Origin of the sequence: Mycobacterium simulans (genome assembly GCF_900232995.1) — a bacterium.
Lineage (GTDB): Bacteria > Actinomycetota > Actinomycetes > Mycobacteriales > Mycobacteriaceae > Mycobacterium > Mycobacterium simulans.
Genome location: NZ_OCVX01000003.1, coordinates 2,606,780 through 2,709,622, shown reverse-complemented (window position 1 = coordinate 2,709,622; position 102,843 = coordinate 2,606,780). Strand labels below are relative to the sequence as shown.

The following is a 102,843-nucleotide window of genomic DNA, read 5'->3' as shown; positions in this document are numbered from 1 at the left end:
GCGGGCACCGCCGCCACCCCCGCCCTGGCTGCCGCGGGCGGGGCGGGCGGCCCGGGGGGGACCAGCCGGGGTGGGAACGGGGGGGTCGGCGGGGCCGGGGGCACCGCCGGTCTGCTGTCCGGCTCCGGCGGCACCGGAGGTGCCGGCGGGTTCGGCAACGTTACTGGCGGTGCCGGCGGGGCAGGCGGCAACGCCGGCATGCTCAACGGCTCCGGCGGCGCCGGTGGTGCCGGCGGCGCTGGTGGCACCACGGGTGGCGCCGGCGGGGGCGGCGGCAAGCCCGGGGTGTTCGGCAATGGCGGCAACGGCGGCAACGGCGGCGCGGGGACTGCCACCGGCGGTGACGGCGGGCTGGGTGGCACCGCCGTGCTCATCGGCAACGGCGGCAACGGCGGCAACGGCGGGACCGGCGCGGCCGCCGGCAAGGCCGGCGCTGGCGGCACGGGCGGGCTGCTGCTCGGCGCGGACGGGCTGACCGGGATGGTGCCGTAGCGGATGTTTGGAAAAGTGGGTTTCCAGATGGGTTCCCGAGATCTCGGGATCGCGGATCACCAACCTGCGTGATTCGCTGATCCCCCCGCATTCCTCTATTCGCGGTACGCATTTTCCCGCCGCGCGTTATCTAATTGGGTTGCTGTCGGCGCCAACATGATTCGCAATATCCGCAACGACCTTTCCTAGCACCTGCCGGGCAGATAAGCTCCTGACAATGAGCGCTAACCGCCAGGGTCTTGCGGCTGATGCGCGAAGCGCCTTGCGCCGCGTTCCGATACTTGCCGAGATCGACGATCAACAACTCGATCGACTGTCGAACGCCATCGAACGCCAGCACATCCGCGCCAACGAATGGCTGTTTCGCCTGGGCGACCCGTCGGACGCCATCTACGTAATCGACACGGGGCGATTCGCCGCAATCAGTGCCGACGGACAGGTGATTCGTGAGATGGCTTGCGGTGATTCCATCGGCGACCTGGGCGTGATCTCCGGCGAACCGCGCTCGGCTTCGGTGCGGGCCCTGCGCGACGGCGTGGTGTGCCGGATCGCCGCGGAGACGTTCACCGCGGTATTGGAGACGACTCCGCAACTGCAGTCGGCGATGCTGCGGGCGATGGCGAGGATGCTTCGCGAATCCCGATCTGTGAACGTCTCTCGGGCCCGCAGGGTGGTGGGCATCCTGTCGACTGGGGATGCCCACGCGGCCCCGATCGTCGACGCAGTCGCAGCGCGTCTGGGCTCATACGGGAAGACGGCGGTGCTAGCGCCGTCCGCTGAGACCACCGCTGGCGTCGACGAATACGACCAACTTGTCGACGCCTTCAGCGAGAAGCTGGACGGCGCGGAGCGCGGCAACGATTGGGTGTTGCTGGTCGCCGATCGCGGCTCAGGCGATCTGTGGCGCCAATATGTGATCGCCCAAAGCGACCGACTTGTGGTCCTGGTGGATCGGCACCATCCGCGGAAATCGTTGGAACGCCCTGCAATTGAGGTGCCCGTCCACCTGGTCACCATGACTGAACCGGACCCGAGTTGGTGGGATCTGCTGCAGCCGACCTCGCATCACGCCGCCGACGACGGCGGCCTCGCGGCTCTGGCGCGCCGGATCGCCGGCCGGTCGCTCGGTCTGGTGCTGGCGGGTGGCGGTGCCAGGGGGTTGGCGCACTTCGGGGTCTACGAAGAACTCACGCGCGCCGGCGTCGTGATCGATCGGTTTGGCGGGACCAGTGCCGGTGCTATCGCCGCCGCAATCTTCGCGCTGGGACTGGACCCGCTCGAGGCGACGGCCGCGGCGCGCAAGTACATGGCATACACCAGTCCGCTCGGCGACTACACGCTGCCCGCGGTGGCACTCACCCGGGGTGGACGGGTCAGCCGTCTGGTCGGAGAATTCTTCGGTAGCAAGCTGATTGAGCATGCGCCGAAAGGGTTTTTCTCCATCTCTACCGACATGATCACCGGTGAGCAGATCATCCATCGGCGTGGGCCCCTGGCCCTGGCGGTGCGGGCCTCGATCTCGATCCCGGGGCTCATTCCACCGGTACAGGTGGGCGACCGGGTTCTCATCGACGGAGGGCTGTTGAACAATCTTCCGGCCGATGTGATGTGCGCAGACCGCGATGGCGAAGTGATCTGTGTCGATCTGCGCAACCCTTTCGTGCCGTCAAATCATTTCGGTCTGCTGCCGTCGGCCCTTCAGCCGCCCGCCATGGTTCGGCGCCTGGTGACGGGAACCGATGTCGCCCTCCCGCCGTTGCAGGAGACCATGCTTCGTACCGCTGAACTCGCCTCATCCAAAGTGGATTTGGGTGAGCTTCCCCGAATCGCAGGCATTATCGAGCCCGACATTTCGGCGATCGGCCTGTTGGACTTCAAGATGATCGACGCCGCGTTGGAGGCGGGGCGGATCGCGACTCGTGCCGCCCTCGAAGCGCAGCCGGAGCTCGCCGGCTGAAATCCCTTGTGTCACTCTGGTTTCACCCGTCTCAACCTAGGCATTGTTGTCGGTGGGTGTTCATAGCATTTGGGTATGGGTTCGAGCGCGCGTGAGGAGATCGTTGAGGTCTTCGATGCGCTCGATGCCGAGCTGGACCGCTTGTGCGGCTTGACGTTTGATGCGTTGACAACCCCGGAGCGGTTCCGAGCCCTGGAGCGAGTGGCGCGGCGGTTGCCGGTGCCCGGGCACGCGTTGATCAATCAACTCGCCGAGCAGGCCAGCGAGGAAGAGCTGGGTGGTCGGCTGTCCGCGGCGGTGGCCAATCGGCTGCGTATCACGCGGGCCGAAGCCAACCGGCGCATCGCCGAAGCCGAGGATCTCGGTGAGCGTCGCGCCTTGACCGGTGAGCCGTTGGCTCCCCAATTAGCCGTGACCGCGGCCGCCCAACGCGAGGGCCTCATCGGCGACGGGCACGTGCGCGAGATCCGCACGTTCTTCAAGAAGCTGCCCGCCGCGGTGGACCTATTCACCCGCGAAGCCGCCGAAGCCGACCTGGCCCACCAAGCCACCCAATACCGTCCCGACCAGGTGGCCAAATACGCCCACAAGGTCATGGACTGCCTCAACCCCGACGGCACCTACACCGACCAGGACCGGGCCCGCCAACGCGGGATCAGCATCGGCAACCAACAATTCGACGGCATGTCACGCATCAGCGGCATGATCACCCCCGAGCTGAGGGCCAGCCTGGAAGCTGTGTTGGCCAAGCTGGCCGCCCCGGGCATGTGTAACCCGGCAGATGAGATTCCGACGGTGGGCGGGGAAGCGTCGCCGGAGGCGGTGCGCCGCGACACCTGCAGCCAGGCCCAACGTCAGCATGACGGCCTGCTGGCCGGGTTGCGCGGGTTGCTGGCCTCAGGGGAGCTGGGTCAGCACAACGGGTTGCCGGTGTCGATCATGGTGACTACCACGCTGCAAGAGCTGGAAAAAGCCGCCGGCCGGGGCCTGACCGGCGGCGGCACCATACTGCCCATGTCGGATGTGATCCGCCTCGGCCGCCACGCCAGCCACTATCTGGCCATCTTCGACATGGGCAAAGCGATCGCGTTGTATCACACGAAGCGGCTGGCCTCACCGGGGCAGCGAATTGTCTTGTACACCAAGGAACGTGGCTGCACGGCACCGGGCTGCGACGTGCCGGGCTACTACTGCGAGGTGCACCACTGCACCCCCTACGCGCAGTGCGGTACCACCGACGTCAACGCCCTCACCTTCGCCTGCGGCAGCCATCACCCACTGGCCGAAACGGGTTGGACCACCCGCAAAAACGCCAACGGCGACACCGAATGGATTCCGCCACCCCACCTCGACCACGGACAACCACGAACGAATACCTTCCACCACCCGGACAAGCTCTTGGTGGAAGAAGACGATGACGACCCGTAACGGCGCGGCTGCGAGTAACCTCACAGCCACTGGAGGCGCCTATGTCGTATGTCGTGGCAATGCCTAACTTTTTGGGAAGCGCTGCTGATGATTTGGCCGCAATGGCGTCGGCGGTCAGCGCGGCGAACGCGGCAGCTGCTAGCTCGACCACGTCGCTGCTGACCGCGGGCGCCGACGAGGTGTCAGCGGGCATTGCGGCGCTGTTCAGCGTGCACGGCCTGGAGTATCAGACGGTCAGCACGCAAGCGACGCTTTTTGGTGAGCGGTTCGTGCTCAGCTTGGCGGCTACCGCAAACGCATATCTGACCACCGAGATCGCCAACGCGGAACAAACTCTGTGGAGCGCGGTCAACGCGCCGGCCCGGACACTGTTGGGGTGCCCGCCGATCGGCAACGACGCCAACGCGACGACCCCTGGCATTACATACCAGGCGGCCAGCGCGAGGATTACGGTCCCGGGTGCAGGACCCCTCTATCATCCGAGCTTCCTCACGCAGCTGCCCTATCTCGGACAGCACTACCTACAAGGCGGTATCCCTGGGCCAGCCTCCGTGTCAATCCTGCAGGGCTACGACTTACTCAACCATGCCATCGGGCAGAACTGGTTCCCCGATAGCACGGCTCAGGTTGTCAACTACCCGGCCAGTGTTGGCATCCTAAGCGGCAGCCTGGCCGCTCCTGGTGCCAACGAAGCCATCGCGATGGGACAATGGGCACTCAATGACCAGATCATGAACGCGGTTGCCAACGGCAACGGTTCACCGGTGTACGTGGCCGGGCTGTCGCAGGGAACCATCGTCATCAACCGCGAGTTGGCTTACCTGGCGAGCCTCCCGACCGCTCCGCCGGCGAATGCCTTGCAGTTCGCCATTTTCTCCAGCCCCGAACTCGGCCTGGCGGACATCTACCTCCCGAAGGGGATGACCGTTCCCCTGCTCAACTACACGGTCCAGGATCTACCTACCACCCAGTACGACGTCAGCGTCGTGTTTGGCCAGTACGACTTCTGGGCGGATCCGCCTGACCGACCCTGGAATCTTCTGGCGGTGACGAACTCGCTGTTCGGGGCGCTCTACTACCACGACCCCGCAGCACTGGCATCGCTGTCAGACGCGGTCGAGCTGTCCAGTGTCACCAACTCCTTGGGCGGTACGGTCACGACATACATGATGCCCTCACCGACTCTGCCGATGTTGTTGCCGCTGCAGCAGATCGGTGTCCCACAGCCAATCGTCAATCACCTCAACTCGGTGCTGCAGCCGATTGTCGACGCCGGCTATTCGTCGCTTACGCCTAACGCTGGGCCCTATTTCTCAGAAGGATCACTAGTCGGCTTCGGGTGACGCTGTCGTCATCCCGCCTGTTTGGCGGGCGGGCGGTAGAAAATCAGCAACTGGCCGATGGCCCCCGTTAGGCCCAGGCCTAGCGAGATCAGCAAACCCTGCCAGCCGTCGAACCAGTTCTTGCCGAAGATCAGCCAATCCAGGCTGAGCTTTCCGGCGCCCAGTGTGGCCACGGCGACGGCGCTGACAGCCAGAACCAGGTTGTACTCCCAGCCCTCCTTGACGATGAAGAAGCCGTTAGGGCGGTGTACGGTCCACGCCGCGACGACCATCAGCGAGACAAAGCCCGCCGCCGGAATCGGGGTGAGCAGCCCGGCCGCCAGACCCAACCCGGCCGCCGTCTCGGTGCTGGCCGCTACTGCGGCGTGAAACGTACCTGGCTTCATGCCGATGCTCTCGAACCAGCGCGCGGTCCCAGGTATCCGGCCGCCTCCGAAGAACTTGTTCAACCCATGCGCGGCCAGAGTCAGGCCCAGCACCAGCCGCAGGATCAGTAACCCGACGTCGTAGGGAGTCATAATTGCCAACCTAGATCATTCGCTGAGTCCGTCGATCCGTGTGGGAACATAGCGGGCGTTCCGGCGCTACAAGGGGGTGTACCACGACTCGTTTGACACGAGGCAACGGCGCAACGCCCGCCGGACACTACGTGGTGTTGCTGGACGGCAGCGCCAACCACCCGCGAGAAATCCTTGGCAACAAGGGCCACGGGATCGATGCGATGCGCCGGCACCAACTGCCGGTACCGCCCGCGTTCTGCATTACTACCAGGGTGGGTCTGCGGGACCTCACCGATCCCCAACCGACGATGGACGCGATTTGGGCCGACGTGCTCGACCGGATGAGCTGGCTGGAGGCCGAGACCTCGCGCACCTATGGCAGGGGCCCGCGTCCGTTGCTGGTCAGCGTGCGCTCAGGTGCCACGCAGTCGATGCCCGGGATGATGGACACGATCCTGGATCTGGGCATGAACGACGAGGTCGAACGCGCCTTGGCCACGTACGGCTCGCCTGATTTCGCACGTGACACGCGGCGGCGGTTTGACCGTTTGTACCGGCGGATTGTTGCAGACTCCGAGCCCCCTGACGACCCGTACGCCCAACTACGCGCCGGCATTGAGGCCGTGTTCGCCTCCTGGAACTCACCACGCGCCATTGCCTATCGCCGCCACTACGGTCTTACCGACCAGAGCGGTACTGCGGTGGTCGTGCAGGCGATGGTGTTCGGCAATCAAGCGAAAAACTCGGGTGCTGGGGTGTTGTCGTCGCGCAACCCGATAACCGGCTCCCGCGAACCGTTCGGCGAATGGCTGCCCGGCGGCCAAGGCGACGACGTGGTGTCGGGTTTGGTCGATGTCGAACCCATCGCCGCCCTGAGCCGTGAACAGCCGGCCGTTTACCACGAGTTGATGGACGCCGCCCGTAACTTGGAGCGACTGGCCTCAGACGTTCAAGAGATCGAGTTCACCATCGAAGATGGCAAGCTGTGGCTGCTGCAAACCCGAGCGGCCGAGCGGTCGGCGCAGGCCGCGGTGCGATTGGCGCTGCAGCTGCGGGACGAGCGCCTCATCGATGACACCGAGACGCTGCGCCGGGTGACCCCAGCACATGTCGAGGCTTTACTGCTACCCGCACTACAGCCGGAAACACGGTTGGCTGCAAAACTTTTGGCCAAAGGCGTGCCGGCCTGCCCGGGCGTGGCAGCCGGAACGGCGTACACCGACGTGGACCAGGCGCTGGACGCCGCCGACCGTGGCGAGCGGGTCATCCTGGTGCGCAACCACACTCGGCCCGAAGACGTCCTGGGCATGCTGTCCGCGCACGGAATTGTGACTGAGGTCGGCGGGGCCGCCAGCCACGCGGCGGTGGTCAGCCGCGAACTCGGCCGAGTGGCTGTGGTGGGCTGCGGTCACGGAGTCGCGGCGTCGCTTGCCGGCAAGCAGATCACCGTCGACGGATATGAAGGCGAAGTGCGCGAAGGCAAGCTGACCCTGACGGCATGGTCAGAAAGTGATACGCCGGAGCTGCGTGAGCTTGCCGATATCGCGCAACGAATCAGCCCACTGCGCGCACACACCACTGGGGATTACCCGAAGCTGGATGATCAGTCCGACGCTGCGGTGCGGGCCGCATTGGCCGCCGGGCATACCGACGTAATTTCGGCCACGCCGTTGAATACCATGCTGACCGCCCTGCGACTGGCGAACGAGGTTGCCCGGTGAGCGAATTGGCGATACTTCAAGCAGTGCGGCTGAAGGGGCGGGTAAGTCCCGCCGATCTGGCCACGACGCTGGGTCGCGAACGTGCTGCTATCGCCGACACCGTCGAGCAGCTCAGCGCGGCCGGTCTCCTGGTCGCGGGCACAACACTGCGGATCAGCGCCAGCGGGCGTGAAAGACTCAACGCGTTGCTTGCCGAAGAGCGCAAGGGCATCGACTCGGCCGCGATGACCGCCGCCTACGACGAGTTCCGTTCCGTTAATGGCGAATTCAAGAGTCTGGTCACGGACTGGCAGCTTAAGGGCGGAGCCGGCGGCCAGCCCAACACCCACGAAGACGCTGAATACGATGCGGCGGTATTGGCCCGGCTCGACGGTGTGCACCAACGGGTGGTACCGATCATCGAAGCGGCCGCGACGCAGCTGCCGCGGTTGAACGCTTACTCAGCGAAACTGCTTGCGGCGCTGGACAAAGTCAACGCCGGCGACATTGCCTGGCTCACCCGGCCGCTAATCGACTCGTACCACACCGTGTGGTTCGAACTGCATGAGGAACTGATCCTGGCTGCGGGCATGACTAGGGAACAAGCAGCCAGATCCGGTGATGCTCAGTAGGTTTCGTTATAGAGCGGCGTCGAGTAACTCGACATACGCGTCGACGTCGCCCACCGATTCGGCAGCGTGGACACTGACCGCGACGGTATCGCCGATGCCGTGCACCCCGTGGGTCAGGCTCATCGCGGGCGACAAGGCGGGATACCCGGCCGTTAGCACCACTGGAGCATCGCCCAACCGCAGGTCGGCGCCGCCGCGATTAACACTGGAAACCACCGTGTTCCCGGTCACCTGTGCCGGCCGGGCATCGGAATCGAAATGCGAAACGCCCCAACGCAGCAGCGCCGCGGGAACCGTTGCGAAGGCCCGGTCGGCGGAGCGTATCGCCGGATGCTCGAAGCGCCGGCGGGCGTTGGTTAGATCGGCAACGATTCGCTGCACCCGGTCCTCGCGCCGAAGGTTTGGGTACAGCCCGACGACGACGTTGCCGAAGTGATTATTCGCTTGCCGCACACCGGGTTTCGCCATCGGCACCTCGGCGCCCAGCGAATCGACGGCTCCACCGAGAAACTCTGACAGCGCGGTGGACACCGCGGCCAGCACGCCGACCGTGACCGTGGGACCCGGCAGTCGCGAGCGATCCCGCACCAGGGTGCGCACCGCGCGGGGGCCTTCGGGTCGGGCATTCGTTGCCTGCAACGGTCGCGATCCCAGCCCCGGCGCCAGCAGTCCGGCCTGGGTATCACGAACCAGCTGCCGGTGGGTGCGTGCCGCATCCACGGCCCGCAACGGCAGGAAGCCCGCTCGCCGGCGGACAACCGACGGCACCGGGGTCGCACGTCCAAACAGCCAGGCCGCCAACGCCGAAGCCCGAACGCCGTCACCCAGCGCGTGCGCGACCTGCATGACCGCAACGCTACCTGGGCCGTGAATGCTTGGAATGCCAAGCACCGGAGCGAACACGTGTAGCCGCCAAGGCATCACGCGAGCATCCAACTGCTCGCCGGCCAGACCAACGACGGCACCCAAACAACCGCGCCAGGTGCCATCGAGCGGGCCGTGGCAGACCACGTATTCGGGTCCTATGGCGGCGGGCACCCATTGCGGGTAGGTCAGCGCGCATCCGTCGTCAACCCGGATGCTGAGGTCTGGGCATGCCCTGGCACGGCGGCACACCTGTTCGATCGCCCACCCGAGATCCGTGGGTTCGCCGTCGAACGCATAGAGCAGGAACTGATCGTTGGGGATCTTGGCCGACATCCAATAGAACTGCGCGTCGACGGCTGCCAACCGATGCATCACCCGGGCGAGCCAATGAATGCCAGTACCAACTCGGCAACCCGGTCCGGCTGTTCCAGCTGCAGGAAATGTCCGGCGTACTCGACGAGGGCCACCTCGCTGCCGGCGGGCAGCACTCTTTCCGTCCAGTGTGTGAAAGCCGGTGCGGCACAACCGTCGTCGAGACCGTGAAGGTATAGGGTCGGCAGCCTGGGGGCCTCGGTCCACAGCCGGTTCAATTCGGCGTACCGCGCCGGTGGGCGGGTGTTGCGTATCGTGGCGCGGTACGGGCCAAGCGCTGCACGCGAGCTCTCCGGTGTTCCGATCGCAGCATCGACGTGGCGCAGATCTTCCTCCGCGTGATAACCCGGCGACCACCGTCGCCACAACAGGGGCACCACCCAGGAAGCCGACCGTTCCGGCAACCAAGGCAGCTGGAAGTAGCTGATATACCAGCTACGCAGCATCTGACGCGGCAGCTCGCGGAGCAACCGGGCGCGGTCGGGCACCCGGCCCAGCGGGCGGAATGCCGCAGCCGGCGGCACCGACATGACTACGGCCTTGGCGAATGGGCTGTCCGACATTGCGGCCAGGCCGGTGGCGGCAATGGCGCCCCAGTCGTGACCGATCACCACGTCACGTTCGGAGCCACCGGCAACCGAACGCACCCGCAAGGCGTCGTCCATCAGCGCACCCACGTGATAGCTGCCGTCCGCCGGAATCGAGGACGGTGCATATCCCCGCATGAACGGGGCCACGACCCGCCAGCCCTGCTCGGCCAGCTGAGGAGCGATCTTGCGCCAGCCATAGGCAGTGTCTGGAAATCCATGCAGACACAACGCGATTGGCGCATCGGCCGGCCCCCACGTCAGGGCCTTCAGGTCACCGTTGGCAGCTTTCACGTCGATCCAGCGTGGTTGCGACATCTTCACTCCTGTTCGCCACGTGCAGTCCGCCCGGTCCAACGTAACCGGCAATCAGGGGGACAAGAAAACCGTCGATCGGGGGACATGGCGTTCATCCCAGGTGTGCCCACTCGGTCGACAGACGTCGGCCCGCCGGCGCGGCAGGCTATTTACCAGGGATTAGAGGGAGGACCAAGAGCGATGTTGTTCGCCGCTTTGCCACCAGAAGTCAACTCCGCCCGGATGTACACCGGACCCGGCGCGGGTTCCATGCTCAGCGCGGCGACCGCGTGGGACGCACTTGCCGCCGACCTGAACTCGACGGCGGTCTCGGTCGAATCGATGCTCTCCGGACTTATCAGCGTGGCGTGGCTAGGCCCCGCAGCCACAACGATGGCGGCCGCCGCCGCACCGTATGTGACGTGGCTCCACGCCACCGCCGCCCAGGCCGAACAGGCTGCCGGCCAAGCGAAGGCGGGCGCGGCGGCCTACGAGGCGGCGTATGCGATGACGGTGCCGCCGGCGCTGATCGCGGCCAACCGAGCCCAGTTGATGGCGCTGGTCGCCACCAACTTCCTGGGTCAAAACAGCCCCGCGATCGCCGCCACCGAAGCTCAATACGGCGAAATGTGGGCCCAGGACGCGGCGGCAATGTACAGCTACGCCGCCAGCTCTGCGGCCGCGACCACGATGACCCCATTCACCGAGCCGCCGCAAGCGGCGAGCCCGGTCGGGCTGGCCAGCCAGGCCCAAGCCGTCGCCCAAGCCGCCGGCAACTCCGTGGCGACCGACATCATCACTGCACTGTCACAGCTAACCTCCGCGGTGCCCTCCGCATTGGCAGGGATCGTGGTCAATCCGGTGACGTCGACCGTGCTTCCAGAGTGGGTGACAGACCTGCAGACCGTTATGAGCATCTTCGGCACGCCCTTTTTTGCTTCCACGGCCGTCGCCGGATTAGGGATGTCGATGATGTCGACCATCAAAGGTCTTTTCCCAGCGGCGGCCGCGATCGGGAGCCAGATCGCGACGTCGGCCGGGCAGGCGGTTACTTCGGCGGTGGGGGCTCCGGCAACCCTGGCCGGCGCGGTGACGGCCGGCCTCGGCAAGGCAGCGACGGTCGGGGCGTTATCGGTACCCAAAGCCTGGGCGAGCGCGGCACCCGCGATCAGCGATGCAGCGGCAGCGCCCTTACCGGGCACCGCTGTGGGTGCGGCCGTCGATGCTTTGGGCGGCCAAAACTCAGGAGGGCTGTTGGGCGGGATGCCGCTGGCGCACATGGGAGCACGGGGCCTGACGACTTCGGAGTCCCGGCTCGAGCTCCGCCCGTTGCGCGTGCTGCCCGAAGCTATTGCTTGACCGTGCCGGGACTCACACCGTCACCGCCTGTTCGAGCTCGGCAATCACGATCTTGCGCATGCCGAGCATCGCCTGAGTCGCAGCCGCAGCCCGGGCAGGATCTGGATCGCTGATCAACTCGTAGAGCCGCTCCGGGATAATTTGCCAGCTCAGGCCGAAGCGATCCTTCAGCCAGCCGCACTGCGATTCCTGCCCGCCGTCGACCAATCGGTCCCAGTAGTAGTCAACCTCGTCTTGGTCTTTGCAATGGACCGTGAAGGACACCGCCTCGGTGAACGAAAACTCCGGGCCGCCGTTGATCCCGATGAACCGGGTGCCATCGAGCACGAAGGTGCCGCTCACCACCGAACCCGGTTCGCCCGGTCCGGCATCGGTGTAGCGGGTGAAACCCTCGATATGCGAGTTCGGGAACACCGAGGTGTAGAACTGCGCCGCTTCTTCCAGGTTGTGGTCGAACCAAAGCGAGGGCGTGATCGATGGCCTGAACGGGGACATTTCGCCTCCTGGTTGTCGGGGTGTTCGTATCGATAGACCCCGGCGGCGACGAGAACTCACCGACGCTGCCAGCACCGCGCGGGCGAAGGGGGCCGAACCAACCGTTAAACAAGCTAGGTAACGTCGAACCATGAGCGCGGCGAGCAGCGGCCCCCAGACGGTTGAGTTTTCCGGTGCCGGTGGGATCACCCTCGTCGCCGACGAGTGGAACCGCGGCTCGTCCCTGCTGGCCAATCGGGCGGCCGATCGACCCACGATCCTGATGTTGCATGGCGGCGGTCAGAACCGATTCTCCTGGAAGAATACCGGTCAGATTCTGGCCGACGATGGGTTTCACGTCGTGGCCTTGGACTCCCGGGGTCACGGGGACAGCGATCGCGCGCCCGACGCCGATTACGACGTCGAGACGCTGACCGCCGACGTCATGCACGTCCTCGACGCGATCGGCCGCCCGGTGCTGATCATCGGAGCCAGCATGGGCGGGTTGACCGGCATCCTTGTCGCACACCGAGCCGGCTCCGAGAGAGTGACCCAGCTAGTGCTCGTCGACGTGGTACCTCAATTCGAGAAGAGCGGCAGCGCCCGGATCCGCGATTTCATGTTCTCCAACATCGACGGGTTCGAGTCGCTGGAGCAGGCCGCCGATGCCGTTGCCGCCTACCTGCCGCATCGGACCAAGCCACGCAGCCCCGAGGGGCTCAAGAAGAACCTGCGCCTGCGCGACGGACGCTGGTATTGGCACTGGGATCCGGCGTTCATGACCAAGCCCGGGGACGACCCCGAGTTGCGCACCGAAAGTTTCGAGCATGCCGCCAGTAGCTTGACGATCCCGGTCCTGTTGATCCGCGGAAAGCTGTCCGACGTCGTCAGCCACGAAGGTGTACAACATTTCCTGGCCACCGTGCCGCGCGCGGAGTTCGTCGAACTGTCCAACGCAGGACACACCGCGGCGGGCGACGACAACGACGCATTCAGTGAAGCCGTGGTCGCGTTCGTCGAGCGCGGTCTACGGCCCTGATTCCGTAATGATCGGCTTCCAGCTTCCTATTGGTGACAACACGACTCAATCGCGCTAAAACCGGCCCCCGGGAAAGCAAATCCCGATATAACAGCCTCGAACAACCCGCGCGAAACGTCAGCGCTGTCATGGTACAGATGCCAGAAAGTTGCGGTCGGTGACCTATGTGAATGCCAGCCCAGCGACGATAGCGGCGGTTGCCGCCGACGTCGAGGGGATTGGCTCGGCGATCAGGGCGGCCGGTGCGGTGGCTGCGGACCGAACAACCGACGTGATGCAGATGGCCGCCGATGAAGTGTCGCGTGCCGTCGCGGTTCTTTTTTCCGAGCAGGGCCGGCAGTTTCAGGCGGTCAGCGCCCAAACGGCAGCGTTTCATGACGAGTTCGTGCGCGTGTTGAGCGGCGCTGGGACTGCATACGCGAGCACTGAGGCCGTCAATGCAGCCCTTGCGCGCGCCGCCCTGATCAGCAACAGGACGGCCGCTACCACCAGCACGTTGACTTCAACGGTCAGGCAGGCGGCATCCGCAGCCGCGACGACAACCGCGTTGGTCATGGGTCCTAGCGACGTGCCCTTGCCTTCCACTACCTTCGTCAACGCCGTTGACACCCTCTATATCCGGCCGCATCATCCAGGGGCCGTCCCGCAAGCCCTTTACACCCCCGAGAATTTGTTTCCAACTTCGGGAATCTTTAACATGACTTTCGACGTCTCGGTAGCCGAGGGTGTCGCGATATTGGATAATGCGATAAAACAGCAAATCGCACATAGCGATGTCGTCGTTTTCGGTTATTCTCAAAGCGCCACCATAGCATCGCTGGAAATGAGACAACTCGCGGCCCTGCCCGCCGGTGAACGGCCGAGCATCGACCAACTCTCTTTTGTGCTGGTCGGTGATCCTAATAACCCGAACGGCGGGCTCTTCTCGCGCTTCGACGGTCTGCGTCTGCCAAGTCTAGGTATAACATTTAGCGGGGCAACGCCCCACGATGTTTACCCAACGACGATATATTCGAAGGAATACGACGGCTATGCCGACTTCCCGCGATATCCGCTCAATATCGTCTCGACGCTCAATGCCCTTATGGGTATCGCCACCGAGCACGGCCATTACCCGGACTTCAGTAGTGGGCTGGTCGAGTCGGCCGTCCAGCTGCCGACGGAGGGAGACACTCTCACTACTTACTACATGATTCCTACCGAGCATCTGCCGCTGTTGGCGCCGCTACGCGCGATCCCGGTCGTCGGAGCCCCGCTGGCCAGTCTCATTGAGCCGAACGCGAGGGTGATCGTCAACCTGGGCTATGGCGACCCCGATTACGGCTACTCGACCGGGCCGGCCAACGTACCCACCGGGTTCGGAGTGTTTCCGGAGGTCTCTCCGATTGAGGTTCTTGACGCCCTGGCAGCCGGAACCCAGCAAGGCATCAGCCAGGCAAGCGCCGACCTAGCGGCGATGGTTCCCAGCCTGTCACCGTGGGATCTATGGCGTTTAGACCCGTCGGGATTGACCGGTGGAATGTCTTTCAGCCCGGCCACCGCTCTGAACTCGTTAGTTACAACTGCGGCGGACACAATCAAGAATGTCGACACACCTGATTTACTCGGCACCACGACCGTCCAGTCAATCGCCGACAATGTTATCGACAGTCTTCAGGTGGCGAACACTGAAATTGTCGATGCTTTCACTATTATCGCCACGAATAGTATTGCCTTTATCGAGCCATCAGCAGATATCGCTCTGGCGATCGCGGTTACTATTCCATCATATAATTTCAACCTTTTCTTAGACGGAATCTCGGAAGCGGTCAACGGTAATCCGTACGGGCTTGTCAACGCGATCGGTTATCCACTCGCGGCGAGCACGGCGCTAATCTCGCTGGCATTGTTTATTGAAGCTGAAGCCACCATTTATCGTGTAATCTTGCCCAACATCAGTGCACTATCGGGTCTCATCGGGGTGAATTAAGTTTGCAGACAAGTTCAACGGTGGCGACCCGCTGCGCCCGGCTACGCCGCGCTTGCGATCACCACTAGTTGGCCGGTTTCTCCGCGTGACCGCCGAACTGCTTACGCATCGCCGACAACGCCTTATTTGCGAAGTCATCGAGGTCACGCGACGCGAAGCGAGCCTGCAGCGCGGTCGTTAACACCGGCGCTGGAACTCCCTCGTCGATCGCGGCGATTGCCGTCCACCGGCCCTCCCCGGAATCGGAAACCCGCCCGGAAAACTCCTTCAACTCGGGCGATTCGTGCAACGCAATCGCGGTCAGGTCCAGCAGCCAGGAACCGATAACGCTGCCCCGTCGCCACACCTCGGCGATGTCCGGGATGTCGAAGTTGTATTGGTAGAACTCGGGATTCGATAGCGGCGCGGTTTCGGCATCTCCCTGCTCGACTCGGGTGCCCACGTCGGCGTTACGCAGAATGTTCAGTCCCTCGGCGAGGGAAGCCATCATCCCGTACTCAATTCCGTTGTGCACCATCTTGACGAAGTGCCCCGCCCCGGACGGACCGCAATGCAGGTAGCCCTTCTCCGGTTGCGCGACTTCGCCCTCACGACCCGGGGTACGCGGTGCTGCCGCCACGCCGGGTGCGACGGTGGCAAAGATCGGCTCGGCGTGGTCAAACGCATCCGAATCACCGCCGATCATCAGGCAGTAGCCACGCTCGCGGCCCCACACGCCGCCGCTGGTACCGCAGTCAAGCAAGCGAATTCCGTTTTCGGACAAAGTCTTTGCATGTCGGACGTCGTCGCGGTAGTAGGAGTTGCCGCCGTCGATGACGATATCGCCGGATTCCAGTGTCCGGGCCAGCTCCTCGATCACCGAAGTGGTGATGTTGCCCGCGGGAACCATCACCCAGACGACTCGGGGCGTGGCCAGCTTCGCGGCCAACTCGGCCAGGGACGACACTCCGGTGGTCCGGTCCTCCCCCGCCATCGCCTTGACCGCGTCGGGGTTGTGGTCATCCACCACACACTCATGCCCGTCCTTGACCAAGCGGCGCACGATGTTGGCGCCCATCCTGCCCAGACCGATCACCCCTAGCTGCATCTGCTCATGGCTCCCTGTCCGTCACTTGAGAATTGCCTCCCCGCCGCGACCGGTCCCACCCTAGACATTGCGCATTGGTGCGACAACATTGTCTGGCATGGGTGACGCGCTGCACGTCGCGGTTTACATCCTGGCCGGCATAGCGGTAGCCGAAGCCACCGGACTAGTGGTGTTGCGGGTGCAACTGACGCGCAGCCGCCGGGAGGCCGATGAGTTGCGGCAGCGGGCCGACGCTCGCAATTGGTTGCTGTCTGGCGGTCGTGAGGCCGTCAAGACGGTGTGGCAGACGGCAAACCTGGTGCGCAAGGAGGGCTTCGGCGCTGCAGTGCGCAGCTCGATTGAAGACCTCGCCGATTGGGCCGAGGTCGAACGGCCGGACCTGGCCCGAGTCACCCCGGACGGGCGGGTGGTGATTCTGTTCAGTGACATCGAAGAGTCCACCGCGCTCAACGAGCGAATCGGCGACCGGGCGTGGGTCAAGCTGATTGGCGCGCACGACAAGCTGATTCAGGAACGGGTACGCCGGCAGTCAGGACACGTGGTGAAGAGTCAGGGTGACGGATACATGATCGCCTTCGCCCGTGCCGAGCAGGCGGTGCGGTGCGGCATCGACATCCAGAATGCACTTAGCACAGCCGGAAAACGTAAGCGCCACCAACAAATCCGAGTGCGGATCGGCATCCACATGGGCCGCTCGGTACGTCGCGGCGACGATCTGTTCGGCCGCAACGTCGCGATGGCCGCCCGGGTGGCCGGTCAGGCCGACGGCGGCCAGATCCTGGTGAGCCAGCCGGTGCGAGACGCAGTGTGTGCCGTTTCAGACTGCCCCGACTTTCAAGACATCAGTTTCGACGACGGCCGCGATGTCGAATTGAAGGGCTTTTCCGGACGCTACCGCTTGTTCTCGGTCGTCGAAGCGCCCGACCCCGACCTGGACTGAAATCCCGCCGCGTCGGATTCGGCCAGCCTCTGGTGCAACCGGGCCCGGATCTCGTCGGGCGTGTAGGCGCGTCGCTTGCGTTGGTCGCGCACTACCAGGGCGCCGCCAGCGACGACGCCGGCGACGCCGGCCAGGCCGATCCACTTCCAGATGCTGCGCATCACCACAGGCTATCTGTGCCTATTGTGCTGGGGTGAACACGAGCACGCTGACCCTCGACCATGCGCTGACTGAAACCCGCACCGGCGATCTTTGGCTGTTTCGCGGCCGTTCACGACCCGACCGCGCCATCCAGACGTTGACGAACAGCCCGGTCAACCATGTCGGTATGACCGTGGCCATCGACGACTTGCCACCCCTGATCTGGCATGCCGAGTTGGGCGACAAGCTCGTGGACATGTGGACCGGAACCAATCATCGCGGCGTCCAGCTCAACGATGCCCGGCAGGTCGTCCAGCAATGGACGGAGCGCTACCACCAGCGGTGCTGGCTGCGGCAGCTGACGCCATACGCCAACCGTGAACAGGAAAACGAGCTGTTGCGGGTCATCGCGCGGATGAACGGCACCGCATTCCCCACCACCGTTCGTCTGACCGGTCGGTGGCTACGCGGCCGGCTCCCGACCGTCAACGACTGGATACGCGGAATCCCGTTGGTGGACAGGAAGGTTCGCGAGCAAACGCAACGACGCAAGGCAGCACAGCGAAAGATAGGGCTGGAGACGGCCTACTGCGCGGAGACCGTGGCGATCACCTACGAGGAAATGGGTTTGCTTGTCACCGACAAGGACGCCCATTGGTTTGACCCGGGCAAGTTCTGGAGCGGTGACACGCTGCCGCTGGCACCCGGCTATCGGCTCGGCGACGAGATCGCGGTCGCAGTCGGCTAACCGTTAGTCGACCGACATCTCCCCCATCTCCGACCACCCCGTGGCGCCCGGCCCGTTGATGGTCTGGCTGATGATCTTGGGCGTGGCCACCAGCGCCTGGGGCAGTTCCTGCATCGCGCGCTTGAAGTGATCGCTGTTGACGTGGACGGTGCCCGCATCGCTGTCACGGAAGGCTTCGACTAGGACGTACTCTGCCGGATTGTCCAGGCTGCGCGACCATTCGAACCATAGGTTGCCCGGTTCGGCACGAGTTGCAGCGGTGAACCCGGCGACGAACTCAGGCCAGCGCTCAGTCCACTCGGGTTTGGTTTCGAACTTGACGACAATGAAGATCATTGCCCCGACATTACGTGGTCGGCCTGTGAGTCGACCACCGTGAACCGAATCCGCATCTACCGTCCACAATCAATGCCGCTAACCCGCCCGAATTAAGTTTCGAAATTCGCTCGAAAGATAATCAGCCGTGCCCGGCCCCGCATTGTGATATACCGCACAATACGGGCCGGGCGTGGCCATAGCTATCCGGACCGATCAGTGTGATCTACACCGCAGATTTTTTTGTTATGTATTCGCAGTTTCCGGGTCGCCGAATGCGCCTTGATCGGGCGCGGGAGCCGGCGGTTCGGGATCCACCGCATCGACTAGAACCGCAGGTGCATCCGGCGCGGGAGGAGCGCCTTCCGCCTGCTCGGGATCCATCGGCAGGTACATGTGATGGGTGAATTGTGGCTGGTAGGCACCACCGCCGCCGATGCGGACGCCACCGCCTTCACCACTGGACACCGGGGTGCCGTCGGGCAGGGTCACCGCTGTGTGGCGACCGTTCCACCCGATCACCAAGGCATTGGGCGCGGTTCCATACTGAAATCCGCGTTCCAACAGAGCGGCTTCCTCGTTTCCGGTGTTAAATCGGCTCCCAAAAGCGGGTCGATCGGTCGCCGCATTGGCGACCCATGAAGCGAGTCCTGAACAGTCAGTTCCGGCGGGAGAATCACCACCCGAAATATACGGAGTGCCGGCCACCTGATTAACAAGGGTCAACAGTGTCGCAAGAGCAATCATGGCCAGGGACGCTACCGACAATATCCATAGGAAATCAATATTTGTGGCGTTTATCACGGTTAACAGATTAAATTGCCCGGGCTACATATACCGAGCCAATATTACATAACCGCATATCTATTGAAACGAAATGATTTCCGCGTATACAGAAAACTCACAGAAATGAGGCATTCGGTCACTGAAATGCCATTTCACCTGCATAAACGATCCGCACATATCGTCCCGCTAGATTGGATCCAGCAACTAAATAAATATACGGTTAGGCATTGTAGATATCTGCAGTCAATCGATTCGATTCCCGACGAGGGCGCCGGCTCCCCGGGGCCACGGTAAACACACGCACCGGCGGTGGGCTGCCCTACTTCGACTTGCTCGCCGCTCCATGCCGAAACTCGACCACGTCACCATCGGCCATCACATAGTCCTTGCCTTCCATCCGAACCTTGCCGGCCGCCTTGGCGGCGGCCATGGACCCGGCGGCAATCAGGTCGTCGTAGGACACGATTTCGGCCTTGATGAAGCCCTTCTCGAAGTCGGTGTGGATCACCCCCGCCGCCTTCGGCGCGGTGTCGCCCTGGTGGATCACCCACGCCCGCGCCTCCTTGGGACCTGCCGTAAGGAAGGTCTGCAGTTTGAGGGTGTGAAAACCCGCCCGCGCCAACGCATCGAGGCCCCGTTCGGTCTGTCCGATCGACTCCAATAGCTCCGCGGCCGACTCGTCGTCGAGTTCGCCAAGCTCGGACTCAATGGCAGCGTCCAGGAACACCGCGTCCGCGGGCGCAACCAATTCGCGGAGCTCGGCAACTCGCGCGGCGTCGGTCAGCACCGCTTCGTCGGCATTGAACACATAGAGAAACGGCTTCGTCGTCAGTAGATTCAGCTCCCGCAGCACGGCGGCGTCCACCCCCGCGGCGAACAGCGTCTTGCCGCCGTCGAGCAACTCTTGGGCGGCCAATGCCGCCTCGTAGACCGGTCTGCGGTCCTTGTTGTTGCGGGCTTCCTTCTCCAACCTGGCCAAGGCGCGCTCCAGGGTTTGCAGATCGGCCAGGATCAATTCGGTCTCGACGATCTCGATATCGGATCGGGGATCGACCTCCCCGGAGACGTGGGTCACGTCGTCGTCGGCAAACACACGCACCACCTGACAGATTGCGTGGCATTCGCGGATATGGGCCAGGAACTTGTTACCAAGGCCGGCCCCTTCGGACGCGCCCTTGACCAGGCCGGCGATATCCACAAACGTCACCGGCGCCGGCACGATGCGCTCCGAACCGAACAGCTCCGCCAGCTTGCCCAGACGCGGATCAGGCAGCGAAACCACACCCTCATTCGGCTCGATCGTTGCGAATGGGTAGTTGGCCGCCACCACGTTGTTCCGCGTCAGCGCGTTGAACAACGTCGACTTGCCGACATTGGGCAGACCTACGATTCCCAGGCTCAGGCTCACAGGGAGCCAAGTCTAGGGGGCACGCCAACGCCGGCTGTCCGGCTATATACGAGCCTTTCGGCCCATTGCCGGTACGGTCAACATGTGTCAGCGGAGCCGGCGAACGTAGCGGTGGAAAGAAGTCATCGCTCGATCCTGCCCAATATCCCAGGTGTGCCGTGGTGGGCTGCTGTTTTGATCGCCACCACGGCTACAGCCGTGGGGTACGTCGTCGACGCGGGTCACAAGGAGCTGACCCACGCTTTCGCCGGCCTTTATATAGCCGGCTGCGTCGCGGCGGTGCTCGCGGTGCGGCAGTCGGGCGTATTCACCGCCGTCATCCAGCCGCCCCTGATACTTTTCTGCGCCGTGCCCGGCGCCTACTGGTTGTTCCACGGGGGCAAGGTCGACAAGTTCAAAGACCTCCTGATCAACTGCGGCTATCCGCTCATCGAGCGTTTCCCGTTGATGCTGGGCACCGCCGGCGGCGTCCTGCTCATCGGCCTGATCAGGTGGTATTTCGGGATGAACCACCGGACTCAACGCAGCGCAGCGACCACCAAGGAGGACACGGCCAGCCGCACCGAGCGAACGTCAGTCATCAGCGGCATCATCGCGAAGGTGAACGGGCTGCTGGCCCGTGATTCGGACGAGACCGCCGACGAGACCGGTTCACAGCCGGCACACGCGATCGGTCGCTCCCCGAGAAGCAAGCGGGCGCCGCGTAACGGTCGGTCCGCAAAGCGCCCCACCCGCACCCGCTCCCGGCATGCCCGGCCACCGCTGGAAGACCAGAGCGAACCGACCGCTGAGCGGCAGCGGCAGCAGAGACGGCAACAAACCCGCAGAGGCGCGACGCCCACCCGCAATTACGAAGCGGGCGATCCGCCTCGGCGGTCGCGCCGCCCGCGGCCGCCGAGTGAACCAGACCTGCGCGCGCAGCCGCCGCGGGAGATGCGTCGCGACCCGCACGCGCGGCGCAGTCCCTACGAGCGGCCGCGCAGCAGCCGATTCGATCCGTACGACGGCTACGAGCCGCCCGAACCGTCCCGGCCGGCGCACCCCTACAACCGCCGCTACGTCGCCTCCTACGAGCCTTACGAGCACCCGTACGAATCTCGCCGCGGGCGCACCGCACCCACCGGTCCAAACAGCGCGAACCCGACACATCACCCGATTTCGCAGGTCCGCTATCGCGGGTCAGCCCCCAGAAGCGAGCCGCGCGCGGACCGTCAAGAGCCGCGCGCGGATCGCCGCGGTCAATCGCGGACACCACGCAAGCCCCAGGCCGAATCCTGGGAATACGACGTCTGACCGCTACCGGGGTGGCCGGATCTCGCGGGGCAGGGCGAACACCAGTGTCTCGTTGGCCGTGGTCACCGGTTGCACCATGTCGTAGCCGCAGTCGGCCAGCCGTTCCAGCACACCGCGGACCAGCACTTCGGGGACCGACGCTCCCGATGTAACGCCGACCGTCTTGACACCCTCGAGCCACGCCGGGTCGATATCGTCGGCGCAATCCACCAGGTGCGCGGCCTTTGACCCGGCGCCAAGCGCCACCTCAACCAACCGCACCGAGTTCGACGAATTGCGCGAGCCGACGACAATGACCAGCTCGCACTCGGGTGCCATCGCCTTGACGGCGACCTGCCGGTTCTGGGTCGCGTAGCAAATGTCGTCGCTGGGCGGGTCCTGCAGCTTCGGGAAACGCTGACGCAACCGCTCGACGATCTCCATGGTCTCGTCGACAGACAGCGTGGTCTGTGACAACCAGACCACTTTGTCCTCGTCCCTAATGGTCACGTTCTCGACGGCGTCCACCCCGTCGACCAGTTGCACGTGATCGGGAGCTTCCCCAGCGGTCCCGATCACCTCCTCGTGACCTTCATGACCGATCAGCAAGATGTCGAAGTCGTCCCGGGCGAACCGCCTGGCCTCGTTGTGCACCTTGGTGACCAGCGGGCAGGTGGCGTCAATGGTCTGCAAGTTGCGTTCGGCCGCGGAGGCGTACACCGAGGGTGCGACCCCATGCGCGGAGAACACCACAATGGCTCCCTCGGGAACCTGGTCGGTCTCCTCGACGAACACCGCGCCGGCCTTTGCCAAGGTGTCAACGACGTGGCGGTTGTGGACGATCTCGTGACGCACGTAGACAGGGGCGCCGTGCTTCTCCAACGCGCGCTCGACGGTTTCGACCGCCCGATCCACACCCGCGCAATAGCCGCGCGGCTCGGCCAGGAGCACCCGCTTACGTGTTGGAGAGTCGGCCACCGATCTCCCCGATATCGAAGCACCGGGAAGCCCCATGTCGACAGTCGGAACCATGGCATTCAGGGTACGTGCTAACGGCCTTCTAAGACACGAGCCGCCCAGCTTTCGCCGCCGGCTTGGACTTAGCCGCCGCTTGAGGCAGTCTTGGACCCATGGCTACTGCACCGTACGGGGTTCGGCTACTTGTCGGCGCGGCGACAGTCGCCGTCGAGGAGACGATGAAGCTACCGAGAACCATTCTGATGTATCCGATGACGCTGGTCAGTCAGGCGGCCCACATCGTGATGCGGTTCCAGCAAAACCTTGCTGAGCTGGTGATCAAGGGCGACAACACGCTGGACGCGATCTTTCCGCCGAAGAACGAGCAGCCCGAATGGGCAACTTTCGACGAGGACCTGGAAGTCATCGAAGGAGGGTCGATTCCGTTGCCCGGAGTCGACACTTTCGACAACGATCGCCGGGCCGAGGGACGGTTCGCGCTGTACTCGGTGTCCGATACGTCTGAGCCTGGACCCGCCGATCCGCCGTCCAAACCGATATCCGCCAGAAAGTCGAAGAAGTCGGGGTCTGGCCCCACGGTTCCGGCGCCAGCGGTGGCGACCGAACTCGACTATTCGGCGCTGACGCTGGCCCAGCTGCGGGCTCGGCTGCAATCGCTGGATGTCGCCGATCTAGAAGCCCTGCTGGCCTATGAGCAGGCCACTAAGGCCCGCGCCCCGTTCCAGACGCTGCTCGCCAACAGGATCACCCGCGCGACCGCGAAGTGAATTCGGCCGAGAACCCGTTCCCGGTTCGCGCGGTAGCCATCCGTGTCGCGGGCTGGATTGACAAACTGGGCACGGTCTGGGTGGAGGGGCAATTGGCCCAGATCACCATGCGGCCAAACTCCAACACGGTGTTCATGGTGCTGCGTGACCCGGCGGCCGACATGTCGCTCACCGTGACTTGTTCACGCGACCTAGTGCTGGCCGCGCCGGTGAAGTTGACCGAAGGCACTCAAGTGGTGGTCTGCGGCAAGCCCTCGTTCTACACCGGACGTGGCACCTTCTCGTTGCGGCTCAGCGAAATTCGTGCCGTTGGTGTGGGCGAGCTGCTGGCCCGAATCGATCGGCTACGCCGGCTGCTGGACGCCGAAGGGCTCTTCGACCCGCGACTCAAGCGGCCGATCCCGTTCCTGCCCAACATAATTGGGCTCATCACCGGCCGGGCAAGCGCAGCCGAACACGACGTGACGACAGTGGCCGCCGCCCGCTGGCCGGCGGCGCGATTCGCGGTGCGCAACACCGCGGTGCAGGGACCCAACGCCGTCCCGCAGATCGTGGAGGCATTGCGCGAACTCGATCGCGACGCCGACGTCGACGTGATCGTGGTGGCCCGTGGCGGTGGCAGCGTCGAAGACCTGCTGCCGTTTTCCGACGAGACGCTGTGCCGCGCCATCGCGGCGTGCCGTACGCCGGTGGTCAGCGCGGTCGGTCACGAACCGGACAATCCGCTGTGCGACCTGGTCGCCGATCTGCGTGCGGCCACCCCCACCGACGCGGCCAAGAAGCTGGTCCCCGATGCCGCCGCCGAGCGGCGACTGATCGACGACTTGCGCCGACGCAGCGCCCAGGCGCTGCGTAACTGGGTCACACGGGAGCAACGAGCGCTGACCCAGTTACGCAGCCGCCCGGTATTGGCCGACCCGCTGAGGGCCCTGAATGTGCGTGCCGAAGAAATACACCGTGCCCGCTCGGCGTTGCGTCGCGACGTCACCCGGCTGGTCGCCGCCGAGTCCGAACGCGTCGGCCATCTGGCCGCGAGGCTGGCCACATTGGGTCCGGCGGCCACGCTCGCCCGCGGCTACGCGGTAGTGCAGACCGTTCCGGCGACCGCCCGGCCGGCAGTGCTGCGGTCGGTCGACGAAGCGCCCGCCGGAACCCGGCTACGGGTGCGAGTTGCCGACGGTGCCGTGACCGCAGTGAGCGAGGGACACAGCGATGGCTGACGACGACCAAACCGGATCTATTACACCCCTTAGTCAGCTCGGCTATGAAGCTTGTCGCGACGAGCTGATAGAAGTCGTGCGGCTTCTCGAGCAGGGCGGGCTGGATCTCGATGCGTCGCTGCAACTCTGGGAAAGAGGGGAACAACTCGTGAAGAGGTGCGAGGAGCACTTAGCTGGCGCTCGTCAGCGAGTGACCGACGCGTTGGCTGCCGGAGAGGCCGGACAAGACTGACCTTTGCCGATTTCGGACGGCAATTGTTATTCCAGACTGGAACACGTTTTAGTTATGCTTCGCCGCATGGGTGATTCATCACTGACAACCGAACTCGGCAGCGTGCTGGTTACCGGTGGCTCAGGCTTCGTCGGCGCCAATTTGGTCACCACCTTGCTCGAACGCGGGCACAAAGTCCGGTCCTTCGACCGAGCGCCGTCGCCGCTGCCGGAGCATCCGCAACTGCAGGTGTTGCAGGGTGACATCACCGACGCAGCCGTCTGCGCCAAAGCGGTGGAAGGTATCGACACGATCATCCATACGGCGGCGATCATCGAACTGATGGGCGGCTCGTCGGTGACCGACGAATACCGCCAGCGCAGCTACGCGGTCAACGTCGAGGGCACCAAGAACCTGGTCCACGCCGGACAAAAGGCCGGAGCCAAGCGGTTCGTGTACACGGCGTCGAACAGCGTGGTGATGGGCGGCCAGCCCATCTCCGGCGGAGATGAGACTTTGCCCTATACCGAACGGTTCAATGACCTCTACACCGAAACCAAGGTGGTCGCGGAGAAGTTCGTGCTGTCACAGAACGGGGTCGAGGGCATGCTGACGTGTTCCATCCGGCCCAGCGGCATCTGGGGTCGTGGCGATCAGACGATGTTCCGCAAGCTGTTCGAGAGCGTGGTAGCCGGCCACGTCAAGGTTCTCGTCGGCAGCAAGAACGCCAAGTTGGACAACTCGTACGTGCACAACCTAATTCACGGTTTCATTCTGGCCGGCGAACACTTGGTGCCCGGCGGCACCGCGCCTGGGCAGGCGTACTTCATCAACGACGGTGAGCCGATCAACATGTTCGAGTTCGCTCGGCCGGTCGTCACGGCCTGTGGCGAACGTTGGCCGCGGGTACGGGTGTCGGGTCGGCTAGTCCGCGACGCGATGTTGGTTTGGCAATGGCTGCATTTCAAGTTCCGACTGCCCAAACCGCCACTGGAACCCCTTGCGGTGGAACGAATTTACCTCGATAACTACTTCTCCATCGCTAAGGCAGAGCGTGACCTGGGCTACCATCCGCTGTTCACCACCGAGCAGGCCATGGCCGAATGCCTGCCCTACTACAAAGAGCTCTTCGAACAGGTCAAGGCGGCGGCCAAGCCTCACCTGGTGGAGGTTGTCGCCACCCCCCCGCCCGAGTAGCGTTCACCGGCACCGTCAGACGGCTGCGACCAGCCTGCGCGCTGGCTAGCCCCATTTAGCCCCTTCGGCGCTATCGCGGGCGAGCATGGCCAAGGTGTTGGCTTCATGGGTGCCAGCCATCGACCGATAAGCCTGAACAAGGCCGTCGAGGGCCTGGTTCCACTGCGTCTGCCAAACCTGGTATGTCATTCCGGTATCGCCCTGCCAGGCGTTGGACAGTGCCGCCTGCTCGCTGGCAATATCGCCACCCAATCCCTGCATCGTGCCGGCGTAACCGGTCATGTCCCCAGCGTGGGCCAACATCGCCGGGTAGTTGTAGATAATCTGTGACATCACAGTCCTTTCGCAATTGGTCTCGCCGGGTTCAGAACCCGACGTAGCTGGCGGCGGCGGCGGCGTCGGCGGCCACGTAAGTGCCCGCGGCATCCCCCAGGTTGGCCTGAGCGATATCGAGCAAGGTGTTGATTTTGGAGGCCGCCTCGACGAAGCGCGCATGGGCGCCCTGAAACGCTGCGGCGGCTTCTCCTACGTGAAATGCCTGCGCTGACAGCGCTTCCTGCTCAGCCTGCCCGATGGTGCTGCGCATCACCGCCGCCTTGGCGGCGAACGCAGACTGCGACGCGACCAATTGCGGAACATGGGCATCCAACAAACTCATCAGAACTCCTTATCTGTGTTGGGGTTTCGGTTGCTTGCAGTTACGTCGTTGACCTCTGCGTCCCCGGGCGCGGCCGGCTCGCTGTCCCAGGTACTTGGAACCATCGGCATCCGTGCCCCACCATCGAGGCCGTCACCGCCAAGAGTGGCCAAACCGGCTGCCTCAGCATGCTTTTGGCTGCGTGCCGTTCCTGCGAATCCCAGGCGCCCGGCACCCTCATCCGAGGCCCACGCAGCGCGCTGCTCATCCGCGGGCGGGGCTGGCGAGTCGAAATCCAGCTCCAAATCAGCGAATTCGTCGCGATACCCCAGTTCCTCGGCTCCGATTCGGCGGCGCCGACGGGCGCGCGCCTCCCGACGAGCCGATGCCTGCGCGGCCGCGGCGGCCGCCGCGGAATCGGAGGCCGGCTCGGCCGTTCGGGCGCGGGTCGAAAGTCCCGAGCCGAACCCGACGCCTGGACCACCCCCGACGAGGTACGGGGGGAAGCCGGTCGCCGGCGTCGGCGCGGTGGCTGGCGCGGCGGTGCCAGCGGCCGAACTGGGCGCGGGTGCCGAGGCAGGAGCACTGGCCGACACGGTGCCCGTGGGGACCGTCGAAGCCAGCCCAGCAATCGGAACCGTCATAGGCACGGCCGCGAGCGGCGGCCCGGCGACGGGGATCGCGGCAACATGAGTGGCGGCCAAACCGGCCAGCCCGGCGAAGCCCGTTGCTGCCCCCAGAGTGGCGACGGTTTGGGTCAGCGCGATCGCCAGCAGCTGCGGGGACTCGGCTAGCCAGGTAACGATCTGCATGATGTGGGTCGGCAGATCGAACACCAAGATGTTGAACAGAAACTCAATCGCCGCAATCGGATCGGTGAAGAGCAGTCTCCAGAATTCCTCGGCATCCTGAAAGAATTCGAGGGCTCGGGCCAGCCACCAGATCGCTTGGCCGGGATCGGTGTACGCGTCGTAGGGCAGGCCGTTGAGGGTGCCGTTGGCGGGGTCCCAAATGATGCGGCCGCCGCTGATGATTTTCAGAATTTCGGCGATCAGGTTGTCGATCGGAGTGGCGTTTCCTGAGTCGTCGCCGCTTCCAGAGTTCTGCGCTATGGCGTTCGATTTCAGGATCTGGGGGGCAGGCGCTGCCTGCGGGGTAGACGCCACGGCCGCCGCCGATACCGCCTGGTAGGTCGCCATCGTGGTGGCCGCCTGAATCCACATCCGCACATAGTCAGCCTCGTTGAGCGCAATCGGGATGGTGTTGATCCCAAAGAAATTCGTCGCCACCAAGACCCCGTGGATCGCGTGATTGGCGACTAGTTCGGGCAAGGTCGGCATCGCCGCCAATGCCGCCGTGTACGCCGCCGCCAACGTCTCGTGCTCGCCGGCCGCGGCCGCGCTGTCCGCGCTTACCTGCGTCAGCCAGGCCAGATACGGCACGTAGGCGGCCGCGAACACGTCGGCACTGGGGCCCCGCCACACCCCAGCTCGCACCGCGGCAAGCAGAGCACTCAGTTCTTCTGCCACTGCGGCATATTCGGCACTCAGTGAGGACCATTGCGACGCCGCGGCCAGCAGCGACTCCGGACCAGGACCGCTACTCAGCATGGCTGAATGCACCTCCGGAGGTGCCGCCATCCACACCGGTGCCGTCATAGCTCAGCCAGGTAGGTCGCCGCTGCCAGCGCATCGCCGGTTGCGTAACTGGTGGCCGCCTCCGCAACCCCGACCCCCGAGCGGCCAAGCTCGTCGACACCCTGTGCCGCCACGGCTGCAAAGTCGCCGCCGCGAAGACTCACCCCCGCGGCGCTCTGCACAGACACCGGATCTGCTCCCGGCGGGATTACTGCGGTGATAAGCGGAACCGCACCAGCGTGCGCCGCCGCCAACCGTGCGGTCAGCGCTTCGATGGCCGCACTGGCAGCCGCCAAACCTTCGGGAATGACACCCAAGGTCACGACGAATCCTCCATCCCTTCGAAGTTCACCCGGCAATATTGCTATTGAATATGACAATCATTGTCGATAATTCCCCCGATCGGATCCGATCCCGGGGGACACGTCCTTTCCCCCAATCGGGGGACACGGCCGGGAAACAGATGGGCGGCGAACCCGTTCGCGTTCGGCTACGCCGATGTCACTCATCACTCGCTCATCACATCAACCGTTGCGGGACGTGCCCACGCTGCTACGACCCGTAACGGGGAGACGGGTAGCGGCTCAGGGCAATCCCGGCAGCGGCGAGACCTCGCCGGTCGAGCTATTGACGAGGGCGGCGCGGTCCAGGCGTGCCCGCAACGGCAACACGTCGAACACAGCGCTCACGATGTCGGGCAGCTGAGCCAACTTCGCACGCGGCGCAAGTGAGCAGTGCGGCAACCAGATTCCAGGCACATAGTGTTTGTGCAACTCGGCGCCGGCGGCCGTCACGGCCTCGACGACACGTGACTGGCGCGCAACGAAATCGGCGCTCACGCCGGCGACCAACCACATGCGTCCACGCCGGAACAGTCCGACCCCTTCAAAGCTCAGCTCCACGGGGCAGCCGCCGTCGAGAAGGCCGAGCGCCGCGGCAACCGCGGCCCGGTCCCAGCGCCGCAATACCGCGTACGAGACATGCGGCACGTGCCGCCCATGGGTGTGTGAACGCAAGCTGGCCACCCCGCGCTCCTCGATCCGGTCCCACAGCGCGCGAATCGCCCGCTCGGAATGCCGGTCGAAAAGCAAGCAGACGGCCAGCGCCACAACGGGCGGTCAGCTGTAGAGGTGCACCGGGTGGTGCGTGGCCTCCGCGATGCGTGCTGAGGCGTTCTGCAGCAGCTCGGTGCCCAACGCGATCAATCCGCGCGCCGCTGCGATTTCCTCGCCGATCATCGGCTGGCTGGCATCCTTCGGATGGCGGTACGCGTCGCCCAGGGTGATCATGCGTTCGCCGTCACCGAGTTGTGCGCGCACCGTCGCATGGGTGTGGGTCTCGTCCTCGTCGAACTCGATATCCACATGCCACGCGTTGTCTAAGTCGCGGTCGTACATTGCAATCACCTTCCATCTCCCAACGTAACCGCCAAAGACCTGCTGCGGACATCTTTTTGCGGCAGACACGTCGCCGGCGAAATGGACACCCGTCGGATTGGCATCGTCTCGGGTTAAGGTTGCGCTCGACACCGACGCGGAGGACGGCCCGGGCTAGGCATGGACACCGAATTCACGCTCACTCAGAAGCGCGCGCTGGCGATCCTCACGCTCATCGCTCTGGCTTTCGGCGCGTACTTCCTTCGCAACTATTTCGTCCTCATCGTTGTGGCAGCGGTCGGTGCGTATTTGTTTACGCCACTGTTCAATTGGTTCAACAAGCGTCTCAATACCGGTTTGTCGGCCGCGGCCACCCTGGTGTCGGCGCTGGCCATGGTTATCGTGCCGGTGGGGCTATTGGTGCTCCTTGCGGTCGTCCAGATTGCTCGCATGGTCGATTCTGTCGCCGGGTGGGTCCGGTCGACCGATCCAAGCCGCCTCGGCCAAAAGGTTTTGGAACTCCTCAACGACCTGCTGGCCCGGGTGCCGTTTCTGCACATGACGGTGACCGAGGAGACGCTTCGCAAAGCAATGATCTCGGTGGCCCAGACCGTTGGCCACTGGCTGCTGCAATTCTTGCAAAACGCGGCCGGCAGCCTCGCGGGTGCCATCACGTCGGCCATCATTTTCCTCTACGTGTTTATCGCGCTGCTGGTGAACCGCGAGAGGTTGCGGACATTGATCGGCCAGCTCAATCCGCTCGGCGAAGAAGCCACCGATCTATACCTGCAGAAGATGGGCTCGATGGTGCGCGGCACCGTGAATGGTCAGTTCGTCATCGCGTTGTGCCAAGGCGTCGCCGGTGCCGCGTCGATCTACGTCGCCGGTTTTCACCACGGCTTCTTCATCTTCGCGATTGTGCTGACCGCGTTGTCGATAATTCCGCTGGGGGGCGGGATCGTGACAATTCCGTTCGGCATCGGAATGATCTTGTTCGGCAATATCGCCGGTGGCGCGTTCGTGGTCCTCTGGCATTTTCTGGTGGTCACCAATATCGACAACTTCTTGCGTCCCATACTCGTTCCGCGCGACGCTCGACTGAACTCGGCGCTGATGTTGCTTTCGGTGTTCGCGGGTATTGGCATGTTCGGCCCGTGGGGCATCATCATCGGTCCGGTCCTGATGATCCTCATCGTCACCACCATCGACGTCTACCTCGCGGTGTACAAGGGCGTCGATCTGCCAGAACTGAAGCGACCCCCTAAACAGGACCCTGCGAAACCGGTACGCCGTAACTGGCTGCCGCGCCGAACTAAGCCAGTCGCTCGGTAAGGAACTCGACCACTCGCTTGCGGGCCTCGTAGGCCGGCTGGCCGTCGACTTCGCGGACCTCCTCGGTCAGCACCGAATGCGCCATCCGGCCGAAGCCGTATTCGTTGCCTGGGCCGGAGTCGATCTCGATGACCTCGAACGCGTCGCCAAGCCTCTCCTTGAGCGTCCTGAACCGTTCGCGTGGTGCCATCTTGTCCGCGCTGAACCGTAAGCCCATGGCGCACAGGCCCTCGTTGGCACAGCGATCGGCAACGACTTTGAGTTCCGATTCGCTCACCCCGGGATCGCGGCGTTGCGTGGGTGTCAGCGGCAGCGGTACCGACGGCTGGCTGAGTACCGGGGCCAGCACGCTGTCATCGACGGCGGCGGCCAGCGCGAAGCCGCCGGTAAAGCATTGGCCGATGACGCCAACGCCCTTGCCCGGCGTCGATGCGTTGAGATCGCGAGCCAGCGCCCGTAAGAACTGCGACACCGGCCGCTGCTTGTTGGTGGCCATCGCCGCGAATTCCCTTGCCACACAGGCCCGCGCGATCTCGGCCGCGGTGTATCCGGCCGACACCGCCTTGCCCGGCTCTCCGAACAACGACGGTATGGCGACGGTGAACCCGTTGTCCACCAAGTGATTACCCAGCGCAAGAACACCGGGATGGATGCCCGGTATCTCCGGAATCAGTACCACACCGGGGCCCGATCCTTTGCGATACACGTCGTGGGTGTAGCCACCACCGGTGAATGGTGCCGCTGACCACCCGGACAGGTCTGCTTCAGGTGCGGTCACGAGTTGTCCCTTCTATCGGGCGGCCTGCAACGGCGGCTGAGATTGCACAGCCGACGCTAGAGCGCGGAACTGCTCGGTGCTGCCCGCACCGGTGACCGCGATTTGTGTGACGCCCGCCGCACTGGTGAGTCTGGTCGTCCACACCGGCTCGGTTTGGTCCGAGCCTTGGTAGACGACCCAGCCCGTACCGACGACGTCGACGGTGCCGGTCGGGTACATGCCCGGATGGATCGAACCGACCAACAGGTCCTCGTCGGCGTTGCTCTGGGTCAGGCTGAGATACATCCCCGTTGGACTGATGTATCCGACGATCGAGGTGGCTGCGTTGAGCCGCTGACCGGTGGACGGGTCCGTTCGCCCATTTTCGATACCGCCGCGACCGCCGGAGTTGGGTTGCCAGCCCGCCGGCAATACCGGCAACCGAATCGGGAAACCCAGCGTCGCGGCGTCCGCCCGCAGGGCCGCCGCGGCATCGTAGAACGGAACCTTGCCCCGATTCGTCCCGCCGGGCTGAATTGAGCACATCCCGACCATGCCCGCCAGCAGGATGCAGCCGACCACCAGCGGCACGAGCGACCAGAACATGTCGCGCCCGTCCTGCAGCAGCCGTGATTTCGCCGGCTTCGGCATCGGCTGTGGCTCCGCGGTCACCTCGCCAGTATCCCAGCTCCAGCTGACAGTTCCGCTTCTGGGAGAATCAGCAACCATGACTGCTGAGGGATCCACGCCGACCGCCGTCGCCAGCCACGGCCCGTCGACCTCGCGGCCGCCGCGCGGGGAAGCCCCCGACCGCAACCTGGCCCTGGAACTCGTGCGGGTTACCGAGGCCGGTGCCATGGCCGCAGGCCGCTGGGTGGGTCGCGGCGACAAAGAGGGCGGGGACGGCGCGGCGGTCGACGCCATACGCGAACTGGTGAACTCCGTCTCAATGCGCGGCGTCGTCGTCATCGGCGAGGGTGAAAAAGACCACGCACCGATGCTGTACAACGGCGAGGACGTCGGCAATGGTGACGGCCCGGAGTGCGACTTCGCCGTAGACCCAATTGACGGCACCACACTGATGAGCAAAGGCATGCCCAACGCCATCTCGGTGCTGGCAGTGGCCGATCGCGGCGCCATGTTCGACCCATCGGCGGTGTTCTACATGAACAAGATTGCCGTGGGGCCCGACGCGGCACACGTGCTGGACATCACTGCTCCGATCGCCGACAACATCCGGGCCGTCGCCAGGGTCAAGGAACTGTCGGTGCGCGACATGACCGTGTGCATCTTGGACCGGCCACGGCACGCCCAGCTGATCGACGATGTCCGCGGCACCGGAGCCCGGATCCGGCTGATCACCGACGGCGACGTCGCGGGCGCCATCTCCGCCTGCCGGCCGGAGTCGGGCACCGACATGCTCGCCGGCATCGGCGGCACCCCGGAGGGCATCATCGCCGCCGCGGCGATCCGCTGCATGGGTGGGGCAATTCAGGCGCAGCTGGCGCCCAAGGACGATGCCGAGCGTCGTAAGGCGCTCGACGCCGGATACGACCTCGATCGGGTGCTGACCACCGAGGATCTGGTGTCCGGCGAGAACGTCTTCTTCTGCGCCACCGGGGTCACCGACGGCGATCTGCTCAAGGGCGTCCGCTACTACCCTGGTGGCTGCACCACGCAGTCGATCGTGATGCGTTCGAAGTCGGGAACCGTCCGGATGATCGAGGCCTACCACCGGCTTTCGAAGCTCAACGAATACTCCGCGATCGACTTCACCGGCGACAGCAACGCCGCCTATCCCCTGCCCTGACCAACAACACCGCCGACAAGCAAGGAAACCCAATCTATGGCCGACAGCGCCGAGTATCGCATCGAGCACGACACCATGGGCGAGGTCCGGGTGCCAGCAAAGGCGTTGTGGCGTGCGCAAACCCAGCGTGCAGTGGAGAACTTTCCGATCTCCGGCCGGGGCCTGGAGCGCGCACAGATCCGCGCGTTGGGTCTGCTGAAGGGCGCGTGCGCGCAAGTAAACAAAGACCTCGGGTTGCTGGCCCCGGAAAAGGCCGACGCGATCATCGCTGCAGCGGCTGAGATCGCCGACGGGCGCCACGACGATCAGTTCCCCATCGACGTCTTCCAGACCGGCTCCGGCACCAGCTCGAACATGAATACCAACGAGGTGATCGCCAGCATCGCCGCCGCCAACGGCGTTACCGTGCACCCCAATGACGACGTGAACATGTCGCAGTCGTCCAACGACACCTTCCCCACCGCCACTCACATTGCGGCCACCGAGGCGGCGGTGCGTCATCTCATTCCGGCGCTCGAAGTGCTGCAAAGCGCGCTGGCGGCCAAGGCTCTTGATTGGCAGACGGTCGTGAAGTCGGGACGCACCCACCTAATGGACGCCGTTCCGGTGACACTTGGGCAGGAGTTCAGCGGGTACGCTCGCCAGATCGAGGCGGGCGTAGAAAGAGTGCGCGCGTGCCTTCCCAGGCTGGGTGAACTGGCCATTGGCGGCACCGCGGTAGGCACTGGCCTCAACGCTCCCGAGAACTTCGGCGTCAAGGTAGTCTCGGTGCTGGTCGCCGACACGGGCCTGTCCGAATTACGAACTGCTGCAAACTCTTTCGAAGCTCAGGCGGCGCGTGACGGATTGGTCGAAGCGTCCGGCGCGCTGCGCACCATCGCGGTGTCGCTGACCAAGATCGCCAACGACATCCGCTGGATGGGATCCGGACCGCTGACCGGCTTGGCCGAAATCCAGCTGCCCGACCTGCAGCCGGGCAGCTCGATCATGCCCGGCAAGGTGAATCCGGTTCTGCCGGAGGCGGTCACACAGGTGGCCGCGCAGGTGATCGGCAATGACGCCGCCATTGCCTGGGGCGGTGCGAACGGCGCGTTCGAGCTCAACGTCTACATCCCGATGATGGCCCGCAACATCCTGGAGTCGTTCAAACTGTTGACCAACGTGTCAAAGCTGTTCGCGCAGCGCTGCATTACCGGTCTGTCCGCTAACGTCGACCATCTGCGCGAGCTCGCCGAGTCCTCGCCTTCGATCGTGACGCCGCTGAACTCGGCCATCGGGTACGAAGAGGCGGCCGCGGTCGCCAAACAAGCACTCAAGGAGCGTAAGACGATCCGCCAGACGGTCATCGATCGCGGTCTGATCGGCGACAAACTGTCGATCGAAGAGCTGGATCGTCGCCTCGATGTGTTGGCGATGGCTAAGGTCGAAGCGACCGAACAGTGACGGCTCCGCCCGGCGGTCCCTATGGTCAGGGTCCCTATGGTCAGGGCCCCTATGGTCAGGGTCCCTACGGAACGAATCCGTATGGACAGGACCCATATTGGGGCGGACAGCCGCAGAGCGGCCCGTACCAGTACCCGCCAGGTGGCCCTTACGGCAATCCGCAAAGCGGTATGGACCCTTCCGCCCCGGCCGGCTCCCACCCGCAGCAATACCCCTCGGGTTGGCCGGGCGGGTCCTACCCGCCTGGACCGCCGCCGAATCGGCCCGGTTCGAAGATGCCGTGGTTGATCATCACCGGGATCGCCGTGCTGGGCGTCATCGTGCTGGTGGTAATCCTGGCGGTCGCCCTCAGCAACCGAAACACATCGAGCACCGCCGGCCCCTCCGGGACCACACCGTCGCAAAGCGCTGCGACGTCGCAGCCCAACAATTCTCAACAGACTGCGACCGGCTGTACACCCAACGTCTCCGGCGGTGACGCGTCGGGCGTCGGCAGCACGATCAGCGCGGGCAAGCTGTCGTTCCCCGCCAGCGCGGCACCCGGATGGACGCCGTACTCCGACGACCAGAACCCGAATCTCATTGACGCGGTGGGCCTCGGCCAGGAAGTACCGGGAGCCAACCAGTGGATGCAGCAGGTCGAGGTCGCGATTACCAACTTCGTCCCCAGCATGGACATCAGCCAGCAAGCATCGAAGTTGATGGACTGCGTGGCCAGCGGTCCCGGCTATTCGCAATCGTCGCCCACCCTGGGCTCGAAGAAAACGTCGTCGATTACGGTCGATGGGGTGAAGGCCGCCCGGGTGGATGCCGACATCACGATCGCTGACACCTCACGCAAGGTGAAGGGTGACACGGTGACGATCATCGCGGTCGACACCAAACCGGTCACCATCTTCTTGGGCGCAACACCAATCGGCGATCCGGCCCCCCAAGCCGTCGTCAACCAGGTCATTGCGGCGCTGAAGGTCGCAAAGTAGCTAACCGGTACCCGCCGGCGCGGAGACGTGCGTGGCTTCGGAGCGGCCGCGTAGCACCGTGGAATAGCACTCGGCCCACCGCTGCTGTTCGGCCTTATCGGCACGGTCGATGGCCGCGGCCGAGCACAGGATCCGCCGCTCGGAGGTTTTGGCAAGATCGGCCAGCCGCGCGGCCTCGTTGACGGCATCACCGATAACCGTGTATTCATACCGGTTTTCGGCACCGATGTTGCCGGCAAAGACGCGGCCCGCCGAAACCCCGATACCGAAGTCGACCACGGGTAGCTGACGCAGCTGGGTGCCCAACGTGCGTGCGGCGGCCAGCGCCGCCGATGCCGGTTCGTTGGTCCGTAGCGGCGCTCCGAAAATGGCCAACGCCGCATCACCCTCGAATTTGTTGATCAGCCCGTGATGTTCGTCGACGGCGCCGACGACTATCCGGAAGAATTGATTGAGCACCTCGGCAACCTCTTGCGGCGGAAGGCTTTCCGTCAATTGCGTGGAGCCGACGAGGTCGATGTAAAGGACGGCCGCCTCCACCACGTCTCCGGTCAGCGTGGCACCTTCTTCAATCGCTCGATGGGCTACGTCGATTCCGACGTGGCGGCCGAACAGATCGCGTACCCGGTCCCGCTCGGCGAGTCCGGCGACCATTCGGTTGAATCCCGTTTGCAGGCGCCCGATTTGGGAGCGTTCGTAGACGCCGATTTGCGTGTCGATGCGGCCGTGTTCGACCTCGGCCATCGCGTCGACGACCTCGCCCAGTGGATCGGCAATGGATCGCGACGTCAGGATCATCACCGGCAATCCCAGAACTATCGCCGCTACCGCCACCACCAATACAGGCGCATCCAACGACGCGCTCTTCTGGAGCAGCCAGCCGTAGGAATGCAGGATCACAAACGTTGCGATGATCCCAATGGGCAGTGCGCTGCATAAGAACCACAACAGAACCAATCGCGCGAACACACCGGGTACCGCGATGCCCTGCTCGGAACCCCGGGTGGCGGCCGCCATGATCGGCCTCAGGGTGTGTTGCGCGAGCAGTAGGCCGGTGCCCGCGGCGGCGGCACCGCCGAGTAGCACACCGAGCAGAATGGGCAGCAGCAGTGCGGGCCCCGAGTTCCGGTTCAACAGCAGAAGGGCTCCACCGCATATTGCCCAGGCCGTCGCCAGGATCGCCGACTGGCGGCCGGCAAGTTTCATCGCGGAGGCCCGTTGGGCCGGAGTGGGTTCGGCCCCGGCGGCATACCACCGCAGGGTGGGGGCGAGGCTGAGGAACCCGCCGACCGCGACGCCAATTGTCCCCAGCACTACCAGCACCACCACCGTCGCCGTGTTCCGTTGCACGAAATCGGCATTCAGCGCCGCGGACGTGTGACCCCGAAGCGGGATCAGGATTGCGCACGCGTCGAGGACGGCGAAAATGTAGGCCAGCGCAAGATCGAGTCCGTATTGAATCGCTAACTTGCGGGCACTCTTAGGCACCGTTGTTTGGCCCGCCGGAGTTCTGTCCCGCAATGTCGGTGATCGGGAAGTTAGGCATCGGCTTGGGGGACGGGGTATTGGGCAGCGGCGGGATCTCGCTCGCCGGGATGTCACGCAGTTGATTGACGGGTGGACCGTTCTCCCTGCTCCCATAACTGGTTCCGGGCGCCCGCGGCCCGAGCAGCTCGCTTACCGTCACCAGCCGGTAGCCGTTGGCCTTAAGCACCGGGATGAACTGGTAGACAAGGTCGACGGTGCTGGAGTAGGTGTCGTGGAACAGCACCACCGAGCCGGGTTTGATCTGCGACATCAGCAGCGCCCGGGTTGCCGCGGTGTTAGAGTCGTTGGCCCAGTCGAAAGGGATAACGTCCCAAAGAATTTCGGCTTGCCCAAACTTGGCTGCGGTCTGGCGCACCGCATCGTTGGACAGGCCGCCGGCGGGACGGTACAGGGTGGGTGTTCGCCCCGTTGCGGCGGTTATCGCGTCGTTGGCCCGCGAGAACTGGCCGGCGATGTCCTCGGGCGGGATCGTCGTCATGTTGGGGTGTTCCCAGGTGTGGCTGCCGATCTCCATCCCCGCATCGGCGATGCGTTTGGCGCCGGTCGGATTGGCTGCCACCTTGTTGCCGATCAGGAAAAACGTCGCCTTGGCGTCCGGGATGTCACCGTCCTTCAGTATTTGCAGCAGCCGATCGGTATACGGCCCCGGACCATCGTCGAAGGTCAGTGCGACACACTTGATCACCGAACAATTCAGGTTCTCGGCACGCGTGACGTGGCCGGTAAGGGAGCCGATCACCAGCACCGCGGCGGCCACCACGACACCGAAAACCGTGCGCCAGTAGCGCCAGGCGAGGTTGTCGGGTCGTTTCGGCACGATGGCAGCCTACCGGGCGAGGAGTGTGTGATCTGGGCGTCGAGTGTGTTTCCTGGGGTTTCAGTGTGCAGTCAGGCCGGGTTCCACGCGATTTTGCCGCCCTGAATGCCCACTGAAAGCCCACAGAGCACACTCAATGCGGTCGGTCAGCGTGGCCCGGTGATTTCCTCGAGCATCTCGGTGACCAGCGCGGCAATGGGCGACCGCTCGCTCCGCAGCAACGTGATGTGCGCGAACAGCGGATGGCCTTTGAGCTTCTCGATCACCGCGGCAACCCCGTCATGGCGGCCGACCCGCAGGTTGTCGCGCTGTGCGATGTCGTGGGTCAGTACCACCCGGGATCCGGTGCCGAGCCGCGATAGCACGGTCAGCAGCACGTTGCGTTCCAGCGACTGAGCCTCGTCGACGATGACGAACGAGTCATGCAACGAGCGGCCCCGGATGTGGGTTAGCGGCAGCACCTCGAGCATGCCCCGGGAAAGGACTTCCTCTAGGACCGCGGGGCTGGCCAGGCCCTCGAGCGTGTCGAACACCGCTTGGGCCCACGGGCCCATCTTGTCGCTCTCGCTACCCGGCAGGTAGCCGAGCTCCTGGCCGCCAACCGCGTATAGCGGGCGGAAAACCACCACCTTGCGCTGGGTTCGGCGCTCCAGCACGGCTTCCAGTCCCGCACACAGCGCCAGCGCTGACTTTCCGGTGCCTGCCTTGCCGCCCAGTGACACAATTCCCACGGACTCGTCGAGGAGCAGATCGAGCGCCACCCGCTGTTCGGCGGAGCGGCCCCGCAGCCCGAAAACCTCGCGGTCCCCGCGAACTAGCTGCACACGCTTGGCGGCGGTGACTCGGCCCAGCGCGTGGGAACTGCCCCCTAACAGCCGAATCCCGGTATGACACGGCAAATCCCGGGCCTCCACGAGGTCGATCTCGCCTTCGGCAAACAGCGCGTCGATATCCTCGACAGCGGTCTCGACCTCATGCATCCCCGACCAGCCCGACGCGACGACGTCCTGTGCGTGGTACTCATCGGCTGCCAGGCCGACCGCCGCGGCCTTGACCCGAAGGGGAATGTCCTTGCTGACCAACGTGACTCGTTTGCCATCCGCGGCGAGGTTGGCGGCGCAGCTGAGGATCCGGGAATCGTTACTGTCGGTGCGAAAGCCGGCAGGCAGCACCGCCGGGTCCGTGTGGTTGAGTTCGACGCGCAGCGAACCGCCTTGAGTACCAACGGGAATGGGTTGATCCAAGCGCCCGTGCTCTAGCCGGAGATCGTCGAACAACCGCAGCGCCTGGCGGGCGAACCACCCGAGTTCGTGGTGATGACGCTTGGCCTCCAGTTCGCTGATTACCACCAGCGGTACCACCACCTCGTGCTCAGCGAACCGGCTGCAGGCCCACGGGTCGGACAGCAGCACGGAGGTGTCGAGCACGTACGTCCGGGTATCGGTCACGGAGCGCTCCTCGAGCTAAAGCGCTCGGGCGGACCCACACGAGCGTATCGGCGCGGGCCGCGGCACCAGGACCGGGGCCGGTCCTGCCTTCGTAGTGACAGAAAGTGCCGCCCTGGCAGCAGAGCATGTCGCTGGCCATCGAGTGCGACGCTACTCCGGTGGTGACACCCCCGCAGGGCAGACGCGCCGACGCGCTAGGGGCTCAGCTTGGCGACGATGCACTCCGCGCAGCGGAGTGAGAAGGAGCCAAGCAGTCAGGCCTAGCGGGTGACGAATTGCTTCAGCGCAGGCTCGTCGGCCAGCCCCCATGCGGTGATGCGATCGGAGATCACCTGCCGCAGCTGCGGGGCGCCGAAAATCCCGGCATCGGCCACGTTCGCCACTTTGTCCTGGTAGGCGTCAATGTCGGCACCGATGACTTGGAGGTCGGCCGCACGGGCAGCGATCGCCGCGATCGTCTCGTCGTGTGTGTAGTCGAGGCAGTGCGTGACGAGGTTGGCGAAGAACTCCTCGTGGCGCGTTTCGTCGCGGGCGATGCGGTCGATGAGTCCGGCCAGGATGGGCTCTTCGATCTGCGCGGCCAGGTTGCGGCAGAAGACCGCGCAAGAACGCTCGTAGAACGCCATGTAGACCAACGTCTCGACCTGTGTGTACGTGTCGCCGCGGTAGCCCTTCATCACGTACTCGACGCGAACCTCTTCGTTCGCCGTCGGGTCGACCTCCCTGGTGACCACCAGGTATTCGCGTAGCGCGATGGCGTGCAGGTGCTCCTCGGCCGTCCATCGGCCGAGCCAGCGGCCCCAATAGTCCTCGAGAATGAAGTGCTCGACGAGCTCACGGTGATGACCGGACAGGTTGTCCTTGAGAATCAGCAGGATCTCGCAGGCGTCGGTAATCACTCGGGGCAGCGTTGCCTGGGACGGATCCCAGTCGCGCCCGCCAAGAAAGGCGAAATTCTCGCCCTGGTCGAACGGGACGTAATCGTGGGCGAACCAGAGCTCCTCGGTGTCGAGGTGTCGAGCCACGTTCTCTTCGACCACCGGCTCGAGCTCGAGAGTCAACGCATTAGCTACAGGTTTCTGTGCCATGCAGTAACTGTAACCCGCATACACAGGTTCTGCGAAATTACCCAGCCATGTGTCGCGACACAAATAGCCGCGTTAGCGATCGACCAAGCTCCAGTCCTCGAGACCCTCATAGAGAGGGAACTCCCTGGCCAGCCGCGTTGCCCGGTGCCGCAGCGCTTCGACGTCGGCCGAGTTGCCTCCCACGAGCGCGGTCGCGATGATGTCGGCAACCTCGGTGAACTCGGCGTCGCCGAAACCGCGAGTTGCCAGCGCGGGAGTTCCGATCCGCAGGCCCGAGGTCACCATCGGCGGCCGGGGGTCGTTGGGGACGGCGTTGCGGTTGACGGTGATGCCGACCTCGTGCAGCAGGTCCTCGGCCGCCTGCCCATCAAGCGGAGAGTTGCGCAGATCAACGAGCACCAGGTGCACGTCGGTGCCACCGCTAACCACCGAGACGCCGGCCTTGGCGACGTCGGCAGCCAGCAACCGATCGGCAAGGATCCGAGCACCGGACAGGGTGCGCTGCTGCCGCTCGGCGAATTCGGGTGTCGCGGCGATCTTCAGCGCGACCGCCTTGGCCGCGATGACGTGCATGAGCGGTCCGCCCTGCTGGCCGGGGAACACCGCCGAGTTGATGGCCTTGGCGTGTTCCTGCTTACCCACGATCAGGCCCGAACGACCCCCGCCCAACGTCTTATGCACCGTCGTGGACACCACGTCGGCATGCGGTATCGGCGATGGGTGCAACCCCGCGGCCACCAGGCCCGCAAAGTGGGCCATGTCGACGAGCAGCTTGGCTTCGACCTCGTCGGCGATCGACCGGAACGCCGCAAAGTCCAGAACACGCGGGTAGGCCGACCAGCCGGCGATGATGACCTTCGGACGGAACTCGAGCGCCTGAGCCCGCACGGCGTCCATGTCGACCAGATGCGTCGTCGGGTCAACGCCGTAAAAGCCGTTTTCGTACAACTTGCCGGAGAAGTTCAGCCGCATGCCGTGGGTCAGGTGACCGCCGTTGGCGAGGTCCAGGCCCAGCAGCCGCTCCCCCGGTGACATCAACGCGTGCAGCACCGCCGCGTTGGCCTGGGCGCCGGAATGCGGTTGCACGTTGGCGAAGTCGGCACCAAACAGCGCCTTGGCCCGGTCGCGGGCGATGTTTTCCACGACGTCGACGTGTTCGCAACCACCGTAGTAGCGCCGACCGGGTAGCCCCTCGGCGTACTTGTTGGTCAGCACGCTGCCTTGGGCCTGCAGCACCGAGCGCGGCACGAAGTTCTCGGAAGCGATCATCTCGAGTGTGTCGCGCTGCCGGCTGAGCTCTTTGCCCAGCAGCTCGGCGATATCTGGGTCAACCTCGGCGAGCGGGGCCGACATTACGGAGGCCATGCCAGGGATAGGGGTGCGGGCGTCAGGTGCGGCAGTCACGCGCGCCAGTCTATCCAGCGACGCCGTCGCAGACCTTTTCGCCAGCCCAACCGTCGGGCACGCGCCCCACCCTGCAAGACTGACACCATGCCGCGGCTGAGCGAGCCGAGCCCGTATGTCGAGTTCGACCGAAAGCAGTGGCGCGCGCTCCGCATGTCGACGCCGCTGGCCCTCACCGAAGAGGAACTGATCGGGTTGCGCGGTCTCGGTGAGCAAATCGACCTGCTCGAGGTCGAAGAGGTTTATTTGCCGCTGGCCCGGCTCATTCACCTTCAGGTCGCCGCCCGGCAGGGGTTGTTCGCCGCCACCGCGGAGTTCCTCGGCGAGCCGCAACAAAACCCGGACCGACCGGTGCCATTCATCATCGGCGTGGCCGGCAGCGTGGCAGTGGGGAAGTCAACCACCGCCCGCGTGCTCCAGGCGCTGTTGGCGCGCTGGGATCACCACCCCCGGGTTGACCTGGTGACCACCGACGGCTTTCTCTACCCAAATGCCGAACTAGAGCGGCGAAACCTAATGCACCGCAAAGGCTTTCCGGAAAGCTATAACCGGCGGGCGCTGATGCGATTCGTCACCTCGGTGAAATCGGGTTCGGACTACGCCTGCGCGCCGGTGTATTCACATCTGCACTACGACGTCATCCCTGGGGCAAAACACGTGGTCCGCCACCCCGACATCTTGATCCTGGAGGGGCTCAATGTGTTGCAGACAGGTCCGACCCTCATGGTGTCGGACCTGTTCGACTTTTCGCTCTATGTGGACGCTCGGATTGAGGACATCGAGCAGTGGTACGTGTCGCGGTTCTTGGCCATGCGCAGCACGGCGTTCGCCGACCCGGAATCACACTTCCACCATTACTCGGCTCTGACCGACGCGAAGGCGGTCATCGCCGCGAAGGAGATCTGGCGCTCGATCAACCGGCCGAATCTGGTCGAGAACATCCTGCCCACCCGGCCGCGGGCCACACTGGTGCTGCGCAAGGACGCCGATCACTCCATCAATCGGCTAAGGCTGCGCAAGCTGTAGCGTTTCGCCCAGTCGATTATGGCCGGATTAAGGAGAAGCCCCGGGCGTCCCGGCTATGCCGGACAGCAGCCCCTTGGTGCCGCCGGCGCCACCGGGCCCGCTGGGCGCCCCGGTGCCCCCAGCTCCGCCGTCGCCGCCGTCGCCGATCAGCTGGGCGCCGCCGCCGGTGCCGCCACCGCCGCCCGCACCGACGACACCGCCAGCGCCACCACTTGCCCCGCCGGCGCCCCCGTTCCCGCCGGAACCGCCGTTGCCATACAGCGATCCGCCGATGGCGCCGTTGCCGCCGTCACCCCCGGCACCGCCGCTGCCGTTAGCGCCGGTCCCGCCGGGGCCGCTACCGCCCTTGGCTCCGGCCCCGCCGACACCACCGTGTCCGCCGGAACCGCCTGTGCCCACCATCCACGAGCCGTCACCGCTGGCGCCGCCTCCACCGGCACCACCGCTACCGCCATCGCCGCCGCCACCGCCGGCGCCGCCCTTCCCGGCGATGCCTAAGCCCCCGGCCCCCCAAGCCCCCCGGTCCCCCCCCCCACCCCCGCCCCCCCCCGCCCCCGCGGCCCCCGTAGGGCCCCCGGCCGCCGCCCCCGCGCCAGGCCCCGCCGTGGCCGCCGTGCCCCCCGCCCCCCGCATTCCCAACCCACCCAGCGGGCCCGCCGGCGCCGCCGTTACCGCCGGCGCTGCCGGCACTGCCCGGGAGGCCTGCGAATCCCGACGTGCCGTCTCCACCGTTGCCGCCGGCACCGCCGACACCCCACAGCCCAGCCGCCCCACCATGTCCACCGGCCCCGCCGGCGACGCCGATACTGCCCGATGTCCCGCCGGCACCGCCGGCACCGCCGTTACCGTTTAGCCAGCCACCGGCACCGCCGTTACCGCCGGCAGCGCCAGGCCCGCCCGCCCCGCCAAACCCGCCGTTACCGATCAACCCGGCCGCGCCGCCGTTGCCGCCGGCCACCCCGGGTGTCGTGCTGGCACCACCATTGCCGCCGTTGCCGTACAACAGCCCCCCGGGCCCGCCGTCTTGCCCCGGCCCGCCGTTGACGCCGTCGCCGATCAGCGGGCGCCCCAGCAACGCCTGGGTGGGCGCATTGATGGCCTTGAGCAGCTGCTGCTCAGCGTTTGCCGCCTCGGCGGTGGCATACATACCGCCGCCAGTTGTCAACGCCTGCACGAATTGCTGGTGAAACGCCGACATCTGGGCACTTACCGTCTGATAGGCCTGGCCGTGCGACCCAAACAGCGATGCGATAGCCGCGGATACCTCGTCGGCGCCCGCGGCCAGCAACCCAGTGGTCGGGGCCAACGCCGCGGCATTGGCTTCGGTGAGCGCCGACCCGACGCTCGCCAGGTCCGACGCGGCCGCCACCAGCGCCTCCGGCGCAGCTGTCACAAACGACATCACTTTCCTCCGGTCGAATCACCATCGGATATCTCATCCGGGAGAGCAGACGGTATTGCTATCTCGCACCCAATCCGCCCGAGATGCACGAGCAGAATGCACACGCTTGCTCGGCGGGGTTGGGCAGTATGCCCAATGGCGGCCGCCGATTCACCTGCCGTATCGACGATGCCGTTGGCTGTAGTCGCGCAGGGCGCGCAGGAAATCGACCCGCCGGAATGCGGGCCAGTGCGCTTCGGTGAACCACATCTCCGAGTAGGCGCTCTGCCACAGCAAAAATCCCGACAGGCGTTGCTCGCCCGAGGTGCGGATCACTAGATCTGGGTCGGGTTGCCCTGAGGTGTAAAGGTTTTCGGAGATACCGTCGACGGTCACCGCTTCGATGAGATCTTCGGCGGTGGCGCCGTTGGCGAATTCCTTGCTCAACAACGCCCGCACCGCGTCGACGATCTCGCGACGGCCGCCATAGCCCACCGCGACGTTGACATGGAATGGCGCATTTTCCGGCGTGGAATCCACCGCATAGCGCAGCCGACGGGCCGGTTCATCACCGAGCAACTCAAGATCGCCGACGGTGCGCACACTCCAGCGGTTGGCCGGTGCGCAGATCTCCTCGACGACATCGGTAATGATCTCGATCAATCCGGCCAGCTCGTCGGGATCGCGTTGCAGGTTTTCCGTGGACAGCAGGTAGACGGTGGTCATTTCGATGCCGGCTTCTTGGCACCAGCGCAGCATCTCGGCGATCTTGACCGCACCCATCCGGTAGCCGTAGCTGACGTCGTCATATCCCGCGTCGCGCGCCCACCGCCGATTGCCGTCGCACAGAACCGCAATGTGACGGGGGAGTTCGGATTTCGAGGCCGCCAGACCCTGGCGCAGGCGCAGCTCATAGAGCCGATACAAGGGTTCCTTGAGCCGCGCCGGGATGATCTCCACGGACATCAACACTACTGTGACCGACGCCAAATTCCGGGTCCGGATTCCGCCAATCTCACCTCGCGTCCAGCGGGTGTCTCACAGCCAACCCAGTTACTGTGTTCGATGAAATTCACCGGCAATCACTAGACGAGGCAACGGGAGAAATGAGCAGCCAGACCAGCACGCTCACTAGCGCCGAGCCCGACGCGCACGGGTTTTCGCCATCCGAAGCCGCCCACCATGTCGTCGAGGGCGTCGCCCGTGTTCTGGCCAAGCCGCGCTTCCGCGGGTGGATTCACGTCTATTCCGCCGCCGCCGCCGTTTTCGCGGGCGCGTCATTGGTCGCGGTGTCGTGGGCGGTGGGCTCCACCAAGGCCGGACTGGCGACGCTGGCCTATACCGCGGCGACGATCCTGATGTTCACCGTGAGCGCCACCTACCACCGAGTCAACTGGAAATCCGCGACCGCCCGGAAATGGATGAAGCGGGCCGATCATTCGATGATCTTCGTATTCATCGCCGGTAGTTACACACCGTTCGCGCTGCTGGCCCTGCCCGGCCACAACGGGCACCTGGTGTTGACGATTGTTTGGGGCGGCGCGCTCGCCGGGATCCTGCTGAAGATGTGCTGGCCGTCGGCGCCGCGCTGGGTCGGCGTGCCCCTGTATCTACTGCTGGGATGGGTAGCGGTCTGGTACACCGGGACAATCCTGCACAATGCGGGGGTGGCCGCGATGGTGCTGCTGTTCGTCGGTGGCGCCCTGTACAGCATTGGCGGCATCCTCTACGGATTACGCTGGCCGGACCCATGGCCGACGACGTTCGGCTTCCATGAGTTCTTCCACGCCTGCACCGCGATCGCGGCGATCTGCCACTACATCGCCATGTGGTTCGTGGTCTTTTAGTTTCGCCAACCGCGTGGAATCTCGGGTATCAGCGTCGCGCACAACGACACTAGTACGCCGCTAACCCGGACATGAGCGCAAGTTGGTTTGCGGACCCTTGTGCAAACGTCAATGCCTGCCTAGGCAAACCCGCAGCACCATATTGACCTGGTCGCCACCCGGAGCACACTGAACACGCTTGTAAAGCATGCCCTGGGGGTGGGACCCGAAATCGTCAAAATATCTATACGCAACGCCAGTAGCTACTGGCTAAAGTCTTCCAAGCGTGTTGCAGGAACCACAATTCGACGGACCCGACCAGAGCGGAGTGTGACAGGCCAGGGCCGGAATCAACCCAATCTCGCCTGCATTTTCGATCCAATGCGTTGGCCGGTCATTACGATGACATCCATTGTTGATGACCCAAACAATACGAGGAGGAGGTGACGAGTTATGGAGAACATCACGGAAACGAGCGAGGTATTCGAGGTTCAGATCGAAGAAGTCTCGCGTGAATCGGTTCTCGACCGGAACATTCCCTACTGATGTTTAGAAGCCGTACCCGCCGTGCGGCAAATATTGCGGTACGGCGGGACTGGCGGCCGTCGACCACAATCTGCAATGACTGATTTTGCTGAAGCTTTTGCCAACATCGCGGACACAATCACCGGACTATGGGACCGCTCTGATCCCCATCACTTGGTGAACGCCGCCGTTGCGGGACTGCGCGCGACCGACCTTTCGGTGATCGACCCGGCGTCGTGTCTGGAATGGGCCGTTGGTTCATCGGCACTGCCCGAGCAATCTTGGGACTTCGACTTCGGCCAGCCCGCGATTACGGTTGCGCGAACCTCGGACTTCCGCATCGACCTGCTGTATTGGATGGAAAACGTCGCCGGCGCCCACGATCACATGACCTGTGGAGCGTTCGCGGCCCTACACGGCGACCGGGTGCACACCGAGTACGAGTTCGTCGAGTCCAAGGTCTTTGATGAGAATCTTGCCGGTGGCACGCTGACCCGCACTGGACTTGAGATCATGCGAACCGGCGAGGTGCGGCCCATCACCCCTGAGTTGATCCACGACATCTACTGGATCCAGAAGCCCGCCGTGACGTTGGTGGTGCGATGTGAGTCGCATCCCGGACCACGTCGTACCCCTCGGGAGTACTGGCTGCCGGGCTTAGCGTATGTGGTTACGCGGCATCAGAAGGCATCGCTGGTGCGTCGCCAGTCCGAGGCGATCTCGCTGCTCCGCAAGTCCAGCCCGCGCCGTTACCAGCGCGTCTTAGCCGAGGTATTGCAGCGCGGGACAGCGGCGTTGGCCTACCGCGCATACCTCGACGCCGCGATCTCAGCGCCCGACGTGCTCGACGAAGTACTCGACCAGATCCCGGACAACGACGTGCTAATCCCGCTGCTCGACGACTGCCGCCCCGAGTTCGTGCGTCGATCACTACTGGGCGGGGTCTTCGTGCGCGATCGGGCCGTGCAAACGCTGACCGCCTTGCGCTGGGCCGGCGCCTCAGGTGCCGACCTGCACGCATTGCTGTCTCCGGAGGACCGGGATGGCAGGTCACTTGCGGACTTGATCGAGCACGCCGCGGCGTATCTGAAGCCGCTGTCCCCCGAGGCTGCAGTGCTGCTGAATGCCACAACGCAGGGCCCCCAATGAGCGCCGTCGAGAAAGATGTTCTCGTCGTGGCTCCCGGGCTGTTCTGCTCATGGCATGGCGGCCAGGTGCGCATCGGCGCGGTCGATGATCCGTTCGCTGAATTCGTCGCCACTCCCGGTGTGGTTTTGCTGTTGGGTCTGTTCAGCACACCTCGGTTACGCGAGGACGCTCACCAGCGACTGTCGCAGCTGGGGGTGCCCGCTCCCGAGGAAGCAGTCGAGCAGCTGGTTCGCATGAAGCTACTGGTTTCCGCCCAACGTGCCGAGCAGTCAGACGAGTTGGCAGTTTCGGCATACGACGTCGTTCGACATCTCGGGACAACACACGATATCGACGCAGCGTCACCGGAGTTCGTCGAATTGTTCAACGATGTCCGGCCGTTCACGCTGACCTCCAAGTCGATGGCGTTCGCGCTGTATCAGGCCATCAACTACATCGTCGCCAACGACATCTCCGGCGCCATCGTCGAGTGCGGGGTAGCCGGTGGCGGCAGCATGATGCTGGCCGCAACCACGCTCCTGGCGCGTGACCGTTGCGACCGCGACCTGTTCTTGTTCGACACCTTCGACTGGTCCTTTGAAAACCCTACGTACCACGACGGCTTCGTCGGCACCCCCGACCGCCTCGCCCGCACACCGGGCAGCAACATGCGGCCCCAAGGCGTGGGCGTCAACGACGTCGCTGCCCGTATGGCCACCACCGGCTACCCCACAAGGCAGATCCGGCTGGTGCGGGGAATGGTCCAAGACACCCTGGCAGTCACCGACACCGGCGACGTCGCCATCCTGCGCCTCGATACCGACTTCTACGCGTCCACCCTGTGCGAACTCGACACCCTTTATCCCAGGCTGGTCCCCGGCGGGGTGCTCATACTGGATGACTACGGCAAACTCAAAGGCGCCACCGCCGCAGCCGACGAATACTTTGCACACTGCCAAGACCCGCCGTTGCTTCATCGCATAGAAACCCAAGGACGCATCGCAACTAAGCCAACGCCGCGCGCCCCAGCCACATAAGCGGGTGACCAGGCCTAAACACTGAGCGCCGATCCGGCCGACTGATTGTTTATGACTTGAGCCATTTCTTCGCAGGAAGTTGGCCCCACCGCGTTCAGGCTGATCACCGCGGGAAACATAAACCTGGCAAAGCTAAACGTTAGCGGCAGGCGATGGATGGGGATGATCTTGCACGGCGTCTTGGGCTCGGCGGATCAGCTCCGCATGAGGGCGGCGGCGAGTTCGGCTGCGCTGGTCACCGGTAGGTCGCACGTCTGTCCGCGGCATACGTAGGCGGCATCCGCGCCGTTCACCTGGTCCCGTCCGGCCAGCAGCACCGACGACCCCTCCGACCCACCGACAACGATCGCGCCGCCCGGCGCCAGCCGGCGCGCGTCGGCCAGCAGGGGCGACCGCGACTGGTCACAGGCGACGGCGATCTGCAGCGGTCCACGCACGGTGGCTTCGGCCAGTGCCAGCCAATGTCCGGCCGAGCGCGGTGCGCGGGCCAGCAGCACCGAATGCGCGCGCAGGGTGTAGGCCGCCAGTTGCAGATACCGCTCGGCCCGGCTGCCGTCGACCAGATGCGCGGCGGTCAGCAGCGCCTCGGTGATCAACGAGGCTCCCGAGGGAGTCGCGCCGTCCAGCGGGTCGGAGGGCCTCAGCATCAACTGCTCGGCGTCATCGGCGGTGTCGAACCAGTGGCCTGGGTGCTGCGCGTCTCCGAAGTGCTGCAGCGCGGCGTCCAGTAAGTCGGTGGCCGTCGTCAGCCAGGACTCGTCGGCGGTGAGTTGGTACAGCGCCAACAACCCGGTGGCCAGCGCCGCATGGTCCTCCAGAATGGCCACGCTCTCGCCGACTACCCCGCCAAGGCTCGCGCGCCGCAGCCTGCCGTCGACGACGTGTACCTCCAGCAGCGCAGTCGCGCACCGCCGCGCGGCTTGAGCCAACTCGGGCGCTTCCAACGCCACACTGGCCTCGGTCAGCGCGGTTATTGCGAGCCCGTTCCAGGCCGTCACGACCTTGTCGTCGCGTCCGGGCTGGACCCGGGTGCGCCGGGCCGCCAGCAACTGGCCGCGGATCCGTTCCAAGCGCCCCGCGTCGTCGGGATCGGCGAGCAACTGCAGCACCGACGTCTGGTGTTCGAAGGTGCCCGCCTGGGTGACTCCGAAAACCTCTGCCGCCCAACGGCCGTCGTCATCGCCGAGCACCTCGGTCAGCTGCGCCGGTGTCCACACATAGGTCGAGCCCTCGCGGCCATCGGCGTCGGCATCCAGGGACGAGGTGAACATGTCGGCGTCAGCCAAATCGTCGATCAGAAACCGTGCGGTCTGGGCCGCGACCCGGCGGGCGAGCGGATCCCCGGTCCGCCGCGTCCAGTGCGCGTAGGCGCGCAGCAACAGCGCGTTGTCGTACAGCATTTTCTCGAAATGCGGTACTACCCAAGCCTTGTCGACGCTATACCGGGCGAAGCCGCCGGCGAGTTGGTCGTAAATTCCGCCGCGCGCCATCGCGCTGCCGGTGCGCGCCACGGCCTCCAACGCCGCCGATGACCCGGTGCGTTCGTAATGGCGCAGCAGCGCCTCCAGCAGCGCCGACGGCGGGAACTTGGGCGCCCCGCCGAACCCGCCGTGAGCGGTGTCCTGCTCGCGCAGCACCGTTGCGACGGCGTGGTCACAGAGTTCCGGCGCCACCTCCGGGCCACCGCCGGGCAGACCCGACACCATCGAGCGCAACTCGCCGGCGATGTGGTCAGATGCCTTTTCAACCTCACCGCGGCGTTGTTGCCAAGTCTCGGATACGGCCGAAAGCAATTGCAGGAAGCCTTCTTTCGGGTAATACGTGCCGCAATAGAACGGCCTGCCGTCGGGAGTGAGGAAGCACGTCATCGGCCAACCGCCCTGCCCGGTGAGCGCGACGGTGGCGTTCATGTAGACCGCGTCAATGTCAGGCCGTTCCTCGCGGTCCACCTTGATACAGACGAAGCCGGCGTTCATCGCGGCTGCCACCTCGTCATCTTCGAACGATTCGTGGGCCATGACGTGACACCAGTGGCATGCCGCGTAGCCGACGGACAGCAAGATCGGTACGTCGCGCGCTGCCGCGTCGGCAAGCGCCTGCGGTGTCCACTGCTGCCAGTGCACCGGGTTGTCGGCATGCTGGCGCAAGTACGGGCTGGTGGCCCGCGCGAGCGTGTTTGTCCCGGACGAATCAGTCGGGCTCATCGGCGGGTCCCGAAGATCGGGCGGGTCCGTTGGGCTCGGTGTCCGGAGGAACCTGATCGGTAGCGCCAACCGCATCCGTGCCTTCGTCGGCAGCCTGATCCGGCTCCGGGTGCTGGCGGTCGAACGATTCGGGGACCTTCTTCAGTTGACGATTCATCGAGCGCAGCAGGAACAACGTCGCGATCACGAGCAGCACCACGACGAGCAGCCCCACCGGGCTGGCCTTCCCAAAATCGGGTCCGTTATTGCGGGGTCCACCTTCAGCAATCACGGTGAGCAAAAAGTGGCTCACCGGTCCGGCTCGATCCCAGCGAACAGCTCGGTCTCGGGCAATTTGATGGGCACGCGCGAACGAGCCAGCTCGAACTCCTCGGTCGGCCAGAGCTCCTCTTGCCATTCCAGCGGAGCGGCGAAGAACTCGGCATTCGGGTCGATCTGGGTGACGTGCGCGCGCAGCGCGTCGTCTCGTTGGCCGAAGTACGCCGCGCACTCAACACGCGTCGTCACCCGCGAGGCATAGGGGTCGTGCTCGGGCAGCCAGTGCTCCAGCCACTTCCCGAACGGGCCTTCCTGGCCACGCTTGATGAACTCGTCCTGCAGCATCTGCATCCGTTCCCGCAGGAAGCCGTGGACGTAGTACAGCTTGGACACCGCCCATGGCTCACCGGCGTCGGGGTACAGGCGATAGTCGCCGGCCGCCTCGTAGGCGCCGACAGAGACCTCATGGCAGCGAATGTGGTCGGGATGTGGATAACCACCGTGCTCGTCGTAGGTGATCATTACATGCGGCCGGAACTCGCGGACAACGCGGACCAGGGCTTCGGTGGGCACCTCCAGGGGCGCCAGCGCGAAGCAGCCCTCGGGCAGCGGCGGCGGTGGATCACCCTTGGGCAAGCCGGAGTCCACAAAGCCCAGCCAGGTGTGCTCGACACGCAGGATTTCCGCCGCCTTCGCCATCTCGTCGCGGCGGATTTCGGAGATGTGTCCATGCACGTCGGGCAGGTCCATCGCCGGGTTGAGAATTTCGCCGCGCTCGCCTCCGGTCAACGTCACCACCAGCACCCGATTGCCTTCGTCGGCGTAGCGGGCCAGGGTGGCGGCACCCTTGCTGGACTCGTCGTCGGGGTGGGCATGCACCGCCATCAACCGCAGTTCGCTCACGTGCCCCCTTGTCCGTTTGCTGGTCGCCCGTAGCCTGTTAATGCGCCCCCTATAATTCCAGTTCCCCGAGACCCCACAACCAACCAGGGCATGACTCCAGGCGTGACTCAACCTCCCATCCCGCGCTACGGCAGGGCTCGACTGTCGCGGAAAGCACAGCGTCGTGTCGTCATCGGCCTTGCGGCGTTGGCCGTGGCGGCCGGCATCGCCATCGCCGTCGTCGGCTACCTACGGATCGGCACCAGCGCCGTCACCGGTTCCCTGGCCGCCTATCAACTGATCGACAACGAGACGGCATCGGTGACGATCAGCGTGACGCGAGCCGACCCGTCACGACCGGTGCATTGCATCGTGCGGGTTCGGTCCAAAGACGGCAGCGAGACAGGCCGACGGGAACTGTTGGTTCCGCCGGCCAACCAGGCGACCGTGCAAGTGACGACAACGGTGAAATCCTCCCAACCGCCGGTGATGGCGGACGTATATGGCTGTGGCACAGATGTGCCTGACTACCTGCGTTCGCCCTGACCGCGCACAAACGCGCCAACTGCAGATACGGAGTTATCAACCGTTTGCGCAGTGGTAACATAGGTGAATGCACGGTCCTGACCGGGACCGTGTATTGCTGCATTAATGGCCGTGAGAAGAACGGAGAGGCAGCACCCGGGGCGGGACCCGCATGCTCGCACCAGCGGGATCATAAGACTTGCGCGAGTACGCGAAACGACAACACAAGGAGCACGACGAGATGACGGATACTCAGGTGACCTGGTTGACCCAGGAGTCACATGACCGACTCAAGGCCGAGCTCGACCAATTGATCGCCAATCGTCCGATCATCGCCGCCGAAATCAACGACCGCCGCGAGGAGGGCGACCTCCGCGAGAACGGCGGATACCACGCCGCCCGCGAGGAGCAAGGACAGCAGGAGGCACGTATCCGCCAGCTGCAGGACCTGCTCAACAACGCCAAGGTCGGCGAAGCGCCCAAGCAGTCCGGCGTCGCCCTGCCAGGTTCGGTGGTCAAGGTCTACTACAACGGTGACAAGACCGACACCGAGACTTTCCTCATCGCCACTCGCCAGGAGGGCGTCAACGACGGCAAGCTCGAGGTCTACTCGCCGAACTCACCGCTGGGTGGCGCGCTGATCGACGCCAAGGTGGGCGAGACCCGTAGCTACACGGTGCCCAACGGCAACACCGTGCAGGTCACGCTGGTCAGCGCCGAGCCGTACCACTCCTGAGTACGCGCGTTCTCCGCGCGAACAGACGCAAACTAGGCGAGCGCCTGCTTGAGGTCGGCGAGCAGGTCATCGACATCCTCGATACCGACCGAAAGCCGCACCAGGTCGTCGGGCACCTCGAGTTGGGACCCCGCCGTCGATGCGTGCGTCATAGCGCTGGGATGTTCGATCAGTGACTCCACCCCGCCCAGCGACTCAGCCAAAATGAAAACCTTGGTGTTGGCGCACAGCTCCTCGGCGGCGCGCCGCCCGCCTTGCATCCGCACCGAGACCATGCCGCCGAAGCCTCGCATCTGCCGCGCCGCGACATCGTGCCCAGGGTGACTGGGCAGACCCGGATACAGCACTGCGCTCACTGATGGATGTCCAGCCAGGAATTCCGCTATGGCGTAAGCGTTTTCGCTGTGCCGCTGCATCCTGAGCACCAATGTCTTGAGGCCACGCATGGTCAGGTAGGCGTCGAACGGGCCAGGCACCGCACCGGCCCCGTTCTGCAGGAACGCGAAAGCCTCGTCTAGCTCTTCGTCGTTGGTAATCAGCGCGCCGCCGACGACGTCGGAGTGGCCACCGATGTACTTGGTGGTCGAGTGCAACACCACATCGGCGCCGAGCGTCAACGGCTGCTGCAGTGCGGGCGAGGCAAAGGTGTTGTCCACCAACACCTTTGCGGAGCTATCGGCGCCCAGCTGGGCAATGCGCGCGATATCGGCGATCGACAGCAGCGGATTGGTCGGTGTTTCCACCCAAATCAGCCGGGTACGCGGTGTGATTGCGGCTCGCACCGCGTCCAGATCACTAAGCGGCACCGGTGTGTACTCGATACCCCACTGGGTGAACACCTTGTCTATCAACCGAAACGTGCCGCCGTACGCGTCATTCGGAATGACCACGTGATCCCCGGGTCGTAAGACTGCCCGCAGAGCGCAGTCGGTGGCGGCCATCCCGGAACTGAACGCACGCGCGAAAGTGCCCTCCTCGACGGCGGCCAGCGAGGCTTCCAATGCGGCCCGGGTTGGGTTGCCGGTGCGTGCGTATTCGAAGCCGCCGCGCAGACCGCCGACCCCGTCTTGGGCGAACGTGCTGCTGGCATAGATCGGCGCGTTGACGGCGCCGGTCGCCGGATCCGGGCGGTAGCCCGCATGGATGGCCTTAGTAGCCAGGCCGGAGATTCCGTGGTGTCCCTTGCGGTCTGACGCGCTCATCGACGACCAGCCTAATAGCGAACGCCACCCCGGCCGCCAAGCGGCGACCGGGGTGGCGCTGTGCTATTTCCGGTTATTGCCGGTCTAGAGCGGCAAGCAGACCGTCGTCATGATCTTGTCGGCCAGAGTCTGCCGCTTGGCATCCCACAACGGCCACAGGAACCCGACGTAGCAGATGACCGCATCGACGAAGTGCGCGAGCTGTCGTACCACCGACATTCCGAAACCCAACGGCTGTCCGGTGTTCTCGCTGACCACCTTGAATTTCAATATCGACTTGCCGATGCTCGATCCCGTGGTGCCCTGGCGGTAGCCCCAGTTCCAGATCCAGTACGCGAGTATCAGCAGCGACGCCAGCCCCTGCGCCAAGACGCCAATGATCGAGTCCTGCGAGTAGCAGTACTGGCTTACGTCGTACTGGTTGACGCTGGTGACACACGACGACTGCTGCGTAACCAGCGCAATCACCCAACCAATGCCGTAGACGACAACGATTGGGGCGCTGTCGATAAGGAAAGCCAGCACCCGGGTGATCCAGGGTGTGTAGGACTCCGACGGCATTTCGCGGATCGCTGGACCGGGCGGCGGCGGCGCGTAGCCACCAGCCGACGGAGGGGGCGGCGGTGGGTAACCCCCCTCGGGCGGTGGCGGCGGCGGGGGGTGGACCGCGCCTCTGATGATGCGCGGCAGGTGGCGGGGGGGGGGAGCGGGGGCGGGGGGGGGGGGGGGGGGGGGGGGGGGGCGGCGGGTAGCCGCCGCTGGGGCCTGACGGAGGCGGCGGCGGCCGGTAACCAGACGGAGGCTCATTTCCACCGGGCGGTCCGGGAGGCGGGGGTGGGGGGTAAGACCCGCCGGGCGGCGGCTGATCGGTCATGCGCAACCCTTCCACTGAGGATTTGCTGAACTGGGCGGCCCTACAGTACCTGAGGTCCACGTTTGAACCCTGTCCCGGTCAGCGGCGACGCGTCCCTTCCGACAGAAAGCCCAACAAGTCGTAGCGGGTAATTACCCCGATCGGTTTGCCTTCCTCGACCACCATCAACGCGTCCCAGTCACGCAAGGCTTTCCCGGCCGCACTGACCAACTCGCCGGCTCCGATCATCCGCAACGGCGGGCTCATGTGTTGCGATACCGCGTCCGCCAAGTTGGCGCGGCCCTCGAAGACGGCGGAGAGCAGTTCGCGTTCCGAGACGCTGCCCGCGACCTCGCCGGCCATCACCGGTGGTTCGGCGCCGACGACCGGCATCTGCGAAACCCCGTACTCGCGCAAAATCCCGATGGCGTCGCGCACGGTCTCCGAGGGATGGGTGTGTACCAGATCCGGTAGTGCTCCGGACTTGCGGCGCAACACATCTCCGACCGTGGACTGTTCCGCCGATCCGTCGAGCCGGCTGCGCAGGAACCCGTACGACGACATCCACGCATCGTTGAAGATTTTCGACATGTAGCCGCGGCCACCGTCGGGAAGCAGGACGACGATCAGCGCGTCGGGACCGGCTTGCTCGGCGACCTTCAGCGCCGCCACTACCGCCATCCCGCAGGACCCGCCGACGAGCATCGCTTCTTCGCGGGCCAGCCGCCTGGTCATGTCGAAGGAGTCCGAGTCGGAGACAGCGATGATCTCGTCGGGCACCGAGGGGTCGTAGGCTGCCGGCCAGAAGTCCTCACCGACCCCCTCGACCAGGTATGGCCGGCCGCTGCCGCCCGAATACACCGATCCCTCGGGGTCGGCGCCGATGATGCGTACTCGGCCACCGGATACCTCTTTGAGGTAGCGGCCCGCGCCGGTGATCGTGCCGCCGGTGCCGATGCCGGCAACGAAGTGGGTGACCTTGCCGTCGGTATCAGCCCAAATCTCCGGGCCGGTGGTTGCGTAGTGGCTCGCCGGTCCTTCCGGGTTGGCGTACTGGTCGGGCTTCCAGGCACCGTCAATTTCTCGGACCAATCGGTCGGACACGCTGTAGTAGCTGTCCGGGTCGTCGGGCGGCACCGCCGTCGGACACACGACTACCTCAGCGCCGTAGGCACGCAACACATTCCGCTTGTCCTCACTGACCTTGTCCGGGCAGACGAACACACACTTGTAGCCGCGATGCTGTGCGACCAACGCAAGCCCGACACCGGTGTTTCCTGATGTGGGTTCCACGATGGTGCCGCCCGGCTTCAGCAGCCCGCTGGCCTCGGCGGCATCGATCATCTTGACCGCGATCCGGTCCTTCGCACTGCCGCCGGGGTTGAGATATTCGACCTTGGCGGCCACGGTGCCGGCCCCGTCGGGGACGACTGAGTTCAGCCGAACCAGGGGCGTGCCGCCGATGAGGTCACTGATGTGCTGCGCGATCCGCATGCGCTTATGGTCTCAGGCGATTTCGCACTGTGCATATTCGCGGTCCGCGGACCGCGGCTCAGCCGGTGGCCTCGCGGATGTACTCGCCGATCTGACGCAATGAGCGGATAGCCTCGGGCACCATCGGTGCGGCGACCTGAAAGTCGTGCACCTGACCCGGCCAGACACGTACCTCGGCCGGTACACCGGCCGCCGCGAGTTTGCGTGCGGCCAGCTGCGCGTCGTGCAGCAATACCTCGGATCCCGATACATGGAACAGCATCCGGGGCAGACCCGGTTCGATGTGCTCCAAAGGCTCGTAAATCTCCTCCGGCTTACCGTCGACTTGGTTCTTGGCGGCCGCGCTAGCAACTAAAGCGGTGAGCGCGTCGAACACCCTCGAGGGGAACATCGCGTCGGTCTTGATGTTGGGATGCGCTTGCTTGTGCTCCTTTGCCAGCTGCAGCAGTGGCGAGATCGCTACCAGAGCCGCGGGTTCCTCACCCTGGCGCTGTAAACGTTGCGCGAGGGCGAGCGCGAGGTACCCGCCGGCGGAGTCACCCGCCAGCACTATCTGGTCCGGGTCGTATCCCAGCAGCCTCAGCCATCGGTAGCCATCGTGACAGTCGTCGAGCGCCATCCCGATCGAGTGCTTGGGCATGAGCCGATAGTTGACGACGAGGATGGGAGCGTCAGCGAACTTTGACAGCAACTCAACGAGTCGGCCGTGCGAGTTTGCCCCGCACGTGAGGAATGCCCCGCCGTGCAGGTAGAGAACCACCCGCCGGGTGCCGTCCGCGGGCAGCACACCCGAAGCCCGAACCAGCTGCCCTGAAGCGTTAGGCAGGCTCACCTCGGCTCGAACGGTGGTTGATGCCGGGAGCATGACTCGGGCGGCGTGGTCGACGAGACCCCACGGCCACGGTAGTTGAGGAGCGTAGCTGCCAACCGCCAGAATCGGCCGGATCGTCAGTCGTGACGCCAGCGTAGCTAATCGCGCAGCAATACTCGGACCAGACTCGACGACCTCAACCGGAGCGCCGTCGCTGATGGCGAATCTGCGTGCCTCGAGTCTACGTGCCTTCAGCACATCCCGTGGGCGAATGGCATCTCGAGGTGAACCGGATACCTTATTGGGTGCGGTCATGCTCAACACTTCCTACGCCGTTGTAGTCCGATACAGCATGTGACGAAGTGGCTGAGCGTCTGGTTCACCTGCTCCCCCGAGCGGTCAGCCAACCACGCCGACTTAGCTTGACAGCTTATTTCAGGTGCAACATCCAAAGAGGCCGATTCGATATCACAATTGATCCACAACGTGATCGCATCTTTTGTCAGCTCGCCGCGCAAACAGCGAAGCCGATCTAAACTGATCCGCGTGGGCATGCGCGTGCCGCGGCGTTCGACGATCGCTTTGGCCACAGCGGGTGCACTCGCCTCGACAGGCACTGCCTATCTAGGCGCACGCAACCTGCTGGTCGGCCAGGCGACACATGCGCGCACCGTGATTCCCAGATCCTTCGACGCCCCACCCCGCGCCGACGGCGTGTACGTCCGTGGCGGCGGGCCCGTGCAACGGTGGCAGCGCGGGATGTCCGTCGACCTACACCTGATGATCTTTGGCGACTCGACGGCGACTGGGTACGGCTGCACCACGGCCGAGGAAGTGCCGGGGGTGCTGCTTGCGCGCGGACTCGCCGAACGGACCGGTCAACGCATCCGGCTGAGCACCAAAGCCATCGTCGGCGCCACCTCGAAAGGCGTTGTCGGTCAAGTAGATGCGATGTTGGTAGCAGGGCCGCCGCCGGACGTGGCGGTGATCATGATCGGCGCCAACGACGTCACATCACTCAACGGCGTCGGGCCGTCGGCGCAACGGCTGGCATCGTCGGTGCGAAAGTTGCGCACTCGCGGTGCGGTGGTGGTCGTGGGCACCTGCCCCGACCTCGGTGTGATCACCGCCATACCCCAGCCACTGCGCTCGTTGGCGCACACGCGTGGCGTCCGGCTGGCCCGCGCTCAGGCCGCCGCGGTCAAGGCGGCCGGCGGTGCGCCGGTTCCGCTGGGGCATTTGCTCGCTCCGAACTTCCGGGCCATGCCCGAGCTGATGTTCTCCGCCGACCGTTACCACCCCTCGGGGGCGGCGTATGCCTTGGCGGCCGAGCAGTTGCTGATCGCCCTCCGCGATGAGTTGAGCGAAAAGCTTGGCATTCTAATGCTTGCGGCACCGTCACGGTCGAGCGCATCCGCACCCGGCCGTAGCCGCCAGCGACGCTCCATCGTGTCGCGGCTTTGGCGGCGCCCTGCCGAATCTTCCGAACCCGTCGCCGTACCGGCCGGCGGATAAAGCAACGGGCCGCCCCCGCACCCGAGCGGTACCCCCAGCACGGCTCGCATCGTCGTGGAGTTAGATTCGGCTTCTGCCACACCCCAATGGAGGAAGTCGCCATGCCAGAAGCCGTTATCGTCTCAACTGCCCGTTCACCGATCGGGCGCGCAATGAAAGGGTCGCTGGTCAGCATGCGCCCCGACGATCTGGCAGTCCAAATGGTGCGCGCCGCGCTCGACAAGGTGCCGGCGCTCAACCCGCACCAGATCGACGATCTGATCATGGGCTGCGGCCTGCCCGGCGGCGAGTCCGGATTCAACATCGGCCGCATCGTCGCCGTCGCGTTGGGCTATGACTTCCTGCCGGGTACCACGGTCAACCGATACTGCTCGTCGTCGCTGCAGTCCACCCGGATGGCATTCCACGCGATCAAGGCCGGCGAAGGCGACGCCTTCATATCCGCGGGCGTGGAGACGGTGTCGCGGTTCGGCAAGGGCAATTCCGACTCATGGCCCGACACCAAAAACCCACTTTTCGACGAGGCCCAGGAACGTACGACCGCTGTGGCTTCTGGGGCAGCCGGCTTCGACGAGTGGCACGATCCCCGCGCCGACGGCAACGTGCCCGACATCTACATCGCGATGGGCCAAACCGCTGAAAACGTCGCCATATTGACCGGCATCAGCCGCGAAGACCAGGACCACTGGGGTGTACGCAGTCAGAACCGGGCCGAAGAGGCGATCAAGAACGGGTTCTTCGAACGCGAGATCTGCCCGGTAACGCTGCCCGACGGCACCACGGTCAGCACCGATGATGGCCCACGGCCCGGCACCACCTACGAGAAGGTCGCCGACCTCAAACCGGTGTTCCGGCCGAACGGCACCGTGACCGCGGGCAATGCCTGTCCGCTGAACGACGGTGCCGCCGCGTTGGTGATCACCAGCGACACCAAGGCAAAGGAACTGGGCCTGACGCCACTCGCGCGCATTGTGTCCACCGGTGTCAGCGGCCTCTCGCCGGAGATCATGGGCCTGGGCCCGATCGAGGCCTCCAAGAAGGCACTGGCCAACGCCGGAATGTCGATCAGCGACATCGATCTATTTGAGATCAACGAGGCCTTCGCGGTGCAGGTGCTGGGCTCCGCCCGCGAACTGGGCATCGACGAGGACAAGCTGAACGTCTCGGGTGGCGCTATCGCCCTGGGACATCCGTTTGGCATGACCGGCGCGCGGATCGCCACCACGCTGTTGAACAATCTCACGACTCACGACAAGACGTTCGGCCTGGAAACCATGTGCGTCGGCGGCGGCCAGGGGATGGCGATGGTGATCGAGCGGCTCAGCTAACTTGCCGCGTTGACTCTGCGTCCACGGCGCAAAAATGCGAGTAGCGTGCGCCCTCAGCGCAGAGTCAGCGCGTCCCAGGCATGGCGAACTCGCCGAATCACGTCCGGCGCTCGATGCCGAGCCACCACCCTGATGTGCGTCCAGCCGACACTCACTAGGTACTCCTGCCGCTCGACGTCCTTGGCGAACTGCCACGGATCGGTCCAATGTTGATCGCCGTCATATTCGACCGCCAACAGGATGTTTTCCCAGCCCATGTCGAGGAAGTACCGCGGAAAGCCGTCGGCACCGAGCACGGGGATCTGGGTCCGCGGCTTGGGGAAGCCCGCGTTGATCAATAGCAGCCGCAGCCAGGTTTCCTTCGGCGATTGAGCTCCGGCGTCGACGAGATCCAGCGCCACCTTCAATTGACGCAGGCCGCGCGTATGAGGATGGTCACCAGCCAGCTCTTCGACATCCCGCACCTTGAAGTCGGTGGCCGCGGCAAGTGCGTCAAGGCGAGCAACCGCGTGACCCATCGGTCCGCGTCGGCCGATGTCGAATGCCGTGCGCTCCGGGGTCGTCAGGAAAACACCGTCGAGCAGTTCGAATTCGCCACCCAACAACAGGTCGTTCCGGGTCACGACGCGCCGCGGCGCTCTCGCATTGCGCCAGATCAGTTCGACCGGTGCATTGTCATCGACCCACTTCGCGCCATGTATCGCGGATGCCGCCGCGCCGGCTATCACTGCCTTGCGCTGCGACCAGAGCCAGGCCGCAACCGCGCGTTGTCGCAGCGATGGCTCCACCCGCTTATCCAGGTAGACGTTCGGCATGATCGCGCGGTAGTACCTGCGCAGCTCATGCCGGCTGAGGTCCCCGGCAGCCAGCGCCTCACTGCCGATGAACGGTTGTTGCCCGTATCCCATGGCCGGCATGGTGGCAGCCAGCACCGACACCACCGCTGACTCTGCGTTGAGGGTGAGGAAGTGCGAGTAACCCACACCACTAGCGCAAAGTCAGCACAAGAAAAAGCCGGCACATCCGTGCCGGCTTTTTCGTCGCGGAAGCTAATCGTTCTGCAGATAACTGAGCAGACGCAGGATCTCGATGTACAGCCAGACCAGCGTCACGGTCAGACCCAGAGCGATACCCCATGCGGCCTTCTCCGGCGCGCCGGCGCGGACCATCTGGTCAGCCGCATCGAAGTCGATCAAGAAGCTGAATGCCGCGATCGCGATGCACACCAGGGAGAAGATGATGCCCAGCGGTCCGGGGCTGCGCAGGCCCAAACCCTCGCCGCCACCGACGTTGAACATCGCCAGCACGAAGTTGCCGAGCATCAGCAACAGCACGCCGAACATGGAGGCGATCAGCATGCGGGTGAACTTCGGCGTCACCCGGATGGCCCCCGTCTTATAGACGACGAGCATGCCGAAGAAGACGCCCAGGGTGCCCAGGACGGCTTCCCCGATGAGCACTCCCGCATTGGCGGAACCCACCGAGAAGTTGGCCAAGACGAACGAGACGGCGCCGAGGAAGAGGCCCTCGAGCGCCGCGTAGCTGAGCACTATCGCCGGGTTGTCCTGCTTGCGACCGAAGGTCGCGATCAGCACCAGCGCTAACCCGCCGAGCGCACCGACCATGGTCAGTGGCATCGCGAGTGCAATGTTGCTCGCCACCAGGAAGTAGGAGACGACGGCGGTCGCCGACAACATGGCCAGCGTCAAGCCCGTCTTGGTGACCACATCGTCGATGGTCAGCGGCCGCGCCGCTTTCGTTTCCTGGTAGGGAGCCAGGTAGGGGTCGGCCGGGTACGCTCCAGTGCCGAATTGCGCGTATCCGCCACGCTGCTTGGGCAGCGAGCGAAATACCGGGTTGCTTGTCTCCCGCACCGTCGGATCCTCTCTTAGCTGTGGCTTCGGGCTATGCGAATACCAGCTCAACGATCAATGTCCCGCTCGGGTTCCCAGCGGAGCTGGGCGTTTTCTGGCATTCCCGGACTCGTATACCGTTGTCCGGATAACGATAAACCTTAGCCCCCGCAGGCAGCGCTGAGCGAGTCACGATCTAGATTGCTGGTCAAACTCTTGGCAGCGTCGAGCAAGATCTCAGGACGAATTCCGGCGAGGGGAGCAAGGGCGTGACAGGGGCTGTTTCTGGGGCGGTGACCGGGGAATCCGACGAAGTCCTTACCCGTGTCGAGGGTGGTATCGGCTTTGTGACCCTCAACCGCCCCAAGGCGATCAACTCGCTGAACCAAACGATGGTGGACACGCTGAGCACCGTGCTGCTGCGTTGGGAACGCGACGACGCGGTGCGCGCGGTGGTTCTCTCCGGAGCCGGGGAACGCGGATTGTGCGCCGGCGGCGATGTGGTGGCCGTCTACCACAGTGCCCGCAAGGACGGGGTCGACGCGCGACGGTTCTGGCGCAACGAGTATCTGCTCAACGGCCAGATCGGCCGGTTCACCAAGCCCTACGTGGCGTTGATGGACGGCATCGTGATGGGCGGCGGCGTCGGCGTCAGTGCACACGCCAACACGCGCGTGGTGACCGACACCTCCAAGGTGGCGATGCCTGAAGTCGGCATTGGCTTCGTCCCCGACATCGGTGGGGTTTACCTGCTGTCCCGGGCGCCCGGCAAGCTGGGGCTGCACGCCGCGCTGACCGGAGCGCCGTTTTCCGGCGCCGACGCCATAGCACTGGGATTCGCCGATCACTATGTACCGCACAGCGATCTCGACGCGTTCACCGCGGCGATCGCCGCCGACGGTGTGGAGAGCGCTCTGGCGCACCACGCTATCGAGCCTCCACCGAGTGAGCTTGCCGCACAACGCGCTTGGATCGACGAATGCTATTCGGGTGACACCGTTGTCGACATCGTTGCCAGGCTAGCGGAACACGCGGCACCCGAAGCCAACGATGCCGCCAAGCTGATCGCCACCCGCTCCCCCATCTCGTTGTCGGTGACGTTCGAAGCGGTACGCCGCGCAGCCGAACTCAAGACGCTCGAAGATGTTCTGATCCAGGACTATCGGGTGTCGTCGGCATCGCTGCGCTCACACGACCTAGTGGAAGGCATTCGCGCGCAACTGATCGACAAAGATCGCAATCCGAAATGGTCGCCGGCAACACTGGCCGAGGTCACCGCGGCCGAGGTCGCCGCGTATTTCGCGCCCGTCGACGACGACTTGAGTTTCTAGGGAGGTTAAGCCATGGCGTACGAAACCATTCTGGTCGAGCGCGATCACCGCGTCGGCATCATCACACTGAACCGGCCCAACGCGCTGAACGCGCTCAACAGCCAGGTGATGAACGAAGTCACCAGCGCCGCAACCGAACTGGATGAAGATCCGGGTATCGGCGCGATCATCATCACCGGTTCAGCCAGGGCGTTCGCCGCAGGTGCCGACATCAAGGAAATGGCCGATCTGACGTTCGCCGACGCGTTCGGCGCCGACTTCTTCGCCACCTGGGAAAAACTCGCCGCCGTTCGCACGCCGACGATCGCGGCGGTTGCCGGGCACGCGCTCGGCGGAGGCTGTGAGCTGGCAATGATGTGCGACCTGTTGATCGCCGCGGACACAGCCAGATTCGGCCAGCCAGAGATCAAATTGGGCGTAATGCCTGGCATGGGCGGCTCGCAGCGCCTGACGCGGGCCATCGGCAAGGCGAAGGCAATGGACCTCATTCTGACCGGACGCACCATCGACGCCGTGGAGGCCGAGCGCAGCGGCCTGGTCTCGCGGGTGGTGCCGGCCGACGATTTGATCAGCGAGGCAATGGCGGTTGCGACCACCATTTCGCAGATGTCGCTGTCGGCGACCCGCATGGCCAAGGAGTCCGTCAACCGGGCTTTCGAATCCAGCTTGTCCGAAGGGCTTCTCTACGAGCGCCGGCTGTTCCATTCGACATTCGCTACCGACGACCAATCCGAAGGGATGGCCGCATTCATCGAGAAGCGCCCTCCCAATTTCACCCACCGATGACCGAGCAGGGCGCCGCGACGTCGACCGAAGTCAGCGACGAACCACTAGCCGAAGTAGCGGAATCCGCTGAGCCGCAACCGGTTCGCAGCGCATGGTGGGTGCGCCACTACACATTCACCGGGACAGCGGTTGGCCTCATCTTTCTGTGGCTCTCGATGACACCGTCGCTGCTGCCACGTGGTCCGTTGTACCAGGGACTGGTCAGCGGTATCTCGGGCGCCATCGGCTACGGCCTGGGTGTCTTCGCCGTATGGCTGGTCCGTTACATGCGCACGCAAGATACCAGTCCGCCGCCGCCACGCTGGGCGTGGATACCGCTGGTCGCCGTCGGCGCGGTCGGCATGGTGTTGATGGCGATCTGGTTTCATCTCTGGCAGGACGACGTGCGCAATCTGATGGGCGTCGAGCACCTGGAGTGGTACGACTATCCACTGGCCGGGGCCGTGTCGCTGGTGGTGCTGTTCACGTTGGTCGAGATCGGTAAGTTCATCCGCTGGCTGTTCGGTTTCCTTGTCGCACAGGTCGACCGGATCGCGCCATTCCGCCTCTCGGCAACCATCGTGGTGATCCTGCTGGTGACGCTCACGATCACCCTGCTCAACGGTGTCGTGCTCAAATTCGCGATGCGTTCCATGAATGGCACCTTCGCCTCGGTCAACAACGAGATGGACCCCAATACCGCGCCGCCGAAAACCCCAATGCGATCGGGTGGCCCGCAGTCGCTGGTGTCATGGGAGTCGCTGGGGCATCAGGGCCGAATCTTCGTCGAGGGCGGGCCCAGCGTCCGCCAACTCAGCGCGTTCAACGCGGCCCCGGCGGTCGAGCCGATCCGCGCCTACGCCGGGTTGAATTCCGCGGACGGCATCATCGCGACCGCCGAGCTTGCCGCGCGCGAATTGCAACGCAGCGGCGGCTTGAGCCGTGCCGTCGTCGCGGTCGCGACGACCACCGGGACCGGCTGGATCAACGAAGCCGAAGCCTCGGCGCTGGAGTACATGTACAACGGCAACACCGCGATCGTGAGCATGCAGTATTCCTTCTTGCCGAGCTGGCTGTCGTTCCTGGTGGACAAGGAGAATGCCCGCCACGCCGGTCAGGCGCTCTTCGAGGCCGTCGACAAGCTGATCCGGCAGCTGCCGGAATCCGCGCGGCCCAAGCTGGTCGTGTTCGGCGAGAGCCTCGGATCGTTCGGCGGCGAGGCCCCGTTCATGAACCTCAATAACGTCCTGGCACGCACCGACGGGGCATTGTTCAGCGGGCCGACGTTCAACAACACCATCTGGACGGACTTGACCTCGACTCGCGATGCCGGTTCACCGCAGTGGTTGCCCATCTACGACGACGGCCACAACGTCCGATTCGTCGCCCGCTCAGCCGATTTGCAGCGCCCCGACGTTCCCTGGGGCAGACCGCGAGTGGTGTATTTACAGCACGCCTCCGACCCGATTGCCTGGTGGACAACCGACTTGTTGTTCAGCAAACCGGACTGGCTGCGAGAAAAGCGGGGCTACGACGTCCTGCCCCAGACGCGCTGGATCCCGGTGGTGACCTTCCTGCAGGTCTCTGCCGACATGGCGGTGGCCACCGATGTGCCGGACGGGCATGGCCACCGCTACGTCGCCAACGTCGCCGACGGCTGGGCCGCGGTGCTATCGCCGCCCGGCTGGACACAGGAGAAGACGGAAAGGCTGCGGCCGCTGCTGCACGCCAGCGCGAAGCCACTGGGCTCACCGGGCGATGAATCCGGCTGACTAGCTCACCCCATTGAGCTCGGCCAGCACCCCGGCGGCCACCAGCGCGTGGGACAAACAATGGCTTTGTCTAACTATTAGATAGCGTTGACCGCCAACGAACGTCGATCCGCATATGTCAAATTATTTGACATGCCGAGGATTGGCGCGAACCGTGGTGACGTATCCGCCCTGAATTGCCGATGGCGACGCCAAGTTGCTCGATTGCGTCCGTGCAGGTGACATGTCGCTGGTTACAGCGCGGACCATCGTTGCCGCGGACTCCGAACCTCTTGAGCGCCATGCGATCCGGCGAAAATTCCTATCGCGCATCATCCTTCGCGATCACCGGCCGTGTCGTCCAACCACGCCCAGCGCGGTTGAAAGTCGATTTGTGCAACACAATTCAAAAGACTTGCTAGGCCAACAAAATAAGTGTCGGGAACCCGCTAAAAGGCACCCGGGATCCGGTGTGACGGAGATAACATCACCTCCACGATCACCTATCGCACAAAGGGGGGCCCATGTCGTTCGTACTGGCATCGCCGTTGGAGTTGATGGCCGCGGCAGCCGATATTGCCAACGTTGGTTCGGCGATCAGCGCGGCCAATGCTGCCGCCCTGGCCCCGACAACGGCGCTGGCCGCCGCCGGTGGCGATGAAGTCTCCGCAGCGATCACCGCACTGTTTTCCGCCCACGCCCAGGACTATCAAAAGCTGGGCGCGCAGGCAGCACTGTTTCACGACCAGTTCGTGCAGACGTTGACCGGCGCTGGCGCACGGTATGCCAGTGCCGAGGCAACAAACGTCGAGCAGCAGGTTCTAGGTCTCATCAATGCGCCCACCCAGGCCCTGTTCGGACGCCCGCTGATCGGCAACGGCGCCAACGGGACCGCGGACAATCCCAACGGTGGCGCCGGCGGTTTGTTATACGGCAACGGCGGCAACGGCTTTTCGCAAACCACCGCCGGAGTCACCGGAGGTGCCGGCGGGTCGGCCGGGCTGATCGGAAACGGCGGTAACGGCGGGGCCGGCGGCACCGGCGCCAACGGCGGAGCCGGCGGCAACGGCGGGTGGCTCTACGGCAACGGCGGAAACGGTGGGACTGGCGGGGCCGGGGCCCTCGGCGCGGCAGGCGTAGCCGGTGGCGTAGGCGGCAGCGGCGGCACCGGTGGCGCCACCGGGCTGTTTGGCAATGGCGGAGCCGGCGGCACCGGCGGCGCCGGCGGACAAGGCGGCAACGGCAGCGGCGGCGGTGCCAACGGCGCACAAGGCGGCGACGCCGGCGCTGGCGGCGCCGGCGGCAAGGGCGGCTGGCTCTACGGCCACGGCGGTGCCGGCGGTGACGGCGGAACCGGTGGGCAAGGCGGCATAGGCACTGCCGGCAATAACGCCCAATCCGGCGGCGCTGGCGGCGGCGGAGGCTCCGGCGGTCAAGGCGGCAATGGCGGGTCTTCCGGCTGGCTATTCGGCAACGGCGGCGACGCGGGCAACGGCGGCGGCGCCGGCAACGGCGGGGCCGGTGGCAACGGTGGCACCAGCGGCGGCAATGGCGGTGCCGGTGGAACCGGCGGTGCCGCCGGCGGCGGCGGCAACGGCGGACAAGGCGCTTTACTGTTCGGCCACGGCGGCAACGCCGGCACCGGTGGTGACGGCGGCAACGGCGCCGCCGGCGGCAACGGCGGCGCCAATATCCTCGGCGTTGCTGGTACCGGCGGGGCCGGTGGCGGCGGAGGCAACGCCGGCGCTGGTGGCACGGGTGGGTCCTCCGGCTTGCTGTACGGCAACGGCGGGAGCGGCGGTGCCGGCGGGAACGGCGGCCTTGGCAACGTCGGCGGTAAAGGCGGCGGGGGGCTAACTAACAACGCGGAAGGCGGCAACGGCGGCGGCGGCGGTGTCGGCGGCAACGCCGGCGGCGGGGGCGACGGCGGGTCCTCCGGCTGGCTATTTGGCAGCGGCGGTAATGCCGGCAACGGCGGCAACGCCGGCGGCGGCGGTCAAGGCGGCAGCGGCGGCGACGCGGCCAGTGGGGGCCAGGCTCCCGGTGGCGGCGGTAAAGGCGGTGACACGGGCAATGCCGGCAACGGCGGCAGTGGCGGATCCGCAGGCAGGTTGTTCGGCGACGGCGGCGCCGGCGGTGCCGGCGGGGTTGGCAGCACCGGCGGCGCGGGCGGCAGCGGCGGCATCAACACCACCAGCGGCATCCAAGCCGCCGGGGGTAACGGCGGCAACGGTCACGCAGGGGGTAGCGGCGGCAGCGGCGGAGCGGCCGGCCTGATTGGCGGTGGTGGGGCCGGCGGAGCCGGGGGCCAAGGCAGCCAGGGCGGTTTAGGCACGCCAGTTGGTGGAACCGACGGCAACGGCGGCAAGGGCGGCGACGGCGGCAACGGCGGCGACGCGCAATTGATCGGCGACGGCGGCAACGGCGGCAACGGCGGAACTGGCGGTGCCGGCCAAACTTCCGGGCTCGACGGGGTCGGTGGACTCGGCGGAAGCGGCGGACTGATCTTCGGCAACTCCGGCACAAGCGGGCAATAGCCGGCCCGTGCCGGCTCGGCCAGCAGCCCGGCAAGCACCAGGTGGCGCCCCGGCAATCCGAGGTGCGACCGGCCAGCTTGCCGGCCCCCTCCGGACTACCCGCTCAACTCGGCCAGCACCCCGGCGGCCACCAGCGCGTGGTAACCCCCGACGACGTCAGTCGCGCGGTGTAGGCCGAGGTCCAGCAGGGCCGCGGCCGCCAGGCTAGACGTATAGCCTTCCGAACACAGAATCACCCACTCGACGTCGTCGCTAACCGCCTGCGGCAGGCGGGCAGCACTCGTCGGATCGCAACGCCATTCCAAGACGTTGCGTTCGATTACCACCGCCCCGGGCATCTCGCCTTCACGAGCCCGCTGGGCCTGGGGGCGGATGTCGACCAGAACCGCGCCACGCCGCAACGCCTCCGGCACTTGGCTGGCCGGAAGTCGGTGATAGCGGCGGCGGGCGGCGTCCAGGACTTGGTCGATCCGGCTCACAGAACCCCTTCGGGTTGGTCGGTCAATTCGGTGCGCTTGCGGCGCAGCGTGTCACGACCGGTGACTTCGTAATACGACATCGCGGTCAGCGGCGGCGAGTACGCATGCACGCTCAGGGTCGGTTCTGCGGGGCCGGCGATAACGGCCGGCCGGGGCGCCCACACCACGTCGTGCACCCAGCCCAACGGAAAGCCGGCCTGATCACCGGCGTCGAGCCGACGGCGCCGCAACCGCCTACCGTCCCAACGGAATTCGTTGAGCGAACCACTCAGCACCGTCAGTGCTCCGAGCGACCCGCCATGGTCGTGCAACTCCGTCGCGTGACCAGGGACCCAGCTGATCAGCCAGATGTCCAATTCGTCGTCACCGTAGATGCGGGTGAACCAACGCTCGGTCTCCGACACACCGCCCTCGGGTAACAGGTGGTCGCAATGTCCGCTGAGCACGTCGTCGGCGGCTCGGTCGGTGGCGTTCAGGAGATCGGGCACCCGCAACCGGGTGGGTCCCGCGGCCGGGGCTGTGATGGTTGGCGTGACAAGAGGCATGACCATGGACGAACTCCAAGGAGTGAAACGGATAGGGCAAGCGGCGGCGTGTCAGGGCCGACAACACTCGCAAATTCCGTAGCGCTCCATCACGCCAGACAGTGTTGCATAGATTGGGACTGTGCACCGCAGCCGTCATGTTCCCCTGCAGTGGGGGATGGTCATGGCGGCGGCATGTTTGTCGACCGTCACGGGCTGCTCGCATAGCGACGTCAGCGGCAAAGCCGCCTCTTCGTCCGCGCGGTCATCAAGCGTTGCCAATTTGCTGCCGCCGGGCGCCATCGGCGTCTCCCCCGCGGGCGTGACAACCAGGGTTGACGTTCCCGCAGACTCGACCGAGGAGCAGTATTTCCAGGCCTGCCATGCCGCCAGAGAGTGGATGGTGACCCAGCAGAGCACCAGGGAATCGCTCATCGAGCGGTATTTGGCGATGGTTCAGGCATCGCCGTCTGGAGTTGCGGGTAGCTGGAACATCCGGTGGGCAGACCTGACGCCGGCGCGACAATCGGCGGTGATTGTCGCGGCCGTCGCAGCCGCCAACAACGAATGCGGATAGCAATCTGCAATTGAGATCAGGCGTGCACAAAACTGGCAACCGGCTCCGCGACAGGGCGCGTCGCCGCGCAGAATGAAGGGATGTCTGAACCAGTAGCACTGCGACCGCGGGGATCGTCTGGGATCCGCGTCGCGTTGGCGCTTGGCAGCGGCGGCGCGCGCGGCTACGCCCACATCGGGGTGATCCAGGCACTGCAGGAGCACGGCTACCAAATCGTGGGGATCGCCGGCTCGTCGATGGGCGCGGTAGTCGGCGGGGTGCAAGCGGCCGGCCGACTCAACGAGCTCGCCGACTGGGCGAAGTCCCTGACACAGCGCAACATTCTGCGACTGCTGGACCCGTCGATTACCGCGGCGGGAGTGTTACGCGCGGAGAAGATCCTGGACGCGGTGCGCGACATCCTGGGCCCGGTCAACATCGAGCAACTGCCCATCCCGTATACGGCGGTGGCGACCGACCTACTCGCGGGCAAGTCGGTGTGGTTTCAACGCGGGCCACTCGACGAAGCCATCCGGGCATCCATAGCGATACCGGGGGTGATTGCGCCGCACGAAATCGACGGACGCCTGCTCGCCGACGGAGGCATCCTCGACCCATTGCCGATGGCGCCGATCGCCGGTGTCAACGCCGACCTGACGATCGCGGTGAGCCTCAACGGCAGTGAGGCCGCCGGCGGTCGCGAGGCGGGTGTCACAGCCGAGTGGTGGAACCGCATGGTGCGCAGCACCTCGGCACTGTTCGACGCCAGCGCCGCTCGATCACTGCTCGACCGGCCGGCAGCGCGGGCAGTGTTGAGTCGCTTCGGCGCGGCGGTCCCAGAATCGGATTCCTGGTCGGAAGACGCGGAGATCGAGCAGCCCGCGGGCGTCTCGGATGAGCCCGGTGACGCGCCGGTCGCGCCAGGAATCCCCAAGATGGGCAGCTTCGAGGTGATGAATCGGACGATCGACATCGCTCAATCCGCGCTCGCCCGCCATACGCTGGCGGCCTATCCGGCCGACCTGCTGATCGAGGTACCGCGCGCGACCTGCCGAAGCCTGGAATTCCACCGAGCGGTAGAGGTGATCGCCGTCGGTCGCGAGCTGGCCACGCGCGCGTTGAATGAATTCGAAATCGAAGCTGATACGGATGCGCCGCCCGCAATCGAGGGCTGATCGGAATACAACAACCTAATTCAACCCCGGCGCCCACGGTAATGCTTGACTTACGGCGCATTATCGTACTTAAACAGTACGCCCATAAGGTGATCTGAATTGTAGCCTTCGGAACAAGCATCCCCGGGTGCGGCAGCCTAGCCACCGAATTGCGGCTAGCGCCGCAAAAAGGCACAACGCGCATACCCGCCCTCATCTCGGCCGCGGCCACCGGCAACTGTGAACTGGGTTGCGTTACTTGCCACTACCCGATTACCTCATCACGACTACCTCATCACCGCCCTATCCCAGGCCCGCCGCTACTCGAACACTAAGAACTGCCAAATTCGGGACAATAAATCGTTGTTATAACGCTCGACGGCGTGCTATACACCTAACCGGATAACTTGCACAATTCCTGCCAGAGCAGGCCCGTGGATTCAATGTTCATCAAATGATTGCTCCGTATTCAGTCGCTCTGATATATGCGACATCCCGGCAAGTCCTTAGGAGTGCACGTGACCCTCACAACGGGCATCACCGACGCAAGCCAAGTTGCGGCAGTAGCGGAAGTTGGGACAAGCATCGAATCTGCGACAGCAACGGATCCAGCGGCCTTGAGCGGAAGCCTGCGCGATTTCCGCCGATTGAGCGGTGACAGCCTGCTTGAGCGAATCTTGCACTTCTACCGATGGCAGGACTTGCGACGCGCGCATCGCCTGTGGCCGTACGGCCGATCCACGGAAGCCGGCCCCAGAACCTTTGCGACGGTCTACGACGACGCCGGCAGAAAGATGGATGGCGTCAACTTCGCGTCACAGGACTATCTGTCATTGTCCGGGCATCCCGATATCAAAGCAGCGGCGCGAGAGGCGATCGACGAGTACGGGGTCCATAGCGCGGGGTCTCCAGCTCTTGTTGGGAACACGTCGGTGTCCATTGCCCTTGAACGCCGGATTGCGGATTTCCTGGACACCGAGTTCGTCAGCCTCTTCCCCACCGGCTGGGCCGCCGGCTTCGGGGTTATCAAGGGCCTGGTGCGGCCCAACGATCACATCGTCATGGACGCACTAGCCCACGCGTGCTTGCAGGAAGGCGCGCAGGCCGCGACCCGCAACATTCACCTGTTCGGGCACAACGACATGGCAGCCGCACGCGAAAAGCTGGCGGCGATCCGGGCCATGGACGCGCACAACGGCATCATGGTGGTGACCGAGGCACTGTTCTCGATGAACTCGGATACCCCCGATATCGCCGCATTACAGGATCTCGCCCACGAGTTCGGCGCGACGCTGGTTGTCGACGTTGCGCACGACCTTGGCGCGATGGGCCCCGGTGGTCGAGGACATCTCGGCCTGCAGGCCATGGTCGGCAAGGTCGATCTCGTGATGGGTTCCTTTTCGAAGACCTTCGCGTCAAACGGTGGATTCGTCATCGCGAAGCATCGCGCGGTCACCGAGTATCTGCGCTTCTACGCGTCACCGAACACCTTCTCCAACGCGCTTTCCCCGATCCAGGCCGCCATCGTACTGAAGGCCTTCGACATAGTCGCGAGCTCCGAGGGGGACCAGCTGAGGCAGAAACTGATGGAGAATATCCAGCTGCTGAGAGGTCACCTCAACGATGCGGGCTTCGACATCTACGGGGCGCCGTCGCCCATCGTCTGCGTCAAGATGGGCACCGAGTCCATCGCGCGTCTGGTGAGTAGGCAGTTGCACGCCGACGGCCTGGTCGCAAACCTTGTCGAATACCCGGCGGTGGCCAAGGGCCACGCGCGCTTCCGGTTGCAGGTCATGGCCAACCACACCAACGCCGACGTCCTCGCAGCGGTACGGGCGATCGCCACAAGCCACAGTCACGCGCGCATCGAGCACGGTTGATCAGACGCCAAGGAAGCGGGCGACGGCCGCCGCTTCCCGGCGGCCTTGCTGACGTCCGGCCCGCGCCGAAGTGGCACGGCAGCGTGGATCCAGTGGGTTGGGACCAAAAGCGGCCAACGAGTAGTCGTCGGCGAACACGGCTAGCGTCGCACCGGCGAACGCCGCGATCTCAGTGGCCGCCCCAGCACCAAACGGCGACGGAGCGTTCGCGCCAGCGGGCACCAAGACGACGGCCATCTCGCAATCGTCGGCCGCGGCAATGTTGACCGAGCTGGCCACCCCACCGTCCATATAGCGCCGATCTGCGATGGTCACCGGCGGCCACGCACCCGGCACGGCGCAACTGGCCGCGACCGCGTCGACCAGCTCGACACCGGAGTCTCGATCGAAAACCACAAGTGCGCCCGTGGCGATGTCGATGGCGGTGACGCGCAGCACCCGGTCCGGCCAGTCATGTGACGGCAGGCGCTGGGCGATCACCTGACGCCGAACGGGCTCGGGGACGGTTCCGGTTGCCAGCGCGACCGCGCCGATTCGCTGCAATCGCCCCCGTGTCCGGTCAAACCCGGCCGGTCGGGGCTCGCGCAAGGCGTCAAGGAAGAGTTGCGTGATGGCATCGATATCCACACCGGGATCGATCTCAGCAGACGTCTCGGCGAGTTGCCAGTCGAACAGCTCGTCGAGCGTGCAATCGCTGCTGATCTGTGCCGCGACCGTCGAGCCGGCCGATGTTCCCAGCAGCACATCGGAATCCAGCAGCAGCCGGGCCGCCTCGGGCGACTCGTCGGCGATACCGCGCAGAACACCTGTCTCCCAGGCGATTCCAGCCAGACCTCCGCCGGCCAGGACAAGCGCGCGTCGGGTCGTCATCGAGGTAGCCTGCGGGTGCCGGGCAGCGCGTGCTGCGCACGCTCCACCGGCATGCTGAGGTCCTCGCGACGCAGCAGATGCCGGGGCGGGTCGGGCAGCACCACATTCCGGCTGACCTCAAGCGCGGCGTCGACATGGACCAGCTCGCCCGGGGCCACCAGACACCAGCGCGGGTCATCATCCATCGGCTCGGTGGCGAACACCACCGACGATCGCACCCGCAGCCGCTCCGAGCGCGCCCGGATTCGCTTGGTAGTCAGGTCGAATTCGGGCGCGCCGTCGTGTCGCCGGTCCAGCAGGTAGAGCTCATGAGTTTCCGGGTAGCGCAGCGCCCACATTTCGGTGGCCGTGCTGAGCAGTACGTTGACCGCGTAGATTGGCACGTTCTCCGCGAGCCACGTGATGGCGTCGACCAGACCGGCCGATTCGTCGCCGTCACGGTCGCGAATCGCGGCGCTAATCAAGGCGAACACCCGCTCGGAATCGGTCTGGCCCAAAACCAAATCGTCGGTGCCGACCTCACGCAACCGTTCATCGATCCCATCCAGCCCCTCAAGGACGCCGTTGTGCGCGAAGATTCGACCGTCCTGCAAAAACGGGTGGGTGTTGTGCACACCGAGCGACCCAGTCGTCGCATAGCGAACATGAGCGACGAATGTCGTACCGGTCAGCTGGTGCGCTTCGGTGGCGAAGTCGGCGTCCTGCCAAGCCGCTATCGGTTCCTTGTACAGCTGCGGGCGGCCGTGCTCGTCAAAAACACCCAGGCCCGTACCGTCCGGGTTCCTTCGGCTTTGCTCGGAAAGGCTGTCCGGTGCATCCAGTAGCCAAAACGTCGCGTTGACCACGTCGGTGCCGGCATGCAGGCCAAAGAGTCGACACATGGCCCAGACGGTACCGAACCTCAGGTCAGCGGAATCTGGCCTCACGGTCGGCGGCCGCAGTGACCTCGGCCAGCAGGTTAAGCCTTATGGCAAGCCAGAGAGTGAATTGGTTCTCCGGGTCGCGGATATCGAGACCGATCGTTTGGGAGATCCGGTCCAGCTTGGTCAGCAGCGTGTTGCGATGGACGGCGAGTGCCCGCGCGGCCTCGGTGATGTTGCCGCCGTGGGCCAGGTACCCGGTCAGCGTCTCTAGCAGGTTAGGGCCCGACCGTAGCGGCTCGATGACCTCCTTAACCAGTTGCCGGCTGCTCTCGGTGTCGGCGATCTCGGTCAGCACGGTGAAGCTGCGCAGTTCCTGGTAGGAAATGGTGCTGCTGCGGCCAAGCCGACGCGCGATACCCAACGCGATGCGGGCTTCGCGGTAGCTGTTGGACACCGTGCTGGCGCCGAGGGATGGGCGGCCGTAGGCGACAGCAACCGCGGAGCGGCACCGCTGCTCGAGTTCGCGGTACATCGCCTGCGCGAAATCGGCCATCTCGCGCTCCTGCGCCGCCCCGTCGCCATCGCGCAGGGCACGCACCACCACCAAGACGTCGCCGATGACCGTCGCATCGGTTCGGGCTGAAGACTGCGAGGAGATGTTGGCGGCGTATCGGGCCAACCGGATCATGCCGGCCGCCGGATTGTCCACCGGGTGCGGGAGCACGGCGTGGGCAACAAACACCCCAAACGGCGAGTCGATGTCGATCTCGTGATGATCGGCACGTGCCCGCAGCTCGTGCTCACTGGAGAAGCTGCCGTGGACCAGGGCTTGGATGAAGTCGCCGCGGGCACGCTCTTCGGCCTCATCGACGCTGCGCTGGCGCAGCATCTCCGAGCCGATGACCGCCGTCGCCTGTTCGGTGACGATGCGATGCCGGACCAGATCTTGGGAGCCCACGCTGGTGGAGGGAACCAATATCACTACCCACCCCTGGCATGCCTTGCCGAACTGAATGGCGCTGGCAATGCACGTCCACACGCTGCCGTGCGGCCCGGCCACCGGATCCACGCGGATGTCATGCTCGCTCGAACGTCGGGCCGCGGGCACGCCCATTGCCAGCATGCGGCGCACCGAGTCGGACAACACACTGACCGCGTCGGCGGCAAGTCCGTTGTGGGCGACCACGAGCCCGCGTGCGTTGAGCGCAATTGCGGGGTTCCGGGCCAGGTTCGACACCTCGCGGATGAGCATCTGCAAGCCCGCGCCGCGGTGGAACAGCCCGGCCAGCGCTGCGTTCACATGCGTCGAGTACCGCATCGCCTCCAGTTCCTGGCTCAGGGTCCGCTCCGCGAGCAGGCGGCTGAGCGCGGCAAAACCTACCGGGAAGGGCATCTCGACGACCACCAGTGCGCCGGGCAATCCCGAGCGCGGAAAGTCGGCAGGAATCCGGCCGTCCACCACCAGCATGGTGGCGCCTCGCGCGGCTACCGCGATCAGCGTGGCGCGGTTGGCGAGCAAGGCTTCGGGGCGGGCGTACAACGCGACGGCGTCCAGTGAATCCGGCCGAGGGGGCACCTCGGTGAACGGCAGCATCCAGGTCAACTCACGGTCGAGTTGGTCGGTGCCGGCGACCACACGAGCACTCGACATCAGCGGTTCGTCCAGTAGTTGCTGAATCGTCAATCCCCCTGTGTCGATCGAGGGCGCGAGGCAATGGGTGATCGGAGCTGCCATGATCTGTCCTCCTGTCGACAAACACTGGGATCGACATTTCGTCGATCGCTATGTGATGCGCGGCAATTAGGAATCCCCAACGGGCAGAGGCAATTCGATCAAAGACAACGCACCGCCAGACGTGCAGGTCGTATCCCCGTAGTCAGGTCGGCGAGGTGGCTCCTCCGCCGTGGGTGGTGAGCAACCTCACTTGCCAACTCACTAGCTGGGGATCGGCAGCGATGCTAAGTTGTTGCCTGAGTCGAGTGTTTCCCTGTCCTAGGGTCCGCCTATCAAATAGTTACTGCGTGCAACTGTACGTGGTCGGAGCCTATGGGTGGGCTAGTCGGCATGGCAAGAGACCCGGCGAACATATTGCTGTGAATATCCTTAAAGCTGCGTAACACGCAAACGTGTATTCGCATTTAATCAACATTCCCAGCATTCGGTTCCGTCGGACCAGTCCCCATTTCAAGACACGAGCGGCAGAAGTCGCATAAGTTCGTGTTCCTGGCGGCCGATAACCCGCCGTCAGCGCCGCAGTTCCGGCGCGGCCCGGCCGGTGATGAGCGGCAGGTCGAAGAAGCTTTGAATGCCCGCCGGGGCGGCGCAGGGGGCAGGGACCGCGTTAACGCAGTGCGCCGCGGTCGCAACGATCCCGGGATTGTTCGCCAATCCGGCTTCCACACTCTCCGGCTGCCATCCCTTTACGGTGACAAACGTGTCCGGATTTCCGCGGATCTCGATCTCGTAGCGTTCTCCCGCGGGCCCGAAAGACCAGGGCGGATCTAGGTTTTCCTCCCCCATCAACCAGTTCACGGTGATTTCGACGACAACTGTGTCGCCGACCAGCGCCTCCCAGTGGAAGCGCCGCGCAGCGACCTGTCCAGGTTCGATCACCCCGATCGGTGAGTCGATGGGCGCGGTCGCAACCGCAACCTCCTGCGATGGGCGGATCTCGGGTTCGGCGGCGAAGCCCAGCTGGTCGACGCACAATCGGACCGACTGAATAAACCCGCCGTTAAGCAGTTTTTGCATCGGCCCGGTCAAGGCGCTATCTGGCGTGCCACCGAAACCCATTACATAGCGCAATACATCCGGCGCACCGTATGTACGCAGGTCTGAAAACTCCTCGGAGCGAACAAAAGTCACGCCGGTGGACATCACCGATAACAGCAATGGAAACAGCTCGGTCGCGGCACCCGGCCCAATGCCGGCGCCGTGCAGCGTCGCATTGCCCGCCTGCGCGGCGACCTCGAGGGGGGCGGCTTCTTTTTCGCCCGGGTAGAACCAACCAAGCGGGGTGACGACGTTCTTGCCCGAGCGCAGTAACGCCGCGACCTCGTCGGCGCTGGGCATCAACGGCGCGTAGATCACCGCGTCGGCATCCAGACTGAGCACTTCGTCGACACTGTTGGTCGCGGTCACTCCCAGTGGGGCCGTGCCGATGATTTCGCCGACGTCTTTGCCGGCCTTAACCTCGGAATGCACCCAACAGCCCACCAGCTCGAGTTCAGGATGCTCCAGCACACCTTTGATCGCTGCCACGCCGACCGATCCCGTTGCCCATTGGACGACCCGCAGACTCATGCTCCCTTTTTACCCGCGTTTTACCCACGCGAGCAGACGCAAAATCGCATACTTTGGCACGAAACCATGCGATTGTGTGTCTGCTCGCGAGGGAACGTTAGTCGTACGCCTCGATGACGTCGTAGGCATCCTCGGCGTAGCGGGACCGGATTGCCTTCTTGTCGTACTTGCCCACGCTGGTGCGAGGGATTTCGTCGGCGAAGGCCCACCGTTCCGGCAACCACCACCGAGCAACCTTGTCCGCCAAGAATTTTCGCAGATCACCCGCACTGACACTGGTATCTTCCCTGACGACGACGACGGCCAGCGGCCGTTCCTGCCAACGCTCATCGGGAACTCCGACGACGGCGGCCTCCAGTACGTCGGGGTGGGCTATCAGATTGTTTTCCAGCTCGACCGAAGAGATCCATTCGCCACCGGATTTGATGACGTCCTTGGAACGGTCGGTCAGGGTTATGAAGCCCTGGGCATCGATGCGGCCGACGTCACCGGTGCGCAACCAACCCGAATCAAACTTGGATTGGTCATGCCCCCGGTAGTACGAGCCGGTGATCCACGGGCCGCGAACTTCCACCTCGCCCACGGCGTTGCCGTCGTTGGGCAGCACGTGACCCTCGTCGTCGACGATCCGGGTTTCCACACCGCATATCGGCTGGCCCTGGGTTCCTCGAAACGTCCAATGCTGGTCGTGGGGGGTTCCCGGTGGCGGCCAGGCCATGGTGGCCAGGGGCGACGTTTCCGTCATGCCCCACAGCTGCCGGATCGGCACGTCGTGCTTGTCTTCGAAGGTACGCATCAGCGAAACCGGGACCGCCGAGCCGCCGCAGGCAACCAGCCGCAACGATGACATGTCGTGGTTCGGATCCTTCTCCAGATGGTGCAGCACGTCGTTCCAAATGGTTGGCACCGCACCGGCCAGTGTCGGCCGCAGGTTCTCCACCATGTGGATCAACGACCGGGCGTCGAGGTGCCGGTCGGGCAGCACCAAGTCCGCCCCTGCCATCAACGCCGCGTACGGCAGCCCCCAGGCGTTGGCGTGAAACATAGGCACAATGGGCAGCACCCGGTCGCTGGACCCCACCCCGATGCCGTTTGTGGTACACGCCGCCATCGTGTGCAGGAAGCTCGAACGATGGCTGTAGACAACGCCTTTAGGGTTGCCGGTAGTGCCGCTCGTGTAGCACATCGCGGCCGCGGAGGTCTCGTCGATCTGCGGCCACTCAAATTCGGTCGGCTCGCCACCGATCACTTCGGCATACCGCAACACGGTCTTGCCCGCCTGCTCCAGCGGCGCCGTGTCTCCCTCCCCAACCGCGATCACGGTGTGCACGGTGTCCAGATCGGCTAGCACCGGCCCGAGAAGCTTGGCCAACGACATATCGACCAGGATGACCCGATCCTCGGCTTCGTTGGCGACGTAGGCGATTTGCTGGGGGAAGAGCCGGATATTGAGGGTGTGCAATACCGCCCCCATCGCCGGGGCCGCGAGGTATACCGCCAGGTGTTCGGCGTTGTTCCACATGAACGTGGCCACCCGTTGGTCTCCGGTAACACCCAAGCGGCGCAACGCATTTGCCAATTGTGCGGCTTGTCGACCCAAGTCGCGGTAGCTGATCTGCCGGTACCCACTGCCCGTCGCGGTGGTGACCGTGCGTGATCCGTGCACGCCGCAGCCGTGCCGCATGATCGCGGTGATTGTCAACGGATAGTCCTGCATCGTGCTATCCATCGATAAACCGCCTTACGGGTTCTCGGCGCGGCACCGCCTCATGTCCTACTCGGGCGAATGCTATCGCCGCGCGACGTCATGAGAAACCCCGGGCCAAACCGGCCCGCGCGGCCGGTTGGAGAGCCGGCTAGGCCAACGCCGGTTCGTATTGCAGCAGCTCAGGTAGCAGCCAGTCGACAGACCTGGCGCTCTCCAGCGCCCGCTGTTCGATATCGGACGCCCCGCACGCCGCAGCGGGGTCAACCGGTGCCACGGTGACGATGCCCGCGTAGTCGGCGATGTAGAGGAACTTCCCGTCCGGGCTTTCCACCGCACAGGACGGCTGGTTTGTCCTGATGGTTCCGATCACATCTTGGGTAAGCGTGCACAGCACCGTGAGGCGATCCTCACTGACCAGATAGGCGCGATCTCCGCTGCCGATGGTCAACCGGGTGACCAGGCCACCGATGTCGCCGATCTTGCGCGTGCTGCTGATCTTGCCGGTGCGGGTGTCGATGACGTCGACGACCGCACCGAAATCGGCACCGCAGCTGGCCACGTAGGCGACGGCGCCGTCGGCGCTGAGCGCGACGTCGCGCACCGACGCGCCAATGTCGATGGTGTCCACCACGCGCGGGCCCGTCGGCCCCTGCTTGGCCCGCGCTTTGGAGCCCTTCTTGCGCCAGCGCGAGCGACCGGCCTGTCCGGCACTTTCGGACGGCAGGCCGGTTGCAATCACGACGAGTTGCCCGCCGGACGGTCCGTTGGTGCCGACGTAAAGGCGAGTTCCGTCGCAGTTGATGCGCACGCACTCGGTGGTGGTGCCAGGCACGGTCGCGATGTCGATGACCTCGACCTTGTCCGTCGTGGTGTCCAGCACCGCGACGTCAGCACCGCGAACGCCGTTTCGGCTCGCGTAAACATGCTTTCCGTCCGGGCTGACCGTCAGGTCGCTCACACTGAGGGCAAGCGGATGGTTGGCGACAACGGTGTTGGTCGACATGTCGATGACCGAGATCGAGTCATACGCCGTTGAAACCGTGCTGACGTATGCACGGTCGGCATGTGTACCGCCCATGGCGATTGCGAAAGGTTCATCGATGCCGGCCACCGTCTCGGTGACTCGGCAGGTTTCGGTGTTGACGATCGACACACTGTTGTCGCCGTAGTTGGTCACCAACAGTTGGGTGCCATCGGGGCTGATGTCGATGCCGCTGATCGGACCGTTTTTCACGGCAATTTCGACGGTGACCGGGCCACCCGCCGCCGCGTCGAAACCGAGAACCTGGACATCCCCGCCATCCCGACCATCCCAACCGGCCCGCTGGCCGCTGATTTCGCTCACGTTGGCACCGCCTTTGCTGATCTCGTCGAACTTCACGCGGACGACAGGCGTCGCGACAGCTCTGTGCGACACTGCCCGCCCGGAATTAACCGGATTGGTGCACCAAATGGCACTGTGAAGACTTCTGGGCAGAAGTCTAACGGTTGAATTCCGACCGCAAAGATTTCGATTTGGGTGTTGTTACCTCCGTCACCGCGCGGACTCAGCTTCTGCTCAGCCTACGATTATCAAGCATTAAAGCATTTGCTTTATAGCAAACGCTTAAATATCCATTGCCCTGGTATTTTTATAGCTTCCGCTAAGTCAGGAAACGGCCGCTTTGTGCCTGCTGGATAAGAAATTCTTATTATTCCCGGTAAATAGAGGCAAATATCACATGCGCGCGACCGCGCGGATTGCGAGGCTTGTTTCGCCAAGTTTCGCCCATGCGGCGCCAAACCACGGTTGCGGACGCAGGTCATCGGGACTGGGGGGCGGCCAGCTCAGCGAGTCTGAACCATCGGGGCGGCGCCAACGTACCACTACACATGCCCAACTCCCGAGTTCAATCGGAAAGGGTCGCGACGCGATGGTGGTCGACGTAGGTTCCGCGGCTTCGGCTCCCGTCCGCCGCCACGAGATTCAGCGCGAGCGGCGCATGATGCGGGCGTTCCAAAACCCGATCCTCGGGCCCCTGTTGCGGCGCTTCGGCGGCCCGCAAGACATCGTTCAGATGGGGATGTCGTTCTGGTCATCGCGCCTCATCCTCTCGGCGGTCGAAGCCGGCGTGTTCACCCAGCTGGGCAACGGACCGATGTTCGAGTACGAGTTGGTGCGCGCCCTGGGCTGGCACCCACGTGCCGCGGGTACCGCATTCGACGCATTGGTCGCGGCCGGACTGCTGCGACGCGACAAAGCCGGTAGGTATGCCAACACAGCCCGCAGTGCAATGTTTCTCGATCGAACCAAGCCCAGTTATGTCGGTGGGCTGATGGAACTGTCAAGCAAACGTCTGTACGACCTATGGTCAGGGCTGGACGATCTGCTGCGCACCGGCCGGCCCGGGGCCGAAGAGGAACGCGGGGACAACGAATTCTTCGCCACGCTGTATCGTGACCCGTTGGCGCTGAAGGACTTTCTGGCCGGCATGACCGGTATCTCGACCGGCGAGGCAACGCTGCTGGCAACCCGGTTTCCATGGAAGCAGTTCAGAACGTTCGCCGACATTGGTTGTGCCCAAGGCGCGCTTCCGGTGCGAGTCGCACTGAGTCACCGACACTTGCACGGCACGGGTTTCGACTTCCCTGCTGTGCGACCGATATTCACCGAGTATGTCGATTGTTTCGGCCTCGCAGACAGACTGGACTTTGTCGAAGGCGACTTCCTGGAAGTACCGCTGCCACGCGCCGACGTGATCTCCTTCGGTCACGTCTTCCATGGGCGAAGCTGGCAGATTCGCCAGGAACTGGTCGACAAGGCCTATGCCGCAATCCCGCCGGGCGGCGCGGTGATCGTCTACGACGCAATGATCCAGTCCGGTCGCCGAAATAACTTCCAGAGCCTGCTTTCCAGCCTCAACATCATGCTGGAATCGCGGGAGGGCTACGAATCCTCCACGACCGCATGCGCGCGGTTGCTGCGCGACGGCGGTTTCACCAGGGTCAAGGTGCGCCACCTTCTCGGCCCCACCTCGGCGGTGTTCGGCTTTAAACCAGGCCGCCTACCGCGCACCGAGGAGTAGTCGTGCGGGGAGCTACGCAGCACATCAAGACCGGGACGCTGGACCATCAGGTCGTGGTCGTCGGGGCCGGACCTGCTGGGGTGTCGACGGCACTGAGCCTGCGTGATTGCGGCTTTCATCCGCTGCTGCTCGACCGAGCCGATGCGGTTGGCGCATCCTGGCGCGGACGCTATGACAAGCTGAAACTCAATACCTGCAAGCAGTTCTCGCATCTTCCTAACCGGCCGTATCCCAAGAGCACTCCCGTGTTTCCGGCACGCGATCAAGTCGTCGATCACCTTGACCGCCACGCGCACGAAGATGGGATTGAGTTGCGGCTCAACACCGAAGTGCGCCGCATTGACCGTCGCAACGACCGCTGGTGGTTACACACCACGTCGGGCGACATCGGCTGCAGCCAGGTGGTGATCGCGACTGGATACGAGCACACACCACGAATTCCGCTGTGGCCTGGCCTCGATCGATTCGCAGGTCAATTGCTGCATTCGTCGGACTATCGCAACCCAGTGCCGTACCACGACAAGCGAGTACTCGTCGTCGGGGCCGGTTCTTCAGCAATGGAGATCGTCCACGACGTGGCTACCGGAGGAGCAGCCAAAGCTTGGCTTGCGGTACGTACTACGCCGCACATTATGCTCCGCTCCCTGCCGGGAGGGTTGCCTTCGGATCTGATCGCGACGGCCCTTTTCCACGCACCGGTTTGGCTCGCCGATGCGGTGGCTGAGTTCGGGCGTCGGGTAAGCATCGGAGACCTGTCCGCATTCGGGTTACCGGTGCCCGCCGACGGCGTATTCGCTCGCGGGATCAGACTGGGTCGGGCACCTGCGATCGTCGATAGGAATGTGGTTCAAGCGATCCGAGACGGTTCGTTCGAGGTGGTGCCAACGGTCGGGCGATTCGACCGCGACGGCGTCTGGCTAGTCAACGGGCACCGGCTGGAACCCGACGCCGTGATTTGTGCCACTGGCTACGAGCGCGGTCTGGAGCCGCTGGTCGGTCACCTCGGGGTGCTGGACAAGCGCGGTCTGCCCAGGGCGGCCAATGCGGCGCCCGCAGCCTCTGGTTTGCGGTTCATCGGCTTTCAGTCGCGTCCCGGCCTGCTGGGCTTTGTTGCCAAGCAATCCAAGCAGATTGCCAGGTGCATTGCGGAGGAACTCTCATCGTCTGCATCGTTGCGTCCAGTTCGTTAATTGCGTTGAACCGATTGCCTTTCCAGCTCGTATCAACTGAACATGATCCAGTTCCCGACGGCGCGGAGACGCTCTGCGCAGATAGCCTTGCCAAGGCCGGGAAAACCCCGCTTTCGGGACTGGCTGCGATCGGTTCTCGTCGGATTGGATCCCGAAGCCTACTTTCGCCGGCGCGCCAACCACGAGGATCCATTCGTCGTGATATTCCCCGGCCTTGGCCCGGTACATTTTTTCACCACAGCGGCGGATTGCCAGCGCATTCTCACTGCGCCGCAGGAAGTCTGGTGCGCACCTACGCCCAATCCCATCGAACCGATCGTCGGGCCAAGCTCGGTCATTCTCACCTCGGGCGAGCACCATCGCCGTCAGCGCCGCCTGCTGTCACCTGCGCTTCACGGCGACCGCATGCGCCAACGAGCCGGCTCCATCGCAAGGGCGGTGCGCACCGAGATAAACACTTGGCGCCCTGGCGATCAGGTCGCATTGCACCGTACGGCCACGTCGATCACACTGCGCGTCATCATCGAAACCGTGCTGGGGATATGCGACCATCGCGCTGGCGAATACGCTGATGTGGTAACCGAACTGATAAACGCCAACACCGCCCCCCTGCTGCTGTTGCCGGCCCTCCGCCGAAGCATTGCGGATCGGGGGCCGTGGGCCCGACTCGTGCTTCTGCGAGCAAGATTTCAGGGCATGCTCTTCGGTCAGATCGAGTATCGCCGCCAGTGTCCTTATAGCGGGCACGGCGCCATGCTGAGCCATCTATTGCGCGAAACCGACGACAAGGGAGCTCATTTCGACACCCTTGATGAGGAGGACCTACAACAGCAGTTGCGAACCATGGTGATCGCCGGCCATGACACCACTGCGGCCGCTCTAGCATGGGCTCTGTATCACATTCACCGAGATGCAGACGTACATGCCCGGCTGACGCGCGAATTGTCCACCGATCCGGCGCCGCATGAGATGCCGAAGCTCCCCTACCTAACCGCAGTTATCAATGAAACATTGAGGATGCATCCCCCGGTGCCGATCGTGTTGCGCAAGGTCGTCGAACCGCGATCCGTTGGCGGAATCCAGTTCTCGACGGGCGATATCCTCGGAATCGCCATACCCGCAATACATTTCAGCAACGACCCGTGGCATGACCCCTACCGGTTCAACCCCGATCGCTTCTTCGACAACAACCCCACCCCGTTCGAGTACCTGCCATTCGGAGGCGGTTACCGACGTTGCCTGGGAGCTGCATTCGCCAACTATGAACTGGCCATCGCAATCGGGACGATAATGCGCACAGTGGGGTTGGCCATGCCGCGGCGGGAGCTGCGCAGGAACCCGCCGAGCTCGGTACCGCGGGGCATCGCCGTCGTCCCACGACGCGACGTCAAGCTCGTGGTGACCGCCGCGCCGGCTAGCTGAATTGGGTTTGCGGCCGGGTCAGCGGATCGCCGTCGACAATGATGTCGAGCTTCTCGTTGTAGAACGCCACCAACCCGGCAATCGGGGCGACCGCGGGCAGCGGGTAGTGATACGTCCACGCGAGGTCCGGATGCACGGTGTCGCCCACCCGCACCGACCAATAGGCCGACGTCGTCCCCTTGTACGGGCACAGAGTCTGCGTCGAGCTGGGCTCCAGATGCTCGAATGCAATATCGGTTGGATCGATGTAATACCTTGTGGGCAAGCCGGTTTCGAACAGCAATACCGGGCAACGGGTGTCGGCGAGCGCGACGCCATCGAGCTCCACCCGGACGTGGCGATGCGACCGCAGCGCGTCCGTCCGCGAATATGGGTTGCGCGGGTGGCCATAGATCTGCTCGTCCTCTTCGAACCATCGCAGCGGATCCCAGTCGAATCGCACGGTGCCGGCGACAGGACTGTCGCCGTCGGCATCGAATACCCGCGCGGCTGACGGGTGCGACTGGCCGGCGCCGACCAGCGAGTGCAACCGCGACGGGCCGAATTGCACTTTCTGCGGATGGTTTTCGTCGCGCAGAAACTCCACACGCACATCGGCAAGCGGGACATAGTACTGCGGGTAGTAGGGCACCTCCCACACGTAGCGTGCCGCGGTGGTGTCGAAGACCAGCTCATGGCCGAGATAGCCACGAACCCTACGCGGAGCGGGCTCGATTCTTCCGCGCGTAGCGGCCATTTGGGGATACTCGTTGGTCATTCGTCACCTCGATCTCGTCGCCGCCGGGGATCGCTCACCTCCAACCTAATCGAGTACCTTCGACCCGTGGCGCATAGACGGGAAAGCCCGGTTCGCGGGAGACGGCTGCGGTTGAACGAGGCGCTGTTGGAACGCGCCCTGATGTCACCGCTCGGGTACCGGTTCCTACTGCACGTGGCGCCGCGTATCGACAAAGCCGTGATCCCTCGGACGAGGGGCCGGCTGAGTTCGGCAGGATTCGACAAGGTCGGGCTCGTCACGTCGACGGGCGCCAAGTCCGGCCAGCCGCGCACACAGCCGCTGGCATTGCTCGCAGACTCCGACGGGCTCCTGGCCATCGGATCCAATTACGGCCGCCCCAACCATCCCGCCTGGAGCGCCAACCTGCTCGCACACCCCGAGTGCACGGTCGAATTCAAGGGTCCGCCCCGGCGATACCGAGCCGAGCTGCTCACCGGCGACGCCCGCGCCGCCGCCTGGGCCGCCGCCGCCGACATCTACGCCGGTTACGAGCGCTACCGCGCCAGCTGCGCGCCACGCGAAATCAGGGTCTTCCGGCTGACGCCGCTCGGAGACTAAGGGCCCGCCTAACCGACCTTGATCGGGATCGTCATCGATTCCGTTTTGGCGGGCAGCTTGGTTGTGTCCACCGATAGAATCTCGCCGCTGTCCTGACTGCCGTTGGGCAGCATCTTCGGCTTGAGCCGAAACGGCGGAGTGTCCGAAGCCAGCCCGGCCAGCCCGAAATCGCTGTCGTTGGCGATGAACAGGGTCTTGCCGTCGTCCGGCGTGGTGAGTCCTTCGATCTTGCCGTGCCCGAAGAAGGCACCGTTGGCATTCAGCGAACGCAGCAGCGCCCCGAGGTCAAGCTTGAGTGTCTTGGCGGCAACGGTGATCCCGGCGGCTCTAAGTTTGGCTACGGCCTCAGCGTCGGTACTGACGCCGACCAGGGTCTCGAGCGGAGCACCGTTGACCAGCAAACCGCCGGCGTCGGCCCGATAGGACGCCCCCGGCACCGTCGAGCGGGGGCCCACATCGGTGGCCGCGGCGATGTCAACCAGGTAAATCTTCTTGTTGCCGTCGGGCGCGGTCCTGCCGTCACCCTCGTCGATCAGGAATTGTGTCGCACTTAGCGCGGTGACGTCCGACACCACGACCTTGGTGTCCTCGGGATTGGCAAGCGGATAGAGATACTCATGCACGATGCTGCGGTCGACGAGATTGATGGTCACGATGCGAGTGACGGGTACCGAGTTGGCCGCTCCTTGCAGCCCCGGCGTCTGGATGGCCGACTGCATGACCGCCACCAACATGTTGCCGTCCGGGGTGATTGCCAGGCCCTCCATTCCCCGGTTCGGCGCGCGTAGCGACAATTCCCGCGGCAGCGTCTCATCGTACGGCGACAGGCGTTCCAGCTCTTTGCCATTGGCGTCGAAGTGGATGATGGAAGGGCCGTACTCGTCGGACACCCAGAAAGTGCCGTCGAGTGTGGCGGCCAAGCCCTCGGTGTCAACGCCGTAGTCGGAAGGCGGAAGCGGCGTGCCGTTGAGGTCCACCAGCGCCTCGCCGGTGTTCGCGTGCGGGTCGACGAGGCCCACCAGGGGCGAGCCCTCCGGCCCGTGCAGCGTGATGGTCCGCTCCACGGTCGCCACGCCGTCGGCAAGTTTGAGCTTGGCGATCTGCGGGTGGTAGTCGGGTATCGGGATCACCTTTTCGTTGGAGGTGCGTCCATCGACATTGGGACCGCGGTCGGTGAGGCCGTAGACCTCGTTGGCGCTGCCCGGCACCGCGGCGATCGCAGACCCGTGCGCACTCGCCTTAATGGCGACGCCGCCGATGGTGGCCAGCGGTATCTGATCCTCGGCGTAGAGCTGGACGGCGCGACTGACGGTGATAGTTAGCTGGTCGGTACCGGTGAACCCGGCGTCGGGGGTGTAAATCATTGCACCGTTTTCGGCGTAGGCGATCTTGCCGTGCGCAGGCTTGCCAAACGCTACCGGTGTCAATCCGTCGGTGGCGGCCAACAGCCGGCCGGGGGCAATCGTTAGGGCTGTCCCGGCCGTCGTGCTCAAAGCCAGCTTGCCCGGGTGCACGGCGTTGGAGTCCGACGTGCCCGGCGCACAGGCCGTGAGCAGGATTAACACCGCTCCCGCCGCGACCGGCCATCTCGTCCTATGAGTCATGCGCATGGCTTAGCAAGATAAGTTGACACGCTGGTGTACGCGAGGCAAGCGCCACTAATGTTTCCGATCGCGCACTTTGTAGGTAGAGGGCCACGACTTGCGCGACTCGTCGCCGGTCAACGGAGTTCCCGCACCGCCGACCTTCACGTTGTAGGCCTCCTTGCCCGGGCCTACCTCGCGATTGGCGTGCTCCTGGGCGAGGTAATACAACTCGTCGATGGTGGCTTCGTCGTAGGCGACGAACGAGGTCTCGCGCACGATGTCGTCGACCCCGACCAGCATCTTGTCGGGCAGGTAGCGCGAGGCCAGCGCCGCAATGCCCAACAACGAAAACGGAATGACCCAGTAGCAAACGAACGGCAGCGGGGACTTGGTGTCGAGAATCGTGGCGTTACCCCGCACGATCGGCGGAATGGCCGACGACACGGTCATGCCGGCGAACGCCGCGACCCAGATCCAGGTCAAAATCGTGGTCATCCGACTGAACAGCTCGGTCTTTACCACGTCGGGGGGCTGCTCCGCGGCGGCGAACTCACGCACGAACGGTTTGCCGATCAGCACGCTCACGAGCGCCGCGAGGAAGATTCCGGCGTTGCTGAGCGGTTGTATCCATCGCGCCATGAACTCATCGCTGAGGGTAAGCGTCAGCACTGTCAGCACCACAAATGTTGCGACAGCTCCGATTTCAAGCATGCGGCCCGGTTTCTCGGTGGCGCGTCCGGTCGCAAGCACTGCCACGGCCATCAACAACGCTACCGATACGGCAATGTTGAAGGGGACGTTACCGACAAGCACCCAATAGACGATCCACGGCGCAAAGCCAAAGAGCATGCCCACAAAGGGTCAGTGTATGGCTGCGAGGCGCTTCAGCCTGGCGCGGGCGCTCACGCTGGCCCAGGTGGCAGTGACGCAATCACGGTTGCTTGCTGTGCCCCCAGTCGGACTCGAACCGACACTTGACGGATTTTAAGTCCGCTGCCTCTGCCAATTGGGCTATGGGGGCCCGACGGCGAATTTAGCGTGCCAGCACCAGTTCAGGACGTCCCGTCCCCCGAAAACCCCAAGGTGCACCGCGATCGCGACATGTGTAGGATCGCGCGCCGCGCATCTGAATTATGTGAATCCCGCCTGAGCACATATAACACGGCCGTATCACCCGCCAATAGCTTGTTAAAACTGCTCGCGTCAGCGTTAAGAGGCCGTAAACGTCCGTCACGCTACGCCTTTCGATGGGGACTGTGGAGACGTGGATGGTTAGCGTTACGCCAACGCACAGGGGCTCTTACGCAAACACACAGGGTCGGGCCGGGACGTAACGGTCGGCATGTCTTCACACACAAGGAGCAATGAATGTCATTCCTGCAGATATTGCCTGAAGAGTTGACAGCTGCGGCTACTCAGCTGGGTGCCATCGGCACCTCGATGGCCGCACAGAATGCGGCCGCCGCAGCCCCGACCACGGCCATCGTTCCCGCAGCCTCTGACATGGTGTCGGCGCTGCAGGCGTCACTCTTCACCGCCTACGGCACCTTGTATCAGCAGTTCAGCGCCGAAGCAACGGCCATTCACGACCAGTTTGTGAACACCTTGGGGATCAGCGCCGGTACCTACGACGCAACCGAGTCCATCAACCAAGCCGCGGCCGTTTCGCCCTTCGACGGAATCTCGGGGGATATCTCGAGCATCATGCAAGCGACGAACGGGGCCATCCCCGACGAGTTCTCCGGCGGCATCGCCAACATCGCCAACATCGGCATCGGCAATTATGCCTCCGCTACATCTACCCTCATCGGCCTGGCCGGCGGTGGCCTACTGCCCGCCGAGGAGGCAGCCGAGGGTGCCGCCGAGTTGGGTGGGACAGCCGCCCTGGGAGAACTTGGAGCCGCGGAGGCGGCCCTCGGCGCGGAGGCGGCCCTCGGCGGGGGTGCGGTCGTGGGCGGTATTGGCGAAGCGGCATCAATCGGCGCGTTGTCGGTGCCGCCCAGCTGGGCTGGGTCGGCCACCCTGGTGTCGAGCACGACTGCCGGCACGCTCTCCGGCGCCGGTTGGACCACCGCCGCGCCGGCAGCGGCCGCGCCGGGCGGCTTCTATGGCGCGCCGGGGTTGGCGTCGGCCGCACGCAACAGCGCCGGCTTCGGTGCGCCGCGCTACGGCGTCAAGCCCATCGTCATGCCGAAGCCGGTGAGCGTATAGGCACCCGGCGCTGACGCGGTTGCACACGGTCAATAAGCCCAATTGAGCTCAAAAGGATAGGAAAACATGGATTTCGCAGCCTTGCCCCCTGAGGTTAACTCCGCACTCATGTACTCCGGTGCGGGTGCAGGACCGCTGCTGTCCGCCGCAGCGGCCTGGAACGGTCTGGCCGTCGAGCTGAACTCGACCGCGACCTCCTTCGAGACGGTGATGTCAGAGCTGACCGGCCAGCTGTGGCTGGGTCCGGCGTCGCTCTCGGCGGCCGCAGCAGCCCAGCCATACATAGCCTGGTTGACCTACACCGGCGCAGCTGCGGAGCAGGCCGGCGTGCAGGCCATGGCATCTGCGGCCGCATACGAGGCGGCGTTCGCCGCGACCGTGCCCCCGCCGGTGATCGCGGCCAACAGGGCTCAGCTGGCGGCACTGGTGGCAACCAACTTCCTTGGCATCAACACTCCGGCGATCCTGGCTACCGAAGCCCTCTACATGGAGATGTGGGCTCAGGACGCGTTGGCCATGTACACCTACGCGGCCGCCTCAGGAGTTGCCGGGATGTTGACACCGTTGACCCCGCCGTCGCAATCCACCAACCCTGGTGGCGCCGCGGCCCAGGCCGCTGCGGTCGGCGCGGCTGCCGCGGCGTCCCCCGCCACGCAGTCGATCAATGATCTGATCAGCGCCTTGCCCACGGCGGTGGCATCGCTGGCCTCCCCGGCCCAGTCGGTTCTCGACGCGACTGGGTTGTCCGGAATTATTGCGGACATAGACGCCTTCCTCGCCATTCCGGTCGTTGCAAATACCATCAACGGCGCCATCAACACGTCCGCTTGGTATGTGATGGCCGCGATCCCCACCGCGATCTTCCTCGGAAACACCCTTGCCGGCACGGCACCGCTAGAGGCCGAAATTGCCGAGGGCGCAGCCGGTGCGGCCGCAGCGGCGGGAGGCGCGGTAGCGGGGCTGGCCGGCGAGGTGGCACCAGCAGGAGTAAGCGCGGGCGTCGGCGCCGCTCTGGGCGAGGCATCCCTGGTCGGCAGCCTCTCGGTACCGGCGAGCTGGGCTGGCGCCGCGCCTGTGGCGGCGGACGTGGGCACCGCGTTGGCGGGCAGCGGCTGGACCGTCCCCGAGGAAGCCGCACCGGTCACCGGGATGGCCGGAGTGCCGGGCATGGCCGCGGCCGCCAAGGGTGCTGGGGCATATGCCGGCCCACGGTATGGCTTCAAGCCCATTGTCATGCCCAAACAGGTCGTCGTGTGATCGGAGAAAAAGGGAGGACATGTCACTCGTTTGAGGCCACGAATTTACCGCTACGTCGTAATCTATCGGCCATACGGCTAACGCCGTATTGATACAACTGCCAGAACTCCTACAACAACAGACTTCGAGACAAGGAGATACCGAGTATGACCTCACGCTTTATGACCGACCCGCACGCAATGCGGGACATGGCCGGTCGCTTCGAAATGCACGCCCAGACCGTCGAGGACGAGGCCCGTCGGATGTGGGCGTCCTCGCAGAACATCTCCGGTGCCGGCTGGAGCGGCCTCGCCGAGGCGACCTCGCTGGACACCATGGGTCAGATGAACACCGCTTTCCGCAACATCGTGAACATGCTGCACGGGGTGCGCGACGGACTCGTTCGTGACGCGAACAACTACGAGCAGCAAGAGCAGGCCTCCCAGCAGATCCTCAGCAGCTAACACCAAAACCTGCTGCCCAACGACTTCAAATCAGGAGGACAAAACAAATGACCATCAATTACCAGTTCGGCGATGTCGACGCCCACGGCGCCCTCATCCGCGCACAGGCCGCAAACCTCGAGGCCGAGCACCAGGCCATCGTTCGCGATGTGCTGGCTGCCGGGGACTTCTGGGGCGGCGCCGGTTCGGTGGCCTGCCAGGAGTTCATCACCCAGCTGGGTCGCAACTTCCAGGTGATCTACGAGCAGGCCAACGCTCACGGCCAGAAGGTGCAGAGCGCCGGTAGCAACATGGCCCAAACCGACAGCGCCGTCGGGTCCAGCTGGGCCTGATCCACCGCTTTCAACAAGGTGGCCGCACACCCTGATGGTGTGCGGCCACCTTGTTTACTAAGCGGCCTCAGCTCTTGACGCGAGCCCGCTGATTCAAAGAACCCACCCCTCGAAATTGCTCGGCTCTCTGCAACCCAACGCTGTGCATAGCAGTATATTTGGCAGTTGAATCCACACCAAATTCTCCGATGTAACCCACATCAATCGCACATTTGCGCAAGCAGACCTCCGAGGGCTGTCACCACGATCACATTTGAGATTCCTATGAACGCGATGACAACCGCATGTGTGGTTGGAAGAATGACAGCAACATGACGGCAATGTCGGGTTATGCGCGCAGTCAACGTCCGCGTCAAGCCATCCTGGGGCAGCTGCCCCGAATTAACCGCGCCGATGGTTCGCCGATCCGCGTGCTGCTGGTCGACGACGAGCCCGCGCTGACCAATCTGGTCAAGATGGCACTGCATTACGAGGGCTGGGACGTCGAGATCGCCCACAACGGGCGGGAGGCCATCACCAAGTTCGACAGCATCGGCCCTGACGTGTTGGTGCTCGACATCATGCTTCCCGACGTGGACGGGCTGCAAATTCTGCAGCGAGTTCGTGAATCCGACGCCTATACACCCACGCTGTTTCTCACCGCACGCGATTCGGTGATGGACCGGGTCACCGGGCTGACCGCGGGCGCCGACGACTACATGACAAAGCCGTTCAGCCTGGAGGAATTGGTCGCACGGTTACGCGGGTTGCTGCGCCGTTCCAGCCACCTGGCCCCACCCGCCGATGAGGCTCTCAAGGTCGGAGACCTCAAGCTCGACGCGGCCAGCCGAGAAGTCACTCGTGGCGGCACGCCGCTGTCGCTCTCCTCAACCGAATTCGAGTTGCTTCGCTTTCTGATGCGGAATCCGCGTCGTGCCCTGAGCCGCACCGAAATCCTCGACCGGGTCTGGAACTACGACTTCGCCGGACGCACGAGCATCGTCGACTTGTACATCTCCTATCTGAGGAAGAAAATCGACGCCGACCGTGAACCGATGATTCATACGGTCCGCGGGATTGGATACATGCTGCGACCACCGGAATGAGCCCGAAATGACGGGGCACCGAAACACTCCGCGGTGGTTCCCCCGCTCGTTACGTCGGCAATTGCTTTTGGGCGTATTGGCGGTCGTGACCGTGGTGCTGGTGGCCGTCGGTGCCGTGTCGGTGCTGAGCCTGCGCGACTACGTCACCGCGATGAACGACGCCGAAGTAGCGGAATCCATGCATGCGGTCAGTCATGCCTACGCCAGATACCGCAACGGCGAACACACTTCGGTGCACACCGACAATCCGCCGGTATCCCAGGCGCTGCTGGAGTTCACCGGACAAACCCCGGGAAACCTCATCGCGGTGCTTCGCGACGGTCACGTAATCGCCTCGGCAGTCTTCTCCGAGGACGAACCGCGACCGGCACCACCCGACGTCATCAGCGCCATCGAAGCGCAGTCCTGGACCGACAGTCCATCCCGAGTCGAAACGCTGGGCAGCCTGGGTTCCTACCAGGTTGACAGCCGTGCCGCCGGATCCGACCGCTTAGTCGTCGGCGTTTCGCTCGGCATCGCCGACAAGATCATCTCGGGAAAGCAGATCGCCACCCTCGTGCTTGTCGCGACCGCGCTGGTGATCACGGCGGCGCTCACGGTGTGGGTGGTGGGGTTTGCCCTTCGCCCACTGCGCCGGGTTGCGGCGACCGCTGCAGAGGTGGCCGCGATGCCGCTCGTCGGCGACGACCACCAGATCAGCGTGCGAGTCCGGCCCGAGGATACCGACCCCGATAACGAAGTCGGAATCGTTGGGCACACGCTGAATCGATTGTTGGACAACGTGGACAGCGCGCTGGCGCATCGCGTCGAATCCGACTTGCGGATGCGGCAATTCATCACCGACGCCAGCCACGAGCTGCGGACTCCGCTCGCGGCCATCCAGGGGTATGCCGAACTGACTCGTCAAGACAGTTCGGCCCTGCCCCCTACTACCGAATACGCGCTGGCCCGCATCGAGTCAGAAGCTCGGCGGATGGCGTCACTGGTCGATGAGCTGCTGCTGCTTTCGCGCCTGGGCGAGGGCGAGGATCTACAAGCCGAAGACCTCGACCTAACCGATCTGGTCATCAATGCGGTCAATGACGCCGCGGTGGCGGCGCCCACTCACCGTTGGGTCAAAGACCTTCCCGAAGGGCCGGTGTGGGTCAACGGGGACCACGCCCGGCTGCATCAACTCGTCAGTAATCTGCTCACCAACGCATGGGTACATACTCCGCCTAACGTCACGGTGACCACTGGGATCACCTGCAACCGCCTCAACCCCAAGACGCCGTACGCCGAATTGACGGTTACCAACGATGGACCGGGCATCGACCCGGATGTTCTGCCTCGCCTGTTCGAACGGTTCGTTCGGGCTGACAAGGCACGATCGAACGGATCCGGTCACGGATTGGGCCTGGCGATCGTCAACTCGATCGTCAAGGCCCATCACGGTTCGGTCACCGCCGAATCCGCCAACGGCCGCACCGTCTTTCGGGTGCGGTTGCCGATGATCGACCAGCCGGACTCCGAGCCTGCCTAAGAGCGCGAACTGCAGAATCTTCGCCTCGACCGTGCGGCTACAGGCAGTGGTGGTTTGGGTGGGTGGTCACGAACGTGATCGCGTCAGTGACGCGCATCCTGTATCAAGACTGAGGCCACGCACACGGCCGCCAATGCCGCCGCCGCCAGTGCGAAAGTGACGCCGGCCGTACGTAGCCCGCATGCCTGAGCGGCTAGACCCTGGCCAATCACCGGCAGCGCGATGCCGATGTACGCGACCGTGAAGTAGGTCGAGCTGATCTCGGCACGTCGATCGGTTGGGGTCCGATCAACGAGGGCGGCCATGCCGCGACTGAAAGTAACGCCCTGCCCGGCACCTTCCACCACGCCGCCGACGATCAGCGCCGCCACTGATGTGGTCCACAGCGACACCGCGACAATCACCGTGCCGATCACTAGGCCTGCAGAGCCCAACGCCACAGCGCGTCGCGGGTTCAGGTGTCGTCCGACCACCTGAGTGACAGCAGACGCTACGTAGGGCGCGCCGGCGACCGCACCAGCGACCGCGTGGTTGCTGACCCCGTGGATGTTGGAAACAAACCACGGCCCGATCACGCCGAACGTACCCATTACCGCGGAGCCGGCGAACGCCGTGGTCGCCGCGGTCACGAACGCGCGCCGCGCGGGTTTGGGCACCGATAGCCGCTGCACACCGACGCCGGCGGTGCGAGTCGAGGTCTCGTCTGCGCCCAGCACACCGGCGCCGGCCACTACGACCAGCACCACGTGCACGATCAACGGCGATTGCAATGGGTGCGGGGCGTACTGCACCAGCAGACCTGTCAGCGCAGACCCGAGGCCAACTCCACCTGAGTTGGCAATGGTTGCGAGTGCCGTGGCGTGGGCCCGGCGGCTGGGGGGCACGGCTTCGATCACCGCCGCGGTTGCAGCGCCTATTGCGACACCGACGGACAACCCGGAAAGCGCGCGACCCGCAAGCAGTTGCAGAACCGTTCCGGCCGTCAAGAACACCAGCGCACTGGCGAGTGCGCCGGCGAGACCGGCTAGCAACATTGGGCGCCGGCCCACCGCGTCGGACCAGCGGCCGAATGCCAGCAGCCCGAATAGGACGCCAGGTATGAAGGCGGCGAACACAATTGTGGTGGTGAGCGCACCGAAGTGCATGCGCTGGGCGTAGAGCGCATACATCGGTGTCGGCAGACTGGAACCGGCCATGATTGAGGCGAACACGCACGCCAGCAGCGTTGCCGGGCGCCACGTAGAGCGCAACGAGGACGTCTTGTGCATGCCCGCCGGATCCTCAGCAACTGTCACCAGCGCGAGATCGCCCGCACTCGTTGTGGCCGACGTCTTGTCACCGCGCAGCCAAGTTGGCAATTGCCCGGTGGTGTCTAGCCATTCGGCCCTGCGGTGTCGCGGCGGTGCGCCCGCTGGCTGTCTTGCGGTGGTCGGGATGGCAAGTTCGTTCGAATGCCGTTCCGAGCCAGTTATTTTCGCTAAATTCCTTGGCCTAGGACTACTTCCATGCACGCCATGATCGAGCGCTTCGACAGCTACCGACGGCTCGATGACACGTAAGTCGTCGAAACGCGTTGAACCACTAGCCTCGCGATGGGCAATGAATGTCACTCGGTGCAGTCGTCGGCGACGTAGGTGAAACCGGCGGCCGAGAACGTCGTCTCGATCTCGCAAAACAACTCTTCGTGGGAGATGTGGTGGGACATGTGACTGTCTCCTAATCACCGATGGATACGGAATATCGGGGACAGTTACCCCTTCCCACCATCGTCAGCTGGCTTTGCGATAAGGGGAATCCAGCAGGCGGTTGATCGTGCGGTTGTCGACGGATCCTCCAGTCGTAGGACTGCGCCATACCGCATGTAGGTACGGGCCGCCAAGGCTTCACAACTCGATGTCACCGTGTGCTCCTCGGATACCAAGCGCTCGCCGCGGTCGAGCCCGCCGGCCTCAGAAAACGATTGTCCGGCAATCGAATCGCTCGACACGAAGCGTGCTCATCAAACGATCCGCACGGACCGCGCGCCGTCGCAAATGCTGTGTTTGGCGTCACAGCACCCCGTTAAGAAAACGTAAAAGTGCCACGTGACGCCGTTAGAAAACCATCAACCAAGGGCTCTGACCTGCCGGTCATGCCTACGTTCAACCTGGCTTAGGCCTCCGAGGGATTTTGCTGCAGCTGCCTCGATAAGGCCGTTACCGAAGCACACAACTCTTGCCGAACGGAGACAGGATGGGCGTGATTGCATACATCGCGCTGACGGTGGCCGTGTTCGCGCTGCTCGGCCTAACACAGAAGTTGGTCGAGCGGCTGTGAACTACGAAAACATCGTTGGCTTGGCGCTTTCGATCGTTCTCGCGCTGTATCTCGCGGGCGCCCTGCTGTTCCCAGAGAGGTTCTAGTGAGCACAACAACAGCGGGGATCATCTTCCTCGCCGTTCTCGTTGCGGCACTTGTGGTGGCGCATGTCCCCCTCGGCGACTACATGTATCGGGTCTATACGTCGGAGAAAGACTTGCGTGTTGAGTCGGTGATCTATCGGCTGATCGGTGTTGATGCGCGCTCGCAGCAGACGTGGGGCGCCTATGCCCGCAGCCTGTTGGCGTTCTCGTCGATCGGCATACTGTTCCTGTTCGTGTTCCAGCTTGTGCAGGGCAAGTTGCCGTTGCATCTGCATGATCCCGCAACGCAAATGACCCCTGGGCTGGCATGGAACACCGCGGTCAGCTTCGTCACCAACACCAACTGGCAGGCCTACCCCGGCGAATCAACGCAGGGCCATCTGGTGCAGATGGGCGGGCTGGCGGTGCAGAACTTCGTTTCGGCGGCCGCCGGCATGGCGGTGGCGGTCGCGCTTGTGCGCGGGTTTGCCCGAACACGCACCGCCAATCTGGGCAATTTCTGGGTTGATCTTGTTCGCGGCACGCTGCGCATCCTGTTGCCGATTGCCGTCGTCGGCGCGATCCTGCTGGTCGCAGGAGGGGCCATCCAGAACTTTCACCTGCACGACCAGGTGGTCACCACGCTTGGCGGCACGCGGCAGACGCTCACCGGCGGTCCGGTGGCCAGCCAGGAGGCGATCAAGGAACTCGGCACCAACGGCGGCGGGTTCTACAACGCGAACTCCGCACACCCGTTTGAGAACCCGACCACGTGGACCAACTGGTTGGAGATCTTCCTGATCGCGGTGATCGGCTTCTCGCTCCCCCGCACTTTCGGTCGCATGGTGGGCAGCAAGAAGCAGGGCTATGCGATTGCATCTGTCATGGCGACGCTGGCACTGATCAGCTTCAGCGTGACGATGTGGATGCAGCTGCAGCACCACGGCACCGTACCCACCGCGGTCAACGGGGCGATGGAGGGCGTCGAACAGCGGTTCGGTGTTGCCGACTCGGCCGTGTTCGCCGTGACGACCACACTGACCTCATGCGGTGCCGTCAACTCGTTCCATGACTCCTACACCAGCCTCGGCGGCATGATGCCGATGTTCAACATGCAGCTCGGCGAGGTGGCTCCCGGCGGCACCGGCTCTGGCCTGTACGGCATGCTGATCCTTGCGGTGATCACCGTCTTCGTCGCCGGACTGATGGTCGGACGCACTCCGGAATACCTCGGCAAGAAGATCAATCCCCGCGAAATCAAGCTCGCCGCAAGCTATTTCCTAGTCACGCCGTTGATCGTGCTGACCGGCACCGCGATCGCGATGGCGCTGCCGGGACAGCGCGCGGGGATGCTGAACATCGGTCCACACGGACTATCCGAGGTGCTCTACGCGTTCACCTCCGCGGCCAACAACAACGGGTCGGCGTTCGCCGGACTCAGCGCGAACACCAACTGGTACAACACCGCCCTCGGGCTGGCCATGGTCTTCGGCCGATTCCTGCCAATCATCCTCGTGCTTGCCCTGGCCGGGTCACTGGCCAAGCAGGGCCAAACGCCGGAATCGGTGGGCACCCTGCCCACCCATCGGCCACAGTTCGTCGGCATGGTCGCGGGCGTCACGCTGATTCTGGTCGCTCTCACCTTCCTGCCCATGCTCGCGCTCGGACCTCTCGCCGAAGGAATCCACTGATGACCGCGACCACCATCGATTCCGCGGCGGAAAGGCGGCGCAACAGTTCCGGGGGTTTGGCAAGGGGTTTGGCAAGCACGAAACGGGTACAGGGCGGCCTGCTCGATCCGAAAATGCTGTGGAAGTCGACACCGCATGCGCTGCGCAAACTCGACCCGCGCACGCTATGGCGCAGCCCGGTGATGTTCATCGTCGAAATCGGCGCCGCCTGGGCCACCGCGTTGGCGATCATCAACCCGACGTGGTTCGCATGGTTGATCGTGGTCTGGCTGTGGCTAACCGTGCTGTTCGCCAATCTCGCGGAAGCGGTAGCCGAGGGACGCGGCAAGGCCCAGGCCGAAACGCTGCGCAAAGCGAAAACCCAGACCACGGCACGGCGCCTCAAGAACTGGAAACCCGGCGCATCGGCAGTGGAGGAGCAAGTCGCTGCTCCACAGCTACAGCGGGGCGACATCGTGGTGGTCGAGGCCGGACAGGTAATACCGGGTGACGGCGACGTGCTGGAAGGCATTGCCTCAGTGGATGAATCAGCGATCACCGGTGAGTCTGCGCCGGTGATCCGCGAGTCCGGTGGTGACCGCTCAGCGGTCACCGGCGGCACCACCGTGCTGAGCGACCGGATCGTCGTGCAAATCACCCAGAAGCCGGGGGAAAGCTTCATCGATCGGATGATCGCTCTCGTTGAAGGCGCCAATCGGCAGAAAACACCGAACGAGATCGCGCTGAACATCCTGCTGGCCGCGTTGACGATCATCTTCGTCTTCGCCGTCGCGACCCTGCAACCGCTTGCGATCTATTCCAAGATGAATAGTCCGGGCGTCCCAGACACCCAGGCGCTCAACACAAATGGTGTCACCGGAATCGTCATGGTGTCGCTGCTGGTGTGCCTGATCCCCACGACGATCGGCGCGCTCCTGTCGGCAATCGGTATCGCCGGGATGGACCGGCTGGTGCAGCGCAATGTGCTCGCGATGTCCGGGCGCGCGGGGGAGGCTGCCGGCGACGTGAACACGCTGCTGCTCGACAAGACGGGCACCATCACCCTGGGCAACCGGCAGGCCGCCGCGTTCATCCCCCTCGACGGAGTCTCCCCTGAGCAGCTGGCCGATGCCGCGCAGTTGTCCAGCCTCGCCGACGAAACACCGGAAGGACGCTCGGTAGTCGTATTCGCCAAACAGCACTTTGGGCTGCGCGCCCGCACATCGGGCGAACTCGCACAGGCCCAATGGGTTTCGTTTTCCGCGGCGACGCGAATGTCGGGAGTTGACCTCGACGGGGTCGACGGGCACCAGCTGCGCAAGGGCGCGGCCAGCTCGGTCGCGGAATGGGTTCGCGCCCAAGGCGGCAAGGTTCCCACCCAACTCGGCGAGATCGTCGACGGCATCGCTGCCGGCGGTGGCACCCCACTCGTCGTCGGAGAATGCGGTGTCGGCAAGGCCGGCCAAAAGGCAAGGGTGCTCGGAGTCATCCACCTCAAGGACGTCGTCAAACAGGGCATGCGCGAGCGGTTCGACGAAATGCGGCGGATGGGCATTCGGACCGTAATGATTACCGGCGATAACCCGTTGACCGCCAAGGCGATTGCCGACGAGGCCGGTGTCGACGACTTCCTCGCCGAAGCCACGCCCGAGGACAAGCTCGCGCTGATCAAGCGTGAGCAGGAAGGCGGCAAACTCGTCGCGATGACCGGCGACGGCACCAACGACGCGCCGGCCTTGGCTCAGGCCGATGTGGGCGTGGCGATGAACACGGGCACGTCGGCCGCCAAAGAGGCCGGAAACATGGTCGACCTCGACTCCGATCCGACCAAGCTGATCGAAATCGTCGAGATCGGTAAGCAGCTGCTGATCACCCGCGGTGCGCTGACCACATTCTCGATCGCCAACGACATCGCCAAGTACTTCGCGATCATCCCGGCGATGTTCGTCGCACTGTTCCCCGGGCTGGATCTGATCAACATCATGCGGCTGCACAGCCCGCAGTCGGCGATCCTGTCGGCGGTGATCTTCAACGCGGTCGTCATCGTCGCGCTGATTCCACTCTCTCTGCGCGGCGTGCGCTACACACCGAGCAGCGCCTCAAAACTGTTGAGCCGCAACCTCTGCATCTACGGTCTCGGCGGGATTGTCGCCCCGTTCGTCGGGATCAAGCTGATCGACCTCATCGTCCAATTCGTCCCCGGGATGTCCTGACATGAAGTTCTCCAATTTCGTCCGCATGCACTGGGCGGCCTTCCGCGCGCTGCTAGTGCTAACCGTGATCACCGGTCTCGCCTATCCGCTGTTCATCTGGCTGGTGGCCCAGGTTCCGGGCCTGCACGACAAGGCCGAAGGGTCACTTCTCACCGTCAACGGCACGCCGGTCGGTAGCCGGCTGATCGGTCAGTTGTTTACCGATAAGGACGGCAACCCGCTGCCGCAGTATTTCCAGAGCCGCCCGTCGGCCGCCGGCGCCGGCTACGACCCGCTGTCGACGAGCGCGAGCAACCTTGGTCCGGAAAGCATCGTCGACACCCCCGCCGATCCGTCGCAACTGGCGGCCGGCAAGTCCGCGCCGGACGCGGGCTTCAAGGCGAGCCTGCTGACCGAGGTGTGCTCGCGTAGTGCCGCGGTGGCCAGGCTGGAGGGTGTCGATGGGTCGCGTCCGTTCTGCA

The 102,843-nt window shown here is 64.6% G+C and carries 92 protein-coding genes, 1 tRNA gene and 3 pseudogenes (1 of these 96 running past the window's edge); 49 read left to right on the top strand and 47 right to left on the bottom strand.

The window, feature by feature from the left end; all coding sequences use genetic code 11:
* The 4 genes and pseudogenes from MSIMFI_RS28095 to MSIMFI_RS13095 form a co-directional block, all read left to right on the top strand.
* Positions 1–450 (top strand): annotated as a pseudogene (locus tag MSIMFI_RS28095) (PE family protein); the annotation flags it as partial.
* A 259-nt stretch (positions 451–709) separates the two neighbouring features.
* Positions 710–2,449, top strand: coding sequence for a patatin-like phospholipase family protein (locus MSIMFI_RS13105; protein ID WP_191497526.1), 1,740 nt, complete (start codon positions 710–712; stop codon positions 2,447–2,449).
* A 75-nt stretch (positions 2,450–2,524) separates the two neighbouring features.
* A complete protein-coding gene (locus tag MSIMFI_RS13100) occupies positions 2,525–3,877 on the top strand; it encodes an HNH endonuclease signature motif containing protein (RefSeq protein ID WP_191497525.1) in 1,353 nt (450 codons plus the stop codon).
* Positions 3,878–3,918: 41 nt separating this feature from the next.
* Positions 3,919–5,220 carry a PE-PPE domain-containing protein gene (locus tag MSIMFI_RS13095; protein ID WP_191497524.1) on the top strand — a complete coding sequence of 434 codons (1,302 nt, stop codon included), beginning with the start codon at positions 3,919–3,921 and terminating at the stop codon, positions 5,218–5,220.
* Between the two features lie 8 nt (positions 5,221–5,228).
* On the opposite strand, the gene MSIMFI_RS13090 is transcribed toward MSIMFI_RS13095, so the two are convergent.
* Positions 5,229–5,738, bottom strand: a complete 510-nt coding sequence (locus MSIMFI_RS13090; RefSeq protein WP_191497523.1) for a DoxX family protein — start codon at positions 5,736–5,738, stop codon at positions 5,229–5,231.
* Between the two features lie 92 nt (positions 5,739–5,830).
* Here MSIMFI_RS13090 and MSIMFI_RS13085 point away from each other — a divergent pair, with 92 nt between their 5' ends.
* Positions 5,831–7,441, top strand: coding sequence for a pyruvate, phosphate dikinase (locus MSIMFI_RS13085; protein WP_263597370.1), 1,611 nt, complete (start codon positions 5,831–5,833; stop codon positions 7,439–7,441).
* Positions 7,438–8,052: a MarR family transcriptional regulator gene (locus MSIMFI_RS13080; RefSeq protein WP_191497522.1), complete on the top strand. Its 615-nt coding sequence runs from the start codon at positions 7,438–7,440 to the stop codon at positions 8,050–8,052. The genes MSIMFI_RS13085 and MSIMFI_RS13080 overlap by 4 nt, the downstream gene beginning before the upstream one ends.
* A gap of 6 nt (positions 8,053–8,058) precedes the next feature.
* Here MSIMFI_RS13080 and MSIMFI_RS13075 read toward each other — a convergent pair whose 3' ends face one another.
* Positions 8,059–9,291 (bottom strand): WS/DGAT domain-containing protein, encoded by a 1,233-nt coding sequence (locus tag MSIMFI_RS13075; protein ID WP_191498172.1) that lies wholly within the window; start codon positions 9,289–9,291, stop codon positions 8,059–8,061.
* Complete coding sequence (locus MSIMFI_RS13070) at positions 9,291–10,196, bottom strand: alpha/beta fold hydrolase (RefSeq protein WP_191497521.1); 906 nt, start codon at positions 10,194–10,196, stop codon at positions 9,291–9,293. Before MSIMFI_RS13070 ends, MSIMFI_RS13075 begins: the two co-directional genes overlap by 1 nt.
* Before the next feature lie 180 nt (positions 10,197–10,376).
* Here MSIMFI_RS13070 and MSIMFI_RS13065 point away from each other — a divergent pair, with 180 nt between their 5' ends.
* A complete protein-coding gene (locus MSIMFI_RS13065; protein WP_186244255.1) occupies positions 10,377–11,534 on the top strand; it encodes a PPE family protein in 1,158 nt (385 codons plus the stop codon).
* A 12-nt stretch (positions 11,535–11,546) separates the two neighbouring features.
* Here MSIMFI_RS13065 and MSIMFI_RS13060 read toward each other — a convergent pair whose 3' ends face one another.
* Positions 11,547–12,029, bottom strand: coding sequence for a VOC family protein (locus MSIMFI_RS13060; RefSeq protein ID WP_191497520.1), 483 nt, complete (start codon positions 12,027–12,029; stop codon positions 11,547–11,549).
* 130 nt (positions 12,030–12,159) lie between these two features.
* Here MSIMFI_RS13060 and MSIMFI_RS13055 point away from each other — a divergent pair, with 130 nt between their 5' ends.
* Both MSIMFI_RS13055 and MSIMFI_RS13050 read left to right on the top strand, forming a co-directional pair.
* The gene (locus tag MSIMFI_RS13055) at positions 12,160–13,047 is read left to right on the top strand and encodes an alpha/beta fold hydrolase (RefSeq protein ID WP_186244257.1); all 888 of its coding nucleotides are present in this window, start codon (positions 12,160–12,162) and stop codon (positions 13,045–13,047) included.
* A 157-nt stretch (positions 13,048–13,204) separates the two neighbouring features.
* The gene (locus MSIMFI_RS13050) at positions 13,205–15,016 is read left to right on the top strand and encodes a PE family protein (RefSeq protein ID WP_191497519.1); all 1,812 of its coding nucleotides are present in this window, start codon (positions 13,205–13,207) and stop codon (positions 15,014–15,016) included.
* A gap of 64 nt (positions 15,017–15,080) precedes the next feature.
* Here MSIMFI_RS13050 and gnd read toward each other — a convergent pair whose 3' ends face one another.
* A complete protein-coding gene (gene gnd / locus MSIMFI_RS13045; RefSeq protein ID WP_191497518.1) occupies positions 15,081–16,103 on the bottom strand; it encodes a phosphogluconate dehydrogenase (NAD(+)-dependent, decarboxylating) in 1,023 nt (340 codons plus the stop codon).
* 88 nt (positions 16,104–16,191) lie between these two features.
* Between gnd and MSIMFI_RS13040 the strand changes: the two genes are divergently transcribed.
* On the top strand, positions 16,192–17,043 hold the full coding sequence (locus MSIMFI_RS13040; protein ID WP_191497517.1) for an adenylate/guanylate cyclase domain-containing protein: 852 nt from the start codon (positions 16,192–16,194) through the stop codon (positions 17,041–17,043).
* On the opposite strand, the gene MSIMFI_RS13035 is transcribed toward MSIMFI_RS13040, so the two are convergent.
* Complete coding sequence (locus MSIMFI_RS13035) at positions 16,995–17,204, bottom strand: hypothetical protein (protein ID WP_186244261.1); 210 nt, start codon at positions 17,202–17,204, stop codon at positions 16,995–16,997. The genes MSIMFI_RS13040 and MSIMFI_RS13035 overlap by 49 nt on opposite strands.
* 32 nt (positions 17,205–17,236) lie before the next feature.
* Here MSIMFI_RS13035 and MSIMFI_RS13030 point away from each other — a divergent pair, with 32 nt between their 5' ends.
* Positions 17,237–17,932, top strand: a complete 696-nt coding sequence (locus MSIMFI_RS13030; protein WP_191497516.1) for a guanylate cyclase — start codon at positions 17,237–17,239, stop codon at positions 17,930–17,932.
* A gap of 3 nt (positions 17,933–17,935) precedes the next feature.
* On the opposite strand, the gene MSIMFI_RS13025 is transcribed toward MSIMFI_RS13030, so the two are convergent.
* From MSIMFI_RS13025 to ychF, 3 genes are all read right to left on the bottom strand, one after another.
* A complete protein-coding gene (locus MSIMFI_RS13025) occupies positions 17,936–18,268 on the bottom strand; it encodes a putative quinol monooxygenase (RefSeq protein ID WP_191497515.1) in 333 nt (110 codons plus the stop codon).
* A 225-nt stretch (positions 18,269–18,493) separates the two neighbouring features.
* Positions 18,494–19,051, bottom strand: coding sequence for a C40 family peptidase (locus MSIMFI_RS13020; protein WP_224770176.1), 558 nt, complete (start codon positions 19,049–19,051; stop codon positions 18,494–18,496).
* 301 nt (positions 19,052–19,352) lie between these two features.
* Positions 19,353–20,441 (bottom strand): redox-regulated ATPase YchF, encoded by a 1,089-nt coding sequence (ychF, locus tag MSIMFI_RS13015; protein ID WP_191497513.1) that lies wholly within the window; start codon positions 20,439–20,441, stop codon positions 19,353–19,355.
* Positions 20,442–20,525: 84 nt separating this feature from the next.
* Here ychF and MSIMFI_RS13010 point away from each other — a divergent pair, with 84 nt between their 5' ends.
* Entirely contained in the window at positions 20,526–21,734 is a 1,209-nt protein-coding gene (locus MSIMFI_RS13010; protein WP_191497512.1) for a DUF6542 domain-containing protein, read from the top strand.
* 3 nt (positions 21,735–21,737) lie between these two features.
* On the opposite strand, the gene MSIMFI_RS13005 is transcribed toward MSIMFI_RS13010, so the two are convergent.
* On the bottom strand, positions 21,738–22,745 hold the full coding sequence (locus MSIMFI_RS13005; RefSeq protein ID WP_191497511.1) for a 4-hydroxy-3-methylbut-2-enyl diphosphate reductase: 1,008 nt from the start codon (positions 22,743–22,745) through the stop codon (positions 21,738–21,740).
* 98 nt (positions 22,746–22,843) lie between these two features.
* Here MSIMFI_RS13005 and MSIMFI_RS13000 point away from each other — a divergent pair, with 98 nt between their 5' ends.
* Genes MSIMFI_RS13000 through MSIMFI_RS12985 form a run of 4 tightly spaced genes read left to right on the top strand, consistent with a single transcriptional unit; the run spans position 22,844 to position 26,086 of the window.
* Positions 22,844–23,458: a lipid droplet-associated protein gene (locus tag MSIMFI_RS13000; protein WP_191497510.1), complete on the top strand. Its 615-nt coding sequence runs from the start codon at positions 22,844–22,846 to the stop codon at positions 23,456–23,458.
* Positions 23,455–24,678 carry an exodeoxyribonuclease VII large subunit gene (gene xseA, locus MSIMFI_RS12995; RefSeq protein WP_191497509.1) on the top strand — a complete coding sequence of 408 codons (1,224 nt, stop codon included), beginning with the start codon at positions 23,455–23,457 and terminating at the stop codon, positions 24,676–24,678. Before MSIMFI_RS13000 ends, xseA begins: the two co-directional genes overlap by 4 nt.
* Positions 24,671–24,910 carry an exodeoxyribonuclease VII small subunit gene (locus MSIMFI_RS12990; RefSeq protein WP_191497508.1) on the top strand — a complete coding sequence of 80 codons (240 nt, stop codon included), beginning with the start codon at positions 24,671–24,673 and terminating at the stop codon, positions 24,908–24,910. Before xseA ends, MSIMFI_RS12990 begins: the two co-directional genes overlap by 8 nt.
* A 54-nt stretch (positions 24,911–24,964) precedes the next feature.
* Entirely contained in the window at positions 24,965–26,086 is a 1,122-nt protein-coding gene (locus MSIMFI_RS12985; RefSeq protein WP_191497507.1) for a 3-beta-hydroxysteroid dehydrogenase, read from the top strand.
* A gap of 45 nt (positions 26,087–26,131) precedes the next feature.
* Here MSIMFI_RS12985 and MSIMFI_RS12980 read toward each other — a convergent pair whose 3' ends face one another.
* The 6 genes from MSIMFI_RS12980 to MSIMFI_RS12955 form a co-directional block, all read right to left on the bottom strand.
* A complete protein-coding gene (locus tag MSIMFI_RS12980) occupies positions 26,132–26,419 on the bottom strand; it encodes a WXG100 family type VII secretion target (protein WP_191497506.1) in 288 nt (95 codons plus the stop codon).
* A 31-nt stretch (positions 26,420–26,450) separates the two neighbouring features.
* A complete protein-coding gene (locus MSIMFI_RS12975) occupies positions 26,451–26,744 on the bottom strand; it encodes a WXG100 family type VII secretion target (protein ID WP_186244273.1) in 294 nt (97 codons plus the stop codon).
* On the bottom strand, positions 26,744–28,381 hold the full coding sequence (locus MSIMFI_RS12970) for a PPE family protein (RefSeq protein ID WP_191497505.1): 1,638 nt from the start codon (positions 28,379–28,381) through the stop codon (positions 26,744–26,746). Before MSIMFI_RS12970 ends, MSIMFI_RS12975 begins: the two co-directional genes overlap by 1 nt.
* Positions 28,378–28,683 carry a PE family protein gene (locus MSIMFI_RS12965; protein ID WP_191497504.1) on the bottom strand — a complete coding sequence of 102 codons (306 nt, stop codon included), beginning with the start codon at positions 28,681–28,683 and terminating at the stop codon, positions 28,378–28,380. Before MSIMFI_RS12965 ends, MSIMFI_RS12970 begins: the two co-directional genes overlap by 4 nt.
* Positions 28,684–28,944: 261 nt before the next feature.
* On the bottom strand, positions 28,945–29,469 hold the full coding sequence (locus tag MSIMFI_RS12960; RefSeq protein ID WP_186244276.1) for a 2'-5' RNA ligase family protein: 525 nt from the start codon (positions 29,467–29,469) through the stop codon (positions 28,945–28,947).
* Between the two features lie 9 nt (positions 29,470–29,478).
* Complete coding sequence (locus tag MSIMFI_RS12955; protein WP_186244277.1) at positions 29,479–29,757, bottom strand: DUF1876 domain-containing protein; 279 nt, start codon at positions 29,755–29,757, stop codon at positions 29,479–29,481.
* Positions 29,758–29,916: 159 nt separating this feature from the next.
* On the opposite strand from MSIMFI_RS12955, the gene MSIMFI_RS12950 reads away from it, so the two are divergent.
* Positions 29,917–31,068 carry an AI-2E family transporter gene (locus tag MSIMFI_RS12950; protein WP_186244278.1) on the top strand — a complete coding sequence of 384 codons (1,152 nt, stop codon included), beginning with the start codon at positions 29,917–29,919 and terminating at the stop codon, positions 31,066–31,068.
* On the opposite strand, the gene MSIMFI_RS12945 is transcribed toward MSIMFI_RS12950, so the two are convergent.
* Positions 31,049–31,846: a dienelactone hydrolase family protein gene (locus MSIMFI_RS12945; protein WP_191497503.1), complete on the bottom strand. Its 798-nt coding sequence runs from the start codon at positions 31,844–31,846 to the stop codon at positions 31,049–31,051. The genes MSIMFI_RS12950 and MSIMFI_RS12945 overlap by 20 nt on opposite strands.
* Positions 31,847–31,858: 12 nt before the next feature.
* Positions 31,859–32,476, bottom strand: a complete 618-nt coding sequence (locus tag MSIMFI_RS12940) for a DUF4245 domain-containing protein (protein ID WP_224770263.1) — start codon at positions 32,474–32,476, stop codon at positions 31,859–31,861.
* A gap of 76 nt (positions 32,477–32,552) precedes the next feature.
* On the opposite strand from MSIMFI_RS12940, the gene glpX reads away from it, so the two are divergent.
* The 3 genes from glpX to MSIMFI_RS12925 are packed head-to-tail and all read left to right on the top strand — an operon-like array spanning position 32,553 to position 36,058.
* Positions 32,553–33,635, top strand: coding sequence for a class II fructose-bisphosphatase (gene glpX / locus MSIMFI_RS12935; RefSeq protein WP_191497501.1), 1,083 nt, complete (start codon positions 32,553–32,555; stop codon positions 33,633–33,635).
* A gap of 36 nt (positions 33,636–33,671) precedes the next feature.
* Positions 33,672–35,078 carry a class II fumarate hydratase gene (locus MSIMFI_RS12930; RefSeq protein ID WP_191497500.1) on the top strand — a complete coding sequence of 469 codons (1,407 nt, stop codon included), beginning with the start codon at positions 33,672–33,674 and terminating at the stop codon, positions 35,076–35,078.
* Positions 35,075–36,058: a hypothetical protein gene (locus MSIMFI_RS12925; protein ID WP_191497499.1), complete on the top strand. Its 984-nt coding sequence runs from the start codon at positions 35,075–35,077 to the stop codon at positions 36,056–36,058. The genes MSIMFI_RS12930 and MSIMFI_RS12925 overlap by 4 nt, the downstream gene beginning before the upstream one ends.
* Here the strand turns inward: MSIMFI_RS12925 and MSIMFI_RS12920 are convergent, their stop codons facing one another.
* The 5 genes from MSIMFI_RS12920 to glyA form a co-directional block, all read right to left on the bottom strand.
* Positions 36,059–37,546 (bottom strand): adenylate/guanylate cyclase domain-containing protein, encoded by a 1,488-nt coding sequence (locus MSIMFI_RS12920; RefSeq protein WP_224770175.1) that lies wholly within the window; start codon positions 37,544–37,546, stop codon positions 36,059–36,061.
* Positions 37,539–38,423, bottom strand: coding sequence for a polysaccharide deacetylase family protein (locus MSIMFI_RS12915; protein ID WP_191497498.1), 885 nt, complete (start codon positions 38,421–38,423; stop codon positions 37,539–37,541). The genes MSIMFI_RS12920 and MSIMFI_RS12915 overlap by 8 nt, the downstream gene beginning before the upstream one ends.
* 146 nt (positions 38,424–38,569) lie before the next feature.
* On the bottom strand, positions 38,570–39,871 hold the full coding sequence (locus tag MSIMFI_RS12910) for a PhoH family protein (protein ID WP_191497497.1): 1,302 nt from the start codon (positions 39,869–39,871) through the stop codon (positions 38,570–38,572).
* A 260-nt stretch (positions 39,872–40,131) separates the two neighbouring features.
* Positions 40,132–40,959, bottom strand: coding sequence for an acyl-ACP desaturase (locus tag MSIMFI_RS12905; protein ID WP_191497496.1), 828 nt, complete (start codon positions 40,957–40,959; stop codon positions 40,132–40,134).
* A 72-nt stretch (positions 40,960–41,031) separates the two neighbouring features.
* Complete coding sequence (gene glyA / locus MSIMFI_RS12900) at positions 41,032–42,312, bottom strand: serine hydroxymethyltransferase (RefSeq protein WP_191498171.1); 1,281 nt, start codon at positions 42,310–42,312, stop codon at positions 41,032–41,034.
* Positions 42,313–42,450: 138 nt separating this feature from the next.
* Between glyA and coaA the strand changes: the two genes are divergently transcribed.
* Positions 42,451–43,389: a type I pantothenate kinase gene (gene coaA / locus MSIMFI_RS12895; RefSeq protein WP_191497495.1), complete on the top strand. Its 939-nt coding sequence runs from the start codon at positions 42,451–42,453 to the stop codon at positions 43,387–43,389.
* Positions 43,390–43,428: 39 nt separating this feature from the next.
* Here coaA and MSIMFI_RS29255 read toward each other — a convergent pair.
* A pseudogene (locus MSIMFI_RS29255) lies at positions 43,429–44,791 on the bottom strand (PE family protein); the annotation flags it as partial.
* 150 nt (positions 44,792–44,941) lie between these two features.
* Complete coding sequence (locus tag MSIMFI_RS12880; protein ID WP_191498170.1) at positions 44,942–45,730, bottom strand: (2Z,6E)-farnesyl diphosphate synthase; 789 nt, start codon at positions 45,728–45,730, stop codon at positions 44,942–44,944.
* A 146-nt stretch (positions 45,731–45,876) separates the two neighbouring features.
* On the opposite strand from MSIMFI_RS12880, the gene trhA reads away from it, so the two are divergent.
* The 3 genes from trhA to MSIMFI_RS12865 all read left to right on the top strand — a co-directional run bounded on the left by trhA (position 45,877) and on the right by MSIMFI_RS12865 (position 49,286).
* Positions 45,877–46,617 carry a PAQR family membrane homeostasis protein TrhA gene (gene trhA, locus MSIMFI_RS12875; protein ID WP_191497492.1) on the top strand — a complete coding sequence of 247 codons (741 nt, stop codon included), beginning with the start codon at positions 45,877–45,879 and terminating at the stop codon, positions 46,615–46,617.
* Between the two features lie 600 nt (positions 46,618–47,217).
* Positions 47,218–48,270 (top strand): hypothetical protein, encoded by a 1,053-nt coding sequence (locus MSIMFI_RS12870; protein WP_191497491.1) that lies wholly within the window; start codon positions 47,218–47,220, stop codon positions 48,268–48,270.
* Positions 48,267–49,286 carry a TylF/MycF/NovP-related O-methyltransferase gene (locus MSIMFI_RS12865; protein WP_191497490.1) on the top strand — a complete coding sequence of 340 codons (1,020 nt, stop codon included), beginning with the start codon at positions 48,267–48,269 and terminating at the stop codon, positions 49,284–49,286. The genes MSIMFI_RS12870 and MSIMFI_RS12865 overlap by 4 nt, the downstream gene beginning before the upstream one ends.
* A 194-nt stretch (positions 49,287–49,480) precedes the next feature.
* Here MSIMFI_RS12865 and MSIMFI_RS12860 read toward each other — a convergent pair whose 3' ends face one another.
* From MSIMFI_RS12860 to mca, 3 genes are read right to left on the bottom strand one after another with little or no spacing between them, the layout of a single operon-like run.
* Positions 49,481–51,490: a thioredoxin domain-containing protein gene (locus MSIMFI_RS12860; protein ID WP_191497489.1), complete on the bottom strand. Its 2,010-nt coding sequence runs from the start codon at positions 51,488–51,490 to the stop codon at positions 49,481–49,483.
* A complete protein-coding gene (locus tag MSIMFI_RS12855; RefSeq protein ID WP_191497488.1) occupies positions 51,477–51,782 on the bottom strand; it encodes a hypothetical protein in 306 nt (101 codons plus the stop codon). The genes MSIMFI_RS12860 and MSIMFI_RS12855 overlap by 14 nt, the downstream gene beginning before the upstream one ends.
* Entirely contained in the window at positions 51,779–52,651 is an 873-nt protein-coding gene (mca, locus tag MSIMFI_RS12850) for a mycothiol conjugate amidase Mca (protein WP_191497487.1), read from the bottom strand. The genes MSIMFI_RS12855 and mca overlap by 4 nt, the downstream gene beginning before the upstream one ends.
* A gap of 102 nt (positions 52,652–52,753) precedes the next feature.
* Here mca and MSIMFI_RS12845 point away from each other — a divergent pair, with 102 nt between their 5' ends.
* Entirely contained in the window at positions 52,754–53,176 is a 423-nt protein-coding gene (locus MSIMFI_RS12845) for a DUF4307 domain-containing protein (RefSeq protein ID WP_390633147.1), read from the top strand.
* A 220-nt stretch (positions 53,177–53,396) separates the two neighbouring features.
* A complete protein-coding gene (gene greA / locus MSIMFI_RS12840) occupies positions 53,397–53,891 on the top strand; it encodes a transcription elongation factor GreA (RefSeq protein WP_186244298.1) in 495 nt (164 codons plus the stop codon).
* A gap of 32 nt (positions 53,892–53,923) precedes the next feature.
* On the opposite strand, the gene MSIMFI_RS12835 is transcribed toward greA, so the two are convergent.
* The 4 genes and pseudogenes from MSIMFI_RS12835 to MSIMFI_RS12820 all read right to left on the bottom strand — a co-directional run bounded on the left by MSIMFI_RS12835 (position 53,924) and on the right by MSIMFI_RS12820 (position 58,566).
* Positions 53,924–55,093 carry a cystathionine gamma-synthase gene (locus MSIMFI_RS12835; RefSeq protein WP_191497486.1) on the bottom strand — a complete coding sequence of 390 codons (1,170 nt, stop codon included), beginning with the start codon at positions 55,091–55,093 and terminating at the stop codon, positions 53,924–53,926.
* Positions 55,094–55,177: 84 nt separating this feature from the next.
* Positions 55,178–55,967, bottom strand: a pseudogene (locus MSIMFI_RS12830) (RDD family protein).
* A 78-nt stretch (positions 55,968–56,045) separates the two neighbouring features.
* Positions 56,046–57,440, bottom strand: a complete 1,395-nt coding sequence (locus MSIMFI_RS12825) for a cystathionine beta-synthase (RefSeq protein WP_191497485.1) — start codon at positions 57,438–57,440, stop codon at positions 56,046–56,048.
* A gap of 58 nt (positions 57,441–57,498) precedes the next feature.
* Positions 57,499–58,566, bottom strand: coding sequence for an alpha/beta hydrolase (locus tag MSIMFI_RS12820; protein WP_191497484.1), 1,068 nt, complete (start codon positions 58,564–58,566; stop codon positions 57,499–57,501).
* Positions 58,567–58,809: 243 nt separating this feature from the next.
* Here MSIMFI_RS12820 and MSIMFI_RS12815 point away from each other — a divergent pair, with 243 nt between their 5' ends.
* Positions 58,810–59,766 (top strand): SGNH/GDSL hydrolase family protein, encoded by a 957-nt coding sequence (locus MSIMFI_RS12815; protein ID WP_191498169.1) that lies wholly within the window; start codon positions 58,810–58,812, stop codon positions 59,764–59,766.
* A 101-nt stretch (positions 59,767–59,867) separates the two neighbouring features.
* Positions 59,868–61,094: an acetyl-CoA C-acetyltransferase gene (locus MSIMFI_RS12810; protein WP_191497483.1), complete on the top strand. Its 1,227-nt coding sequence runs from the start codon at positions 59,868–59,870 to the stop codon at positions 61,092–61,094.
* Between the two features lie 53 nt (positions 61,095–61,147).
* On the opposite strand, the gene MSIMFI_RS12805 is transcribed toward MSIMFI_RS12810, so the two are convergent.
* Both MSIMFI_RS12805 and MSIMFI_RS12800 read right to left on the bottom strand, forming a co-directional pair.
* Positions 61,148–62,002 (bottom strand): endonuclease domain-containing protein, encoded by an 855-nt coding sequence (locus MSIMFI_RS12805; protein ID WP_191498168.1) that lies wholly within the window; start codon positions 62,000–62,002, stop codon positions 61,148–61,150.
* Between the two features lie 141 nt (positions 62,003–62,143).
* Positions 62,144–62,968, bottom strand: a complete 825-nt coding sequence (locus MSIMFI_RS12800; RefSeq protein WP_186244304.1) for a Bax inhibitor-1/YccA family protein — start codon at positions 62,966–62,968, stop codon at positions 62,144–62,146.
* Positions 62,969–63,240: 272 nt separating this feature from the next.
* Between MSIMFI_RS12800 and MSIMFI_RS12795 the strand changes: the two genes are divergently transcribed.
* The 4 genes from MSIMFI_RS12795 to MSIMFI_RS12780 all read left to right on the top strand — a co-directional run bounded on the left by MSIMFI_RS12795 (position 63,241) and on the right by MSIMFI_RS12780 (position 69,331).
* Positions 63,241–64,278, top strand: a complete 1,038-nt coding sequence (locus MSIMFI_RS12795) for an enoyl-CoA hydratase/isomerase family protein (protein ID WP_186245919.1) — start codon at positions 63,241–63,243, stop codon at positions 64,276–64,278.
* Positions 64,279–64,290: 12 nt separating this feature from the next.
* Entirely contained in the window at positions 64,291–65,064 is a 774-nt protein-coding gene (locus MSIMFI_RS12790) for an enoyl-CoA hydratase (RefSeq protein WP_186244305.1), read from the top strand.
* Positions 65,061–66,815: an alpha/beta hydrolase gene (locus tag MSIMFI_RS12785; RefSeq protein ID WP_191497482.1), complete on the top strand. Its 1,755-nt coding sequence runs from the start codon at positions 65,061–65,063 to the stop codon at positions 66,813–66,815. Before MSIMFI_RS12790 ends, MSIMFI_RS12785 begins: the two co-directional genes overlap by 4 nt.
* Before the next feature lie 503 nt (positions 66,816–67,318).
* Positions 67,319–69,331 (top strand): PE family protein, encoded by a 2,013-nt coding sequence (locus MSIMFI_RS12780; protein WP_191497481.1) that lies wholly within the window; start codon positions 67,319–67,321, stop codon positions 69,329–69,331.
* Between the two features lie 95 nt (positions 69,332–69,426).
* Here MSIMFI_RS12780 and MSIMFI_RS12775 read toward each other — a convergent pair whose 3' ends face one another.
* Together MSIMFI_RS12775 and MSIMFI_RS12770 are read right to left on the bottom strand one after the other, a co-directional pair.
* Entirely contained in the window at positions 69,427–69,810 is a 384-nt protein-coding gene (locus tag MSIMFI_RS12775; protein ID WP_191497480.1) for a rhodanese-like domain-containing protein, read from the bottom strand.
* Entirely contained in the window at positions 69,807–70,361 is a 555-nt protein-coding gene (locus tag MSIMFI_RS12770; RefSeq protein WP_191497479.1) for a cysteine dioxygenase, read from the bottom strand. Before MSIMFI_RS12770 ends, MSIMFI_RS12775 begins: the two co-directional genes overlap by 4 nt.
* Before the next feature lie 115 nt (positions 70,362–70,476).
* Here MSIMFI_RS12770 and MSIMFI_RS12765 point away from each other — a divergent pair, with 115 nt between their 5' ends.
* The 3 genes from MSIMFI_RS12765 to MSIMFI_RS12755 all read left to right on the top strand — a co-directional run bounded on the left by MSIMFI_RS12765 (position 70,477) and on the right by MSIMFI_RS12755 (position 73,924).
* Positions 70,477–70,911, top strand: a complete 435-nt coding sequence (locus MSIMFI_RS12765) for a lipoprotein LpqV (RefSeq protein WP_186244309.1) — start codon at positions 70,477–70,479, stop codon at positions 70,909–70,911.
* A gap of 80 nt (positions 70,912–70,991) precedes the next feature.
* The gene (locus tag MSIMFI_RS12760; protein ID WP_191497478.1) at positions 70,992–72,065 is read left to right on the top strand and encodes a patatin-like phospholipase family protein; all 1,074 of its coding nucleotides are present in this window, start codon (positions 70,992–70,994) and stop codon (positions 72,063–72,065) included.
* A gap of 497 nt (positions 72,066–72,562) precedes the next feature.
* Positions 72,563–73,924 carry an aminotransferase class I/II-fold pyridoxal phosphate-dependent enzyme gene (locus tag MSIMFI_RS12755; RefSeq protein WP_224770174.1) on the top strand — a complete coding sequence of 454 codons (1,362 nt, stop codon included), beginning with the start codon at positions 72,563–72,565 and terminating at the stop codon, positions 73,922–73,924.
* Here MSIMFI_RS12755 and MSIMFI_RS12750 read toward each other — a convergent pair whose 3' ends face one another.
* The 6 genes from MSIMFI_RS12750 to MSIMFI_RS12725 form a co-directional block, all read right to left on the bottom strand.
* The gene (locus MSIMFI_RS12750) at positions 73,925–74,794 is read right to left on the bottom strand and encodes a patatin-like phospholipase family protein (protein ID WP_191497477.1); all 870 of its coding nucleotides are present in this window, start codon (positions 74,792–74,794) and stop codon (positions 73,925–73,927) included. It lies immediately after the preceding gene.
* A complete protein-coding gene (locus MSIMFI_RS12745; protein WP_191497476.1) occupies positions 74,791–75,675 on the bottom strand; it encodes a class II glutamine amidotransferase in 885 nt (294 codons plus the stop codon). Before MSIMFI_RS12745 ends, MSIMFI_RS12750 begins: the two co-directional genes overlap by 4 nt.
* Before the next feature lie 25 nt (positions 75,676–75,700).
* A complete protein-coding gene (locus MSIMFI_RS12740) occupies positions 75,701–77,392 on the bottom strand; it encodes a helix-turn-helix domain-containing protein (protein ID WP_191497475.1) in 1,692 nt (563 codons plus the stop codon).
* Between the two features lie 510 nt (positions 77,393–77,902).
* Positions 77,903–78,961: an NAD(P)H-dependent amine dehydrogenase family protein gene (locus MSIMFI_RS12735; protein ID WP_191497474.1), complete on the bottom strand. Its 1,059-nt coding sequence runs from the start codon at positions 78,959–78,961 to the stop codon at positions 77,903–77,905.
* 97 nt (positions 78,962–79,058) lie between these two features.
* Positions 79,059–80,690 (bottom strand): fatty acid--CoA ligase, encoded by a 1,632-nt coding sequence (locus tag MSIMFI_RS12730; RefSeq protein WP_191497473.1) that lies wholly within the window; start codon positions 80,688–80,690, stop codon positions 79,059–79,061.
* 127 nt (positions 80,691–80,817) lie between these two features.
* On the bottom strand, positions 80,818–82,014 hold the full coding sequence (locus MSIMFI_RS12725; RefSeq protein WP_191498166.1) for a YncE family protein: 1,197 nt from the start codon (positions 82,012–82,014) through the stop codon (positions 80,818–80,820).
* A 568-nt stretch (positions 82,015–82,582) separates the two neighbouring features.
* On the opposite strand from MSIMFI_RS12725, the gene MSIMFI_RS12720 reads away from it, so the two are divergent.
* The 3 genes from MSIMFI_RS12720 to MSIMFI_RS12710 are packed head-to-tail and all read left to right on the top strand — an operon-like array spanning position 82,583 to position 86,346.
* Positions 82,583–83,734, top strand: coding sequence for a methyltransferase (locus MSIMFI_RS12720; RefSeq protein ID WP_191497472.1), 1,152 nt, complete (start codon positions 82,583–82,585; stop codon positions 83,732–83,734).
* 2 nt (positions 83,735–83,736) lie between these two features.
* Positions 83,737–84,924, top strand: coding sequence for a flavin-containing monooxygenase (locus MSIMFI_RS12715; protein WP_224770173.1), 1,188 nt, complete (start codon positions 83,737–83,739; stop codon positions 84,922–84,924).
* Between the two features lie 42 nt (positions 84,925–84,966).
* The gene (locus MSIMFI_RS12710; RefSeq protein ID WP_191497471.1) at positions 84,967–86,346 is read left to right on the top strand and encodes a cytochrome P450; all 1,380 of its coding nucleotides are present in this window, start codon (positions 84,967–84,969) and stop codon (positions 86,344–86,346) included.
* On the opposite strand, the gene MSIMFI_RS12705 is transcribed toward MSIMFI_RS12710, so the two are convergent.
* A complete protein-coding gene (locus tag MSIMFI_RS12705) occupies positions 86,339–87,103 on the bottom strand; it encodes a DUF427 domain-containing protein (protein WP_191497470.1) in 765 nt (254 codons plus the stop codon). The two genes, MSIMFI_RS12710 and MSIMFI_RS12705, sit on opposite strands and share 8 nt — an antisense overlap.
* A 66-nt stretch (positions 87,104–87,169) precedes the next feature.
* Between MSIMFI_RS12705 and MSIMFI_RS12700 the strand changes: the two genes are divergently transcribed.
* The gene (locus MSIMFI_RS12700) at positions 87,170–87,682 is read left to right on the top strand and encodes a nitroreductase family deazaflavin-dependent oxidoreductase (protein ID WP_224770172.1); all 513 of its coding nucleotides are present in this window, start codon (positions 87,170–87,172) and stop codon (positions 87,680–87,682) included.
* 8 nt (positions 87,683–87,690) lie between these two features.
* On the opposite strand, the gene MSIMFI_RS12695 is transcribed toward MSIMFI_RS12700, so the two are convergent.
* The 3 genes from MSIMFI_RS12695 to MSIMFI_RS12685 all read right to left on the bottom strand — a co-directional run bounded on the left by MSIMFI_RS12695 (position 87,691) and on the right by MSIMFI_RS12685 (position 90,289).
* The gene (locus MSIMFI_RS12695; RefSeq protein ID WP_396819904.1) at positions 87,691–89,286 is read right to left on the bottom strand and encodes an esterase-like activity of phytase family protein; all 1,596 of its coding nucleotides are present in this window, start codon (positions 89,284–89,286) and stop codon (positions 87,691–87,693) included.
* Positions 89,287–89,340: 54 nt separating this feature from the next.
* Positions 89,341–90,123, bottom strand: a complete 783-nt coding sequence (locus MSIMFI_RS12690) for a hypothetical protein (RefSeq protein WP_191497468.1) — start codon at positions 90,121–90,123, stop codon at positions 89,341–89,343.
* Between the two features lie 92 nt (positions 90,124–90,215).
* A tRNA-Leu gene (locus MSIMFI_RS12685) sits at positions 90,216–90,289 on the bottom strand.
* A gap of 347 nt (positions 90,290–90,636) precedes the next feature.
* On the opposite strand from MSIMFI_RS12685, the gene MSIMFI_RS12680 reads away from it, so the two are divergent.
* From MSIMFI_RS12680 to MSIMFI_RS12655, 6 genes are all read left to right on the top strand, one after another.
* A complete protein-coding gene (locus MSIMFI_RS12680) occupies positions 90,637–91,479 on the top strand; it encodes a PPE family protein, SVP subgroup (RefSeq protein ID WP_191497467.1) in 843 nt (280 codons plus the stop codon).
* Positions 91,480–91,545: 66 nt separating this feature from the next.
* Complete coding sequence (locus tag MSIMFI_RS12675; protein WP_186244325.1) at positions 91,546–92,736, top strand: PPE family protein; 1,191 nt, start codon at positions 91,546–91,548, stop codon at positions 92,734–92,736.
* A gap of 146 nt (positions 92,737–92,882) precedes the next feature.
* Positions 92,883–93,179, top strand: coding sequence for a type VII secretion system protein EsxW (gene esxW, locus MSIMFI_RS12670; protein WP_085253389.1), 297 nt, complete (start codon positions 92,883–92,885; stop codon positions 93,177–93,179).
* Positions 93,180–93,226: 47 nt separating this feature from the next.
* Complete coding sequence (locus MSIMFI_RS12665) at positions 93,227–93,511, top strand: WXG100 family type VII secretion target (protein ID WP_083111340.1); 285 nt, start codon at positions 93,227–93,229, stop codon at positions 93,509–93,511.
* Positions 93,512–93,822: 311 nt separating this feature from the next.
* Positions 93,823–94,596 carry a response regulator transcription factor gene (locus tag MSIMFI_RS12660; RefSeq protein WP_191497466.1) on the top strand — a complete coding sequence of 258 codons (774 nt, stop codon included), beginning with the start codon at positions 93,823–93,825 and terminating at the stop codon, positions 94,594–94,596.
* 7 nt (positions 94,597–94,603) lie between these two features.
* Complete coding sequence (locus MSIMFI_RS12655; RefSeq protein ID WP_191497465.1) at positions 94,604–96,118, top strand: sensor histidine kinase; 1,515 nt, start codon at positions 94,604–94,606, stop codon at positions 96,116–96,118.
* Between the two features lie 83 nt (positions 96,119–96,201).
* Here the strand turns inward: MSIMFI_RS12655 and MSIMFI_RS12650 are convergent, their stop codons facing one another.
* Positions 96,202–97,476 carry an MFS transporter gene (locus tag MSIMFI_RS12650; protein WP_224770171.1) on the bottom strand — a complete coding sequence of 425 codons (1,275 nt, stop codon included), beginning with the start codon at positions 97,474–97,476 and terminating at the stop codon, positions 96,202–96,204.
* An 856-nt stretch (positions 97,477–98,332) separates the two neighbouring features.
* On the opposite strand from MSIMFI_RS12650, the gene MSIMFI_RS12645 reads away from it, so the two are divergent.
* The 4 genes from MSIMFI_RS12645 to MSIMFI_RS12630 form a co-directional block, all read left to right on the top strand.
* A complete protein-coding gene (locus MSIMFI_RS12645) occupies positions 98,333–98,434 on the top strand; it encodes a potassium ABC transporter ATPase (RefSeq protein WP_224770170.1) in 102 nt (33 codons plus the stop codon).
* An 85-nt stretch (positions 98,435–98,519) separates the two neighbouring features.
* Positions 98,520–100,190, top strand: coding sequence for a potassium-transporting ATPase subunit KdpA (gene kdpA, locus MSIMFI_RS12640; RefSeq protein ID WP_191497464.1), 1,671 nt, complete (start codon positions 98,520–98,522; stop codon positions 100,188–100,190).
* Positions 100,190–102,382, top strand: coding sequence for a potassium-transporting ATPase subunit KdpB (gene kdpB / locus MSIMFI_RS12635; RefSeq protein ID WP_191497463.1), 2,193 nt, complete (start codon positions 100,190–100,192; stop codon positions 102,380–102,382). Before kdpA ends, kdpB begins: the two co-directional genes overlap by 1 nt.
* Before the next feature lies 1 nt (position 102,383).
* Positions 102,384–102,843 carry the start of a potassium-transporting ATPase subunit C gene (locus MSIMFI_RS12630; protein ID WP_191497462.1) on the top strand. Its footprint extends 476 nt past the window's final position, so the window shows 460 of its 936 coding nt (coding positions 1–460); its start codon is at positions 102,384–102,386; its stop codon lies beyond the right edge, outside the window.

What these genes read in the sequence shown, in the direction of transcription:
- MSIMFI_RS13105 (WP_191497526.1), top strand. Translation starts at nt 710, where the DNA reads ATGAGCGCTAACCGCCAGGGTCTTGCGGCTGATGCGCGAAGCGCCTTG.
- MSIMFI_RS13100 (WP_191497525.1), top strand. Translation starts at nt 2,525, where the DNA reads ATGGGTTCGAGCGCGCGTGAGGAGATCGTTGAGGTCTTCGATGCGCTC.
- MSIMFI_RS13095 (WP_191497524.1), top strand. Translation starts at nt 3,919, where the DNA reads ATGTCGTATGTCGTGGCAATGCCTAACTTTTTGGGAAGCGCTGCTGAT.
- MSIMFI_RS13090 (WP_191497523.1), bottom strand. Translation starts at nt 5,738, where the DNA reads ATGACTCCCTACGACGTCGGGTTACTGATCCTGCGGCTGGTGCTGGGC.
- MSIMFI_RS13075 (WP_191498172.1), bottom strand. Translation starts at nt 9,291, where the DNA reads ATGCATCGGTTGGCAGCCGTCGACGCGCAGTTCTATTGGATGTCGGCC.
- MSIMFI_RS13070 (WP_191497521.1), bottom strand. Translation starts at nt 10,196, where the DNA reads ATGTCGCAACCACGCTGGATCGACGTGAAAGCTGCCAACGGTGACCTG.
- MSIMFI_RS13065 (WP_186244255.1), top strand. Translation starts at nt 10,377, where the DNA reads ATGTTGTTCGCCGCTTTGCCACCAGAAGTCAACTCCGCCCGGATGTAC.
- MSIMFI_RS13060 (WP_191497520.1), bottom strand. Translation starts at nt 12,029, where the DNA reads ATGTCCCCGTTCAGGCCATCGATCACGCCCTCGCTTTGGTTCGACCAC.
- MSIMFI_RS13055 (WP_186244257.1), top strand. Translation starts at nt 12,160, where the DNA reads ATGAGCGCGGCGAGCAGCGGCCCCCAGACGGTTGAGTTTTCCGGTGCC.
- gnd (WP_191497518.1), bottom strand. Translation starts at nt 16,103, where the DNA reads ATGCAGCTAGGGGTGATCGGTCTGGGCAGGATGGGCGCCAACATCGTG.
- MSIMFI_RS13035 (WP_186244261.1), bottom strand. Translation starts at nt 17,204, where the DNA reads ATGCGCAGCATCTGGAAGTGGATCGGCCTGGCCGGCGTCGCCGGCGTC.
- MSIMFI_RS13025 (WP_191497515.1), bottom strand. Translation starts at nt 18,268, where the DNA reads ATGATCTTCATTGTCGTCAAGTTCGAAACCAAACCCGAGTGGACTGAG.
- MSIMFI_RS13005 (WP_191497511.1), bottom strand. Translation starts at nt 22,745, where the DNA reads ATGGTTCCGACTGTCGACATGGGGCTTCCCGGTGCTTCGATATCGGGG.
- MSIMFI_RS13000 (WP_191497510.1), top strand. Translation starts at nt 22,844, where the DNA reads ATGGCTACTGCACCGTACGGGGTTCGGCTACTTGTCGGCGCGGCGACA.
- MSIMFI_RS12990 (WP_191497508.1), top strand. Translation starts at nt 24,671, where the DNA reads ATGGCTGACGACGACCAAACCGGATCTATTACACCCCTTAGTCAGCTC.
- MSIMFI_RS12985 (WP_191497507.1), top strand. Translation starts at nt 24,965, where the DNA reads ATGCTTCGCCGCATGGGTGATTCATCACTGACAACCGAACTCGGCAGC.
- MSIMFI_RS12980 (WP_191497506.1), bottom strand. Translation starts at nt 26,419, where the DNA reads ATGTCACAGATTATCTACAACTACCCGGCGATGTTGGCCCACGCTGGG.
- MSIMFI_RS12975 (WP_186244273.1), bottom strand. Translation starts at nt 26,744, where the DNA reads ATGAGTTTGTTGGATGCCCATGTTCCGCAATTGGTCGCGTCGCAGTCT.
- MSIMFI_RS12970 (WP_191497505.1), bottom strand. Translation starts at nt 28,381, where the DNA reads ATGACGGCACCGGTGTGGATGGCGGCACCTCCGGAGGTGCATTCAGCC.
- MSIMFI_RS12955 (WP_186244277.1), bottom strand. Translation starts at nt 29,757, where the DNA reads ATGTACGACCGCGACTTAGACAACGCGTGGCATGTGGATATCGAGTTC.
- MSIMFI_RS12950 (WP_186244278.1), top strand. Translation starts at nt 29,917, where the DNA reads ATGGACACCGAATTCACGCTCACTCAGAAGCGCGCGCTGGCGATCCTC.
- MSIMFI_RS12940 (WP_224770263.1), bottom strand. Translation starts at nt 32,476, where the DNA reads ATGCCGAAGCCGGCGAAATCACGGCTGCTGCAGGACGGGCGCGACATG.
- glpX (WP_191497501.1), top strand. Translation starts at nt 32,553, where the DNA reads ATGACTGCTGAGGGATCCACGCCGACCGCCGTCGCCAGCCACGGCCCG.
- MSIMFI_RS12930 (WP_191497500.1), top strand. Translation starts at nt 33,672, where the DNA reads ATGGCCGACAGCGCCGAGTATCGCATCGAGCACGACACCATGGGCGAG.
- MSIMFI_RS12905 (WP_191497496.1), bottom strand. Translation starts at nt 40,959, where the DNA reads ATGGCACAGAAACCTGTAGCTAATGCGTTGACTCTCGAGCTCGAGCCG.
- glyA (WP_191498171.1), bottom strand. Translation starts at nt 42,312, where the DNA reads ATGTCGGCCCCGCTCGCCGAGGTTGACCCAGATATCGCCGAGCTGCTG.
- coaA (WP_191497495.1), top strand. Translation starts at nt 42,451, where the DNA reads ATGCCGCGGCTGAGCGAGCCGAGCCCGTATGTCGAGTTCGACCGAAAG.
- trhA (WP_191497492.1), top strand. Translation starts at nt 45,877, where the DNA reads ATGAGCAGCCAGACCAGCACGCTCACTAGCGCCGAGCCCGACGCGCAC.
- MSIMFI_RS12870 (WP_191497491.1), top strand. Translation starts at nt 47,218, where the DNA reads ATGACTGATTTTGCTGAAGCTTTTGCCAACATCGCGGACACAATCACC.
- MSIMFI_RS12865 (WP_191497490.1), top strand. Translation starts at nt 48,267, where the DNA reads ATGAGCGCCGTCGAGAAAGATGTTCTCGTCGTGGCTCCCGGGCTGTTC.
- MSIMFI_RS12860 (WP_191497489.1), bottom strand. Translation starts at nt 51,490, where the DNA reads ATGAGCCCGACTGATTCGTCCGGGACAAACACGCTCGCGCGGGCCACC.
- greA (WP_186244298.1), top strand. Translation starts at nt 53,397, where the DNA reads ATGACGGATACTCAGGTGACCTGGTTGACCCAGGAGTCACATGACCGA.
- MSIMFI_RS12835 (WP_191497486.1), bottom strand. Translation starts at nt 55,093, where the DNA reads ATGAGCGCGTCAGACCGCAAGGGACACCACGGAATCTCCGGCCTGGCT.
- MSIMFI_RS12825 (WP_191497485.1), bottom strand. Translation starts at nt 57,440, where the DNA reads ATGCGGATCGCGCAGCACATCAGTGACCTCATCGGCGGCACGCCCCTG.
- MSIMFI_RS12820 (WP_191497484.1), bottom strand. Translation starts at nt 58,566, where the DNA reads ATGACCGCACCCAATAAGGTATCCGGTTCACCTCGAGATGCCATTCGC.
- MSIMFI_RS12810 (WP_191497483.1), top strand. Translation starts at nt 59,868, where the DNA reads ATGCCAGAAGCCGTTATCGTCTCAACTGCCCGTTCACCGATCGGGCGC.
- MSIMFI_RS12805 (WP_191498168.1), bottom strand. Translation starts at nt 62,002, where the DNA reads ATGGGATACGGGCAACAACCGTTCATCGGCAGTGAGGCGCTGGCTGCC.
- MSIMFI_RS12790 (WP_186244305.1), top strand. Translation starts at nt 64,291, where the DNA reads ATGGCGTACGAAACCATTCTGGTCGAGCGCGATCACCGCGTCGGCATC.
- MSIMFI_RS12785 (WP_191497482.1), top strand. Translation starts at nt 65,061, where the DNA reads ATGACCGAGCAGGGCGCCGCGACGTCGACCGAAGTCAGCGACGAACCA.
- MSIMFI_RS12780 (WP_191497481.1), top strand. Translation starts at nt 67,319, where the DNA reads ATGTCGTTCGTACTGGCATCGCCGTTGGAGTTGATGGCCGCGGCAGCC.
- MSIMFI_RS12770 (WP_191497479.1), bottom strand. Translation starts at nt 70,361, where the DNA reads ATGGTCATGCCTCTTGTCACGCCAACCATCACAGCCCCGGCCGCGGGA.
- MSIMFI_RS12760 (WP_191497478.1), top strand. Translation starts at nt 70,992, where the DNA reads ATGTCTGAACCAGTAGCACTGCGACCGCGGGGATCGTCTGGGATCCGC.
- MSIMFI_RS12750 (WP_191497477.1), bottom strand. Translation starts at nt 74,794, where the DNA reads ATGACGACCCGACGCGCGCTTGTCCTGGCCGGCGGAGGTCTGGCTGGA.
- MSIMFI_RS12745 (WP_191497476.1), bottom strand. Translation starts at nt 75,675, where the DNA reads ATGTGTCGACTCTTTGGCCTGCATGCCGGCACCGACGTGGTCAACGCG.
- MSIMFI_RS12740 (WP_191497475.1), bottom strand. Translation starts at nt 77,392, where the DNA reads ATGGCAGCTCCGATCACCCATTGCCTCGCGCCCTCGATCGACACAGGG.
- MSIMFI_RS12735 (WP_191497474.1), bottom strand. Translation starts at nt 78,961, where the DNA reads ATGAGTCTGCGGGTCGTCCAATGGGCAACGGGATCGGTCGGCGTGGCA.
- MSIMFI_RS12730 (WP_191497473.1), bottom strand. Translation starts at nt 80,690, where the DNA reads ATGGATAGCACGATGCAGGACTATCCGTTGACAATCACCGCGATCATG.
- MSIMFI_RS12720 (WP_191497472.1), top strand. Translation starts at nt 82,583, where the DNA reads ATGGTGGTCGACGTAGGTTCCGCGGCTTCGGCTCCCGTCCGCCGCCAC.
- MSIMFI_RS12710 (WP_191497471.1), top strand. Translation starts at nt 84,967, where the DNA reads ATGATCCAGTTCCCGACGGCGCGGAGACGCTCTGCGCAGATAGCCTTG.
- MSIMFI_RS12705 (WP_191497470.1), bottom strand. Translation starts at nt 87,103, where the DNA reads ATGACCAACGAGTATCCCCAAATGGCCGCTACGCGCGGAAGAATCGAG.
- MSIMFI_RS12695 (WP_396819904.1), bottom strand. Translation starts at nt 89,286, where the DNA reads ATGACTCATAGGACGAGATGGCCGGTCGCGGCGGGAGCGGTGTTAATC.
- MSIMFI_RS12680 (WP_191497467.1), top strand. Translation starts at nt 90,637, where the DNA reads ATGTCATTCCTGCAGATATTGCCTGAAGAGTTGACAGCTGCGGCTACT.
- MSIMFI_RS12675 (WP_186244325.1), top strand. Translation starts at nt 91,546, where the DNA reads ATGGATTTCGCAGCCTTGCCCCCTGAGGTTAACTCCGCACTCATGTAC.
- esxW (WP_085253389.1), top strand. Translation starts at nt 92,883, where the DNA reads ATGACCTCACGCTTTATGACCGACCCGCACGCAATGCGGGACATGGCC.
- MSIMFI_RS12665 (WP_083111340.1), top strand. Translation starts at nt 93,227, where the DNA reads ATGACCATCAATTACCAGTTCGGCGATGTCGACGCCCACGGCGCCCTC.
- MSIMFI_RS12660 (WP_191497466.1), top strand. Translation starts at nt 93,823, where the DNA reads ATGACGGCAATGTCGGGTTATGCGCGCAGTCAACGTCCGCGTCAAGCC.
- MSIMFI_RS12655 (WP_191497465.1), top strand. Translation starts at nt 94,604, where the DNA reads ATGACGGGGCACCGAAACACTCCGCGGTGGTTCCCCCGCTCGTTACGT.
- kdpB (WP_191497463.1), top strand. Translation starts at nt 100,190, where the DNA reads ATGACCGCGACCACCATCGATTCCGCGGCGGAAAGGCGGCGCAACAGT.